The 115343-nt window shown below is 69.0% G+C and carries 95 protein-coding genes and 1 tRNA gene (2 of these 96 running past the window's edge); 60 read left to right on the top strand and 36 right to left on the bottom strand.

Annotated features, from left to right (window positions below; all coding sequences use genetic code 11):
* Together EBE87_RS06185 and EBE87_RS06180 are read left to right on the top strand one after the other, a co-directional pair.
* On the top strand, positions 1-940 hold the 3' portion of the coding sequence (locus EBE87_RS06185) for an enolase C-terminal domain-like protein (protein WP_233560049.1). Its footprint begins 191 nt before the window's first position; 940 of the gene's 1131 nt are visible here — the last part of the coding sequence; the start codon falls outside the window, past its left edge; its stop codon occupies positions 938-940.
* Between the two features lie 296 nt (positions 941-1236).
* Positions 1237-1896: an NADPH-dependent F420 reductase gene (locus tag EBE87_RS06180; protein ID WP_120636850.1), complete on the top strand. Its 660-nt coding sequence runs from the start codon at positions 1237-1239 to the stop codon at positions 1894-1896.
* A 76-nt stretch (positions 1897-1972) separates the two neighbouring features.
* On the opposite strand, the gene glnA is transcribed toward EBE87_RS06180, so the two are convergent.
* Both glnA and EBE87_RS06170 read right to left on the bottom strand, forming a co-directional pair.
* Positions 1973-3412, bottom strand: coding sequence for a type I glutamate--ammonia ligase (gene glnA / locus EBE87_RS06175; protein WP_120636851.1), 1440 nt, complete (start codon positions 3410-3412; stop codon positions 1973-1975).
* Between the two features lie 166 nt (positions 3413-3578).
* Positions 3579-3917, bottom strand: coding sequence for a P-II family nitrogen regulator (locus EBE87_RS06170; RefSeq protein WP_120636852.1), 339 nt, complete (start codon positions 3915-3917; stop codon positions 3579-3581).
* Positions 3918-4240: 323 nt separating this feature from the next.
* Here EBE87_RS06170 and EBE87_RS06165 point away from each other — a divergent pair, with 323 nt between their 5' ends.
* Entirely contained in the window at positions 4241-5431 is a 1191-nt protein-coding gene (locus EBE87_RS06165; protein ID WP_120636853.1) for an aminotransferase, read from the top strand.
* 371 nt (positions 5432-5802) lie between these two features.
* Positions 5803-6072, top strand: a complete 270-nt coding sequence (locus EBE87_RS06160) for an HU family DNA-binding protein (protein WP_120636854.1) — start codon at positions 5803-5805, stop codon at positions 6070-6072.
* Between the two features lie 38 nt (positions 6073-6110).
* Here EBE87_RS06160 and EBE87_RS06155 read toward each other — a convergent pair whose 3' ends face one another.
* Genes EBE87_RS06155 through EBE87_RS06145 form a run of 3 tightly spaced genes read right to left on the bottom strand, consistent with a single transcriptional unit; the run spans position 6111 to position 10696 of the window.
* Positions 6111-6806: a ribonuclease activity regulator RraA gene (locus EBE87_RS06155; RefSeq protein ID WP_120636855.1), complete on the bottom strand. Its 696-nt coding sequence runs from the start codon at positions 6804-6806 to the stop codon at positions 6111-6113.
* A 17-nt stretch (positions 6807-6823) separates the two neighbouring features.
* A complete protein-coding gene (gene ydiJ, locus EBE87_RS06150; protein WP_120636856.1) occupies positions 6824-9874 on the bottom strand; it encodes a D-2-hydroxyglutarate dehydrogenase YdiJ in 3051 nt (1016 codons plus the stop codon).
* Between the two features lie 33 nt (positions 9875-9907).
* Entirely contained in the window at positions 9908-10696 is a 789-nt protein-coding gene (locus EBE87_RS06145; RefSeq protein WP_233553058.1) for an enoyl-CoA hydratase/isomerase family protein, read from the bottom strand.
* Between the two features lie 196 nt (positions 10697-10892).
* Between EBE87_RS06145 and EBE87_RS06140 the strand changes: the two genes are divergently transcribed.
* From EBE87_RS06140 to EBE87_RS06130, 3 genes are read left to right on the top strand one after another with little or no spacing between them, the layout of a single operon-like run.
* On the top strand, positions 10893-11912 hold the full coding sequence (locus tag EBE87_RS06140) for an ABC transporter substrate-binding protein (protein ID WP_233553059.1): 1020 nt from the start codon (positions 10893-10895) through the stop codon (positions 11910-11912).
* 40 nt (positions 11913-11952) lie between these two features.
* The gene (locus EBE87_RS06135; RefSeq protein WP_233560047.1) at positions 11953-13653 is read left to right on the top strand and encodes an ABC transporter permease; all 1701 of its coding nucleotides are present in this window, start codon (positions 11953-11955) and stop codon (positions 13651-13653) included.
* 53 nt (positions 13654-13706) lie between these two features.
* Complete coding sequence (locus EBE87_RS06130; RefSeq protein WP_120637756.1) at positions 13707-14237, top strand: sugar O-acetyltransferase; 531 nt, start codon at positions 13707-13709, stop codon at positions 14235-14237.
* On the opposite strand, the gene phoB is transcribed toward EBE87_RS06130, so the two are convergent.
* The 6 genes from phoB to pstS form a co-directional block, all read right to left on the bottom strand.
* Complete coding sequence (gene phoB / locus EBE87_RS06125) at positions 14234-14953, bottom strand: phosphate regulon transcriptional regulator PhoB (RefSeq protein WP_120637731.1); 720 nt, start codon at positions 14951-14953, stop codon at positions 14234-14236. The genes EBE87_RS06130 and phoB overlap by 4 nt on opposite strands.
* 13 nt (positions 14954-14966) lie before the next feature.
* Complete coding sequence (gene phoU, locus EBE87_RS06120) at positions 14967-15689, bottom strand: phosphate signaling complex protein PhoU (RefSeq protein ID WP_120637732.1); 723 nt, start codon at positions 15687-15689, stop codon at positions 14967-14969.
* Positions 15690-15708: 19 nt separating this feature from the next.
* Positions 15709-16536 carry a phosphate ABC transporter ATP-binding protein PstB gene (gene pstB / locus EBE87_RS06115; RefSeq protein ID WP_120637733.1) on the bottom strand — a complete coding sequence of 276 codons (828 nt, stop codon included), beginning with the start codon at positions 16534-16536 and terminating at the stop codon, positions 15709-15711.
* Between the two features lie 8 nt (positions 16537-16544).
* Positions 16545-17438: a phosphate ABC transporter permease PstA gene (gene pstA / locus EBE87_RS06110; protein ID WP_120637734.1), complete on the bottom strand. Its 894-nt coding sequence runs from the start codon at positions 17436-17438 to the stop codon at positions 16545-16547.
* Positions 17435-18388 carry a phosphate ABC transporter permease subunit PstC gene (pstC, locus tag EBE87_RS06105; protein WP_120637735.1) on the bottom strand — a complete coding sequence of 318 codons (954 nt, stop codon included), beginning with the start codon at positions 18386-18388 and terminating at the stop codon, positions 17435-17437. The genes pstA and pstC overlap by 4 nt, the downstream gene beginning before the upstream one ends.
* A 121-nt stretch (positions 18389-18509) precedes the next feature.
* The gene (gene pstS / locus EBE87_RS06100) at positions 18510-19577 is read right to left on the bottom strand and encodes a phosphate ABC transporter substrate-binding protein PstS (protein WP_120637736.1); all 1068 of its coding nucleotides are present in this window, start codon (positions 19575-19577) and stop codon (positions 18510-18512) included.
* A 230-nt stretch (positions 19578-19807) separates the two neighbouring features.
* Here pstS and EBE87_RS06095 point away from each other — a divergent pair, with 230 nt between their 5' ends.
* Positions 19808-20524 (top strand): sensor histidine kinase, encoded by a 717-nt coding sequence (locus EBE87_RS06095; RefSeq protein WP_120637737.1) that lies wholly within the window; start codon positions 19808-19810, stop codon positions 20522-20524.
* Positions 20525-20548: 24 nt separating this feature from the next.
* Here EBE87_RS06095 and EBE87_RS06090 read toward each other — a convergent pair whose 3' ends face one another.
* Positions 20549-20728, bottom strand: coding sequence for a hypothetical protein (locus EBE87_RS06090; RefSeq protein ID WP_120637738.1), 180 nt, complete (start codon positions 20726-20728; stop codon positions 20549-20551).
* Positions 20729-20916: 188 nt separating this feature from the next.
* On the opposite strand from EBE87_RS06090, the gene EBE87_RS06085 reads away from it, so the two are divergent.
* The gene (locus EBE87_RS06085; RefSeq protein ID WP_199707269.1) at positions 20917-21516 is read left to right on the top strand and encodes a sigma-70 family RNA polymerase sigma factor; all 600 of its coding nucleotides are present in this window, start codon (positions 20917-20919) and stop codon (positions 21514-21516) included.
* Here EBE87_RS06085 and EBE87_RS06080 read toward each other — a convergent pair.
* Positions 21477-21911, bottom strand: a complete 435-nt coding sequence (locus EBE87_RS06080) for a PRC-barrel domain-containing protein (RefSeq protein WP_199707271.1) — start codon at positions 21909-21911, stop codon at positions 21477-21479. The two genes, EBE87_RS06085 and EBE87_RS06080, sit on opposite strands and share 40 nt — an antisense overlap.
* 213 nt (positions 21912-22124) lie before the next feature.
* Between EBE87_RS06080 and EBE87_RS06075 the strand changes: the two genes are divergently transcribed.
* The 10 genes from EBE87_RS06075 (at position 22125) to malQ (ending at position 38848) form a co-directional block, all read left to right on the top strand.
* Entirely contained in the window at positions 22125-22391 is a 267-nt protein-coding gene (locus tag EBE87_RS06075) for a hypothetical protein (RefSeq protein ID WP_120637739.1), read from the top strand.
* A gap of 236 nt (positions 22392-22627) precedes the next feature.
* Positions 22628-22936: a con-10 family general stress protein gene (locus EBE87_RS06070; RefSeq protein WP_120637740.1), complete on the top strand. Its 309-nt coding sequence runs from the start codon at positions 22628-22630 to the stop codon at positions 22934-22936.
* Positions 22937-23235: 299 nt separating this feature from the next.
* Positions 23236-23457, top strand: coding sequence for a hypothetical protein (locus EBE87_RS06060; RefSeq protein WP_120637742.1), 222 nt, complete (start codon positions 23236-23238; stop codon positions 23455-23457).
* Between the two features lie 138 nt (positions 23458-23595).
* Positions 23596-24243, top strand: a complete 648-nt coding sequence (locus EBE87_RS06055; RefSeq protein ID WP_120637743.1) for a PA2169 family four-helix-bundle protein — start codon at positions 23596-23598, stop codon at positions 24241-24243.
* Between the two features lie 109 nt (positions 24244-24352).
* Entirely contained in the window at positions 24353-27436 is a 3084-nt protein-coding gene (locus EBE87_RS06050; protein WP_120637744.1) for an alpha-1,4-glucan--maltose-1-phosphate maltosyltransferase, read from the top strand.
* Positions 27437-27438: 2 nt separating this feature from the next.
* On the top strand, positions 27439-30753 hold the full coding sequence (treS, locus tag EBE87_RS06045) for a maltose alpha-D-glucosyltransferase (protein WP_120637745.1): 3315 nt from the start codon (positions 27439-27441) through the stop codon (positions 30751-30753).
* Positions 30746-32911 carry a 1,4-alpha-glucan branching protein GlgB gene (gene glgB, locus EBE87_RS06040; protein WP_120637746.1) on the top strand — a complete coding sequence of 722 codons (2166 nt, stop codon included), beginning with the start codon at positions 30746-30748 and terminating at the stop codon, positions 32909-32911. The genes treS and glgB overlap by 8 nt, the downstream gene beginning before the upstream one ends.
* A 23-nt stretch (positions 32912-32934) precedes the next feature.
* The gene (gene glgX / locus EBE87_RS06035; RefSeq protein ID WP_120637747.1) at positions 32935-35043 is read left to right on the top strand and encodes a glycogen debranching protein GlgX; all 2109 of its coding nucleotides are present in this window, start codon (positions 32935-32937) and stop codon (positions 35041-35043) included.
* Entirely contained in the window at positions 35040-36824 is a 1785-nt protein-coding gene (gene treZ, locus EBE87_RS06030) for a malto-oligosyltrehalose trehalohydrolase (protein ID WP_120637748.1), read from the top strand. The genes glgX and treZ overlap by 4 nt, the downstream gene beginning before the upstream one ends.
* Complete coding sequence (gene malQ / locus EBE87_RS06025) at positions 36821-38848, top strand: 4-alpha-glucanotransferase (protein WP_120637759.1); 2028 nt, start codon at positions 36821-36823, stop codon at positions 38846-38848. Before treZ ends, malQ begins: the two co-directional genes overlap by 4 nt.
* 118 nt (positions 38849-38966) lie before the next feature.
* On the opposite strand, the gene EBE87_RS06020 is transcribed toward malQ, so the two are convergent.
* A complete protein-coding gene (locus tag EBE87_RS06020; protein ID WP_120637749.1) occupies positions 38967-39995 on the bottom strand; it encodes a linear amide C-N hydrolase in 1029 nt (342 codons plus the stop codon).
* A 462-nt stretch (positions 39996-40457) separates the two neighbouring features.
* A complete protein-coding gene (locus tag EBE87_RS06015) occupies positions 40458-41675 on the bottom strand; it encodes an MFS transporter (RefSeq protein ID WP_199707273.1) in 1218 nt (405 codons plus the stop codon).
* 241 nt (positions 41676-41916) lie between these two features.
* Here EBE87_RS06015 and treY point away from each other — a divergent pair, with 241 nt between their 5' ends.
* The 8 genes from treY (at position 41917) to EBE87_RS05975 (ending at position 52690) form a co-directional block, all read left to right on the top strand.
* The gene (gene treY / locus EBE87_RS06010) at positions 41917-44556 is read left to right on the top strand and encodes a malto-oligosyltrehalose synthase (protein ID WP_120637751.1); all 2640 of its coding nucleotides are present in this window, start codon (positions 41917-41919) and stop codon (positions 44554-44556) included.
* Positions 44557-44723: 167 nt separating this feature from the next.
* Positions 44724-45791: a glycosyl hydrolase family 8 gene (locus EBE87_RS06005; RefSeq protein ID WP_120637752.1), complete on the top strand. Its 1068-nt coding sequence runs from the start codon at positions 44724-44726 to the stop codon at positions 45789-45791.
* A 128-nt stretch (positions 45792-45919) separates the two neighbouring features.
* Complete coding sequence (locus EBE87_RS06000; protein ID WP_120637753.1) at positions 45920-48931, top strand: ATP-binding protein; 3012 nt, start codon at positions 45920-45922, stop codon at positions 48929-48931.
* A 35-nt stretch (positions 48932-48966) separates the two neighbouring features.
* The gene (locus EBE87_RS05995) at positions 48967-49707 is read left to right on the top strand and encodes a response regulator transcription factor (protein WP_233560046.1); all 741 of its coding nucleotides are present in this window, start codon (positions 48967-48969) and stop codon (positions 49705-49707) included.
* Positions 49704-50441, top strand: a complete 738-nt coding sequence (locus tag EBE87_RS05990) for an HD-GYP domain-containing protein (protein WP_120637755.1) — start codon at positions 49704-49706, stop codon at positions 50439-50441. The genes EBE87_RS05995 and EBE87_RS05990 overlap by 4 nt, the downstream gene beginning before the upstream one ends.
* Before the next feature lie 74 nt (positions 50442-50515).
* Positions 50516-51271 carry an SDR family oxidoreductase gene (locus EBE87_RS05985; RefSeq protein WP_122139933.1) on the top strand — a complete coding sequence of 252 codons (756 nt, stop codon included), beginning with the start codon at positions 50516-50518 and terminating at the stop codon, positions 51269-51271.
* Between the two features lie 227 nt (positions 51272-51498).
* Complete coding sequence (locus EBE87_RS05980) at positions 51499-51981, top strand: RodZ family helix-turn-helix domain-containing protein (protein ID WP_199708255.1); 483 nt, start codon at positions 51499-51501, stop codon at positions 51979-51981.
* A 52-nt stretch (positions 51982-52033) separates the two neighbouring features.
* Positions 52034-52690 (top strand): general stress protein, encoded by a 657-nt coding sequence (locus EBE87_RS05975; protein ID WP_122139932.1) that lies wholly within the window; start codon positions 52034-52036, stop codon positions 52688-52690.
* A gap of 120 nt (positions 52691-52810) precedes the next feature.
* On the opposite strand, the gene EBE87_RS05970 is transcribed toward EBE87_RS05975, so the two are convergent.
* A complete protein-coding gene (locus EBE87_RS05970; protein WP_408887702.1) occupies positions 52811-53866 on the bottom strand; it encodes a polyprenyl synthetase family protein in 1056 nt (351 codons plus the stop codon).
* An 87-nt stretch (positions 53867-53953) separates the two neighbouring features.
* Here EBE87_RS05970 and EBE87_RS05965 point away from each other — a divergent pair, with 87 nt between their 5' ends.
* The 3 genes from EBE87_RS05965 to EBE87_RS05955 all read left to right on the top strand — a co-directional run bounded on the left by EBE87_RS05965 (position 53954) and on the right by EBE87_RS05955 (position 56959).
* Entirely contained in the window at positions 53954-54808 is an 855-nt protein-coding gene (locus tag EBE87_RS05965; protein ID WP_122139931.1) for a tRNA1(Val) (adenine(37)-N6)-methyltransferase, read from the top strand.
* A gap of 288 nt (positions 54809-55096) precedes the next feature.
* Positions 55097-56290, top strand: coding sequence for a Na+/H+ antiporter NhaA (gene nhaA, locus EBE87_RS05960; RefSeq protein WP_456316296.1), 1194 nt, complete (start codon positions 55097-55099; stop codon positions 56288-56290).
* 192 nt (positions 56291-56482) lie between these two features.
* Complete coding sequence (locus tag EBE87_RS05955; protein ID WP_233553404.1) at positions 56483-56959, top strand: GNAT family N-acetyltransferase; 477 nt, start codon at positions 56483-56485, stop codon at positions 56957-56959.
* 53 nt (positions 56960-57012) lie between these two features.
* On the opposite strand, the gene EBE87_RS05950 is transcribed toward EBE87_RS05955, so the two are convergent.
* Together EBE87_RS05950 and EBE87_RS05945 are read right to left on the bottom strand one after the other, a co-directional pair.
* Positions 57013-57444: a GNAT family N-acetyltransferase gene (locus EBE87_RS05950; RefSeq protein WP_199707820.1), complete on the bottom strand. Its 432-nt coding sequence runs from the start codon at positions 57442-57444 to the stop codon at positions 57013-57015.
* A gap of 178 nt (positions 57445-57622) precedes the next feature.
* Positions 57623-58075: a bleomycin resistance protein gene (locus EBE87_RS05945; RefSeq protein WP_233553403.1), complete on the bottom strand. Its 453-nt coding sequence runs from the start codon at positions 58073-58075 to the stop codon at positions 57623-57625.
* Positions 58076-59033: 958 nt separating this feature from the next.
* Between EBE87_RS05945 and EBE87_RS05935 the strand changes: the two genes are divergently transcribed.
* Positions 59034-60212 carry an acyltransferase family protein gene (locus tag EBE87_RS05935; protein WP_147426189.1) on the top strand — a complete coding sequence of 393 codons (1179 nt, stop codon included), beginning with the start codon at positions 59034-59036 and terminating at the stop codon, positions 60210-60212.
* Positions 60213-60318: 106 nt separating this feature from the next.
* Here the strand turns inward: EBE87_RS05935 and EBE87_RS05930 are convergent, their stop codons facing one another.
* The gene (locus EBE87_RS05930) at positions 60319-61035 is read right to left on the bottom strand and encodes a haloacid dehalogenase type II (protein WP_199707812.1); all 717 of its coding nucleotides are present in this window, start codon (positions 61033-61035) and stop codon (positions 60319-60321) included.
* A gap of 278 nt (positions 61036-61313) precedes the next feature.
* Here EBE87_RS05930 and EBE87_RS05925 point away from each other — a divergent pair, with 278 nt between their 5' ends.
* Both EBE87_RS05925 and EBE87_RS05920 read left to right on the top strand, forming a co-directional pair.
* On the top strand, positions 61314-63545 hold the full coding sequence (locus tag EBE87_RS05925) for a glycosyltransferase family 4 protein (protein ID WP_120640403.1): 2232 nt from the start codon (positions 61314-61316) through the stop codon (positions 63543-63545).
* The gene (locus tag EBE87_RS05920) at positions 63542-64567 is read left to right on the top strand and encodes an NAD-dependent epimerase/dehydratase family protein (protein WP_122139930.1); all 1026 of its coding nucleotides are present in this window, start codon (positions 63542-63544) and stop codon (positions 64565-64567) included. The genes EBE87_RS05925 and EBE87_RS05920 overlap by 4 nt, the downstream gene beginning before the upstream one ends.
* Positions 64568-64589: 22 nt before the next feature.
* On the opposite strand, the gene EBE87_RS05915 is transcribed toward EBE87_RS05920, so the two are convergent.
* Complete coding sequence (locus EBE87_RS05915) at positions 64590-65633, bottom strand: DmpA family aminopeptidase (RefSeq protein WP_233560044.1); 1044 nt, start codon at positions 65631-65633, stop codon at positions 64590-64592.
* A 23-nt stretch (positions 65634-65656) separates the two neighbouring features.
* Positions 65657-68305 carry an alanine--tRNA ligase gene (gene alaS, locus EBE87_RS05910; RefSeq protein ID WP_120640422.1) on the bottom strand — a complete coding sequence of 883 codons (2649 nt, stop codon included), beginning with the start codon at positions 68303-68305 and terminating at the stop codon, positions 65657-65659.
* A 102-nt stretch (positions 68306-68407) separates the two neighbouring features.
* Between alaS and EBE87_RS05905 the strand changes: the two genes are divergently transcribed.
* The 4 genes from EBE87_RS05905 (at position 68408) to EBE87_RS05890 (ending at position 71823) form a co-directional block, all read left to right on the top strand.
* A complete protein-coding gene (locus EBE87_RS05905) occupies positions 68408-69715 on the top strand; it encodes a replication-associated recombination protein A (protein ID WP_120640423.1) in 1308 nt (435 codons plus the stop codon).
* An 85-nt stretch (positions 69716-69800) separates the two neighbouring features.
* Positions 69801-70055, top strand: a complete 255-nt coding sequence (locus EBE87_RS05900; RefSeq protein ID WP_120640424.1) for a hypothetical protein — start codon at positions 69801-69803, stop codon at positions 70053-70055.
* 74 nt (positions 70056-70129) lie between these two features.
* On the top strand, positions 70130-71389 hold the full coding sequence (locus tag EBE87_RS05895; protein WP_120640425.1) for an MFS transporter: 1260 nt from the start codon (positions 70130-70132) through the stop codon (positions 71387-71389).
* A 44-nt stretch (positions 71390-71433) separates the two neighbouring features.
* On the top strand, positions 71434-71823 hold the full coding sequence (locus EBE87_RS05890; RefSeq protein ID WP_120640426.1) for a CrcB family protein: 390 nt from the start codon (positions 71434-71436) through the stop codon (positions 71821-71823).
* Positions 71824-71848: 25 nt separating this feature from the next.
* On the opposite strand, the gene EBE87_RS05885 is transcribed toward EBE87_RS05890, so the two are convergent.
* Complete coding sequence (locus EBE87_RS05885) at positions 71849-72049, bottom strand: AbrB/MazE/SpoVT family DNA-binding domain-containing protein (RefSeq protein WP_147426190.1); 201 nt, start codon at positions 72047-72049, stop codon at positions 71849-71851.
* Positions 72050-72157: 108 nt separating this feature from the next.
* Here EBE87_RS05885 and EBE87_RS05880 point away from each other — a divergent pair, with 108 nt between their 5' ends.
* Entirely contained in the window at positions 72158-73138 is a 981-nt protein-coding gene (locus EBE87_RS05880; protein ID WP_120640428.1) for an RluA family pseudouridine synthase, read from the top strand.
* A 4-nt stretch (positions 73139-73142) separates the two neighbouring features.
* Entirely contained in the window at positions 73143-75710 is a 2568-nt protein-coding gene (locus EBE87_RS05875; protein ID WP_122139929.1) for an AsmA family protein, read from the top strand.
* Positions 75711-75767: 57 nt separating this feature from the next.
* Here the strand turns inward: EBE87_RS05875 and recA are convergent, their stop codons facing one another.
* From recA to EBE87_RS05860, 3 genes are all read right to left on the bottom strand, one after another.
* Positions 75768-76805, bottom strand: coding sequence for a recombinase RecA (gene recA, locus EBE87_RS05870; protein WP_120639909.1), 1038 nt, complete (start codon positions 76803-76805; stop codon positions 75768-75770).
* A gap of 206 nt (positions 76806-77011) precedes the next feature.
* Positions 77012-78457: an ATP-binding protein gene (locus tag EBE87_RS05865; protein WP_233553358.1), complete on the bottom strand. Its 1446-nt coding sequence runs from the start codon at positions 78455-78457 to the stop codon at positions 77012-77014.
* Positions 78458-78571: 114 nt separating this feature from the next.
* A complete protein-coding gene (locus EBE87_RS05860) occupies positions 78572-78796 on the bottom strand; it encodes a hypothetical protein (RefSeq protein WP_147426149.1) in 225 nt (74 codons plus the stop codon).
* A 130-nt stretch (positions 78797-78926) separates the two neighbouring features.
* Here EBE87_RS05860 and EBE87_RS05855 point away from each other — a divergent pair, with 130 nt between their 5' ends.
* The gene (locus EBE87_RS05855; protein WP_120639905.1) at positions 78927-79169 is read left to right on the top strand and encodes a hypothetical protein; all 243 of its coding nucleotides are present in this window, start codon (positions 78927-78929) and stop codon (positions 79167-79169) included.
* 31 nt (positions 79170-79200) lie between these two features.
* Here the strand turns inward: EBE87_RS05855 and speE are convergent, their stop codons facing one another.
* Together speE and speD are read right to left on the bottom strand one after the other, a co-directional pair.
* Positions 79201-80073, bottom strand: a complete 873-nt coding sequence (speE, locus tag EBE87_RS05850) for a polyamine aminopropyltransferase (RefSeq protein ID WP_120639904.1) — start codon at positions 80071-80073, stop codon at positions 79201-79203.
* An 85-nt stretch (positions 80074-80158) separates the two neighbouring features.
* Entirely contained in the window at positions 80159-80605 is a 447-nt protein-coding gene (gene speD, locus EBE87_RS05845; RefSeq protein ID WP_120639903.1) for an adenosylmethionine decarboxylase, read from the bottom strand.
* A gap of 371 nt (positions 80606-80976) precedes the next feature.
* Here speD and EBE87_RS05840 point away from each other — a divergent pair.
* A tRNA-Ser gene (locus EBE87_RS05840) sits at positions 80977-81067 on the top strand.
* A gap of 33 nt (positions 81068-81100) precedes the next feature.
* Here EBE87_RS05840 and EBE87_RS05835 read toward each other — a convergent pair.
* The 4 genes from EBE87_RS05835 to EBE87_RS05820 all read right to left on the bottom strand — a co-directional run bounded on the left by EBE87_RS05835 (position 81101) and on the right by EBE87_RS05820 (position 85029).
* Positions 81101-81727 (bottom strand): glutathione S-transferase family protein, encoded by a 627-nt coding sequence (locus EBE87_RS05835; protein WP_120639902.1) that lies wholly within the window; start codon positions 81725-81727, stop codon positions 81101-81103.
* A 78-nt stretch (positions 81728-81805) separates the two neighbouring features.
* Positions 81806-82876: an acyl-CoA dehydrogenase family protein gene (locus EBE87_RS05830; protein ID WP_158600980.1), complete on the bottom strand. Its 1071-nt coding sequence runs from the start codon at positions 82874-82876 to the stop codon at positions 81806-81808.
* A gap of 5 nt (positions 82877-82881) precedes the next feature.
* A complete protein-coding gene (locus EBE87_RS05825) occupies positions 82882-84039 on the bottom strand; it encodes an acyl-CoA dehydrogenase family protein (RefSeq protein ID WP_120639900.1) in 1158 nt (385 codons plus the stop codon).
* A 12-nt stretch (positions 84040-84051) separates the two neighbouring features.
* Complete coding sequence (locus tag EBE87_RS05820) at positions 84052-85029, bottom strand: Bug family tripartite tricarboxylate transporter substrate binding protein (protein WP_147426148.1); 978 nt, start codon at positions 85027-85029, stop codon at positions 84052-84054.
* Between the two features lie 211 nt (positions 85030-85240).
* On the opposite strand from EBE87_RS05820, the gene EBE87_RS05815 reads away from it, so the two are divergent.
* The 4 genes from EBE87_RS05815 (at position 85241) to EBE87_RS05800 (ending at position 91122) form a co-directional block, all read left to right on the top strand.
* Entirely contained in the window at positions 85241-85525 is a 285-nt protein-coding gene (locus EBE87_RS05815) for a hypothetical protein (protein WP_120639898.1), read from the top strand.
* Positions 85526-85654: 129 nt separating this feature from the next.
* Positions 85655-86371 (top strand): ImuA family protein, encoded by a 717-nt coding sequence (locus tag EBE87_RS05810; protein ID WP_147426147.1) that lies wholly within the window; start codon positions 85655-85657, stop codon positions 86369-86371.
* Positions 86368-87933 (top strand): Y-family DNA polymerase, encoded by a 1566-nt coding sequence (locus tag EBE87_RS05805; protein ID WP_122139927.1) that lies wholly within the window; start codon positions 86368-86370, stop codon positions 87931-87933. The genes EBE87_RS05810 and EBE87_RS05805 overlap by 4 nt, the downstream gene beginning before the upstream one ends.
* 9 nt (positions 87934-87942) lie before the next feature.
* Complete coding sequence (locus EBE87_RS05800) at positions 87943-91122, top strand: error-prone DNA polymerase (RefSeq protein WP_122139926.1); 3180 nt, start codon at positions 87943-87945, stop codon at positions 91120-91122.
* Here EBE87_RS05800 and EBE87_RS05795 read toward each other — a convergent pair whose 3' ends face one another.
* Positions 91123-91929, bottom strand: coding sequence for a glycosyltransferase family protein (locus EBE87_RS05795; protein WP_120636625.1), 807 nt, complete (start codon positions 91927-91929; stop codon positions 91123-91125).
* Between the two features lie 101 nt (positions 91930-92030).
* Here EBE87_RS05795 and EBE87_RS05790 point away from each other — a divergent pair, with 101 nt between their 5' ends.
* The 6 genes from EBE87_RS05790 (at position 92031) to EBE87_RS05765 (ending at position 100168) form a co-directional block, all read left to right on the top strand.
* Complete coding sequence (locus EBE87_RS05790) at positions 92031-92603, top strand: nucleoside 2-deoxyribosyltransferase (protein WP_120636626.1); 573 nt, start codon at positions 92031-92033, stop codon at positions 92601-92603.
* Between the two features lie 65 nt (positions 92604-92668).
* Positions 92669-94336 (top strand): MFS transporter, encoded by a 1668-nt coding sequence (locus EBE87_RS05785; protein WP_120636627.1) that lies wholly within the window; start codon positions 92669-92671, stop codon positions 94334-94336.
* Between the two features lie 85 nt (positions 94337-94421).
* Positions 94422-94913, top strand: a complete 492-nt coding sequence (gene dps, locus EBE87_RS05780; RefSeq protein ID WP_120636628.1) for a DNA starvation/stationary phase protection protein Dps — start codon at positions 94422-94424, stop codon at positions 94911-94913.
* A gap of 89 nt (positions 94914-95002) precedes the next feature.
* Entirely contained in the window at positions 95003-96976 is a 1974-nt protein-coding gene (parE, locus tag EBE87_RS05775) for a DNA topoisomerase IV subunit B (RefSeq protein ID WP_120636629.1), read from the top strand.
* Positions 96977-97708: 732 nt separating this feature from the next.
* Positions 97709-98875, top strand: coding sequence for a DNA polymerase IV (gene dinB, locus EBE87_RS05770; protein WP_120636630.1), 1167 nt, complete (start codon positions 97709-97711; stop codon positions 98873-98875).
* A gap of 363 nt (positions 98876-99238) precedes the next feature.
* The gene (locus EBE87_RS05765; RefSeq protein ID WP_120636631.1) at positions 99239-100168 is read left to right on the top strand and encodes a DMT family transporter; all 930 of its coding nucleotides are present in this window, start codon (positions 99239-99241) and stop codon (positions 100166-100168) included.
* A 286-nt stretch (positions 100169-100454) separates the two neighbouring features.
* Here the strand turns inward: EBE87_RS05765 and EBE87_RS05760 are convergent, their stop codons facing one another.
* On the bottom strand, positions 100455-101462 hold the full coding sequence (locus EBE87_RS05760) for a Bug family tripartite tricarboxylate transporter substrate binding protein (RefSeq protein ID WP_120636632.1): 1008 nt from the start codon (positions 101460-101462) through the stop codon (positions 100455-100457).
* A gap of 169 nt (positions 101463-101631) precedes the next feature.
* Between EBE87_RS05760 and EBE87_RS05755 the strand changes: the two genes are divergently transcribed.
* The 3 genes from EBE87_RS05755 (at position 101632) to EBE87_RS05745 (ending at position 104599) form a co-directional block, all read left to right on the top strand.
* Positions 101632-102393, top strand: a complete 762-nt coding sequence (locus EBE87_RS05755) for an IclR family transcriptional regulator (RefSeq protein ID WP_120636633.1) — start codon at positions 101632-101634, stop codon at positions 102391-102393.
* Positions 102394-102437: 44 nt separating this feature from the next.
* The gene (locus EBE87_RS05750) at positions 102438-103343 is read left to right on the top strand and encodes an SMP-30/gluconolactonase/LRE family protein (protein WP_199707082.1); all 906 of its coding nucleotides are present in this window, start codon (positions 102438-102440) and stop codon (positions 103341-103343) included.
* A 224-nt stretch (positions 103344-103567) separates the two neighbouring features.
* On the top strand, positions 103568-104599 hold the full coding sequence (locus EBE87_RS05745) for an alpha/beta hydrolase family protein (RefSeq protein ID WP_120636634.1): 1032 nt from the start codon (positions 103568-103570) through the stop codon (positions 104597-104599).
* Positions 104600-104803: 204 nt separating this feature from the next.
* Here the strand turns inward: EBE87_RS05745 and EBE87_RS05740 are convergent, their stop codons facing one another.
* Entirely contained in the window at positions 104804-105706 is a 903-nt protein-coding gene (locus EBE87_RS05740) for a YihY/virulence factor BrkB family protein (protein ID WP_158600799.1), read from the bottom strand.
* Between the two features lie 385 nt (positions 105707-106091).
* On the opposite strand from EBE87_RS05740, the gene EBE87_RS05735 reads away from it, so the two are divergent.
* Positions 106092-107324: an alpha/beta fold hydrolase gene (locus EBE87_RS05735; protein ID WP_120636636.1), complete on the top strand. Its 1233-nt coding sequence runs from the start codon at positions 106092-106094 to the stop codon at positions 107322-107324.
* A 147-nt stretch (positions 107325-107471) separates the two neighbouring features.
* On the opposite strand, the gene EBE87_RS05730 is transcribed toward EBE87_RS05735, so the two are convergent.
* Complete coding sequence (locus EBE87_RS05730; RefSeq protein WP_120636637.1) at positions 107472-108362, bottom strand: LysR substrate-binding domain-containing protein; 891 nt, start codon at positions 108360-108362, stop codon at positions 107472-107474.
* Between the two features lie 138 nt (positions 108363-108500).
* On the opposite strand from EBE87_RS05730, the gene EBE87_RS05725 reads away from it, so the two are divergent.
* Genes EBE87_RS05725 through EBE87_RS05705 form a run of 5 tightly spaced genes read left to right on the top strand, consistent with a single transcriptional unit; the run spans position 108501 to position 114721 of the window.
* A complete protein-coding gene (locus EBE87_RS05725) occupies positions 108501-109478 on the top strand; it encodes a Bug family tripartite tricarboxylate transporter substrate binding protein (protein WP_120636638.1) in 978 nt (325 codons plus the stop codon).
* Entirely contained in the window at positions 109478-110452 is a 975-nt protein-coding gene (locus EBE87_RS05720) for a D-2-hydroxyacid dehydrogenase family protein (RefSeq protein WP_120636639.1), read from the top strand. Before EBE87_RS05725 ends, EBE87_RS05720 begins: the two co-directional genes overlap by 1 nt.
* Before the next feature lie 14 nt (positions 110453-110466).
* Complete coding sequence (locus EBE87_RS05715) at positions 110467-111300, top strand: enoyl-CoA hydratase/isomerase family protein (RefSeq protein WP_120636640.1); 834 nt, start codon at positions 110467-110469, stop codon at positions 111298-111300.
* Positions 111297-113366, top strand: a complete 2070-nt coding sequence (locus EBE87_RS05710; RefSeq protein ID WP_120636641.1) for an acetate--CoA ligase family protein — start codon at positions 111297-111299, stop codon at positions 113364-113366. Before EBE87_RS05715 ends, EBE87_RS05710 begins: the two co-directional genes overlap by 4 nt.
* The gene (locus tag EBE87_RS05705; protein ID WP_120636642.1) at positions 113363-114721 is read left to right on the top strand and encodes an MmgE/PrpD family protein; all 1359 of its coding nucleotides are present in this window, start codon (positions 113363-113365) and stop codon (positions 114719-114721) included. Before EBE87_RS05710 ends, EBE87_RS05705 begins: the two co-directional genes overlap by 4 nt.
* Before the next feature lie 471 nt (positions 114722-115192).
* On the opposite strand, the gene EBE87_RS05695 is transcribed toward EBE87_RS05705, so the two are convergent.
* A protein-coding gene (locus EBE87_RS05695; protein ID WP_233553011.1) for an MFS transporter crosses the window boundary here: on the bottom strand, positions 115193-115343 show its 3' end. Its footprint extends 1235 nt past the window's final position; the window shows 151 of its 1386 coding nt (coding positions 1236-1386); the start codon falls outside the window, past its right edge — the gene reads right to left on this strand; it ends in the stop codon at positions 115193-115195.

Raw genomic sequence — 115343 nt, 5'->3', positions numbered from 1 at the left:
AAGTGCCTTCTCCGCGCTGGATCTTTACCTGCGCCCGCTGGTGCAGGGCCATCCCGCCCGCCGTTTGCGCGAGCTGCTGGCGAAGATGGACCGCGCCGTCACCGGCTGCACCGATGCCAAGGCGGGGATCGAGATGGCGGTGCTGGATATCCTGGGCAAGGCGCAGGGTGTCTCGGTGGCCGATCTGCTGGGCGGGCGGGTGCGGGACAGCATCCCCCTCTCCTTCTCCATCGCCGACCCGGATTTCAGCGCGGACCTGGAGCGGATGAAGGCCATGGTCCCCGCCGGCAACCGCCTCTTCAAGGTGAAGACGGGTGTGAAGCCGCATGCCGAGGACATGGCGCATCTGGAAGCCATCCGCGACACCTTCGGCGACACGGTCGACCTGCGCCTGGACTACAACCAGGCGCTGGAGCCTTTCCGCGCCATGGTGGTGCTGCGGGACGTGGACCGCTTCCGCCCCACCTTCATCGAGCAGCCCGTGCCGCGCCGGCACCTGGACGCCATGGCCGGCTTCGCGAGCGCACTGGATACGCCCATCCTGGCCGATGAAAGCTGCTTCGACGCCACGGACCTGCTGGAAGTGGTCCGGCGGCAGGCGGCGGATGCCATCAGCGTCAAGCTGATGAAATGCGGCGGCATGCTGCGCGCGCAGCAGATGATGGCCATCGCCGATACCGCCGGCCTGCCGGGCTATGGCGGCACGCTGTGGGAAGGCGGCATCGCGCTCGCCGCCGGCACGCAGATGATCGCGGCCACGCCCGGCATCTCGCTCGGCTGCGAATTCTACATGCCGCACCACGTGCTGACGGAAGACGTGCTGGAAGAGCGCATCGCCAACCGCGACGGCGCCGTGGTGGTGCCAGATGGGCCGGGGCTCGGCATCAGCGTGACCGAGGCTTCGCTGCGCGCCGGCGCGAAAGTGCTGGCCGAAGCCTGATCGGACCCGGCCCATACCGCATGGGGAAAGGCGCGTAACTTCGGCGCCATGAGGGAGGAGGAGGCGCATCTCGCGGGATGCCCCCTCTCACCCCGGCATGATGCCTGGCGGCGCGTGGACCACACTACGTCGTGGCAACTCAGCGGGCGAAGGAACCGCGAGCGGCCGAGCGGACAAGCACAGCCATGCTTGTTCAGCATCTATCACGCACGGCCGGGAAAGAACCGCCTCCCGCGCCATTTACCCCGCAGCGCCGATGACCCAACCTTCCTCCTCCACCGGAACAGGATCGGGCCATGCGCATCGGGATCATCGGAGCAGGACATATCGGCCAGGCCACCGCGCGGCTTGCCATCGCGGCGGGACATGAGGTGATGCTCAGCAACTCGCGCGGGCCGGAAACGCTCGTGGAGGTCGCGGCCCAGACCGGTGCCCGCACGGGTACCGTGGAGGAAGCCGCCGCCTTCGGCGAACTGGTGGTGGTCGCCGTCCCGCTGCACCAGTACCGCGCGGTGCCGGCGGCGCCGCTGGCGGGCAAGGTCGTGCTGGACGCCAACAACTATTATCCGGACCGCGACGGGCGCATCCCCGAACTGGACGCCAGGACGGAGACCACCACCGGCCTGCTGGCACGGCACCTGCCGCAGGCGCGCGTGGTGAAGGCGCTGAACGCCATTCTGGTCGCCCATCTGGCGCCGAGCGGCACCACGCTGCCCTCCGGCCACCGACGCGCGCTGCCCATCGCGGGCAATGACGCAGCCGCCAAGGCTGTTGTCGCCACGCTGCTGGGCCAGTTCGGCTTCGACGCCGTCGATGCCGGGCCGATCAGCGAAAGCTGGCGCTTCGAGCGTGCCAAGCCGGCCTATTGCATTCCGCTGGACCGCGAAGGCCTCACCCGCGCCCTGGCGGCGGCGGAACGCGACAAGGACCTCCCCGAAGGGTCCTGGAAGCGCTGAGCGGCCAAGCCACGCCCCCAACAAAAAACGCCCCGGAGTTTCCCCCGGGGCGCTTCCGCATCCGATCCGCGCGGGATCAGACGGAGTAGTACATCTCGAACTCGACCGGGTGCGGCGTGTGCTCGAACTTGTACACGTCCTGCCACTTCAGCTCGATGTAGCTCTCGATCTGGTCCTTGCTGAACACGTCGCCGGCCAGCAGGAACTCGTGGTCGGCGGCCAAGGACTCCAGCGCCTCGCGGAGCGAACCGCAGACGGTCGGGATGTCCTTCAGCTCTTCCGGCGGCAGGTCGTACAGATCCTTGTCCATGGCATCGCCCGGGTGGATCTTGTTCTTGATGCCGTCAAGGCCCGCCATCAGCATGGCGGCGAAGGCCAGGTAGGGGTTGGCGGTCGGGTCGGGGAAACGGACCTCGACGCGCTTGGCCTTCGGGTTCGTCGCATAGGGGATGCGGCAGGAAGCCGAGCGGTTGCGGGCCGAATAGGCCAGCAGCACCGGCGCCTCGAAGCCCGGGATCAGGCGCTTGTAGGAGTTGGTGGAGGGGTTCGTGAAGGCGTTCAGCGCCTTCGCGTGCTTGATGATGCCGCCGATGTAGTACAGCGCCTCGTTCGACAGGTCGGCATAGCCGTTGCCCGCGAAGAGCGGCTTGCCGTTCTTCCAGATGGACTGGTGGACGTGCATGCCCGAGCCGTTGTCGCCATAGATCGGCTTCGGCATGAAGGTCGCGGTCTTGCCGTAGCTGTGCGCGACGTTGTGGATCACATACTTATAGATCTGCATGTGATCGGCGTGCTGCACCAGCGGGCCGAACTTGGTGCCCAGCTCGTGCTGCGACTGCGCCACCTCGTGGTGGTGCTTCTCGCCCGCCACGCCCATCTCGATCATGGTGGACAGCATCTCGGCGCGCAGGTCGCTCTCGCTGTCGACCGGGGGCACCGGGAAGTAGCCGCCCTTCACCAGCGGGCGGTGGCCCATGTTCCCTTCCGGGTAGTCCTTCATGCTGGCGCCTGGGCCCTCGATGCTGTCGAGGGAGTAGTGGCCGTAGTTGCCACCGGTGCCGAACTTAACGTTGTCGAAGATGAAGAACTCAGCCTCGGCGCCGAACAGCGCGGCATCGCCGATGCCGGTGGAGGCGACATAGGCCTCGGCCTTCTTAGCGGTCGAGCGCGGGTCGCGCGAATAGGCCTGGCCGGTGGAGGGCTCGATGATGTCGCAGAACAGGATCAGCTGCGGCTTGGCGGCGAACGGGTCCATGCAGGCCGAGGACGCGTCCGGCATCAGGATCATGTCGGACTCATTGATCGCCTTCCAGCCGGCGATGGAGGAGCCATCGAACATGATGCCGTCCGTGAACATCTCCTCTTCCATCGTGGAGACGTGCTGGGCGGTGTGGTGCCACTTGCCCTTCGGATCGGTGAAGCGGAAGTCAACGTACTCGACGCTGTTCTCCCGGATCATCTCCATGACCTTGGAGACAGCGCTGGGCGCTGCGGCGGCTGCGGGCTTCTTGGCCATGCTGTGTGGTCCTGTTCCCTAACGACACTCAAACTGCACGGCCGGAAGTATCCCGCCGCGTGTGGCCCCTGGCGCAGTCATCGCGCCGGGGCCCTATTGCCACCGCCCTCACCCCTGGTGCGGGCAGCGAAAACCTTGATCCGGCGCGCTACGGCGCCGGTGGCGGTCAGACCGCCTCCTCGCCCCGCTCACCGGTGCGGATGCGGATGACTTCCTGCACGTCCGAGACGAAGATCTTGCCATCGCCGATGCGGCCGGTGCGGGCGGCGGCCTGGATGGCCTCGATCGCGCGCTCGGCCAGGCCGTCGGCGCAGACGACCTCGATCTTCACCTTGGGCAGGAAGTCCACGACATACTCGGCGCCGCGATAGAGCTCGGTATGGCCCTTCTGCCGGCCGAAGCCCTTGGCCTCCACCACCGTCAGGCCCTGCAGGCCGATCTCGTGCAGCGCGTCCTTCACCTCGTCGAGCTTGAAGGGCTTGATGATCGCCTCGATCTTCTTCATCGGCTCCAATCTCAGGCCGGAACCCCGCTCCAGGGGCCCGGCCCTCCTCTTCTTCCCCGGTGCCGTCCGTCCGTGTTGGAGGACCAGCCAGTCGCCGGGCGGCGCGTCCTGCTGTGTCGCACGAGGCGCGCCAGAGGAGCAATGGGACCCGGCAGTGTTTTCCGTGGTGAAACCGGGACCTGAGCCGGAAACGGCACGCGAAACAGGCAGGATGCCCAGGAAATTGGCAGGGATGCATGGCCGTTGTTGCATCGGGCGGTCTGGGACACCATGATCCCGCCCCACAGCACCCACCGCACCACCGAAGGCCCTGCCCCCAAGCCATGAAGCCGCTGAACGCCCTGCTCTCCGCCACCGGCACCACAGTCTTCACCGTCATGTCCGCGCTGGCGGTGCAGCACGGGTCCATCAACCTTGGACAGGGCTTCCCGGACTATGAAGGCCCGGAGGATGTGGTGAAGGCCGCCGCCGACGCGCTGCTGGACAACCGCAACCAGTACCCGCCCATGACCGGCCTGCCCGAGCTGCGCCAGGCCGTGGCGGACGCGAATCGCCGCTTCTATGGCCTGACCATCGACCCGGCCACCGAGGTCGTCGTTACCTCCGGCGCCACCGAGGCCCTGACCGCCTGCCTGATGGCCGTGCTGAACCCGGGCGACGAGGTCGTGCTCTTCGAGCCGCTCTACGACACCTACCTGCCCGTGATCCGCATGCTGGGCGCGGTGCCGAAGCTGGTGCGCCTGACGCCTCCGAAGTGGGACCTGCCGCGCGACGCCCTGGCCGCCGCCTTCGGCCCCAAGACCAAGGCCGTGCTGCTGAACACGCCGTTGAACCCGGCCAGCAAGGTCTTCACCGCCGCCGAGCTGGCCTTCATCGCCGACCTGCTGCAGCGCCACGACGCCTATGCGGTCTGCGACGAGGTCTATGAGCACCTGACCTTCGACGGCTGGAAGCATATCCCGCTGATGACCCTGCCCGGCATGCGCGGCCGCTGCATGCGCATCGGCTCGGCTGGCAAGACCTTCAGCCTCACCGGCTGGAAGGTGGGCTACATCACCTGCGATGCCAGCCTGGCGCCCAATGTCGCCAAGGCGCACCAGTTGCTGACCTTCACCACGCCGCCCAACCTGCAACGCGCCGTGGCCGTCGGCCTGAACAAGGACGACAGCTACTTCGGGAGCCTCTCGGCCGAATTGCAGGCCAAGCGGGACCGGCTAGCCGCGGGGCTGGAGAAGCTGGGCTTCGGCGTGCTGGAAGCGCGCGGCAGCTACTTCATCACCGCCGATTTCTCGCCCCTCGGCTTCTCGGGCGACGACGTGGCCTTCTGCCGTCATATCACCGAGGCCGCCAAGGTGACGGCCATTCCCGTCTCCGCCTTCTACGACAACCCCGCCGATGCGCCGAAGCACTATGCCCGCTTCGCCTTCTGCAAGAACGACGCGGTGCTGGACGAAGCCCTGGCCCGCCTCACCGCCTGGAAGGCCGCACGCGCGCCGGAAGCCCTGGCGGGCTGAGCGCCCTTTTTCCCAGCTTTCCACCGGCCCGCCGCCGGCCAATCAGATGCAGCACCGGCCATCTTCGGCAGATCCCGAAGATGGCCGGTTGCCGTTGTGGCGGCATCTTTTCGCGCCGCAGCATGCCTCCGCGCGAATCGGCGCGGCGGGCCGGCGGCGCGGGCGCGCCTTAGCGCTGCATTTTCTCACCCTGAATAAAGCCCGTTGTTCTGCCTCGAAGCTTGCGAGGAACCGCAATCTTGCTTCGACACAACAACGATCCGCTAAAGCGTAAAGCTGGAAAATGTAGCAGGGTGTTGCTAAAGCTCCGCGCAGGAGAAATCCAGGCGCCCCATAAAGCGCCTCAACCTATAACGAGAGTCGCACACACGATGTCGAAAGCCTTCCTCGCCCAGGTCATTCAGGATTCCATCGGCTGCACCGGCGTTGCCGCCAACCAGGCCGCCGCCGACCTGGTCGCTTCCATCGTGAAGGAAATGAAGAAGAAGGGTGGCTTCACGCTGCCGAGCTTCGGCACTTTCACGGTGCGCAAGACCAAGGCGCGCAAGGGCATGAACCCCCGCACGGGTGAGCCGGTGAAGATCAAGGCCGGCAAGACCGTGCGCTTCAAGGCCTCGCCGAACCTGAAGAAGGCGGTCTGAGGCTAAACGGGCGGGCCTTTCCGGCCCGCCCGTTTTTTTTACTTCTGCTTGCTGGCCTCGTAGCGGGCCTTGTTTTCCGCGTTCGGCGGATAGAGACCGGGCAGCGAGGCACCGGCCTCCACCTCACCCATGATCCAGTTTTCCTGGCGTTCCTGTTCCTCCGCCAGTTCGGCAACCTGGGCCAGCAGCGCCTGCGGGATCAGCACGGCGCCATCCTGATCGACCACCACGACATCATCCGGGAAGACGGCGACGCCGCCGCAGCCGATCGGCTGCTGCCAAGCCACGAAGGTCAGCCCGGCCACCGAGGGCGGGGCCGCCGCGCCGCTGCACCACACCGGCAGGCTGGTGCCCAGCACACCCGCCACGTCGCGCACCACGCCATCCGTCACCAGCGCCGCCACGCCCTTCTTGGCCATGCGGGCGCAGAGAATGTCGCCGAAGATGCCGGCATCCTTCACGCCCATGGCATCGACAACCGCGATGCAGCCTTCCGGCATCGCCTCGATGGCGGCACGGGTGGAGATCGGCGAGGACCAGGATTCCGGCGTCGCCAGATCCTCGCGCGCCGGCACGAAGCGCAGCGTGAAGGCGGGGCCGACGATGCGGGGCTGCCCTTCCCGCAGCGGCTTGGTGCCGCGCATCCAGACATTGCGCAGCCCCTTCTTCAACAGCACCGTCGTCAGCGTGGCGGTGGAGATGCCTTCCAGCTTCGCCTTGATCGCTGCATCCATTCCTTGAATTCCCTCTGTCATTCCGCGGCGTGTTCCAGCACCGCTTCCGCCGGCGCCTGCCGGAGCCGTCGCAGCAGCGCCTGGACCGGATGGTCGATCCGCACACCGTCGAAGCGCTTGATCTGGGAGCGGCAGGAATAGCCTGTCGCCACCAGTGAATTGCCATGCGCCGCGACCTTCTGCCGCCAGCCCATGTCGTAGAGCCGCTCGGACATGTAGCGGTGCTCCGCCTCATGCCCGAAGGTGCCGGCCATGCCGCAGCAGCCCGTGGCCAGCACGCGCAGCGGCGCCCCCAGGTGCGAGAAGATGGCCTGCCAGTCCTTCAGGCTGGAAACGGCATTGGTCCGCTCGGTGCAATGCGGCAGCAGCAGCAGCGGCTCGCCCTGCGGCAGCGGCGGCAGCAGCGGCAGGCGGCTGGCCAGCCATTCCTGCGGCAGCCGCACCTCCGGCGCGTCCCCGCCCAGGGCGCCGACATATTCGCTGCGGTAGGTGATGGTCATGGAAGGGTCCAGCCCCACCAGTTCCACGCCGGTATCGGCCAGGGCCCGCAGCATCGCGGCATTCTCCGCCGCCTGCCGCTCAAAGGCGCCGAGGAAGCCATGCACATGCAGCGGCTTGCCATTGGGCCGGTAGGGCGCCAGCCAGGGCGTGAAGCCCAGCGCCAGCAGCAGGTCCAACAGGTCCAGCACCAGCCCCGTCTCGAAATAGCTGGTGAAGGCGTCCTGCACGATCACCACGTGCCGCTCCAGCTCGGCGGCGGGCACGGCGCGCAGGTCCACGGGCGTGGCGCGATAGACGCCGCGCTTCGCGGCTTCCGCCCAAAGGTCGATGCCGGAGAACAGCGGCGCATCCACCAGCCCGGCCTTCTGGCCTAGGGCGCGCCCGGCCTTGCTGCCCATCACCGCATTGGCGATGCGGTGGAAGCGCGCGCCCAGCGGCAGCATGGCCTCCAGCTTGCCGACCAGATGGTCCTTGAGCGGCCGGCGGTAGCGGGTGTGGTAGAGTTCCAGGAACTTGGCCCGGAAAGTGGGCACATCCACCTTGATCGGACACTGGCCGGAGCAGGACTTGCAGGCGAGGCAGCCATCCATGGCCTCCTTCACCTCATGCGAGAAATCCTCTTCCAGCGTGCGGCTGTTGACGTAGCGGGTAAAGGCGCCGGACCAGGGCGAGGCCTTGCGCGCGCGCCAGGCCTCCGCCACCGGGTCCACCCCGGCATCCGAGAGCCGCCGCAGCCATTCGCGGAACAGCGAGGCCCGGCCCTTCGGCGAATGCCGCCGGTCCCCCGTTGCCTTGAAGGAGGGGCACATGGCATCGTTGGGGTCGTAGTTGAAGCAGGCGCCATTGCCGTTGCAATGCAGCGCCTCGTCGTAATGGGCGCGGGTATTGGCCGGGATGGTGCGGTCGAGCTGCCCGCGCGTCGGCACCTTGTCGATGGCCAGCAGCGCCTCGCCATCCGGCGCGGCGATCTTGCCGGGGTTCAACTGGTTGCGCGGGTCGAAGGCCGCCTTGATGGCCTGTAGGGAGTCATAGAGCGGGCCGAAGACTTCCGGCACATACTCGGAGCGCACGCCCTTGCCATGCTCGCCCCAGAGCAGCCCGTTATACTTGCGGGTGAGCGCGAAGACCTCGTCCGAGATCTCGCGAATCATCCGCTCCGCGCCCGGAGCCTTCATGTCCAGCGCCGGGCGGACATGCAGCACGCCGGCATCGACATGGCCGAACATGCCATAGGCCAGCCCGCGCCGGTCCAGCGCCGCGCGGAACTCGGCGATGTAATCCGCCAGGTTCTCCGGCGGCACGGCGGTATCTTCCACGAAGGGAATGGGCCGCGCGTCGCCCTTCATGTTGCCCAGCAGGCCCACGGCCTTCTTGCGCATGGTCTGGATGCGCTCGCTCGCCGCGTCCCAGGCCACGGTATGCCCGCGCCGGCCCATGGAGCGGCCTTCCTCGGCCAGCCGGTGCTCCACCACATCCAGCTTGGCCTGCACTTCCTCGATGCTGTCGCCGACGAATTCGATCAGGTTGATGCCAGAGGCCGGGCCTTCCGGGTCGTTGGGGAAGAAGTCCCGCACCCCTTCCCAGACCACGTCGCCGCGCGCCAGGCCCAGCACCTTGGAATCGATCGTCTCCACCGAGGCCGCGCCCAGCACCATGATGCGCTGCGCGTCCCGCAGCGCGGCGTCGAAGCTGTCGTAGCGCAGGTTGATCAGCGCGGCATGCTTCGGGATCGGCAGCACCCGCAGCTTCACTTCTGCGATCATCGCCAGCGTGCCTTCGGAGCCGCAGAGCACCGAGTTCAGGTTGAAGCGCCCTTCCCCATCGCGGATATGCGCCAGGTCATAGCCGGTCAGGCAACGGTTCAGCGGCGGGAAGCGCTCGGCGATCAGCTGCTTCTGCTCGCGGAAGATGCCGTCCACCACGCGGTGGATGGCGCCCACCATGTCGTGCCGCGCCGTGGCCCGGGCCAGCGCCGCGTCATCCATCGGCTCCGAATGCCAGAGCGTGCCGTCCAGCAGCACCACGTCCAGCGCCAGCACATGGTCCCGCGTCTTGCCATAGAGGCAGGAACCCTGGCCGCAGGCATCGGTGGAAACCATGCCCGCCACCGTGGCGCGGTTGCTGGTGGAGCATTCCGGCGCGAAGAACAGGCCGTCAGCCTTGATGGCGGCGTTCAGCGCGTCCTTCACCATGCCGGGCTGCACCCGCACCCAGCCTTCCGCCACATTCACTTCCAGCAGCCGGTTCATGTGGCGGGAGAGATCCACCACGATGCCATCGGTCAGCGACTGCCCGTTGGTGCCGGTGCCGCCCCCGCGCGGCGTGAAAGCCACGCCTGCGAAGCGCGGATCGGCCGAGACACGGGCGATGCGCTGCAGGTCCGCCACATCGCGCGGAAAGACCACCGCCTGCGGCTGGCGCTGATAGATGGAATTATCCGTCGCCATCATCAGCCGCTGGCCGAAGCCGGCGTCGATATCCCCGGAGAAGCCCCGCAGCCGCAGCTCATCCAGGAAAGCGAGGGAGGGCGCGGCGGGCGCCGGAAGGTCACCGAGGCGGGGGATCATCACACAGCCTTCTTTGGCCGGGGGCGGCGGGCCTTATTCGCCCTTCCACTCCGGCTTGCGCTTGTTGAGGAAGGCATCCATGCCTTCCCGGAAGTCCTGGCTCATGTAGCACATCAGCACCAGGTCGCGCCCCTCCTCCGAGGAGATCTGCGGCCGCAGGCGGGCAATGGCCTCCTTGGTGGCGCGCAGCGTCAGCGGCGCATTGGCGGCGATGGTGCGGGCCAGGGCCTCGGCCCGCGCCGGCAGGTCGGCCACGTCGGGCACCACCTCGTGCAGCAGGCCCATCTGCTTGGCTTCCTCGGCCTCGATCAGCCGGGCGGTGAAGATCATCTCCTTCACCCGCGAAGGTCCGACCAGCGCCACGAGGCGCGAGAAGGCGCCCATGGACAGGATATTGCCCAGCGTCCGCGCGATGGGGAAACCAAACTTGGCGTTGGAAGCCCCGATGCGGATGTCGCAGGAGGCCGCGATGGCCCCGCCGCCGCCGGTGCAGGCGCCGGCGATGGCGGCGATGATCGGCTTCGGGCAGGATTCCAGCGTCGCCACGATGCGGCCGATGCGCTCCTCGTACTGGATCGCATCCTCGGGCGTCTTGAAGGCGCGGAACTGGTTGATGTCGGTGCCGGAGGCGAAGGCCTTGTCCCCCGCGCCGGTCAGGATGATGGCGCGGACCGACTTGTCCTCGGCCACCTCGTTGCAGAAGGCCGCCAGCCGCTCGTACATCGAGAAGGTGAAGGCGTTGCGTGCCTGCGGCCGGTTGAAGGTGACGCGGCGGATGCCGCCCTCCAGCGTCTCGAACAGAATGTCGTCCTGGCCGTCCATTGCGTCCTCCCCCTCCATTGCTGGCGGCGGGGCGGCGGGAACAGCCATGCCGGCTGCGCCAGCCGGGCCAGCCGCTTTCCCGCTATAGGATCGCCCCTGGTTACTGTAAATCCGGCCTTGGGCGCCGCAATCATGGAAACTTCATCTTGCCCCCTGCCTTTCCGGCCTTTCGCCGGCTAGTGGAGGCGGCACGAACATGACAGGGTGGGACATCGACCTCATGCGCCGCTCCAGCTTCCTGCTCCTCAGCGCCTCGTTCCTGGCCGCCGCCACGCTTCCTGCCGTGGCGCAACAGGCGCCCCTGTCCGGCAACCTGGTGCTCTATACCAGCCAGCTGGAACCCGACGCGGCCGCAACCGTGGAAGCCTTCCGCAAGCTGCACCCCGGCGTGACCGTGGACTGGGTCCGCGGCGGCACCAACCAGATCCTGCCCCGCCTGCGCGCCGAGATCGCCGCCGGCAGCCCGCGCGCCGACGTGCTGCTGCTGGCCGACAGCCTGACCTTCGAGGGCCTGAAGAAAGAGGGCCTGCTGCGCCCCAGCCCGGACGTGGATACCGGCGCCACCCCCGCCATGGTGCATGACCCGGACCGGACCTATTTCGGCACCAAGCTGATGACCACCGGCATCGTCATGAACACCCGCGCCCCCTTCACGCCGAAGAGCTGGGCCGACCTGCTGCGCCCCGAGGCGCGCGACATGACGGCCATGCCCTCCCCCAGCGTCTCCGGCGCCGCCGGCATCCATATCCAGACCCTGGCGCAGGACCCGAAGCTGGGCTGGGACTATATCGAGAAGCTGGCCAAGGCCGGCATCCAGCCGCGCGGCGGCAATGGCGCCGTGCTGCAAAGCGTGGCGGGCGGCGAGCGCGCCTTCGGCATCGTGGTGGACTACATGCCGATCCGGGAGGCCGCGAAGGGCGCGCCCGTGAAGTACATCTTCCCCGAGGACGGCGTTTCCGCCATCACCGAGCCCGCCGCCATCCTCAAGAGCAGCAAGAACCCGCAGGCCGCCGCGGCCTTCATCTCCTTCCTGCTCTCGGCCGAGGGGCAGAAGCTGGCCTCCAGCCAGGGCTTCCTGCCAGCCGACCCGAATGTGGCCCCGCCCCCGGGCTTCCCGGACCCCAAGACCGTGAAGGTCCTGCCGCTCGACAATGCCCGCGCCGCCGCCGAGGCGGACGCGACCCTGCGCCGCTTCAACCAGCTTGTCGGTCAGTAGCCTCCAGCCCCCTCCGCCGGCCGCCGCTCCGCTGCCGGCGGTGCCGGCGGCCGCTCCCCCACCCTCGCCCGGCCAGCCGGCGCGCCCGCGCCGCTGGTGGGCCCTGCTCACCCGCCCGCCGGCGCTGGCTGTGCTGGCCATCCTCTGGCTCGCCGTGGTCGGGCTCGCCCCCACCGCGCGCCTGCTGGCCGAAGCCGCCGGGCCCGCCATTTCCGCCCTGGCGCAGGATGCCTCGGTCTGGCGCGCCGCCGGCCGCAGCCTGACAGTGGCGGGCGGCGCCATGCTGCTGGCCGTGCTGATCGGCAGCGCCCAGGCCGGGCTGCTGCTGCTGCGCGACGTGCCGGGCCGCCGGCTGCTGATCTTCCTCTGCATCCTGCCGCTGCTGGTGCCACCGCAGATCATGGCCCTGGCCTTCATCCAAGCCAGCGGCCCTTCCTCCCCGTTGCTGATCTCGCTGGGGCTGGCGCCGCCGCTGGGCACGCGCAACCCCTTCTACGGCCCCGGCGGCATGGTACTGCTGCTGGGCATCCAGAACGCGCCGCTGGTCTTCCTGGCCATCGCCGCCCTGGTGCGCCGCCTGCCGGGCGAAGTCTTTTCCGCCGCCCGCGGCCTCGGCGCCCCGCCTTCCCGCGCGCTGCGCATGGCCGTCTGGCCGCTGCTGCGGCCGGGGCTGCTGGCTGGCGCGGGCCTCGCCTTCATCTCGGCGCTGGGCAATTTCGGCATCGCGGCGCTGCTGGGCATCCCCGGCCGCTACCCGGTGCTCACGGTGCTGATCTGGCAGAAGCTTTCCGCCACCGGGTCAGCCGCGCTCTCGCAGGTCGCGGCGCTGTCGCTGCTGCTGGCGGCGCTGACCCTGCCGGGGATGCTGGCACAGGCCCTGGCCGCGCGCCGTAGCGGCTGGAAGGCCGGCAAGCCCTTCGAGCCCCTGGCGCCGACGCGGCTGGACCGCCTGCTGCTGCTGCCACTCTGCCTCTATCTGCTGGCCGTGCTGGCGCTGCCGCTGGCCTCGCTGCTGACGGCGGCCCTGGTGCCGGCCATGGGCATGGCGCTGACGCTGGAAAGCCTGACCACCCGCCACTTCGCCGCCACGGTGGCGCCGGGGGCGCATACCCTGGCGGCACTCGGCAATTCCCTGATGCTCTCCGGCGGCGCCGCGCTGCTGCTGGGCTTGGCGGCGCTACCGGTGGCCCTGGCGCTGCGCCACCCCGCCGTGCGCGCCACCGCCATGGCGGCGGACCTCACCTATGCCCTGCCCGGCGCCTGCACCGCCGTCTCGGTCATCCTGCTGGTGCTGGGCCTGCCCGGCGGCGGGCTGGTCTATGGCACGCTGGGGCTGATCCTGTTTGCCTATCTGGCCCGCTTCCAGACCCTGGCGCTGCGCCCGGTGGCCGCCGCCGCCGCCCGCATGGACCCGGCGCTGGAGGATGCCGCACGCGGCATGGGCGCCGGGCTGCTGCTGCGGCTGCGCGCCATCCACCTGCCGCCCATGGCTCCCGCGCTCGCGGCCGGCGCCCTGCTGGTGATGCTGCTGGCGGTGAATGAGGTGACGGTCAGCGCCCTGCTGAACGGCCCTGGCACCCAGACGCTGGGCGTGCTGGTCTTCAACCTGCAGGATGGCGGGCAGTCGCCGCAGGCCGCCGCCGTCTCCTGCCTCTCGCTGCTGCTGGTGGCCGGGCTGATGGCCCTGGCCAGCCTGCTGGGCCGCCGCTTGCCGGCCGGGACGCTGCCCTGGCGCCCCTGAGCCGGCCCACCCCACCGCCGGAGGAGACAGACGTGCCGACCGAGAAGGAAAAGATGCTGGCCGGCGAGCTCTACGACGCCGGCGATGCCGAGTTGCAGGCCGATGCCGCTGCCGCCCGTGCCTGGATGGTGCGCTACAACGCCTCCCTCGGCCTGCCGCTGGCGGAGCGGCGCAAGCTGCTGGCCGAGGGCCTGGGCGCCATCGGCGAAGGCGCCACAGTGCGGCCGCCCTTCCACGTGGACTACGGCTACAACATCCGCCTGGGCAACGGCGTCTTCCTGAACTTCAACTGCGTCATCCTGGACGTCGTCGCCGTCACCATCGGCGACAAGACGCAGATCGGCCCCGGCGTGCAGATCCTGACAGCCGACCATCCGCGGGACCACGCCACGCGCGATGCCGGCCTCGAATTCGGCCGCCCGATCCAGATCGGGCGCAATGTCTGGATCGGCGGCGGCGCCATCATCCTGCCCGGCGTCACCATCGGCGACGACGCAGTGATCGGCGCCGGCAGCGTGGTGACGCGGGACGTACCGGCGGGCGCCACCGCCTTCGGCAATCCCGCGCGCGTCAAACAGGCTTAGTGCGGCTCCACGTCCAACGCATAGCCGGCGCTGCGCACGGTGCGGATGACATCCAGCTCGCCATCCCCGTTCACCACCTTGCGCAGCCGCCGGATATGCACGTCCACCGTACGTGGCTCCACATGGATGTCGCGGCCCCAGACGCTGTCCAGCAACTGCTCGCGAGAGAAGACGCGGCCCGGGTGCTGCAGGAAGAATTCCAGCAGCCGGTATTCCGTGGGGCCCAGTTGCAGCGCCCGGCCGTCGCGCGTCACGCGATGCGCGTCCTGGTCCATGGAAATGTCGCGCCAGCTCAGCACGCCCTTGGCGCCGACGCCGGCGGAGCGGCGCAGCAGCGCCCGGATGCGCGCCATCAGCGCGTCCATCACGAAGGGCTTGGCGATGTAGTCGTCCGCTCCGGTATCCAGGGCGCGCACGGCATCCTGGTCCTCGGTGCGGGCCGTCACCATGATGATCGGCAGATCCCGCGTCGGCGCCTTGCGGCGCAGCTGGCGGCAGACTTCCAGGCCGGACAGCGCCGGCAGCATCCAGTCCAGCAGGATCAGGTCCGGCGCCGCCTCGGCCACGCGCAGCAGCGCCTCCTGGCCATCCGTCGCTTCCTCCACCCGGAAGCCCTGCTTCTCCAGGTTGTAGCGCAGCAGCGTCAGCAGCGGCGCCTCGTCCTCCACCACCAGGATGGTGGGGCGGCTGCCGGCACCGAGGTTCAGGTCGGGCATGGGATGTCCTTCCTCAGACGGGCGGCCGGACCACGGCGAAGGGCGAGGTATCGCCCTTCGGCCGCTCTTCCGGCAGCGCGCCGCCGCGCACGGCATAGAAGACCGTTTCGGCGATGTTGGTGGCGTGGTCGCCGATGCGCTCATAGTTCTTGGCCACGAACAGCAGGTGCGTCGCGGCGGTGATGTTGCGCGCATCCTCCATCATGTGGGTCAGCAGTTCGCGGAAGATGCCGTTGTAGACCTCGTCCACACTGGCATCGGCGGCCCAGACGCGCTCGGCGGCGGCGGCATCCTGGTTGACCAGGCTGTCGATCGCCTCCTTCAGGTTCTGCTGCACCAGTTGCGACATGTACTGGAAGCCCTGGAAGCCGCCGATCTGCGGCTGCTGGCTGATCACCACCGCGCGCTTGGCGCAGTTGCGGGCATAGTCGCCGATGCGCTCGATGGCATTGGAGACCTTCATGGCGGCGATGACGAAGCGCAGGTCGCTGGCCACCGGCTGCCGCAGCGCCAGCAGGCGCACGCAGAAATTCTCGATGTCGCGCTCAAGCTGGTCGATCTCGCCGTCGCGGCCGATCACCTCCCCCGCCAGCTCGGTATCGCGGCGGATCAGCGCATAGGCGGCATCGGCCACTTGGCGCTCGGCCAGGCCGCCCATGCGGGCCACCATTTCCCGCAGCTTCTTGAGCTGCTCCTCGTAGGAGCGGGAGATATGCTCGAACTGTTCATTGGGCATGGCTTGTCTTTCCTCCGCCTCAGCCGAAGCGGCCGGTGATGTAGTCCTGGGTCCGCTGCTGCTTCGGCGCCGTGAACATCTCTTCCGCCGGCGCCACTTCCACCAGCTCGCCCAGGTAGAAGAAGGCCACCTGGTCGGCGCAGCGCGCGGCCTGCTGCATGTTGTGCGTGACGATGGCGATGGTGAAATCGCGCTTCAGCTCGTCGATCAGTTCCTCGATCCGCAGCGTGCTGATCGGGTCCAGCGCCGAGGTCGGCTCGTCCAGCAGGATCACTTCCGGCCGCACCGCGATGGTGCGCGCGATGCAGAGCCGCTGCTGCTGGCCGCCGGAGAGGCCCATGGCGGAGGTGTTCAGCCGGTCCTTCACCTCGCCCCAGATGGCGGCGCGGGTCAGGGCCCATTCCACCCGCTCGTCCATCTCGGTCTTGGAGAGCTTCTCGTGCAGCCGGATGCCGAAGGCGATGTTCTCGTAGATCGTCATCGGAAAGGGCGTCGGCTTCTGGAAGACCATGCCGATACGGGAGCGCAGCGCGTTGATGTCGATGCTGTCGTCCAGGATGTTCTGGCCGTCCATCAGCACCTCGCCCGTGGCGCGCTGGCCGGGGTAGAGGCTGTACATCCGGTTCAGCACCCGCAGCAGTGTGGACTTGCCGCAGCCGGAGGGGCCGATCATGCCCGTCACGCGGCGCGAGGGCAGTTCGAGGTTGATGTTCTTCAGGGCCTTGTTGGCGTCGTAGAAGAAATCGAGGTTCCGCACCTGCAGCCGCGCCTCGCTGGACACCGCGTTCTGGAGGGTCTGGGCCGCGGAGATCGCGGGCGTTGCGATGCGGGTGGTGGCGCTTGCCATGATCTGCCTCACTTCCGGCGGCGCAGCAGGCTGCGCGCGAAGATGTTGAGCCCGAGCACCCCGAGCGTGATGATGAGAGCCCCCGCCCAGGCCAGGGCGATCCAGTCCTGATAGGGCGAGCCGGCATAGGCGTAGATGGTCAGCGGCAGGCTGGCCATCGGCGCCGAGAGGCTGACCGACCAGTTGAGGTTGCCGAGCGAGGTGAAGAGCAGCGGCGCCGTCTCGCCCGCCACGCGGGCGATGGCCAGCAGCACGCCGGTCATGATGCCGGAGGCCGCGGCGCGCCAGCAGACCAGGGTGATCATCTTCCACTTCGGCGCGCCCAGGCCGATCACCGCCTCGCGCAGCGTATCCGGCAGCAGGCGCAGCATGTCCTCGGTGGTGCGGACCACGATGGGGATGACGATGATGGCCAGCGCCACCGCCCCCGCCCAACCCGAGAAGCCGCCGAAGGGCACCACCAGCACCTGGTAGACGAACAGGCCGATCAGGATGGAGGGCGCCGAGAGCAGGATGTCCGAGACGAAGCGCACCGCGTTGCCCAGCGGCGTGTTCTTGGCATACTCGGCCAGGTAGGTGCCGACCAGCAGCCCGATGGGCGTGCCGATGGCGGTGCCGATGAAAGTCTGGATCAGGCTGCCGATGATCGGGTTCAGCAACCCGCCGTTGGAGCCTGGCGGCCGCGTGACATCCGTGAAGACATGCAGCGAGAAGGCCGAGGCGCCGTTCCAGAGCAGCGTGCCCAGGATGGAGACCAGGAAGAGCAGGCCGATGCCCGTCGCCACGAAGCAGGCGGCGCGGATGGCCATGTCGGTCCGCCGGCGCCGGCGGCCCAGCGCCGCGGAGGCGCGCAGGTCACGGGGCTGGCCGGGCATGGAGGGAGCCTGCATGGCGGCGCTCATTTCGCCATCCTCTGGCGCAGCAGCAGGCGCGAGAGCGCCAGCACGATGAAGGAGATCACGAAGAGGATGAAGCCCAGGCCCAGCAGGGCCGAGAGCTTCAGGCTGCCCATCGTCGCCTCGCCGAATTCCAGCGCGATCACCGAGGCGATGGTGTTGCCCGGGCCAAACAGGCTAGTGGAGATGCGGTTGGCATTGCCGATGACGAAGGTGACGGCCATGGTCTCGCCCAGTGCGCGCCCCAGGCCCAGCATGATGCCGCCGACCACCGAGACGCGGGTATAGGGCAGCACCACGTTGCGCACGACCTCCCAGGTCGTGCAGCCCAGGCCATAGGCGCTTTCCTTGAAGACCGGCGGCACGGTGTTGAACACGTCGCGCATCACGGCGGCGATGAAGGGCAGCACCATGATCGCCAGGATCAGCGAGGCGGTGAAGATGCCCGTGCCGAAGGGCGCGCCGGAGAAGAGGGCGCCGATCACCGGCAGCTCGCCCAGCGTGTCGATCAGCGCCGGCTGGAAGGTCTGCGCCATGAAGGGGACGATCATGAAGAAGCCCCACATGCCGTAGATGATGGAAGGCACCGCCGCCAGCAGTTCCACCGCCGTGCCCACCGGGCCGCGCAGCCAGGCGGGCGCCAGCTCCGTCAGGTAGAAGGCGATGCCGAAGGCCACCGGCACCGCCATGATCAGGGCCAGCACGGCGGTGACCACCGTGCCGTAGATGGAGACGCCGGCGCCGAAGACATCCTGCACCGGGTCCCAGTCCGTGCCGGTGACGAAGCCCGGACCGAAGGTGCGGAAGGCATCCCAGCCGCCCAGGAAGAGCCCGATGATGATGGCGCCCAGCAGCAGCAGCACGAAGATGCCGGCGGCCTGGCAGGCGGCCTTGAAGATGGCGTCGCCCAGGGCGCCGGACCGGCGTGCTTCGCGCGGGAGGGGCGCGGCGGTCATGGTTACGGCCTGCTGCAAGGCTGGAGGCTCCGGCTGTTGATAGGTCTGCGCGGGCGGGGAGCCGGCTGCTCCCCGCCCGCCATTGAACCGCCCTTCGGCGTGGCGTCCCTCTAGTCCGGCATCACTGCGCCGGCCAGACCGCCTTGCCGTCCGCCTTCACCTGCGTGGCCCAGGCGGAGCGCACCGCCTGCTCCACGGCTTCCGGCAGCGGGATGTAGTCCAGCGAGGTCGCGATGGCATCGCCGTCCTTGTAAGCCCAGTCGAAGAACTTCATCACGTTCTGCGCCTTGGTGGCATCCTGCGGGTTCTTGGGCAGCAGGATGAAGGTCGGCGTCACGATCGGCCAGGACTTCTCGCCCTGGGTGTCCACCACGCTGGCAGCGAAGTCCTTGGCGCTCCAGTCCGCATTCGCGGCGGCGGCCTGGAAGCTCTCGGTGGTTGGCGCGACGAACTGGCCGGCCTTGTTGCGCAGCTGGGTGGTCACCAGCCCATTGGCATGGGCATAGGCATATTCCACGTAGCCGATGGCGCCGCGCACGTTCTTCACGGTGCCGGCCACGCCCTCATTGCCGCGGGCGCCCGCGCCGGTCGGCCACTTGACGGAGGTGCCGACGCCCACGCGCTTCTGGAAATCCTGCGACACGGCCGAGAGGTAGGAGACCCAGACAAAGGTCGTGCCCGATCCGTCCGCCCGGTAGACCGGCGCGATGGTCACGTTGGGCAGGGTCACGTCCTTGTTCAGCTCAACGATGCGCGGATCATTCCACTTGGTGACCTTGCCGAGGTAGATGTCCGAGATCAGCTCGCCGGTCAGGCGCAGCTTGTTGCTCTCCACCCCCGGGATGTTCACGATCGCGACAATGCTGCCCATGGTGGCGGGGAACTGCATCAGGTTCGCTTCCTGAAGCTGCTCCGAGGTCATCGGTGCGTCGGAGGCGCCGAAATCCACGGTGCGGTTGCGGATCTGGGACTGCCCGGCGCCCGAGCCGACGGACTGGTAGTTGAGCTGGATGCCGGCCCCGCCGCGCGCCGCTTCGGCCCACTTCTGGTAGAGCGGGCTGGGAAAGCTGGCGCCGGCGCCGGTGATGCTGGCCTGCTGGGCGTGGCCGGTTGCCGCGATGCCGATGGAAGCCACCAGGCCGGCGGCCAGGGCAAGAAGGCGATTGCTCACCACATACTCTCCGTTCATCTCGGGCCCGGCACCGCCAGAGCGGGACCTCCTGGGCTGCGGGCCTTCTATCCACGGCTGGCGACGATCCTATTGCAGTTTGATGACGCTATGATGACAGGTGCCATCTTTCCGGTGGGCTTGCCGCCGCTCCCCGCTTTTGCTGAAACACCAGGGATGCGCCATAGTGGCATGGCAACGGTTGGGCGTTCGGGACAGGCTTTGCCAATCATGGACGGAACAGGGCACTGATGCCCCATGACGCTGCCTGTCACGCGGCATTGGCCGAGGCACGGGAGCAGCTCGAATCGCTGCACCAGGAACTCGCCAGCACGCGGGAGCAACTGAGCCTCGTCCAGCAACGGCTTGCCGCCGTGCATCACGAGCTGACGCACCGGGTGAAGAACAATTTCCAGCTGGTCGGCTCCCTGCTGCGCCTGCAGGCGCGGCGCGCCGGCAACGAGGCCGCCGCCCGCATCCTCAACACCACGGTGCTGCGGATCCAGGGCATGTCGGCGCTGCACGAAAGCCTCTACCGCAACCGCGACATCGGGCGCGTGGAGTTGGCGCGCTATATCCAGGAAGTCTGCGGCCGCCTGGCGGAAGCGCTGGTCGATGGCCGTGACATCCGCGTGACCGTGGAGGCGGAGCCCACGGAACTGCCAGGGGAATATGCCCTGCCGCTGGGGCTGGCGATCTCTGAACTGGTTTCCAATGCCCTGCGCCATGCCTTCACCGATGGTCGTAGCGGCGAGGTCCGCGTCTCACTCCGGCGGGAGGCAGAGGATTTCGTGCTGGCGGTGCGTGATACTGGCCGGGGCATCGAGGACCGGGAGACCGTGCTCAGCCGCGGCTTCGGCCTGCTGCTGGTCAGCTCCTGTGCCCATCAGGTGGAGGGGGAGCTCGAAGTCACCGAGCACCCCACAACCTTCCTGATCCGCTTCCCCGCCGCCATCGCGGCCAGCTGAGGCCGCGGCGGCGGGAGGGCTGCCTCAGTCCTTCTTGGTGCCTTCCGGCGCATCCCAGCCCACGGACTTGCTCGGGCTGCCGCTGGACGGCGGATCGCTCGCCGGGAAGGTATCCTCCAGCGACTTCTCCACCATCTGCTCGTTCTCCTTCTTGCTCTTCTCAGGGTTGGCGCCAGAAGTCTTGTCGGTTTGGTTGGCAGCCATGACTGCTCTCCCTTCACGCATTGTGTGAGGCTGCGCCGAAGCGCGGGCCTTGCCTTAGCAACAGCCGGCAACAGGCGGGAGTTGCAGCACCCGCCGGCCCGCCACGGATAAGCCTGACGGCAACTCGTCCGTGCAGCAGGCGTTCTTTATGCAATCCCATCAGCATCATCGGGGCGGACATCGGGCCAGTGACGACCTTGATCGAGGACGACCTCATTGCATGCCTGCCCGATCTTCGCGCCTATGCCCGGTCCCTGACCCGCAACCGGCACGATGCGGATGACCTGGTGCAGGATACCGTTGTCCGCATCATGAATTCGGCGGACCGCTTCCAGCCCGGCACCAACTTCAAGGCCTGGGCCTTCACCATCCTCCGCAACCGCTTCCTCAACGAATTCGTGGCCAAGCGGAAGCAGACGCGCGACATGGACGACTCCGAGATGGAGCAGGTCCCCACTTCGGCGCGGCAGGAGGAAGGGCTGGAGCTGGCGGATTTCCAGCGCATCTTCCACCAGTTGCCAGAAGACCACCGCTCCATCCTCGCGCTCGTCGCCGGCTCCGGCATGGCCTACGAAGACGTGGCCAGGGTGCTCGACTGCGCTGTCGGCACCGTGAAGAGCCGCGTCCACCGCGCCCGCATGGCGCTTTACACGCTGCTCGAGCAGGAAGCGGCGGCCGGCGGGAAGCGGGAGCGCTTCCACCGCACTCCCGCCTCCGAGGAACGCCGGCGCCTGGAACCTGTCGAGGTTCAAAGCCCGATCCGCGGCGTGGAAACGGAAGGCCCGTAGTAGCTATGGACCCGCTCGCCCCAGTCGGCATCGGCGAGGTCCACGGTGTCTTCCGGCGCATAGGATGGCGCCTCCCGCAAATCCTCCTCCGCCAGCCCCACCACATAGCCGCCCAGCTCGATGTCGTAGCGTAGCTGCTGCCAGGGCAGCGGATAGTACCGGGCGCCGAAGCCCAGCACGCCGCCATAGGCCAGCACCGCGTATTCCACCGTGCCGCGCATCTTGTCGATCATCAGCGTCTCGATCATGCCCAGGCGATGGCCGCCGGCGCCATACACCACCGTTCCCTCCACCTTGTCAGCGGAGATCAGCGACAGCGTCTCGTCCCGCGCCAGATGCGGCTCCCGCGACGCTTCGCTGGGCGTGGCGCCGGGTGTCCGGTTCATGTCGCTCATGCTGCCTCCTGCTCACGGTTCTTCTAGGAAAGGAACAATCCGCAGGCGCGGGAGTTCCGATCCGGTCCGGCCGTGAAACTTCAACGGGGGCGCAGCGATTCTTTCAGCAGGCGCCGGACGGAAGGGCCGGCCCTGGCGATGATCCGGCGAAAGCGGCCGCCCAGGCCGAAGAGAGCCAATGGCGGCCCTTCCCTTGCACAAGGAACCAGAGCGATGTCCGACACCCGCTATCCTCCCACTTCCCCGGCCGGCGACGAGACGCCCCGCTTCACGCCGCAGGAAGGCATCGGCGCCAACCCGACGACGCGCGAAGGCGCCGTGCAGCCGCGCGCGACCGACCGCCACGCGCCCATGCCGGAACGCCCGCTGGACACCACCGCCGCGCGCCAGGGCCAGACGCTCGGCCATGTCCGCTGGGTGCTGATGATCTCGCTGGTCCTGGCCGTGGTCGCCATGGTGGCCGCCTACCTGTTCATCTGAGGCCCGGCCCCGCCTTAACTCCTCCCCGCCCCCTCCCCAACCCGGGGTTGGGGGCGCCGCGGCCGGGTTCATCCCACAGCCGTCATGCCGCGCCTCCGAGCGGCCATTTCCCAAAAAAACAAGGAAACACAAAGTCCGGAGCGGCCCGCTGGCGGGAACTTGGCTTTGGTTCACCGGTTCTCTCCATGACCAGGCCGTCGAGAAGGCCCGGGGGACAACAGGAAAGGATCAGACCCATGGCATCGACACGCAGCGGCGGCGGCAAGCAGGGTTTCGCCTCGATGGATCGCGAGAAGCAGCGCGACATCGCATCCAAGGGCGGTCAGAGCGTTCCGGCGGCCAAGCGCAGCTTCGCGCAGGACCCGGCACTGGCTGCCGAGGCCGGCCGCAAGGGCGGCCAGAGTGTTCAGGCGGAATCCCGCTCCTTTTCCCGTAACCGGGAACTGGCGGCGCAGGCCGGGCGCAAGGGCGGCCAGGCCACCCAGGGCAACCGGGAGCAGAACGCGGCGCAGCGCCGTGCGATGACCGAGAAACCCTCGGAGTAGCACGTCGTTGATGCACTCAGCCGGGCGGCCAGATCGGCCCCCGGTGATGAGTGATGAGGATACGAGGGATATGAGGGCTGCGGCTGAACTTCCGGCCTTTCTCAAGATCAAGGGCGAGGCGGACAGCCCATCCTATGCTTTGCGTGCCGCTCTGGCTGAGCGGCTGGCTTCCTGGCGGCCCATGCTGCGTGAAACGGCCAGGGTGACTTCCCCCCTCCGCACCCGTGCCGAGGCCAAGGCCACGGCCCTGCTCGCCCCAGCCGAATAAGCGGCACAGGAAGAGATCGAGGACACCCCCGATGACCAAACCCAGTGCCACGCCGCCCCAAGGGGCGCAGGACCGGCAGCCCACGGGGGCCGGCGGCCCGCCGCCCGGCGCTTCCGAGCCCAGCCCGCCGCAGCCGAAGACACCCCCGCGCGAGAACCCCGAAGCCTCCGACCCGCTGCCCCCCGGCGCCGACAAGGATTTGCCTGAAGGCAAGTACGGCACGGCCGGCACCGTGGAGAAGCCCGGCACCTGAGGCACGGCCGGCTGGCGGTCACGCCCAGGCTATCTCTGCCGCTGGCGTCAACGAATTCGCTTCTGCGTCGTTGACCCCTTCGTTGACCGACCCGCGCCACCATCCGGCGCGGCGGCGAGGAAGCGAGGGAACAGCGACATGACCGAGACCAGGACCGCCTCCATCGTGACCGGAATCGAGAAGCGGCTGGACCCGTCCATTTCCGCGGCCGGAAGCGGGCGGCAGGCGAGCCTTGCCGCCCTCAGCGCGCATCTGCACGACAGCCAGCGCGGCTACGACACCGGCCGCCGCCAGACCGCCGACCGTTTCCTCCGCATCGAGTTCACCGAGCTGGCCGAGAAGCGCGCCGCGATGGCGGAGGAGCTGGATGGCCTGCTCTCCGGCCTCGGCGTCACGCCGCAGACGGAAGGCAGCACGCTGGGCAATGTCCACCGCGTGGTGCTGGACCTGCAGGGCAAGCTCTTCGGCAAGGGCCGCTCCCGCGTGTTGCAGGAGGTGGTGCGCGGCGAATCCACCCTGGAAGCCGCCTATGCCGATGCCCTGGCCGAGGACCTTCCCCCCGATGCCCGGCAGGTGCTGAAGCGCCAGTTCCGCCAGGTGCGCGCCACCGGCGACCGCTACGAAGCCATGCTGGAGGAGGACGAGGTCCCCGCGCATGGCGGCGATGGGCTGATTGCCCGCTTCGACCGGCTGACCAAGCCGGTAACCAGCAACCCCATTCTTTCGGCCATTGTGGTGGCGGCGGCTTCCGCGCTGACGGCGCGGCTGCTGCGGCCCCGGCGCTGAGGGCAGCCCCGCGCCCGCATGCCAGCCCCGGATCGTTTGGTGAGGACACGAGGACCCGCGTGACGACGCAAAGCGGCTATCGCCCTATCCATGCCCGGCGGTGCGGTCCATGACCCCGCCGCCCCGCACCCCCGCGCCGCCTGGCGCCATCTATCACGCAGCCCCCATCGATGCCGCCGGCCTCCGGCAGGCCGCTGGCCGTGCGGCGGCCATGGGCTTCGATGCCCTTTGCCTCCCCACGCCCATGGAGGGCATGGCGGAAGCGGCCCGGGAGCACGGCCTGCGCCTGCTGCTGGATGCGCCCATGGCGGCATCGGAAACCCCCGCCGACCCGACAAGCCCGCCGGACCCGCGCTTCCGCTACCTGCGCCGCCCCGCCGCCGCGCAGCAGGATGCGGCTGGCTGGCTGGCCCATTGGCGCCAATGGCTGGCCGGACAGGCGCGTGGCGGCATCGCCGGCTTCCGCTGCCTGCTGCCGGACTGGGTGGAGGACGGGGCGCTGCGCGACCTCACCGCCGCCGCGAAGGCGGCCGCGCCAGAGGTTCTGCTGATCGCCTGCCTCGAACACCCGCGCACCGGGTTGCGGGAAGCGGGATTCGACCTGCTGGCGCCCGCCCTGCCCTGGGTGGATGTGCTGGAAGCCGGCACCGCCCTTTGGGCGGAGGAACTGCCGCTGCTGCCCATGGCCGAGGCCCCCGGGGCCCGTCGCCTGGCCAACCGCTGGGGCAACCGGATGCTGGCGGCGCGGGCCCTGCGCCGCGCCATCCGGCTGGCCGCCTTCTCCGGCCCCGGATGGCTCATGCCGGCGGGGATGGAAGGCGGCGCGCTGCACCGTGGCTCGCTGCCGCCGGCGGAGGATGCCGCGCCGCGGATCGACCTGCTGGAGGCGGTGAAGGCAGCCAATGCCGCGCGCGCGGAACTGCCCGCCATCAGCACCGGCCCGCTGACCAGCCTGCTCTCCGCCCCCCATGCGCCGGTGGCGCTGCTGCGGGAGACGGAGGGCAGGCAGGGCCGCGCCCTGGTGCTCTCCAACGCCTCGCTCATCAAACCCCGCCAGCTCACCGCTGGTCAGATGCTGGGCCTGCTGCCCCGGCCCGGCGCCGTGGCGCCGGATCTGCTCGACGCCGAGGGGCGCCTGCTCCTGGCCCCCGCGGAGGTTCGCATCGTGCCAATCCATGACTCGGCGCCCGTGCGCCTGCCCCTGCCCGAAAGCACCGCCGCCGCGACCGAGGCCGCCATACCCTCGGCCCGCATCGCCATCGAGAATATCCAGCCCTCGGTGGACGAGGGTCGCTTCCCGGTGAAGCGCGCGGTGGGCCAGGCGGTGACCGTCACGGCGGATGTCTTCACCGACGGCCACACCAAGCTCGCCGTGCGCCTGCTCTGGCGCCCGGCGGACCAGGATGAATGGCGCGAAGTGAAGATGACGGCCAAGCCCAATGATGTCTGGCAGGCCAGCTTCGTGCCGGAGCGCATCGGCCGGCATCTCTTCACGGTGGAAGCCTGGATCGACACCTACGCCGCCTTCGAGAACGAGATCACGAAGAAGCACGCCGCCGGCATCGACATTACCTTGGAGCGGCAGGAAGGCGTGGCGCTGCTGCAGGCCGCCGCCGGCCGCCTGGGCGGCGATGGCGGCGACCTCGCCATGGTGCTGGAGAATGAGCGCGAGGCGACGCATGAGCAGGCCGTGGCGCTCTTCACCCTGCCCCGCACCCGCGCCGCCATGGAGCGCGGCGACGACCGCCCCTTCCGCACCCGCGCCGAGGCCATGCCGCTGGAGGTGGAGCGCCGCGAGGCCGGCTTCGCCGCCTGGTACGAGATCTTCCCCCGCTCCCAGACCGACGACCCCGCGCGGCACGGCACCTTGCAGGACGTGATCGCCACGCTGCCGCGCGTGCGGGCGATGGGATTCGACGTGCTGTACTTCCCGCCGATCCACCCGATCGGGCAGAAGAACCGCAAGGGCCGCAACAATACGCTGACGCCGGGGCCCGAGGATGTCGGCAGCCCCTATGCCATCGGCTCGGCGGAAGGCGGGCATGACGCGCTGCATCCGCAGCTCGGCACGCTGGAGGATTTCCGCGCGCTGGTCGCCGCGGCGCATGAGAACGGGCTGGAGCTGGCGCTGGACTTCGCCATCCAGTGCTCGCCGGACCATCCCTGGTTGAAGGACCATCCGGACTGGTTCGACTGGCGCCCCGACGGCTCCATCCGCTACGCCGAGAATCCGCCAAAGAAATACGAAGACATCGTCAACGTCGATTTCTACAAGCCGCAGTCTATCCCCTCCCTGTGGCTGGCGCTGCGCGACGTGGTGCTCTTCTGGGTCAAGGAAGGCGTGAAGCTCTTCCGCGTGGACAACCCGCACACCAAGCCCCTGCCCTTCTGGGAGTGGATGATCGGCGAGGTGCGCGCCCGCGCGCCGGAGGTGGTCTTCCTGTCGGAAGCCTTCACCCGGCCCAAGGTGATGTACCGGCTGGCCAAGGTCGGCTTCAGCCAGTCCTATACCTACTTCACCTGGCGCAACACGCGGGCCGAGCTGGCGGAATACATCCAGGAACTGAACCTGCCGCCGGTCAGCGACTTCTTCCGGCCGCATTTCTTCGTCAATACGCCGGACATCAACCCGGTCTTCCTGCAGCAGACCGGCCGCCCGGGCCACCTGATCCGCGCCGCGCTGGCGGCGACGATGTCGGGCCTCTGGGGCGTCTACAACGGCTTCGAGCTGTGTGAGGCGACGCCGCTGGCCCCTGGCAAGGAGGAATACCTCGACAGCGAGAAATACGAGATCAGGATCTGGGACCACGACCGCCCCGGCAACATCGTGCCCGAGATCACGGCTCTCAACCGCATCCGGCGGGAGAACCCGGCGCTGCACACGCATCTGGGCACCACCATCCTCAACGCGCAGCACGACGGCATCCTGCTCTTCCTGAAGCAGACGCCGGAGGGGGAGAACGCGATCATGGTCGCCATCTCCATGGACCCGCGCAACGCCCTGGAAAGCTGGATCGAGCTGCCGCAATGGGCCATGGGCCTGCCGAGCGGTTCGCCCCTGCATGTCGAGAACCTGATGCCCGGCGGCTTCGGCGAGGAACGCTGGGACGGCACGCACCGCCACCTGCGGCTCGACCCCAATTCCGGACTGCCCTTCGCCATCTGGCGCCTGCGCGCCGCCGATAAGGCCTGACCATGCCCGACGCCAATGCCAATGTCATCACCGTGACCGAAGCCCATCCCGAGGACCCGATGTGGTACAAGGATGCGGTCATCTACCAGCTCCACATCAAGAGCTTCTTCGACAAGAACAACGACGGCGTCGGCGATATCCCCGGGCTGATCGAGAAGCTGGACTACATCGCGGAGCTCGGCGTCGACGCCATCTGGATGCTGCCCTTCTATCCCTCCCCCCGGCGGGACGACGGCTACGACATTGCGGACTACACCTCCGTCCATCCTGAATACGGCACGATGGAGGATATCCGCCGCCTGATCGACGAGGCGCATGCGCGCAACATCCGCGTCATCACCGAACTCGTCATCAACCATACCTCGGACCAGCACCCCTGGTTCCAGCGCGCCCGCCACGCGCCGAAGGGCTCGCCGGAGCGGGACTACTACGTCTGGTCCGACACGGACGAGAAGTATGACGGCACCCGCATCATCTTCCTGGACACCGAGAAGTCCAACTGGACCTGGGACCCCGTCGCCGGCCAGTATTTCTGGCACCGCTTCTATTCCCACCAGCCTGACCTGAACTTCGACAACCCGGCGGTGATGGAGGAAGTGCTCTCCGTCATGCGCTTCTGGCTGGATGCCGGCGTGGACGGGCTGCGGCTGGACGCCATCCCCTACCTGATCGAGCGGGACGGCACCAACAACGAGAACCTGCCCGAGACGCATGTCATCCTGAAGCAGATCCGCGCCGCGCTGGACGAGCATGCCCAGGGCCGCATGCTGCTGGCCGAGGCCAACCAGTGGCCGGAGGATACGCAGCAGTATTTCGGCGATGGCGACGAATGCCACATGGCCTTCCACTTCCCGCTGATGCCACGCATGTACATGGCGATGGCGCAGGAAGACCGCTTCCCGATCACCGATATCCTGCGCCAGACCCCCGCCATCCCCGAGAACTGCCAGTGGGCCATCTTCCTGCGCAACCATGACGAGCTGACGCTCGAGATGGTGACCGACAAGGAGCGCGACTACCTCTGGAACACCTATGCCTCGGACAAGCGGGCGCGCATCAACCTCGGCATCCGCCGCCGCCTGGCGCCGCTGCTGGAACGCGACCGCCGCCGCATCGAGCTGATGAACTCGCTGCTGCTCTCCATGCCCGGCACGCCCGTGATCTATTACGGCGACGAGATCGGCATGGGCGACAACATCCATCTCGGCGACCGCGACGGCGTGCGCACGCCGATGCAGTGGTCGCCCGACCGCAACGGCGGCTTCTCCCGCGCCGACCCGGCGGCGCTGGTGCTGCCCGCCATCATGGACCCGATCTACGGCTACCAGGCCGTCAATGTCGAAGCCCAGGCGATCGACCAGCATTCGGCGCTCAACTGGATGCGGCGCATGCTGGCGGTGCGCAAGCGCCACCAGGTCTTCGGTCGCGGCACCTTCGGCTATCTCTATCCTGGCAACCGCAAGATCCTCGCCTATCTGCGCGAATACGAGGGCGAGACCATCCTCTGCGTCTGCAACCTCTCGCGCACCGCGCAGGCGGTGGAGCTGGACCTCTCGGCCTTTGCCGGCCGCGTGCCGGTGGAACTGGTGGGCGGCGCCTCCTTCCCGCCGATCGGCCAGCTCACCTATCTGCTGACGCTGCCGCCCTATGGCTTCTATTGGTTCTATCTCGCAACGGAGGCCGCCTTGCCCACCTGGCACACACCGGCTCCCGAGCCGATGTCCGAACTCTCCACCCTCGTGATGCGCAACAGCCTGATAGAGGTGCTGGAGAGCAACCAGCGCCGCATCCTGGAGCGCGACGCGCTGCCGCAGTACCTCTCGCGCCGCCGCTGGTTCTCCGGCAAGGCGGGCGGCGGCGCCCCGCCCACCCTGGCCTTCACCGAGGTGCTGAAGAGCCCCACCGCCACCGAGATCCTTTTGACCGAGGTGGAGGCCGCGGATTCCCATGGCACCGCCCGCTACTTCCTGCCGCTCGGCATTGTCTGGGAGGATGAATCCTCCGCCGTCCTGCCGCAGCAGCTGGCGCTGGCGCGCATCCGCCGTGGCCGCCGCATCGGCGTGCTGACCGATGCCTTCGCGCTGGATGCCATGCCCATGGCGGTGCTGCGCGGGCTGGCTGACAGCGATGTCCTGCCGCTGCGGGATGGCGAGATCCGCTTCCTGCCGACCTCCCAGTTCGACATCTCCGCCATCCCCAAGGATGCGGAGATCCGCCGGCTGGCGGCCGAGCAGTCGAATTCCTCGTTGATCATCGGCGACCATGCGGTGCTGAAGCTGGTGCGGCGCGTGGTGGAAGGCATCTCCCCCGAGACGGAGATGACCCGCTTCCTGACCGAGCGCGGCTTCGCCCAGACGGCGCCGCTGCTGGGCGAGGTGGTGCGCGTGACCTCGGACGGCACGCCGCGCACGCTGGTGGTGCTGCAGGGCTTCGTGCGCAACCAGGGCGACGGCTGGGGCTGGACGCTGGACTTCCTCCACCGCGCCGTGGAGCAGATGGCCGTCACCGATTCCTCCACGCAGGACCAGGAGGATGCCTTCGCCGGCTACAGCGTCTTCGCCGCCGCGCTGGGCCGCCGGCTGGCCGAGATGCATGCCACACTGGCCGAGGCCGAGGGCGACGAGGCCTTCACCCCCGTCGTCGCCGGTGAGGAGGATGCCGCGGAATGGGCCGGGGGCGCCCGCGCCCAGCTGTCCGCCGCCTTCGATGCCCTGGCGCGCGTGAAGGCCTGGGAGCATCCCGAGGACGCCGCCCGCGCCGAATGGCTGGTGGCCAACAAGGGTGCGGTGATGGCCGCGCTGGATTCCCTGGCCGCCGCCGCGCCGGGCGCCCTGCGCACCCGCATCCATGGCGACTTCCACCTCGGCCAGGTGCTGGTGGTGCAGGGCGATGCCTGCATCATCGACTTCGAGGGCGAGCCCGCCAAGACGCTGGAGCAGCGCCGCGCCAAGACCTCCCCGCTGCGGGATGTCGCTGGGCTGCTGCGCTCCTTCGACTATGCGGTGGGCGCGGCGGGGCCGGGCCAGGCCACGACCTCCGGCGCCGTCAACGAGCGCCGGGGGCCGATGCTGGAGAGCTTCCGCACCCATGCCGCCAGTGCCTTCCTGGAAGCCTATCGCACGGTGCACGAGGCCGCGCCGCGCCGCTGGGCCGACCCGGCGGCCGAGGCGGCCCTGCTGGACCTGTTCCTGATCGAGAAAGCGGCTTACGAAATCTGCTACGAAGCTGCCAACCGCCCCACCTGGATCGGCATTCCGCTTCGCGGACTTGAAGAACTCGCGCGTCGCGTCACGGAAAAGGATACCCAGAATGGCTGACCTCGATCTCGACCCCGGTGCTCTCGCCGCCCTGGTCGAGGCCCGCCACGGCGATCCCTTCGCGGTGCTGGGCCCGCATGACGTGGCCGGCGGGCGGGAGCTGCGCGTCATGATGCCCGGCGCCATGGGCGTGCAGGCCGTCAGCGGGGAGCAGGTCAGCACCCTCCGCCCGGTGCATGAGGCAGGGCTCTTCGCCGGGCGCATCCCGCCCGGCCCCTATCTGCTGCGCATCGACTGGGGCAATGGCGTGGTGCAGGAAACCGAGGACCCCTATTCCTTCGGCCTGCTGATCAGCGATTTCGACCTCTACCTGCTGTCGGAAGGCACGCACCAGGACATCGCCAACTGCCTGGGCGCCCAGCCCATGGAGGTCGATGGCGTCAAGGGTGTGCGCTTCGCCGTCTGGGCGCCGAATGCCCGGCGCGTCTCCGTGGTGGGCGACTTCAATTCCTGGGACGGCCGCCGCAACCCGATGCGCAAGCGCCTGGAAGGCGGCATCTGGGAATTGTTCATCCCCCGCCTGATGCCCGGCGCCGTCTATAAGTACGAGCTGCTGGGGCCGGAAGGGAACCTGCTGCCGCTGAAGTCCGACCCCTTCGCCTGGCAGGTGGAGCCGCCGCCCGCCACCGCCTCGGTGGTCGCGGATATCGCCGCCATCCCCAAGCCGCCGCGGCGGGAACGCCCGGCCAACCAGGCGGCCCAGCCCATCTCGGTCTATGAGGTGCATGCCTCCTCCTGGGCGCGCGGCGATGGCGACATCGCGCTGGGCTGGGAGGAGCTCGGCGACAAGCTGATCCCCTATGCGGTCGAAATGGGTTTTACCCATCTCGAGTTCATGCCGATCATGGCGCATCCCTTCGGCGGCTCCTGGGGCTACCAGCCGCTGGGGCAGTTCGCGCCGCATGCGCCCTTTGGCCCGCCCGAGCACTTCGCCCGCATGGTGCAACGCTGCCACGAGGCCGGGCTCGGCGTCATCCTGGACTGGGTGCCGGCGCATTTCCCGTCTGACCAGCACGGCCTCGCCATGTTCGATGGCACGCCGCTCTATGAGCATTCGGACCCGAAGGAAGGCTACCACCGGGATTGGAACACCCTGATCTACAACCTCGGCCGGCGGGAGGTGCGGAACATGCTGATCGGCTCCGCCCTGCACTGGCTGGAGCGCTATGGCGTGGATGGCCTGCGCGTGGATGCCGTGGCCTCCATGCTCTACCGCGACTACAGCCGCAACGAGGGCGAGTGGGTGCCCAATATCTACGGCGGGCGCGAGAACCTGGAGAGCATCGCCTTCCTGCAGGAACTCTCCCGCGTCATCCAGCAGCGCTGCCCGGACCGGCTGCTGATCGCGGAGGAAAGCACCGCCTTCCCCGGCGTCACCCGCAAGCCGGACGACCATGACGGGCTGGGCTTCGACTTCAAATGGAACATGGGGTGGATGCACGACACGCTCCACTACATGCAGACCGACCCGCTCTACCGCCGCTACCACCATGGCGAGATGACCTTCGGCCTGGTCTATGCCTTCTCCGAGAAGTTCATGCTCCCCCTCTCCCACGACGAGGTGGTGCACGGCAAAGGCTCGCTGATCGGCAAGATGCCGGGGGACGAGTGGCAGCGCTTCGCCAACCTGCGCGCCTACCTGTCCTTCATGTGGACGCACCCGGGCAAGAAGCTGCTCTTCATGGGCGGCGAGATCGGGCAGGTGCGGGAATGGAACCACGACCGCTCGCTGGACTGGCACCTGCTGGACGACCCGCGGCACGCCGGCGTGCAGCGGCTAGTGCGCGACCTCAACCGCCTTTATCGCGACACCCCTGCCCTGCACCAGCGGGACTGCGTGGCGGAGGGCTTCGCCTGGTCGGTGATGGACGACGCGGCCAACAGCGTCTTCGCCTATCTCCGCTTCGGCGAGGACGGGGAGAAGCCGGTGCTGGTGGTCTGCAACTTCACGCCGATCCCGCACCAGGGCTATACGGTCGGCGTGCCCATGGCCGGCGCGTGGCAGGAGGTCTTCAATTCCGATGCCGCGATCTATGGCGGCAGCAACATGGGCAATGGCGGCGCGGTGCAGGCCACGGAGGAGCCCTCCCACGGCCAGCCCGCTTCCCTCAGCCTGACGGTGCCACCGCTGGCCACCATCATCCTGACGCCGCCGTGAGTTGAAACTGCTGGAGTAGTCTTTTGCCCCCACTCGCTGACCGGCTTCTGCCGGGAAGGCCCGACCCGCTCGGGGCCGTCTGGGACGGCCTCGGCGTCAATTTCGCGATCTTTTCCGCCCATGCGGAAAAAGTGGAACTGTGCCTCTTCGATCCTTCCGGCCGCAAGGAACTGGCGCGGCTGGCACTGCCGGAATGCACCGACGAGGTCTGGCACGGCTACCTGCCCGAGGCACGGCCCGGGCAGGTCTATGGCTACCGCGTCCATGGCCCTTACAGGCCCGAGCATGGCCACCGCTTCAACCCCAACAAGCTGCTGCTGGACCCCTATGCCAAGCAGCTCCAGGGCAGCTTGCGCTGGACGGACGCGCTCTACGGCTACCGCGCCCATGGCGGCCGCGCCGACCTGGGCTTCGACCGGCGCGATTCCGCCGCCGCCATGCCCAAGGCGATGGTCACCGACGACGCCTTCAACTGGGGCGACGACCGCGCGCCGAACGTCCCCTGGGACCGCACGCTCATCTACGAGACGCATGTGCGCGGCCTTTCCATCCTGCGCGACGACCTGGCGCCGCGGGAGCGCGGCACCTTCGCCGCCCTGGCCGACCCCCGCGTCATCGAGCACCTGCAGAAGCTCGGCGTCACGGCGGTGGAGCTGCTGCCGGTGCAGGCCTTCGCCCAGGACCGCTTCCTGGTGGAAAAGGGCCTGCGGAACTACTGGGGCTATTCCACCCTCTCCTTTTTCGCGCCGGAGCCGCGCTACCTTTCCGGCGGCTCGCTGGACGAGATCCGGGTCGCCATCCGCCGCCTGCACGGCGCGGGGATGGAGGTCATCCTGGACGTGGTCTACAATCACACCTGCGAGGGCAATGAGCTCGGCCCCAGCCTGTCCTGGCGCGGCATCGACAATGCCAGCTACTACCGCCTGCAACCGGGCGACGAGCGGCGATACATCGATGAGACCGGCTGCGGCAACACCGTCAACCTGTCCCATCCACGCGTGCTGCAGATGGTGATGGACAGCCTGCGCTACTGGGCCACCTCCTTCCGCGTCGATGGCTTCCGCTTCGACCTCAGCACCACCCTGGGGCGGGAGGGCATGGGCTTCGACCCCGGCTCCGGCTTCTTCGACGCCATCCGGCAGGACCCGGTGCTGTCGAAGCTGAAGCTGATCGCTGAGCCCTGGGACGTGGGCCCCGGCGGCTACCAGCTCGGCAACCACCCGCCCGGCTTCTCGGAATGGAACGACCGCTTCCGCGACGATGTGCGGCGCTACTGGCGCGGCGACGCCGGGGTGCGGCCGGATCTCGCGGCACGCCTCGCCGGCTCATCGGAGTTGTTCGACAGGCGGCGCCGCCGCCCTTGGGCCAGCGTCAACTTCGTCGCCTCGCATGACGGCTTCACGCTGCAGGACCTCGTGTCCTTCACCGAGAAGAACAACCTCCGCAACGGCGAGAACAACCGCGACGGCCATGGCGAGAACTTCTCCGCCAACTGGGGCAAGGAAGGCCCGACGCTGGACCCGGTCGTGACGGCGCAGCGGGAGCGCATCAAGCGCGCCATGCTGATGACGCTGCTGGCCAGCCATGGCACGCCCATGCTGCTGGGTGGCGACGAGTTCGGCCGCACCCAGCAGGGCAACAACAACGCCTATTGCCAGGACAACGATGTCTCCTGGCTGGACTGGACACTGGCGGGCAGCGAGCCGGGCATCGAGCTGTCGCATTTCTTCGGCCGGGCCGCCGCGCTGCGCCGCGCCCACCCGACGCTGCGCAGCGCCAACTTCCTCCATGGGCAGGACTTTCCCCTGCCCGGCGTCGCCGATGTCGCCTGGTTTGGCCAGGACGGCCAGCCCATGCACCCCGGGGCCTGGGGCGACCTGGGAGGCCGCACCCTGGCGCTGCGCCGCGCCGCGAAGGTGGAAGGCGGGGTGGAGGTGACGCTGCTGCTGCTCAACAGTTCCGCCGAGGACTGCGACTTCACCCTGCCCGCTCCCGATTTTCCTTGGCGCCTCGTGCTCGACAGCGCGGAACCGGAGGTGGAGGAGCGCGTTGTCCAAGGCGCCATCGACACGGTGGGCCGGCATTCCGCCCGGCTGCTGGTGGCCTTCGTCGCGCAAGAGGATTCGGCATGAGCACCAGTCTTTCCTTCGGGGCCATTCCCCTGGGCGGCGGCACCACCCGCTTCCGCCTCTGGGCGCCCGGGCACCAGGCGGCCGAGGTCGTGCTGGACGGGCGCCCCTCCATCCCGCTGCACAAGCGGCCGGATGGCTGGTGGGAGGCCGAGGGAGAGGCACCGGCGGGAACCCGCTACCGCTACAAGCTCGGCAATGGCATGGAGGTGCCGGACCCGGCCTCCCATGCCCAGGATGGGGACGTGGACGGCTGGTCCCTGGTGGTGGACCCGGACGCCTACCAGTGGCAGTACCCGGACTGGAAGGGCCTGCCCTGGCCCCGCGCCGTGATCTACGAACTGCATGCCGGCCTCTACGGCGGCTTCCGCGGCGTCATCGCGGACCTGCCGCGCCTGGCGGCACTTGGCGTCAACACGATCGAGCTGATGCCGGTGAACGACTTCGCCGGCCTCCGCAACTGGGGCTACGACGGCGTGCTGCCCTATGCGCCGGACGAGACCTATGGCACCCCGGACGACCTGAAGGCCCTGGTGGATGCCGCGCATGGCCACGGGCTCTCCATCATGCTCGATGTGGTCTATAACCATTTCGGCCCGGCGGGGAATTACTGGGGCAGCATCGCCCCGGTCTTCTTCCACCAGGACAAGAACAACCCCTGGGGCCAGAGCATCGACTTCTCCCGCCCGCAGGTACGCGACTTCTTCATGGAGAACGCGCTCTACTGGCTGACGGAATTCCGCTTCGACGGCCTGCGCCTCGATGCCGTGCATGCCATCGAGGACGACAGTTTCCTCCCAGAGCTTTCCGCCCGCATCCGCGCTGCCACCGAGGGCCGGCACGTGCATCTGGTGCTGGAGAACGAGCGCAACGACGCCACGCTTTTGGAGAAGGATTTCGACGCGCAGTGGAACGACGATGTCCACCACTGCCTGCACGTGCTGCTGACCGGCGAGCACGACGCCTATTACATCGACTATGCTGACGACCCGGCCGACCATCTGGCGCATGCGCTGGCCACAGGCTTCGTCTACCAGGGCAATGAATCGCGCAACCTGGGCCATGCGCGCGGCAAGCCCAGCGCGCATCTGCCGCCCAGCGCCTTCGTCAACGCGCTGCAGACCCACGACCAGGTCGGCAACCGCGCCATGGGCGAGCGCATCGCCCAGATCGCGCCACCGGAAGGCGTGCGGGCGGCGCTGCTGCTGCTGCTGCTCTCCCCCCAGGTGCCCATGCTCTTCATGGGCGACGAATGGGCCAGCGAGCGCCCCTTCCTGTTCTTCACCGGCTTCCAGACCGAGGAACTGGCGGATGCGGTGCGCGAGGGCCGCCGCAAGGAATTCGCCCGCTTCCCCGCCTTCGCGGACCCGGAGCGGCGGGAGAAGATCCCCGACCCCAATGCCATCTCCACCTTTACCGCCAGCCGCCCCGACCCGTCCGAGCGCCTGCTGCCCAAGCACGCGGCGGTGGAGGAATTCGTCGCCAACCTGCTGCGCCAGCGGCGCGACATCCTGGGCGAGCGGCTGGACGGCACCACCAGCCTGGAATCCGACAAGCTGGGCGAGAAGGGCGTGCGCGCCCAGTGGCGGCTGGGCGATGGCGCCGTGCTGACGGTTGCGGCCAATTTCGGCAACAGCCCCGTGCCCTGCCCCACCGGCCCCGGCACCATGCTGGCGGAATCGCGCGAAGGACTGGCCGCCGCGCTGGAGGCTGAGGGCCTGGGCGGCCTCGGCGCCGTCGCCTGGATCGCCACCGAGGACCGTATCGCGGAGACCCTGTGGTGAGCGACGCGGCCCTGCAACAACTGGCCCGCGCCGCCGGCCTGATGGCCGAATGGCGCGATGCCGCCAACAAGCCCATGGTGGTGGAGCCCGATGCCCTGCGCGTGCTGCTGGGCGCGCTTGGCCTGCCGGCGGAGAACGACGCGCAGGTGAAGGAAAGCCTTGCCGCGCATCGCCACGCCACCCGCACCACCCTGCCGCCGCTGGTGACCGCCGAGGCCGGCGGCCCGGTGGCGCTGGACCTGCCCGCCGGCCGCTACCGCCTGGAAGCCGCCGATGGCACCGCCGCCGAGGGCGTGGTGGAACCCGGCAAGCCCATCACCGCCCCCGCCGAGCCCGGCTACTACACGCTGGAAGCGGGCTCCCGCCAACTGGTGCTGGCGGTGGCGCCGGTGCATGGCCACCGCATCACCGATGCCTGCCTGGAAGGCCGCGCCTGGGGCCTTTCGGCGCAGCTTTATTCGCTGCGGCGCGGCTCCGACCAGGGTGTCGGCGATTACGCGGCGCTGGAAGGTCTGGTTGGCCCGGCCGCGGCGCTGGGGGCGGATGCCATCGCCATCAGCCCGGTGCATGCGCAGTTCTCGGCCGACCCAAGCCGCTTCAGCCCCTATGCGCCATCCTCCCGCGCCCGGCTGGACGTGCGCCATGCCTGTCCCGGCGACATCCTCGGCGAGCCCTTCGACCCGCCGCCGGACCTGAAGGCCGAGCTGGCGCGGCTGGAGGCCCTGGACCTGGTGGACTGGCCCGCCGCCGCCCGCGCCCGCCTTGCCGTGCTGCGCGATGCCTTCACCGCCTTCCGCCGCAGCGCGCCCCAGCCCTCCCACGATGCCTTCGAGGCTTTCCGGGCGGAGGGCGGCGCCTCCCTGCACCGCCACGCGGTCTTCGAGGCGCTGCACGCCGCCCAATTCGCCGAAGGCCGCTGGCACTGGCGCGAATGGCCGGCGGATTTGCGCGACCCTGAATCCCCCGCCGTCGCCGCCTTCGCCGAGCAAAGCTTGGAGGAAGTGGAATACCACGCCTTCCTGCAATGGCTGGCAGACCGCGGCCTTTCCGCCGCCCAGCGCGCGGCGCGGGAGGGCGGGATGCGCATCGGGTTGATCGCGGACCTCGCGGTGGGTGTCGATGGCGGCGGCAGCGATGGCTGGAGCCGCCAGGCCGAGATCCTGCAACAGGTGGAGATCGGCGCGCCGCCGGACCTCTTCAACGCGCGCGGCCAGGGCTGGGGCATCACCTCCTTCTCGCCGCAGGGGCTGCGGATGTCCGGCTTCGCGGGTTTCCGGGAGATGCTCGGCGCCGCCTTCCGCAATGCCGGCGGCATCCGGGTCGACCATGTGCTGGGCCTGCGCCGCCTCTGGCTGGTGCCGGAAGGCGCCAGCCCCAAGGATGGCGCCTATCTGCGCTACCCGCTGGAGGACATGCTGCGGCTGGTGGCGCTGGAATCCCACCTGAACAAGGCCGTCGTCATCGGCGAGGACCTGGGCACCGTCCCCGCCGGCTTCCGGCCTCGGTTAGAAAAGGCCGGGCTGGCCGGCATGCGGGTGCTGTGGTTCGAGCGCGACGGCAAGCGCTTCAAGTCGCCGCTGAAATGGACCCCCGGCGCGGTCTCCATGACCTCCACCCACGACCTCGCCACCGTGGCGGGCTGGTGGCAGGGGCGCGACATGGAATGGCGCCAGAAGCTGGACCTGAAGCCGCTGGAGAAGGAGGAGAACCGCGAAGCCGAGCGCCGCGCGCTCTGGTCTGCCCTCAAGGCTTCCGGCGTGGCGCAGGGCAAGCAGCCGGCCAAGGAGGATGGTGCCACCGTGGCCGATGCCGCCGCCGCCCATATCGGCCGCGCCGCCTGCCACCTGGCGCTGCTGCCGCTGGAGGATGCGCTGGCGGTGCCGGAACAGCCCAACCTGCCCGGCACCACCGATGAGCATCCCAACTGGCGTCGCCGCTTCGAGGCGCCGGTGGAGCGCATGCTGGCCGACCCGGCGGTGGAGAACCGGCTGCGCGGCCTCGCCCGCGCGCGGCGGGCGGATTAGCCTCCGATAGAGCCTTCGGGGCTGGTTGAGGCAGACCAGGCCCGGACGGCTGTGGGGCAGGCCATTGGATCTTAGCGCGATGCCCGTCGCGAGGCGGCTGAGCCAGAAAACCGCCCCGTCAGTCGGCCTTCGTCAGACGTTGCGTGATGTCCCCGGCAAGGTTCCAGTCATAAGCGTCTATGGCGCGCTCACTGGCTTTCGACCCGAAGTCGATCTTCGTGAGGTCGACCCAGTAGAGGTAGGGAGAACTGGCCGAGTGGAAGAAGTAGGTCTTGTTGGTTGAGTCAGCCAGCGTGAACCACAGCGTCGGCCATGCATCCTCGGCAACACTGCCGGATGTATCCTTGGCGCCCGGCGGAACCGCCACAGTGCGGGCGATGGATTGAGCACCGGCAATGGCTTCCGGCACGCTCCTGGCCGCCGGCAGTGTCTTCAGGTACGAGGCGGCCCGGACAAACCGGCTTTCTGGATCAATATCGCCCGGCATCGGTTTCGTGCCGCCGAAAAGCTTGTAATTTCGGACGTTCTTCAGCTGCGTCTCCAGTGGCGGCTCGTTCGTCATCACGGTGAACTCTTTGCCCTGATGAACGACCATCCTGCCGTCGACGAACTCGATGACAGCAGAGTCCCCTTCAGCATCCGATATCGCGAGGTGAAGCGGCCACCGCTTGCCGTCGTGCTCCACGGACACGATCTGCACGTCCTTCAAGCCTTCAACCGCTTCTTTGACCGAAGCGAAGTTGTCGAGCACGTATTGGGCCCAGGACAGGTTGGACAGGCCGGGCCGGCCGTCACGTTGCTCGTATCTGGTGTCGCCGAGATAGAGAAGGTTGGCGACGAGGCCCTTCTCATTCATGCCGTCGCTTGTCGCGGCCCCGAATGAGGTGACTGCCACGCTTCCGAACTTCGATGTCCAGTTGAAGGACTTTCCGTCGCCCGTCGTCGAAGCCCTCACCAGCCCACGCGGATAGACAACCATCTTCGCATCGTCCGAGCGATAGAGATCCATGGTCCGGGCGACGACATTGGCCTGACCATTTGCGTTGGACAGGATGCGGGAGCAGGCCGATGCACCATCGGCTGCTGTTGTTGCCAAGAAGACAGCGACAAGCCCAGCCGCTGCGGCACGCCGTACTGTGTTTCTCATAACAAAGTCCCTATCATATTGATGAATAACCGATATGATTTGACGTTGTTAATCAGTATTTGCTGTATTTACAGTGTTATCCATGGTTCCAGGCAGAACAGGCTTATTAAAGATCCATGCTTCTTTCATCCGCGCCATTGATCGAGGCACATTCTAGATCGTCATAAGGCTCGGCGAATCAAGCTCTGTCTCGATTGATGCTTCCGACCTTGTAACGTTGCCCAGGCCCGCGCCTCATGAAGCCGCACTCAGCACCAGCCCCATATGGTTGTGTCCTGCATGATCCTGCGCATCTCGCCCCGGCTGTGGGTGCGACGGGCGGTGCATCCTGGCTGATAACCTGGATGCCGCGCCACATGCCCGCGTTGGCAGTGCGGGCTGGCCCTGCCCCGCCCGCCCAGGCCGCACGCCGAGAAGTCTCTGGTCCGCCTCAACCAGATCGGCAGGTTCTGCCAGCTTCTCTCAGGCCGCGCGCCGGGCCTTGCTGAGGTCCGGCAGCAGCACGACCAGCAGGCCCACCAGCGGCAGCAGGGCGCAGAGCTGATAGACCAGCCGGATGGAGGTGGCATCGGCCACGGCGCCCAGCACAGCGGCGCCAATACCCCCCAGGCCGAAGGCCAGCCCGAAGAAGATGCCGGATACCAGGCCCACCTTCCCCGGCAGCAGTTCCTGCGCATAGACCAGGATAGCCGGGAAGGCCGAGGACATCAGCAACCCGATGATGATGGTGAAGGCGCAGGTCATGCCCAGCCCGACATAGGGCAGCGCCAGCACGAAGGGCAGCGGGCCCAGGATGGAGATCCAGAGGATCGTGCGCCGCCCGAAGCGGTCGCCCAGCGGCCCGCCCAGGATGGTGCCCGCCGCCACTGAGGCGAGATAGGCAAACAGGTAGAACTGCGCCTGCTGCACTGTCACGCCGAAGCTGTCGATCAGGTAGAAGGTGTAATAGCTGGAAAGCGAGGCGGTGTAGACGTTCTTGGAGAAGGTCAGCGCCACCAGCACCAGGATGGCGCGGCGCACCAGCCCGCTGGGGAACTTGGCCGGCAGCACGGAGCCCGCCGCCTTCGGCGCCCGCTGCCGCTCCCGGTACCAGCGGCCGACGAAGCCCAGCACCACCATGCCCGCCAGCGCCACCAGGGAGAACCAGGCGATGCTGGCCTGCCCGCGGGAGATCACCACCAGCGCCGCCAGCAGCGGCCCGATGGCCTGCCCCGCATTGCCGCCGACCTGGAACAGCGACTGCGCCGCGCCATGCCGCCCGCCTGAGGCCATGCGCGCGACGCGCGAGGCTTCCGGGTGGAAGATGGAGGACCCCATGCCGATCAACGACACCGCCAGCAGCAGGATGGGGTAGCTGTTCGCCCAGGCCAGGATCAGGATGCCGATCAGGCTGAAGCCCATGCCCAGCACCAGCGAAAAGGGATGCGGACGCCGGTCGGTATAGAGACCCACAACCGGCTGCAGGATGGAGGCAGTCATCTGGAAGGCAAGCTGGATCAGCCCGATCTCGCTGAAGCTGAGGGCAAATTCCACCTTCAGGATCGGGTAGATGGCCGGGATCATCGACTGCATCAGGTCGTTCATCAGGTGCCCGGCGCTGACCGCGAGCAGGATGCCCATGGCCATCTGGCCTCCCGCAGTCAGGGGCCGGAGGGTGGCATCGGGAGTGTCGCGGGGCATGGGCTCACCTGAAGGGAATGATGTCCGGTCTTCGCGGACTGGTCCGGCTCTCGGAGGCCGGGCGGCCATGCTGCCAGACAAAGCGGCCGATGCGCCAGACAGCGGGCTGGCTTCGAGGCTTGGCGTTGCGGCTTTGTAACCTCGTGCACGCCAGCAGCCGTCCTGTCATGATTCGTTTGCGGGTTCTGCAACCCGCGCTGCGGCAATGCGTCATGCACCCACGGTGAGGAGGTTTCCCAGTATGACGCAGCCCGTTTCCAGCACCCCGCGCGCCACCGCGCGGCTGCAGTTCCATGCGGGCTTCACGTTGGATGACGCTGTGCCGGTGGTTCCCTATCTCGCCCGCCTCGGCATCAGCCACCTCTATGCCTCGCCCATCCTGCAGGCCCGCGCCGGCTCCACCCATGGCTACGACACCACCAGCCATCGGCACGTGAACCCCGAACTGGGCGGCGAGGACGCGCTGCGCCGGCTGGTGGCGGCGCTGCGGCAGCACGGCATGGGCCTGCTGCTGGACATCGTCCCCAACCACATGGGCGTCAGCGGCGACGACAACGAGATCTGGCTGGACGTGCTGGGTCATGGCCCCGGCAGCCAATACGCCCAGTTCTTCGACGTGGACTGGGAGTCGGACGACCCGGCGCTGCACGGCAAGATCCTCGCGCCCTTCCTGGGCAAGCCCTATGGCGAGGCGCTGCGCGACGGCGAACTGAAGCTGGCGAAGCGCGGCCCCACGGGCATCGCCGTGGACTACTTCGACAACCTCTTCCCCATCCGCCCCGAGGACGCGCCCCAGGCCCTGGCGGAGATGGAGGCCCTGAACGCCGATACCGACGAGGCCCGCGCCCGGCTGCATGAGCTGCTGGAACGCCAGCATTTCCGCCTCTCCCACTGGAAGCTGGCCTCCGAGGAAATCAACTGGCGCCGCTTCTTTGATGTCACCAGCCTCGCCGGCGTGCGGATCGAGGTGCCGGAGGTCTTCGAGGAAAGCCACGCGCTGATCCTGCGCCTCTATGCCGAGGGGCTGATCGACGGGTTGCGCATCGACCATGTGGACGGCCTGGCGCAGCCCGGCGCCTATTGCCGCAAGCTGCGCCGCCGCATGGCCGCCGCCGCCCACCTGCGACCGGCCGATGCGCCGAAGGTCGAGCCCTATATCGTGGTGGAGAAGATCCTGGCCCCCGGCGAGTCCATGCCCATCGACTGGCAGGTGGACGGCACCACCGGCTACGAGTTCATGGACCAGGTCTCCGCCGTGCTGCACGACCCGGAGGGGGAAGCACCGCTCTCCCTGCTGTGGAAAGAAGTTTCCGGCAGCGCACGGGACTTCCCAGCCGAGGAACGCCTCGCCCGCCGCCAGATCCTGCGCGACAACCTGGCCGCCGAGCGGGAGGCCTGCGCCCGCGCCCTGCACCGCATCGCGCGCTCGGACATCATGACGCGGGACATCCCGCTGGCCGCCATCCGCCGCGTGCTGACCGAAATCCTCGTGCATTTCCCGGTCTACCGCACCTATACCCGCGCCGGCCGCGCCACCTCCCAGGATGCCACGGTGATGCTGCGCGCGGTGGGCGCCGCCCGGGCCAACCTGCCGCTCTCGGACCACGACGTGCTGGACCACCTCTACCAGTGGCTGGGCGAGGAGCGCATCCGCCAGATGCCCGCGCCGCTGCGCCGGCTGCGGCTGGTGGCCCGCACGCGCTTCCAGCAGCTTTCCTCCCCCACCGCCGCCAAATCGGTGGAGGATACCGCCTTCTACCGCTATGGCCGCCTGCTCTCCCGCAACGAGGTCGGCTCGCATCCCGACGAGCTGTCGCTGCCGCCGGAGGAATTCCACGCCGCCTGCCAGGAACGGCTGGCGCGCTACCCCGGCGCCCTGCTCGCCACCGCCACGCATGACCACAAGCGCGGCGAGGATGTGCGGATGCGCCTGGCGGTGCTGTCCGAGATCCCGGACGAATGGGCCGCCACCCTGCGCGGCTGGCTGAAGGCGGCGGAACCGCTGCAACAGTCGCTGGAGACCGGCACCGCGCCGGAGGGCGGCGAGGCCGCCATGCTGTTCCAGATGCTGGTCGCCTCCTGGCCCCTCGGCCTGAAGCCTGAGGATCGCGCCGGCATCGCCGAATGGGCCGGGCGCCTTGCCGGCTGGCAGCAGAAGGCGATGCGCGAGGCCAAGCGCCGCTCCGGCTGGAGCATGCCGGACGAGGACTACGAGAACGCTTCCCGCGACTACATGGATGGCGTGCTGGACGGCGATGCCAACCCGGACCTGCTGCACGGCATCGCCCACTTCGCCGCCCGCATTGCCCCCGCCGCCGCGGTGAAGAGCCTGGCGCAGACCACGCTGCGCCTGACGGTGCCTGGCGTGCCCGACCTCTACCAGGGCACCGAATACTGGGATGAGAGCCTGGTGGACCCCGACAACCGTCGCCCGGTGGACTTCACCGCCCGCGCCACAGCGCTGGAGCAGGCATCGGACGCCACCGCCCTGCTGCCGCACTGGCAGGACGGCCGGGTGAAACAGGCGCTGATCCACGCCCTGCTGCGGCTGCGGCAGCAATGGCCGGACCTCTTCCACCAGGGCAGCTACGAGCCGCTGGAGGCCACCGGCCCACGCGCCCACGAGCTGCTGGCCTTCCGCCGCCGGCACCGGGAGCAGGAGCTGCTGGTGGTGGTGCCGCTGCGCGCGGCGCCGCTGATGGGCGACTCCGCCGCGCCGCTCTTCCCCACCGGCAGCTGGCGTGACACCAGGCTGCCGCTGCCTGCTGGCGACGGCGGCTGGCGGTGCCTGTTCAGCGGGCGGGATGCCGGTGCGGAAGCCTTGCCGATGGAGTGGCTGGAGCAGCACCTGCCACTGCTGGTTCTTCAGCGCGGCTGTTGAGCCGAACTTCAACCCCGCATTTGACCCACCGCGATCACATTTATCTTACAACTTCAGACACTAAGTAACGCTTAACGCATGCACGCCTTGCGTGCATTATGAAGACGTAAGGAACGCAATACGGTGGTGCCCCGGCACCACCCCCCCCTGGGTCTGGCTGGAGTAACATGGTCAGCAGTCTGACAAGGCGGAGCTTCGCAGGGCTGGCGGCGGCGTTCGCCTGGAGCGCGACGCGGACCACCGGCCATGCCGAGTTGGGCCTTTCCTACCCGACCCCCAATCCCGGTGAATGGGCGCTGTTCCGCGAGCGCTTCATGACCCCCGGTGGCCGCATCGTCGACACCGGCAACGGCAATTCCTCCCATTCCGAGGGCCAGGGCTGGGCGCTGCTGATGGCCGAGGCGCATGACGACCGCGCCACCTTCGACCGCGTGCTGGCCTGGACCCGGCGGGAGCTGAAGCGCCCCTACGACTCGCTGCATGCCTGGCGCTGGATGCCCAACCGCCCGATGGCGGTGGAAGACGGCAACAACGCCGCCGATGGCGATATCTTCATCGCCTGGGCCGTGGCCCGCGCGGCGCGCCGCTGGAACCGGCCAGAACTGCAGGAAATCTCCGCCGCCATCTGCGCCGACCTCGTCCGCCTCTGCGTGCGGGAGGTGGCCGGCCGCACCGTGCTGCTCCCCGCCGCCGCCGGCTTCGAGCGGCGCGACCATGTGGTGGTGAACCCCTCCTACTACATCTTCCCCGCCCTGGCCGATCTCGCCGCCAGCGCCGGCGGCCCCTGGATGGATCTCTACCGCGACGGCCTGCTGCTGTTGCAGGAAGCGCGCTTCGGCCGCTGGGGCCTGCCGCCGGACTGGGTGCAGCTCTCGCGCCAGGGTGGCCGGCCCACCCCGGCCAGCGGCTGGGCGCCGCGCTTCTCCTACGATGCCATGCGCGTGCCGCTGTACCTCGCCTGGGGTGGCCTGGCCTCGGAACCGGCGGCACGTGCCGCCGTAGCCTTCTGGACCTGGAATGGCCTGCCCTACCAGCCGGCCTGGACCGAATTCTCCAGCGAGCAGCTGGCCTCCTACCCGATGGGCCCGGCGCATCGCGCCATCGCTGCGCTGGCGCAGTCCCCGGCCGGCCCGGTGGCCCTCCCCTCGGTGCGGGACGCGCAGGATTACTACACCGCGGCGCTGACCGTACTGTCCCATGTGGCGCTGGCGGAGCGGCTGCCCTCGCTTGCCTGACCGGATACCACAGCTCGGCAAAGCATCTTGTGATATGGCGAACCTGGCGGCACAAGCACGCATGGGAGAGTCATGACGATGCCGCTCGCCAGTTCAGCCGCCCGCCTCGCGGTCGAGAACCACCCGGCTTGACGGGCCAGCGGGCCATACGACGCGCCAGCCCGCTGGGCCGCGACGCCCCCCTGTCCCGCCGCCTCGGCCTTGCCGTGCTGGGCGTCACCGCGCTGCTGCTGACCGGCGGCGTCACCATCTCCCTCGCCATGGACCGTGCCGCCACCGAGCGGCAGGTGATCCGCGAGATCAGCGTGCTGGCCGATAACCTCGCCGCCCGGACCAGCGCCCTGCTGGGCGGGCTGGACCAGGCGCTGCTGACCCTGGCGCGCCTGGAAGCCGCCGGCCTGCCGCGTGACATGCTGGCCGCCGCGCTGGCGACGCAGGAAAGCACCCTGCCCAATGGCGTCGTGCTGGCGCTGCTGCATCCCGACGGCCTGCCGGATATCGCCACCGAATCCGGCCGCCGCCGGCTCGTCGGGCTGGACCACGGTGCCCTGGCCCGGATGCTGGCGGCGCTGCCCGCCGGAACCCAGGCCGGGCCGCCGGTGCTGGGTGTCCCGATCCGCAGCCCCTTCGGCAACCTCCTGCCGATGATCCGCCGCCTGCCCGATGGCCGCGCCGCGCTGGCCCTGCTGCCCTTGCAGCAGCTGGAAGGCTTCCACGCCTCCCTGAACCTCTCGCCCGGCGGCTCCATGGCGCTGCTGGACCGGGACAACCGCCTGATGGGCCGCATGCCCCCCGGCCCGCCGGAGGCGATCGGCCTCGATATCCTCCAGACCCAGCGCTGGGCGGCGCCGGAGCAGCCGCCGCAGGGATGGAACGGCCGCGTCGTCTCGCTGATCGACCAGATGAACCGCTTCACCGCCTTTCGGCCGGTGCCGGGCTACAATGTCGCGGTGGCCGTGGGGCTGGATGGCAGCGAGGCGCTTTCCCAATGGGCGCGGCGCGCCTGGCTGGGGGGCGGGCTGACGCTGCTGGCCCTGGCCGCCGCCGGCATCGGCCTGCTGCTGGTGGGGCGGGAAGCCCGCCGGCGGCTGCTGGAGCAGGCCGCCGCCACCGCGCGGCTGGAGCGGCTGGCCCGCGGTTCCGCCGGCATCGCGGCGGTGTCGGAACTGCCGGCGCTGCTGGGCCATATCGGCCGCCTGGCGCGGCAGGCGCTCTCCGTTCCCTATGCCTGCATCACCCTGCAGGACAGCGAGCGGCAGGATTCCGCCGCCTCCCAGCGCGCCATCAGCCTGGCGCCGGAAGGCGGCGAGCCCGCCCCGCTGGCCCCCGCCGTCACCACCGAGCTGGAGGCCTGGGCCACCGACCGCGCCCGCGCCGCCGATGCCCTGCCCCGCCTCTTCCCCGCCGAGGGCGGCCTGCCCGCCCGCGCCTGTATCGGGCTGCGGGACGAGCAGGGCCGCGTGCTGGGCGCCCTGGTGGTGGCCGGCCACCCGGACGGCTTCCTGCCCGATGACGAGGCCATGCTGGCGCAGCTCGCCCGCTTGGCCGAGATCGCCATCCGCAACCGCGGCCTGATCGCCGCCGCCCATCGCGCCGCCGAGGAAGCCAGCACGGCGCGGGAGCGGGTGGAACGGCTGCTGGAGGCCGTCAGCGACGGTTTCGTCGCGCTCGATGCCGGCTGGTGCTTCACCTATGCCAATGCCGCCGCGCTCCGCATGATGCGCCTGGCGCGGGAGGATGTGATCGGCCGCTCCATCTGGGCGCTGTTTCCGGAGCTGATCGGCATGGAAGCCTTCGAGCACCTCCAGGCCGTCGCCTCCCGCGGGCAGGAGCGGGATTTCGAGCAGTCTCTCGAGGCCGACCAGCGCTGGTTCGAGGCCCACGCCTTCCCCGCCGCCGATGGCGTGGCGATGTTCTTCCGCGATGTCAGCGAGGCGCGGCGGGCGCAGCACCAGATGCAGCAGGGCCAGCGCATGGAGGCGGTGGGCCGGCTGACCGGCAGCGTGGCGCATGACTTCAACAACCTCCTCGCCGTCATCTCCGGCAATGCCGAGATGCTGGAGGAGGACCTGGCCGACGACCCCGGCGGCCGCCACTCCGCCTGGCTGATCCGCGACGCCGCCGAGCGCGGCACGGCCCTGGTGCGCCACCTGCTGGCCTTTGCCGGCCATCAGCCGCGCCTGAAGCCGGAGGAAGTGGTGCCGGAGAAGCTGCTGGACAGCATGATGCCGCTGCTGCGCCGCGCCGTGAGCCAGAAGGTGCAGATCAACCTGGTGCTCGGAAGCGACCTGCCGCGCCTGGAGCTGATGGCCGGGCAGGCGGAGAACGCCATCCTCAACCTCGCCGTCAATGCGCGGGACGCCATGCCGGATGGCGGCGTGCTGACCCTGGCGGCCGAGGCCGTGACGCTGGAAGAGGAGGCGCTGGAAGGCTTCCCCGAGGCCCGGCCCGGCCGCTTCCTGCGCCTGACGGTGAGCGACACCGGCTTCGGCATGGCGCCGGACGTGCTGAAGCGCGCGACGGAACCCTTCTTCTCCACCAAGGCGAAAGGCCAGGGCGCCGGCCTGGGGCTGGCCAGCGTGATGTCCTTCGCGCGGCAGCATGGCGGCGTGCTGCGGCTGGACAGCCTGCCCGGCCAGGGCACCCGCGTGATGCTGATGCTGCCCGAGTCGGAGGCCCCGGCCGCCGCTGCCCCCGCCGCCTTCCTGCCGCCGCCACGCGGGGATGAGCTGGTGCTGCTGGTGGAGGATGAGGCGGCGCTGCGCCACAGCATGGCGGCGCAGCTCACGCGACTCGGCTACCAGGTGACCACGGCGGAAGGCGGCCCGCAGGCGCTGGCCATGCTGGACGATGGCCTGTGCCCCGACCTGCTGCTCTCCGATGTTATCCTGCCCGGCGGCATCAGCGGCCCGCGCCTGGCAGTGATGATGCAGGAGCGGCTGCCGGAGCTGCGCGTGCTGCTTGTCTCCGGCTACGCGCTGCCGGACGCTGCCATGGAAGCCGGGCTGGAGAATGTGATGCTGTTGGCCAAACCTTTGGATGCATCCACACTGGCGCTCCACCTCCGGAGGTTGTTGGATGCTCCTGCCGCACCCTTGCGGCTGCAATCGGCGGAGTTTCACGCGCGGGGGTTGGTATAGTGCAAACCAATCGCTATGATTTCGGTATGGACCGGATGACCGCTGACCCGGCGGCGGTGCCCCCGCCATGTCCGGATGGCCTTTTGCAGGACGGGCGTGTCCCGCTTGTCCTTGTTGAGGATGACCATGCGCTGGCCGACACGCTGGCCCGCGCATTGGAACGCGACGGATTCTGCGTCGAGGTCGCCGGCACATTGGCCGCCGCCCGCGCCGCCGACCTGTCGACCGCCCGCATCGTGCTGGTGGATATGGAACTGCCGGACGGCAATGGCCTCGCCATTGTGCGGGAACTGGCCGGGCGGCGCGACCGCGGCATCCTGATGCTGAGCGGCCGCACCACCGAGCCCGAGCGCATCCTGGGCCTCGAGCTCGGCGCCGATGATTTCCTCACCAAGCCCTTCTCCATGCGGGAAATGACGGCGCGCATCCGCGCCGTGCTGCGCCGCCTGGAGGAACCCGACCAGGCGGGGGACGAGACGGTGGAAGCCGTCGGCGTGACCCTTGACCCCTCCCGCCAGCGAATCGTGGCCCCCGATGGCACCGAGCAGCGCTTGACGGGTGCCGAGGCCGGGCTGCTGGGCCTGATGCTCACCGCCCCCGACCGGGTGGCGGAACGTGAGGTGGTGGCGCAGCAGGTGCTGGGCTACGCGCTGCAGCCGCAGCAGCGCGGCGTGGACCAGTTCGCCTCCTCGCTGCGGCAGAAACTGAGCAGCGCCTCCAACGGGCGCATCCAGATCACCGCCGTGCGCGGACGCGGCTACCGGCTGGTCTGGTGAGCGCGGTGATGCAGGCCCGGGCGGTAAAGCCCGGGCCGCCTCCCGTCCCCGATGGCGGCGACCTGTCACGCCAAAGCCTGCGCCTGCTGGCCGCCCTGCGCCGCCACCACCCCACCAGCGCCGACCATTCCATCCGCGTCGCCACCGTGCTGCTGGCCATGAGCACCTGCGCCAAGGGCGCGCTGGGCGACCCGGCCATGGTGGTGGCCGCCGGGCTGATGCATGACCTGGGCAAGCTCTTCCTGCCGCTTTCGCTGCTGGATGCCGCGCGCGGCCTGACGCGGGCGGAGCTGAAGGCCATGCGCGCCCATCCCGTCACCGGCGCCGAGACCCTGACCGCGCTGCGCTTCCCCGAGCCGGTGGTGGCCGCCGCGCGCGACCATCATGAGCGCTGGCAGGGCGGCGGCTACCCCAGCGGCGGCCGGGGGGAGATGCTGCCCGCCCTTTCCCGCGCCGTCTGCGTCGCCGATTCCTTCGTGGCCATGATCGAGCCCGGCCGCGTCTACCGCCCCCGCCTGACAGTGGCGGAAGCATTGACCGAGGTGGAAAGCTGCTCCGGCAGCCAGTTCGACCCCGGCTTCGCCCGCCTGCTGGTGGAAGGGCTGGGCCCGGCCTTCCAGCAGGAACTGGGCCTGGATGCCGCCCCCGGCCGCTGGCGCGTCCGCAATGGCGAGGGCCTGCTGCTCTCCAACCGCCTGGAACACGCCCTGGGCCTGCCCCCCTGCCCCTGGTGAAGCCGGCTTGCCTGCGCCCGCCGCGCGCCGCAGGTTAAGCCGCAACGGGAATCGCCAAGGGAGGGATCATCCGAATGGCTGAAAGCAAGATCGCCGTCGTCACCGGCGCCGGCAGCGGCGTGGGCCGCGCGGCCGCGCTGTCGCTGCTGGGCGCGGGCTGGAGCGTCGCGCTGGCGGGCCGCCGCGCCGATGCGCTGGAGGCCACCATCGCCGCCGCCGGCGAGCATGGCAGCCGCTGCCTGGCCGTGACCACGGATGTGAGCGAGCCGGAGGCGGTGAACGCCCTCTTCGCCGCCGTGCAGGAGCGCTGGGGCCGCTGCGACCTGCTGTTCAACAATGCCGGGCGCGGCAGCCCCGCCGTGGATGTGGACGAGATCGCGCTGGAAGACTGGTTCGGCACCGTGGCCGCCAACCTGAACGGCGCCTTCCTCTGCGCCCAGGCGGCCTTCCGCATGATGAAGCACCAGGACCCGCGCGGCGGCCGCATCATCAACAACGGCTCCATCAGCGCCCATGCGCCCCGGCCCTTCTCGGCGCCCTATACCGCCACCAAGCACGCCATCACCGGCCTGACCAAGTCGCTGAGCCTGGACGGGCGGCGCTGGGACATCGCCTGCGGCCAGCTCGACATCGGCAATGCCGCCACCGAGATGACGCAGCGCATGACCAATGGCGTGCCCCAGGCCAATGGCACCACCATGGTGGAGCCGCGCATGGATGTCCGCCATGTGGGCGAGGCCGTGCTGCACATGGCCTCCCTGCCGCTGGAGGCCAATGTGCAGTTCATGACCGTGATGGCGACCAAGATGCCCTTCGTCGGGCGCGGGTAAAGCCGGGCGTTACAGGTTTTTCACGGCCGGCCAAGTGCCGGCCGTGGCCGCCGGAAGTACGCAAAAACAAGATCTCCGTCCCTCCAGAACAACGTCCCGGCAGAACCGCCACTTTATTACCCGGCGCTTTTTCCGCGATGTCTACGCAAACGTAGAAGCCCTCAGCCGTTAAGGCCGCATACGACGGCAACTTGGCCGTCAAAGAAGAAGACAGAGGGAGACTACGCATGCGGTCCACTTCCACAGCCATGGCCCTGGCCGTCACCCTGCTGCTGGCCCCTGCCGCCATGGCGCAGACGCAACAAGGCACCACCGGCTCCGGCACCACCATGCCCCCCGCCGCCGGCACTGCGCCGGGCACGGGTACCACGGCAGCCCCCGGCGCTGGCACCGGCACCACGGCAGCCCCCGGCATGGGCACCGGCACGGACATGAACCGGGGCGCTGCCACCCCCGGCGCGGCCGGCACCAATGCCGCCCCGCGCGACAGCTCGCCGCCCACCACCACCACGCCCGCCGCCGGCGCCAACAGCTTCACCGAAGGTCAGGCCCGCCGCCGCATCGAGGATGCCGGCTACACCGACGTGCAGGAGCTGAAGAAGGACGACAAGGGCGTCTGGCGCGGCCGCGCCATGCGCAACGGCGCGCAGACCGATGTTGGCCTCGACTTCCAGGGCAAGGTCGTGACCGGCAACGCCCCGGCGCAATAAGCGCCCAGGCACGCGGAAACCCACAAGAACCCTGCAGGATAGGTAACGAGCCATGCAAAAGATGATCACGCGGATGTTCGACACCCGCGACCACGCCCTGGCCGCCGTGCGCGACCTGGAGGCGGCCGGCTTCTCCCACGACGACCTCGGCATCGTCGCCAGCAATTCCGACCGGACGGGCGTGACGGATGTCCGCTCCGAGCATGACACCGGCCATGCCTCCTCGGGCACCGGCATCGGCGCCACGCTGGGCACCCTGGTCGGCGGCGGCGCGGGCCTGGCGGCGGCGCTGGGCGCCATCGCCATCCCCGGCATCGGCCCCATCGTCGCGGCCGGTGCGCTGGTGGCGACGCTGACCGGCGCCGGTGCCGGCGCGCTGGCGGGCGGCATCATCGGTGGCCTGACCGGCGCCGGTGTCAGCGAGAAGGACGCGCCCGTCTATGCCGAGGGCATCCGGCGCGGCGGCAGCCTCGTGACAGTGCGGACGGACGAGAGCCGCGCCGCCGAGGTCGAGGCCATCCTCGCCCGCCACAACCCGGTGGACATGACGGCGCGCGAGGCGGATTACCGCGCCGGCGGCTGGACCGGCTATGACGATAGCACGCCGGTGGACCCGGTGACCGACCCGGCGCGCGGCACCCGCACCACCACCACCACGCCGACCGACCCGCTGGTGCCGGGGGCCGGCATCCCCGACCGCCGCATCTAAGGGCTCAGGCCCAGAGGCCTCGCCCGCATGCGCGGCGGGGGCCTCGCTGAAACAAAAAAGGCGGCTCCCGCTCTGCGGGGCCGCCTTTCAGCATGTCAGCGCGGAGAACGTCTGGGCGCGTCAGCGCGCCCGGGCGATGCAGAATTCCACCACGTCGATCAGCGCCCGCTTTTCCGCATTGTCAGGGAAGCAGGCCAGCGCGGCGATGGCGCGGTCGCCGTAATCGCGTGCGCGGGCAATGGTGTCGTCGAAGGCGCGGTGCTTCTGCATCAGTTCCAGCGCATGCGGCAGGTCGGCCTCTTCCTGCTGCCGCTCTTCCAGCACGCGGCGCCAGAAGGTCTTCTCCGCCTCGTCGCCCCGGTTGAAGGCCAGCAGCACGGGCAGCGTGATCTTGCCTTCGCGGAAGTCGTCGCCGACCGTCTTGCCCAGCTTTCCCTGCTCGGCCGAATAATCCAGCGCGTCATCCACCAGCTGGAAGGCGACGCCCAGGTTGCGGCCATAGCTGTCCAGCGCCTCGGCCTCGCTTACCGGGCGGTCGGCCACCACGGCGCCGACGCGCGTGGCCGCGGCAAACAGCGCCGCCGTCTTGCCCTCGATCACGTCGAGATACTGCGCCTCGGTGGAGGAGGTATCGTTCTGGATGACGAGCTGCAGCACCTCGCCTTCCGCGATGGTGGCGGAGGCGCTGCACAGGATGCGCAGCACTTCCAGCGAGCCGTCTTCCACCATCAGCTCGAAGGAGCGGGCGAAGAGGAAATCGCCCACCAGCACGCTGGCCTGGTTGCCGAAGACGGCATTGGCGCTGGCGCGGCCACGGCGCAGGTCGCTCTCGTCCACCACGTCGTCATGCAGCAGGGTGGCGGTGTGGATGAACTCCACGCAGGCAGCGAGCCGCACATGCCGCTCGCCGCGATAGCCGCACATGCGCGCGGCGGCCAGCGTCAGCAGCGGCCGCAGGCGCTTGCCGCCCGCCGCGATCAGATGCGCCGCGAGCTGCGGGATCAGCGCCACCGGGCTTTGCATCCGCTCCAGGATCTGGCGGTTGCAGGCGTCCAGATCTTCCCGCACCAGGGCCACCAGGGCGGTCAGCGCGTCCTCGCCATCGGCGGTCGGGGTGGTCTGTAGGGCGGGGGAGCTCACGCGGACATTGTCTCTCTCTGCTGGCGGCGGCACCATAGCCAGAGGGGTCGGGACCAGCAAGCCAGCCCTCCATGCCTCGGCACATCGCGTCGCCTGCCGAAAAATCAAGGAGTTGTTCTCGGAATGCCGCCTGCGGCGACAACCCCCGCCCCCGGCGCGGAGCCGCCCTGCGCCGAAGCGCCCGGCCCACGGCACACTCCGCACGCCGCGGCACCTCCGGAAATCCCGCAGGCCGAAACAGCCGATGCCGAAACCGAGGATACGCTGCTGGCCGGCCGCGTGCGCCTGCGCCAGCCGCGCGTGGGGCTGCGCGCTGGCCTTGATGCCGTGCTGCTGGCCGCCAGCATCCCTGCCCGCCCCGGGCAGGTGGTGCTGGAAGGCGGCTGCGGCAGCGGTGCCGTCTTTCTCTGCCTGCTGGCCCGCGTGCCCGGCCTGCGCGTGCTGGCGGTGGAGCGCGAGCCCGCCCTGGCTGCCCTCGCCCGCCGCAACGCCGCGCTGAATGGCGTGGCGGAGCAGGTGACGGTGCTGGAAGGCGATATCGCCGACCCGGCCCTGTTGCGTGGCCAGCCGCGCCCGGACCATGCCTTCGCCAACCCGCCCTACTGGCCCGGCGGCACCGCGCCGCCGACCCGCCTGCGCGCCGCCGCGACGCATGAGGGCACCGGCCCCGGCCTGCCGGAATGGGCGGCGGCCCTGGCGGCGCCGCTGGCGCACAAGGGCAGCCTGACCTTCGTGCTGCCCGCCGCCCGCTTCGCGGAAGCCGCCATCGGGCTGCAGCAGGCCCGCTGCGGCGGCGTGGCGTTGCTGCCGCTCTGGCCCCGCGCCGGGCAGCCGGCGCGGCGCGTGCTGGTGCAGGGCCGCAAGCACAGCCGGCAACCGGACTGGCTGCACCCCGGCCTGGTGCTGCATGACGAGGGCGGCTGGACTGCCGGCGCGCAGGCCGTGCTGCGGGACGCCGCGCCGCTGCCGTTGCGGTAAGGCACCGCCTTCCAAACCTTCCTTTCCGTCCCTCGCTTGTTTGGCATCGCCGCAGGTGACCTGGAGCGGCCCTCGTCGCAGCAAGACAGCCCGAAGAGGCTCCGGCTTACCTGTTGCTGGAGTTCATCCTGCTCCCGCAGGCGCGGAGGTGGGGAGCGGTGAGTGTGCCTGGCTCGGTTGCGAGCGCGCTGGCCCGATGCCATAGAAGCCCCGGGTGTTCGCGCCGGAATGGCGCGGGCAGGGTTCAGCGTTGGTCGGGCCGCCAGCGGGAAAGCCTATGCCCGGAGCATGCCCATGGCTCAGCAGCACCACGCCCAGCCCAGCGCCTTGCGTCGTTTCCTTGATGGCCAGTCCTCTGCGGGATTGGTGTTGATGGGTGCGGCTGCTCTGGCACTGGTGATCGCCAATTCACCCTTCGGGCCGGGCTATGAGGCCCTGCTGCACGCCTATGTCGGGCCGCTTTCCGTGGCGCACTGGATCAACGATGGCCTGATGGCCGTGTTCTTTCTGCTCGTTGGCCTCGAGATCAAGCGCGAGGTGCTGGACGGCCAGCTCTCCACCTGGCCGCGCCGTGCCCTGCCGGGGATCGCCGCCGCCGGGGGCATGGCGGTGCCGGCGCTGGTCTACCTGGCCTTCAACCCTGGCCCCACGGCCCATGGCTGGGCCATCCCGGCCGCCACCGACATCGCCTTCGCCCTTGGCGTCATCTCCTTGCTCGGCAAGCGCGTCCCGGCTTCCCTGCGGGTCTTCCTGACGGCCTTGGCCATTATCGATGACCTCGGCGCCGTGGTCATCATCGCGCTGTTCTACACGGCAGGGCTCTCGCTGCCTGATCTGATGGGCGCCGCCGCCGTGGTGGCGGTGCTGGTCGGGATGAACCGGCTCGGGGTACGCCGCCTGTCGCCCTACCTCCTGCTCGGGCTGGCGCTCTGGGTACTGGTGCTGCGTTCTGGCATCCACGCCACGCTCGCAGGCGTGGTTCTCGCCTTCACCATACCCCTGCAAGGCACCCCCGGGCGCCCGGATGAGGAAAGTAGCAGCCCGCTGCACCGGCTGGAGCACAGCCTGCACCTGCCCGTCGGCTTCATCGTGGTGCCGATCTTTGGCCTGGCGAATGCGGGCGTGCCCTTCCTCGGCCTGCCCATGGAGGCCCTGGCAGCGCCTGTCACGCTCGGTGTCGGGCTCGGGCTGCTGGTTGGCAAGGTGGTGGGCGTGCTGGGGTTCACGCTGCTGGCCATCCGCCTCGGGCTCGCGGACATGCCAGCCTATGCCGGGCGGCTGCAGATGACGGGGACGGCGCTGCTCTGTGGCATCGGCTTCACCATGAGCCTCTTTATCACCTTGCTGGCCTTTCCCGGTGACCCGCTCCTGCAGGCGGAGGCCAAGATCGGTATTCTCGCAGGCTCCTTCCTGTCCGGCTTGCTTGGCTACACCCTGCTGCGCGTGGCGCCGCAGGACTGGCCGGGCACGTCGTCCCGGTAGGCTCCAGGAACGGACGGTAACGAGTGCCTGGCTCTCCAGGCGCCCGATGTCTGCTTTCCACCCTCAGCGGTAGCCTCGGCTGGGCAGGCTATCGCCGGGTCCGATCTTTGCGGTCCTACCGCCACCTTCCCATGGCATGTGTGGTACTGACCGCGTCACGAAGCAGAAAATCAAGCCCGGGGGCAGTTGGTGATGCAGGTCCGTCGCTTTGAAGAGCCAGACGCTCAGGCCTTGGCTGAATTGATGATTGAGATGGCTGGCTTCTACGGCGCCACCATCGATCCCGATCTGGTGGTCGTCGAGGACATCATCCGGCAGGCACGGCAAGTGGATATCATCGTTGCTCATGATGACACTCACCTGCTCGGCTTTGCCACATTCGCCTCACTCTACCCTGTCGCTGGCCTGCTTGCCTTCACCTATGTCCAGCAGGTTTACGTCGGTCAGACCGCACGTCGTCTTGGTGTCGCACAGGCATTGATGGCGGAAATTGCACGAGCCGCGAAGGCGGCAGGCAGCACGCGGGTTGAGTGGTCCACCTCAAGGGAGAATACGGCAGCGCGGTCGCTGTATGATGGGCTCGGCGCTGATGGATCTGACAAGGTGTACTACGTGCTGGATCGGGAGGCCCTCGATCGGCTGGCGGTGCGAGGGCAGCAAGGCGCGTAGGTTCGCTGTCCACCCCACTCAGCCGCCAGCCCGCAACACCCCTTACCTGTTGCTCAGGAGCCTGGCGCTACCAGGCGCCGCATTGGAAAGGCGGGTTTGCCGCCAAAAGAACGGACCGGTTCGCCAGTGTCCTGATAGCCATAGGTCAGGTAGAAGGCATGCGCGGTGATCGTGCTGGTCAATGTGCAGACTGTATGACCGGCTTCGACGGCACGCTGTTCCATGGCGCGCATCAGGCCGGTACTGACACCCTGCCGCCGCGCCCAGGGCGCGACGTAATTCAAGGCGATCCTGCCGCTCGGCAGGAGGGAGCCCACCCCGGCTATTCCGGCGGGCCCCACGCCCACGAAACCCCCGGCGGGCTCCGCCTCAATCCAGGCGCGCACCTGCTTTGGCGTCTTGTTGGCCAGCCAGTGCTCCAGAATAGCGGGATCGCCTTCATGATCCGCCTGGCACAATTCCTCGACGGAGCGGCGGATGACCATGCAAGCCTCGGCTGCTTCGTCAGGCTGCGCCGCTCGAAAGGTCCACATGAGGCCACCCCAGCACCGGAAGGCATTGAGATTACCTTCGGTTCGCCAGCCTGTGGAGTGGAGCACTGCGGAGCCCGCTGAAAGGGAATGCCGCTTTCCACCCCATCCAACGGCTGCTCCGGCAAACCCATCAGACCTCCTGATGGGGACGAGTCCCGAGGCGTTGTGAGAAGCGGATGAGATAGCCATCAGGGTCTTGGACGAGGAACTGCCGGACCCCTATCTCCAGTTCCTCGGCACGGTACCACTTGTCCTCAGGCTGCATGAAAAGCGGCCAGTTGGCTGAGGCCAGTGCATCCAGAACAGGTTGGATGGCGGGTAAGGCGATCTGGAAGTTGATGCCCCGCCCGTAAGGAGGGTCGAGCGGGCCAGTGATCCAGTTACGGCTCCTGCCCTGCTCTTCCAACATGACCTGGGCACCAGAGTGTTCGATGAAGGCGAAGCCTTCGTAGAGCCTTTCGAACATGATCCTGAACCCGCAGAGGTCGCGCCAGAAGCGCAGGCTCTGCGCGACATCGGCAACCAGCAATTCGGGCACAAGAGCGGCCATGGATGGCGCTGGATCAGCGGATACGGCGGTCATGAATCAGTCCTAACGGCAGGGCATATTACTCAGCAGACGCCACGGGCAGTCCAGCCCCGTCGGACACCCCACACAGGTCTGCCTCCCACCGGTCCGGCGGCAGTGCCCTGCCGGGCAGGCTACCGCTGGGTCCGCCCCCGAAGCGATCCTTCATTTCGAATGGCCCTGAGCTTTCTCTGTTGAAGAAGCGGTGAAAGTGGGCTTGGGCGGAATCCGCATCGACGTCTGCATCGTCTACTGCCTCGGAGGAAGTTGTTGCCGAACTTCTGCCTGATGCCGGCTTCGAACAGCCGACCCGGTTCTTTTCGAGCCTGTTCCGGGGGGCATGCCTGGCGAAGCGCGCCAGCGACCAGCGAGGCCAGGCGCCACCGCAACGGGTATCACTGAGCGACCCTCGTCTGCTTCCCACCCCGGCCAGGGCCGACCCGCAGCAACCCTGCAGCCTATCCACAGGGACGTTTCCCGTTTGTGGAGACCCATACCGCGAACAGTTCACCCGTGCGCCTTTCCCGAGCGGCGGCAAGCCCCTCGCGCCTAGACCATCCATGGACGCGATCGTTGCCTTCAGGTCACCCAGCACCGCGCCTGCCACGAGCCTTCAGGCGTGGCTTTGCGCGCAAGAGGTGACCAGGACAACCATTAGTCCCTGAATGGCCATTAGGATGGCGGCAGCAGCCGTGAAGGTCAGCCAGTTCTCTGTCGGCGCGGCATTCCTCTCTTTACAGGAACGCCAACTAGTCCACGATCGGCGGCAGCGTGCAACGGCCTCCCCTTCCCGCCCCCATTCACGACATGCGCGGCAGCCTGAACCGCAGGCGAGCCGCTGTCACAAAGATCCCAGAAATCGCAATCGTTGCATTGACAAAATGGGTTCAGGCTTTATCTTGAACAGTCGAAAAATGATATTTTTCGACATTTAAGAAACTTACCTAAGATGTAAGTTCTGGGGGAGCATGCCTTGATCGCCACTGTTGAAGGGACCAGCAGACGTTCCGGTCCAGCTCGCATCGAGCAACTGGATGCACTGCTCGGAATGGCTGCCTTGTGCGTTGTGCTGAATCACTATGTTCAGGTGGTTCCAGAAACCGTGCGGCAGGCTGCTCAGATATCCGATTTGAGTCAGCTGGAAGCCTGGGCCTCCCTCTGGACCTGGCTTCGCTTCACGCCGCTTCGGCTGATGATCAACGGCCAGGCCGCCGTCATGGTGTTCTTCGTACTGAGCGGCTTCGTGCTCTTCGCAAGCCTGCAGGCCCAGCCACGCATCTCCTGGACCACCTTCCTGATCAAACGCTTCAGCCGCATCTACGTTCCATTCGCCGTCGTCATCATCGCGGCTGCAGCGGCATACCAGATCGCGCACCCGGTTCCATCGGCCGCCAGCAGTGAGTGGCTGAACGGCCTGCTGATGATGACGATGACCTACTCGCTGCCAGCGCACCTCCTGATGACCGGCGAGCCTGACGGCATGACGCTGAACCCGGTTATCTGGACACTGATCCACGAGATGCGCGTCGCGCTGTTCATTCCAGCCATCTTCGCGCTGTGCCGCGCGGCGGGTGCCGTCAAGACGCTGCTTCTGTGCACGATGATTTCCGTCATGGCATCTTTCTCGATGCCCGGCTTCCTGTCCGGCTCGTGGCAGAACACGTTCCACTTCCTGTGGATGTTCGTCGCCGGCGGCGCCTTGGCCATGCACAGGATGAAGATCGTGGCGACGCTGAACCGGCTGCCGAGGATGAGCACGCTTGGCCTCTGGGCCCTGGCCGCCGCGCTGCTCCTGGCGGGGATCGACAGGGTATGGTCCGACCTTCTGGTCGGGCTGGGTGCGTGCCTCGTCATTGCGCTCTGCCTGTCGCCCAATCTGGTCACGCGGACGCTCAACACGGGCCTGCCACGGTGGCTCGGACGGATCTCCTACAGCCTCTACCTCGTTCACCTGCCCATTCTCATCGTGGCGCTGGGTGCCGGCGCGCCGCTGATCGCCCTGCCCTTGCTGCTGGCGCTGACCTTCGTGGTATCGGATGTGATGTTCCGGGTCGTGGAAGCGCCCGCGCAGCGCCTGGCATCAAGCTTCGCCAAGTGGCTGCCGACGATCAGGCAGCCCTTCCAGGCGCCGGCAGCCACCGCCGCACGCTGACAGCCACGGAAGACCGCGGCTCGGATGATCCACGCCAGCCGCGCCACGGCGGCGTGGTGAATGCCTGCGGCGGCGACCAGCCCGGTCAGGCTGGCACCGCGCCAGATCAGTCCCGGGCCGGCAGGAGCAAGGCCGCGGCGCCATCCAGGTCCGGAACTTCCGCATAAGGCAGCCAGTCCGGGTTGCCCCGCTGCCCCAGCCGGTTCACCCAAATGCCCCGCACCCCAAGGTCGTGGCACGCCTTCATGTCGAGAAACATGCCCATCGCGACATGAACCGTCTCGTCCTTCGTCACCCCCATCGTACGGTAAGCGTGCTCGAAGAGTTGCCGGGACGGCTTATAGGCTTGCGCCCGCTCGGCGGTGATGACGTAGTCGAAGGGCACGCCGATCCGCGCCACGTTGTGGACGATGAGATCCTCATCAGAATTCGTGAAGATCGCCAGCTTGTAACGCTCGCGCAGCCGCCGCAGCGCCTCCGGCACCTCGGGATGCGGGCCCATGGTAGGGATCGCGGTGGCGAGCCGTTCCACCACATCCGCGCCGGCAGCCAGGCCGTGCTCCGCCAGCGCCGCGCGGAAGCCGGTGCGCAGGATGTCCTTGTAGAGCCGGTGGGGCCGCTCGGCCTCAAGGCGGCGCGAATGCCCCGAGAATGTATCGAGCACCGCGGAAGCTTCCGCCGCGTCCCTGCCCTGCACGGCAAGAACCGCGCCGATCTCCCGCAGGAGCACCTCGTACCACTGCACCAGCGTGCCGTAGCAGTCGAAGGTGATGACCTTCGGTGCGGGATCGAGCTCGAACATCGCGGCATCGGGTCGGGGCATCAGGAAGCCTGCGGTTGCTGTCGCGCCAAGGCTAGGCCAAGCGGCGCCCATGCGCATCCGGAAAGCGCCCGGCTCCCGCCCTGGCCAGCCTCAGCCGGCCTGGCCGCCCGGACGAGCAGCACAGCAACCGGCCGCGCCCGTGCCTGCCTTTCAACGCGGTGACCAAGGCCCGGCCCGGCACATGGGCGCGACGGCAAGCCCCGGTCCCACCGTTGCACCGGCCCGGCCCGTGCTTTACCAGACCGACCTGCCCCCGGCTCACGGAACCAGACATAAGCATGGCCCTTCCCCCCTCCGACCCGGACCAGCTGCTGCGGCTGGCCGATAGCCACCGGGCGGCCCGCGACTACCTGGCGGCCGCCGCGGCCTACCGGCAGTTCGTCGCCCTGCGGCCGGAGAACTGGTCCATCATCGTGCAGGAAGGCCATTGCCTGAAGGAAGCGGGGCGGGTGGCCGAGGCCCTGGCCCGCTATCGCGAGGCCGAGGTCCTGGCGCCCAAGGATGCCGACCTCCAGGTGCAGATCGGCCATGCGCTGAAGATCCTCGGCCGCTGGCGCGACGCCGCCCGCGCCTATGCCCGCGCTCTGTCCCTGCAGCCCGGCAACGAGGACGCGCGGCGGGAGGCCGAGGCCACCGCCGAATGGATGGCCGGCCCCGAGATCGAGGCCGCCGACCGCGCCGCCCTGGGCGACGATGCCGATATCCTGCCGGCGGAGGAGGACGAGGCCGCCGTGCGGGTGGTCTTCGACATCACCGACGTGCTGCTTTATTTCAACGCGGACCGTACCCCCACGGGCATCCAGCGGGTGCAGATCGGCATCGTCACCCGCGCGCTGGCTTCTCCACCGTCCGGCATGGGCGTCTCCCTGGCCATCTTCGACCTGCGGCAGCGCTGCTGGCGGCCGGTGGACCGTGCCGGCTTCCGGCGCCTCTGCACCCTCGCCGCTTCCGGCTCCGACCCCACGGACCCGGAATGGGTGGCACTGCGCAATGCCATGCGCCGCCGCGCCAATGCCGCGCCACCGCTGCGCTTCCCGCGCGACGCGCTGCTGGTCAACCTCGGCAATTCCTGGAGCATGCCGGATTATTTCCGCGCGCTCCGCATCGCGCAGCGGGAGAGCGGGCTGCGCTACATCCCCTTCGTGCATGACTGCGTGCCGCTGATCGTGCCCGAGCATTGCCTGATGACGCTGGTGCAGAACTACGTGCGCTGGTTCGCGCCGCTGGGCCTGCACGCCCATGGCATCCTCTGCAATTCCGAGAACACGCGGCGGGATGTGCAACGGCTGACGGAGCAGCTCCGCCCCGGCCTGACGCCACCCGCCTATGTGGTGCGGCTGGATGCCGACCCGCGCGCCCTGGTGCCGCCGGGCGGCGATGGCGGGCTGGCCGCCCTGCGCGTGCTGGGGGAGGCGGAGGAATTCGCCCTCTTCGTCGCCACGCTGGAAAGCCGCAAGAACCACCTGATGGTCTTCACCGCCTGGCTGAACCTGCTGCGCAAGCACGGGCCGCAGGCGGTGCCGCGGCTGGTCTGCGTCGGCAAGCTCGGCTGGCATGCCGATGCGGCGATGAGCCTGCTGGAAAGCTCGCCGGAACTGAAGCGGCACGTGGTGCTGATGCCGCATGTCTCGGACCAGGAACTGGACGCGCTCTACGACCGCTGCGCCTTCACCGTCTACAACAGCCACTATGAAGGCTGGGGCCTGCCGATCACCGAGGCGCTGGCGCATGGCAAGGTCGTCATCACCCCCGCCCATTCGGCGCTGACGGAAGCCGGCGGCGATGCCGCGCTCTATTTCGCGCCGCAAAGCCTGCCGGAACTGACCGAGAGGCTGGAACAGGTGATCCTGGACCCCGCCTTCCGCGCCGCGCAGGAAGCCGTGGTGCGCGAGAAGGGCCGGCCCCGCTCCTGGGACGCGGTGAAGGACGAGGCGATGGATGCCATCGCCGCCCTGGCCGCCCGCCCGGCGCAGCCGGCGGCGGATCGGTTCACGCTGGAACCCGGCCGCTATTACAGCCTGCGCCGGCAGGACAGCATCGAGCTGTCGCTGGAGCCGGTGCTGGCCGACATGGTGCGGGAAGGCCCCGGCTGGTACCCGCTGGACGACTGGGGCGTGCACTGCGCCGCCGGCCTCGCCACCCTGCGCCTGCCGCTGCCGGAGCAGGAGGGCGGCCCCGCGCCGCTGCGCCTGGCGCTGGAGATGCAGGCACCCAGGATGGCCATGGAGGTGCTGCTGCGCATCCGGCTGCCGGACGCGGCGCCGCTGCTCTTCTCCGTGCCGCTGGCGGCCGAGGAAGCCGCCACCTGCCTCTTCGACCTGCCCGCCACCGCCGCCCGCGTGCTGGAGGTGGAGATCGACAGCGGCGAGGGCCTGCCCGCCCTGCAGCATGGCGAGGCCCGGCGCCTCGGCCTCGGGCTGCGCGGCTTCATGCTCTGCCGCCTGGATGACCACATGTCCCGCCTCGCCTTTCTGGAAAGCCGGAGTTTCACCAGCGTGAATGCCGAATGAGTGACCTGTCCCACAACCTCGCCGGCGCGCATGTGCTGGTCACCGGCGCCGCTGGTTTCGTTGGCGCCGCGCTGTCGCAGCGCCTGCTGGCAGAAGGCGCCCGTGTCACCGGCTGCGACAACCTCAACGACTATTACGACCCGGCGCTGAAGGAAGCGCGGCTGGCGACGCTGCGGCCGCATCCGCAATTCGCCTTCCACCGCGTGGAACTTTCCGAAGCCGGCGCGCTGGGCACGCTGTGGCGGGACGCGAAGCCGGATTACGTGGTGCATCTCGCGGCCCAGGCCGGCGTGCGTTACTCCATCGACAATCCACGCGTATACGCCGCCGCCAATCTCACCGGCTTCCTGGAAGTGCTGGAAGCGGCGCGTGAGACGCCGGTGCGGCACCTGATCTACGCCTCCTCCTCCTCGGTCTATGGCGCCAATACCAAGGTGCCGTTCAGCGAGCGGGACGCGGTGGAGCAGCCGGTCTCCCTCTACGCCGCCACCAAACGCTCCAACGAGCTGATGGCGCAGACCTATTCCCACCTCTACCGCATCCCCGCCACGGCGCTGCGCTTCTTCACGGTCTATGGGCCGATGGGCCGGCCGGACATGGCCTATTGGGGATTCACCAAGGCGCTGTATTCCGGCGCACCCATCAAGGTCTTCAACCACGGCAACGTCTGGCGCGACTTCACCTATGTGGATGAGATCGTGGAGGCCATCGCCCGCCTGGCGCCGCGCCCGCCGGCCGAGCCGGATGAGCCCGGCCGCGTCGCCCCCGCCACGCCGCACCGCATCTTCAACATCGGCAACGACACGCCGGTGAAGGTGGACGACTTCCTGGCCATCCTGGAAAAGCTGACCGGCCGCAAGGCCAACCGCCAGGACGTGCCGATGCAGCCGGGCGATGTGGAGCGCACCTGGGCGGATGTCTCCGCGCTGCGCGCCGCCATCGGCTTCGCGCCGCGCACGCCGCTGGAGGAAGGGCTGCGCCGCTTCGTCGAGTGGTACAAGGAATACCACCAGATCCGCTGACGGCGCCGGCGCGCCGGCCCGTTTATTCGGGCCGGTGCGCCGAGAGCACCGCGCGCACGGCCTCGATATCAATGGCCTCGACCTTGCGCTTCTTGCCCGTGGCCGGGTCGCGGCTTTCAACCGTGGTCGCGCGCAGCAGCGAATTCAGCACCGCTTCCTCCACCGCCTCAGCGACGGCGACGAACAGCGGCGACATCTTCTCATTCGGCCAGTCCGCCACCATGCCCTCGGGCGCCGGGCGGCGCACCTGCGGGTGGGTGGAGAAGGCGATGGCGTAATCGCCGGAGCCGTCCGAGAAAGCCGCGCCCGTGCGCGCCAACCCGGCCATGGAGCGCAGCGCCAGCCGACCCAGGTTGCGGTCCGACAGCGGCGCATCGGTGGCGATCACCACCATCACCGAGCCATCGGCATCGCCCTTGTCGGCATGTTCCTTCAGGTAGAACTTGCCCAGCGCGCGGCCCATCGGCACGCCGTCCATGACCAGCGCGCCGCCATAGTTGCTCTGCACCAGCGCGCCGACCGTGAAGCCGCCCAGCGCCGCCGGCAGCTTGCGGGAGGAAGTGCCGATGCCGCCCTTCCAGCCGAAGGCCACCGTGCCGGTGCCGGCGCCGACGCTGCCTTCCTCCACCGCGCCATCGCGGGCGGAATTCAGCGCCGCCAGCACATCCTCGTCCACGATGCCGCGGGCGCGGATGTCGTTCAGCCGGCCGTCATTGGTCTCGCCCACCACGGCGTTCACGGAAAGCGCCTGCGGGTTGCGCTCCAGCGTCCAGTCCACCAGCGCCTCCACCGCCCGCCCGACGGCGAGGGTATTGGTGAGCACGATGGGCGTCTCCAGCTCCCCCAGCTCCTGCAACTGGGTGGCGCCAGCCAGCTTGCCGTAGCCATTGATGACGGCCAGCCCCGCCGGCACGCGCTCGGCATAGAGGTTGCCGCCATGCGGCAGGATGGCGGTGACACCACTGCGGATGCCCTCACCCTCCAGCTTGGTCACCTGCCCGACCAGCACGCCCGCCACGTCGGTGATGGCGTTCAGCTTGCCCGGGGCGAATTGCCCCGGACGCAAGCCGAGTTCCCGCGCGCGCGGCTTCACGCCGCCAAGGCGGTGCGAATGGCCGCCAGCGCGTCGTCAGCCTTGCTCGCGTCGGGGCCACCGGCCTGGGCCATATGCGGCTTGCCGCCGCCACCCTGGCCACCCACCGCCGCCGCCGCCGCGCGCACCAGCGCCACGGCATCCGCCTTTCCCGCCGCGCCGGCGCCGACGCCCACCACGATGGAGGCCTTGCCATCGGCGGTGGAAACCAGCGCCACCACATCGGCGGCATCCTGCTTCAGCAGCGCCTCGGCCACGCCGCGCAGGTCCTTGGGCGGGATCTCGCCCAGGTTGCGCGCCGCGAGGCGAACGCCGCCCACCTCTTCCGCCGCCGCCGCGCTGCCGCCGGTCGCCATCTGGCGGCGCAGCTCGGACATCTCGCGCTCCAGCTTGCGGCGCTCTTCCAGCAGGGTGGCGATGCGGCCGGGCAGCTCGGCCGGGCGGGCCTTCAGCAGCCCGGCGGCCTCGCGCAGCACCTTCTGCTCGTTCTCGACCAGTTCCAGCGCGGCGGCGCCGGTCACGGCCTCCACGCGCCGCACGCCGGCCGAAACCGCACCCTCGGACACGATCTTGAACAGCCCGATATCGCCCGTGCGCTTCACATGCGTGCCGCCGCACAGCTCCAGCGAATAGACGCCGTGCTTGGCCGTGGCATCGGCATCGAAGCCCATGCCGACCACGCGCACCTCGTCGCCATACTTCTCGCCGAACAGCGCCGTGGCGCCGGCCTCAACCGCCGCTTCCGGCGTCATCAGCCGGGTGGTGACCTCGGCATTCTCGCGGATGCGGTTGTTCACCTCGGCCTCGACCCAGGCGAGGTCATCGCCCGTCATCGGCGTCGGCTGGGACACGTCGAAGCGCAGGCGGTCCGGCGCGTTCAGCGAGCCCTTCTGCGCCACGTGGTTGCCCAGGCGGCGGCGCAGCGCCTCATGCAGCAGGTGCGTCGCGGAATGGTGGGCGCGGATGGCGCCACGGCGCTCATGCGCCACTTCCGCCTGCACCGCCTGGCCTACGGCCGCTTCGCCCGCTTCCACCGTGCCGAGGTGCACGAAGAGGCCCAGCTTCTTCTGCGTATCCTTGATGGCAATGCGCAGCCCATTAGGGCCGGTGATGGTCCCGGTATCGCCCACCTGGCCGCCGCTCTCGGCATAGAAGGGCGTCTGGTTCAGCACCACGCCAACCTCGGTGCCGGCCGCCGCCTTCTCCACCGGCTGCCCACCGGCGACAATCGCGAGGATCTCGCCCTCGGCGCTCTCGGTGGAATAGCCCAGGAACTCGCTGGCCTGGCCCAGCTTCTCCTTCAGGTCGAACCACACCGTCTCGGTCGCGGCCTCGCCCGAGCCCGCCCAGGCGGCGCGGGCGCGCTTGCGCTGCTCGGCCATGGCGGCCTCGAAGCCTTCCACGTCCACGGCGCGGCCCTCGGCGCGCAGCGCGTCCTGCGTCAGGTCCAGCGGGAAGCCGTAGGTGTCATAGAGCTTGAAGGCCACGTCGCCGGGCAGCGTGCCCTTCTCGCCCAGCTTCGCCGTCTCCTCGGCCAGCATGCCGAGGCCGCGCTCCAGCAGGCTGCGGAAGCGGTTCTCTTCGAGTTTCAGCGTCTCGCTGATCAGGCTCTCCGCACGCACCAGTTCGGGGTAGGCGGCGCCCATCTGGCGGATCAGCGCCGGCAGCAGGCGGTACAGCAACGGCTCCTTGGCGCCCATCATGTGCGCGTGGCGCATGGCGCGGCGCAGGATGCGGCGCAGCACATAGCCACGGCCCTCGTTGGAAGGCATCACGCCATCGGCGATCAGGAAGGCGCCGGAACGCAGGTGGTCCGCCACCACGCGGTGGCTCACCTTGAACGGCCCGTCAGGCGCCTGCCCGGTGGCCTCGGCCGAGGCCAGGATCAGCGCGCGGAAGGTGTCGATGTCATAGTTGTCGTGCTTGCCCTGCAGGATGGCGGCAAACCGCTCCAGCCCCATGCCGGTATCGATCGAGGGGCGCGGCAGCGGGTTACGGGTCCCCGCCGGCTCCTCCAGATACTGCATGAAGACCAGGTTCCAGATCTCGATGAACCGGTCGCCATCCTCGTCCGGGCTGCCCGGGGGGCCACCGGGGATCTTGTCGCCATGGTCGTAGAAGATTTCCGAGCACGGGCCGCAGGGCCCCGTATCGCCCATCCGCCAGAAATTGTCGGAGGTCGGGATGCGGATGATCTTGTCGTCGGACAGGCCGGCGATCTTGCGCCACAGCGCGGCGGCGTCCTCGTCCTCGGAATAGACCGTGACCAGCAGCTTCTCCTTCGGCAGGGAGAAGTCCTTGGTCAGCAGCGTCCAGGCATGGGTGATCGCCTCTTCCTTGAAGTAATCGCCGAAGGAGAAATTCCCCAGCATCTCAAAGAAGGTATGGTGCCGGGCGGTGTAGCCGACATTGTCCAGGTCGTTGTGCTTGCCGCCGGCGCGCACGCTCTTCTGGGCCGTGGTGGCGCGGCTATAGGGCCGCTTCTCCTGCCCGGTGAAGACGTTCTTGAACTGCACCATGCCGCTGTTGGTGAACATCAGCGTCGGGTCGTTGCGCGGCACCAGCGGCGAGGATTCCACCACCGTATGGCCATTGCGGGCGAAATAATCGAGGAAGGTAGCCCGGATATCGTTGCTGCTGGTCATCGTCCGCTGCTTCGCCCGCATTAAAGGAAATTTGCCGCTTCACCTAGCGCGCCGGGCCGGTGGTGGGAAGGCCCGGCCCTATGCGCCTATATAGGGAGCACCATGCCGCAGCCCTCCCCCGGCCTTTTCGACGACCAGGCCCCCCGCCCCCTCGCAGACCGCCTGCGCCCCACCTCCCTGGCCGAGGTCACGGGCCAGGACCACCTGCTCGGCCCCTCCGGCCCGCTGGCGCGGATGGTGGCGGCGCGGGCCATCTCCTCCATGGTGCTCTGGGGCCCGCCCGGCACCGGCAAGACCACCATCGCCCGCCTGCTGGCCGGCGCCAGCGACCTGCATTTCGAGGCCGTCTCCGCCATCCAAGGCGGCGTGGCGGACCTCCGCAAGGTCTTCGAGGCCGCGAAGGGCCGCCGCATCACCGGCCGCGGCACCCTGTTGTTCGTGGACGAGATCCACCGCTTCAACCGCGCCCAGCAGGATGCCTTCCTGCCCTATATCGAGGACGGCACCATCGTCCTGGTCGGCGCCACGACGGAAAACCCCTCCTTCGAGCTGAACGGCGCCATCCTCTCCCGCGTCCGCGTCTTCATCCTGAACGCCCTGGACGCCGATGCCCTGCGCGTCCTGCTGACCCGCGCCGAAGCCCTGATGGACCGCCCCCTGCCCCTGGCCCCCGAAGCGCGGGAGGCATTGGTGGACATGGCCGGCGGCGACGGCCGCTACATGCTCAACATGGCCGAGCAGATCTTCGCCCTCGCCCAGGGCGAGAACCTCGGCATCGAGGACATGGGCCAGCTTCTCCAGCGCCGCATGCCCTCCCACGACAAGGCGGGCGACGGGCATTACGACCTGCTCAGCGCCTTCCACAAGTCGCTGCGGGGCTCCGACCCCCATGCCGCGCTCTACTACGCCGCGCGCATGATCAACGCCGGGGAATCGCCGGAAGCGGTCTTCCGCCGCCTCGCCTGCGCCGCCTCCGAGGATGTCGGCATGGCGGACCCGCAGGCCATGGTGCAGGTGATGACCGCCTGGGGCGCCTTCGATCGCATCGGCTGGCCGGAAGGCCGGCTGTTCCTGGCGCAGGCCATCAACTACGTCGCCACCGCGCCCAAATCGAATGCCAGCTACATGGGCTGGTACGCCGCCATGGCCGCCGCCCAGCGCAGCGCCCATGTGGCGCCGCCCATGCGCATCCTGAATGCGCCCACCAAGCTGATGAAGGAGATGGGCCGCAAGGCCGGCTACCAGTACGACCACGACTACCCGGACGCCTATGCCGGCCAGCAGTTCCTGCCGGACGACCTCGCCGGCGCCGAGTTCTACGAGCCCAACGAACGCGGCTTCGAACGCGACGTGCGGCGGCGGCTGGACTACTGGTCCGGCCTGAAGGCGAAGCGCAACGGCGGCGCCTGAACGCCGCATGACGGAGCTTTCACGCACCTCTCCGGGCAGGCGGCGCGTTGTAAAGCCAAGAAAAACCATCTTGGGACACTGTGTCATGCGCTTCACCATCCTGCCCGCCCTTGCCGTGGCCATTGGCCTCGGCGCCACCGCCCTGCCCGCCAGCGCCAAGGAAGGCGGCTGCGTGAAGGACGGCGCGGTGGGTGCCGTCGCCGGGCATTTCGTCGGCAAGGGCCATGCCGTCGCGGGTGCCGCGGCCGGCTGCGCCGTCGGCGCCCACCGCCGCAACGAGGCCGAGAAGCGGGACCAGCAGCAACAGCAGAACGCGCAGCCGCAGGCCCGCAGCCACTAGGCCGGCCACCCGGCATGCATCCGCCGCATCCGCCGCGGCGTTGCTGAGGCCGCACCCCTCGGAGCCGGCCACCCATGCCCGTGCCTTCCCCCGCCGGGCCGGCGCGGCCGGGCCAGGACCGCCGCCTGCGGCGTGGCCTCGATGCCCTGAACTTCTTGCTCGCCGATGTGCGGGACGGGCTCGGCCCCTACCTCGCCATCTATCTGCTGGCGGTGCGGGGGCCGCAGGGTGGCTGGAACGAGGCCACCATCGGGCTGGTCATGACCCTGGCGGGCCTGGCCGGCCTGCTGTCGCAAACCCCCATCGGCGCGCTGATCGACCGCAGCCGGCACAAGCGCGGCATCGTGGTCGCCGCCGCCCTGGCGGTGACGCTGAGCTGCCTGACCCTGCCCTTCATCACCGGCTTCGCCGCCGTGGCGGCCACCCAGTCCATCGCCGCCGTGGCGGGCGCGGTGTTTCCGCCCGCCCTGGCCGGCATCACGCTGGGCGTGGTGGGGCCACGCGCCTTCGCGCGCCGCATCGGCCGCAACGAGGCTTTCAACCACGGCGGCAATGCCCTTTCGGCGGCGCTGGCGGCGGGCACGGCGGTGTTCTTCGGCCCGGTGGTGGTCTTCTGGATCATGGCGGCACTGGCCCTGCTGAGCATCGGCGCCATGCTCAGCATCCCGGCCGCCGCCATCGACGACGACCTGGCGCGCGGGCTGGAGGATGGGCGGAAGAGCGCGGCGGCCGGGCAGCCCTCCGCCTGGCGCAGCCTGCTGACCTGTCGCCCCCTGCTGGTCTTCGCGGTGCTCATGGCCTGCTTCCACCTGGCCAATGCCGCCATGCTGCCCACGGTGGGGCAGTTGCTGACGCGGGTGGTGGGCAAGGATTACGCGACCTCGCTGATCGCCGGCTGCATCGTGGCGGCGCAATGCGTGATGGTGCCGGTGGCCATGCTGGCCGGCGCCAGGGCCGACCGCTGGGGCCGCAAGCCGCTCTTCCTGGCCGCCTTCGGCGTGCTGGCGCTGCGCGGCGGGCTTTACGTCCTGTCCGACAATCCCTGGTGGCTGCTGGGGGTGCAACTGCTGGACGGCGTGGGCGCCGGCATCTTCGGCGCGCTCTTCCCCGTGGTGGTGGCGGACCTGACGCGCGGCACCGGGCGCTTCAATGTCAGCCAGGGCGCGGTCGCCACCGCCCAGGGGCTGGGGGCCGCCCTCAGCGCCAGCCTGGCCGGGTCGGTCATCGTGGCTGCCGGCTATTCGGCCGCCTTCCTGACGCTGGGCGGCATCGCCGCCATCGGCTTCCTCGGCTACCTGCTGCTGATGCCGGAAACCCGCCCCGCCCGGGGCTAGGCCGCCTCTTTCACGGCCGCGCCGGCCCGGCCACACTGCGCGGCATGAATCCTTTCGCTCCCCAGCTCCTGGCCCTGGTCGCGGTGGGCGGCGCCGCCGGCTCCGTGCTGCGCTACGCCACCGGCGTCTGGTGCGCCCGCTGGTTCGGCATCGCCCTTCCCTGGGGAACGCTGGCGGTGAATGTGCTGGGCAGCGGTGCCATCGGCCTGCTGGGCGGGCTGATGCTGGGTGGCCTGCCCTTGAGCCAGGAAGCGCGGCTGCTGGCCATCACCGGCTTCCTGGGCGGCTTCACCACTTTCTCGGCCTTCTCGCTGGACCTCGGCACCCTGGCGCTGCGCTCCCCCATGCAGGCGGGGCTCTACTTGGCGCTGACGCTACTGGGCGGGCTCGGCGCCTTCGCGCTCTGCTTCGCGCTAGGGCGCGCGGTCGCCTAGGGCTGCCTGGGCATGGAGAGGAAAATTATCCTTTACCATCCTGCCTCGCCCGGCTATCCTGCACCTCCGCAGCCGGGTGCGGTGCGTCCGCCGCACAGACCAGCCGGCCCGGCCAAAGCAGCAGAACCCCGTCATGCACCTGGATGCGGAAGTGCCGGGGCGAGCCCAGCGCCTCCACCACCGCCTTGGGCAGGGTCAACTGGTTCTTGCTGGTGAGCTTGGCCATCCGCATCGCCGCTGCCTCCGGTAAGGAAGTAAGATAGTAAGGAATTTATTCCTTGCGTCAAAGAGATTTGGCTCGACGCGCCGCGCGGCTGGGGCTAATGCCGCGCGCATGACCATCCAGCACCGCACCGTTCATGCGGCGGACGCCGATTCCCGGCTGGACCGCTGGTTCCGCCGCTATTTCCCACAACTGACTCAAGGCGCGTTGCAGAAGCTGCTGCGCACCGGGCAGATCCGCGTGGACGGCAAGCGCGTCGAGGCCAATACGCGCCTGGAGCGCGGCCAGGAAATCCGCATCCCGCCCATCCCTGAAGGCCCCGCGCCCGATACCGGCCCCCGCATCCGCGAAGTGACGCCGGAAGACGCCAAGGCGCTGGAGCGGATGATCCTCTACAGCGACGATTCCATCATCGCGCTGGACAAGCCGCATGGCCTGCCGGTGCAGGGTGGGCCCAACATCAAGAAGCACCTGGATGGCATGCTGGATGCCCTGCGCTTCGGGCATGAGGAACGGCCGCGCCTGGTGCACCGGCTGGACCGCGATACCTCCGGCGTCATCCTGATCGCACGCGACCAGCGCGTGGCCTCCTTCCTGGCGAAGGCCTTCCGTGGGCGGGATGCCGAGAAGACCTACTGGGCCATCGTGGTCGGCCAGCCGCAATATGAGGGTGGGCGCATCGACATGCCGCTGGCCAAGCAGGGCGGCGGCCCGCAGGGCGAGCGCGTGGTGCCGGCCGAGGGCAAGGACGGCGCCTTCGCCGTCACGGAATTCTCCACCATGGACGTGGCCCGCCGCCACGCCACCTGGCTGGAGCTGAAGCCGCTGACCGGCCGCACCCACCAGCTTCGCGTCCACTGCGCCAGCGCGCTCGGCTGCCCCATCCTGGGCGACGGCAAGTATGGTGGCCAGGCGGCGCATCTGGAGGGCATGTCCCACAGCCTGCACCTGCATGCCCGCCGCCTCTCCATCCCGCATCCGGATGGCGGACGGCTGGAGGTCACGGCGCCCCTGCCCCCGCATATGCTGGAAAGCTTCGAGACGCTTGGCTTCTCCCGCCCGCGCAACACCGCGCCTAAGCGCATAGCCTGACGCCATGACGGTGCCGCTCCCCCCCCGGCGCCGGCGAGGCCGCCGCGCCCTGATCGCCCTGGCCGTGGTGGTGGCGGTGCCGCTGGCCGGCTATGCCACGCTGCGGGTGCTGTTGCGCGACGATGTGCTGCGCCCCCGGCTGATCGCCGCCGTGCATCAGGCCACGGGGCGGGACCTGACGCTCTCCGGCCCTATCGGGCTGAAGCTCTCCCTGGTGCCGACGGTGACGCTGGAGGGCGTGGCCCTCTCCAACGCCCCTGGCGGCAGCCGGCCGCAGATGCTGACGGCCCGCCGGGTGGAAGCGCGCCTGGCGCTCATCCCGCTCTTCTCCCGCCGTGTCGCCTTTGAGCAGGTGACGCTGATCGAGCCCGACCTGCTGCTGGAGCGGGGCGCGCAGGGCCAGGGCAACTGGGTCTTCGCCCCACCCGCGCCGGCCGAGGCGCCACCGCCCGCCGCCGCCAGCGCCAGCGCACCCGCGGCCCCGGCGGCGCCCCTGCAGCTCTCGATCGCCGCCATCGGCATCCAGGGCGGCCGGCTGTCCTGGCGCGATGCCGGCGCGGCCAAGGCCGAAGTTCTGGATATCCGCGACCTGCTGCTGCGCGCCGAGACCCCGGACGCCCCGATCACCTTCGAGGGCCAGCTGGCGCTGCGCGAGGTGCCGCTGGCGGTGCAGGGGCAGGCCGGGCCGCTGCCGCGCCTGTTGGGCGCCACAGAGGCGCCGGCCAACTGGCCCCTGCGCCTGACCCTGGCGGCGCCCGGTGTACAACTGGTGCTGGATGCCAATGCCACCCGGCCGGAGGCCGCCGCCGGCTGGCAGGCCACGCTGAACGCCACCGCCGACCGCTCCGACCGCCTGGCGCCCTTCCTGCGCCAGCCGCTGCCGCCGATGACCGGGCTGGATATCCATGCCGAGCTAACCGATGCCGGCCCCGGACAGCCGCCGCGGCTGTTGAACCTGCGCGCCAGGATGGCTTCGGCGGATCTTTCGGCGCAGGTGCCGGAACTGCGCCTGGGCAGCACCGCGCTGACGATCTCGGGCGAAGGCCCCACCGAGCTGGAAGGCACGGTGGAGATGCGCGGCGTGCCCTGGCAGGCGGCGGCGACGCTGCCGCCGCTGGCGGAGCTGCGCGGCACCGCGCCCTGGCCGGTCAGCCTGGGCCTGCGCGGCGAGGGTGTTTCCGCCACCGCCACCGGCACCGTCTCCGGGCCACAACGGCAGCAATGGGCCGGCACCGTGTCGCTGCAGGCGGCGGATACGGCGGCGATGCTGCGCTCCTTCGGCCTCGCCACGCCGCTGCTGCACGACCTGCGGCTGGATGGGCGGATCAGCCGTGACGCGAAGCGGCTGGAGGTGCAGGCGCTGCAGCTGCAATCGCGCGATCTGGTGCTGCAGGGCGATGCCAGCCTGGACAGCAGCGGCCAGCGCCCGAAGCTGGTGGCCGTGCTGACCGTGCCGCGCCTGGACCTGGACCGCATCTCGCAACTGCAGCCCCGGGCGGCGCTGCCTTCCGCCGCCGTGCCCGCCGTGCCGCCGGTGCCCGCCCCGCCGGCCGAACCGCCACTGGCCCAGCCGGCCGACACGGCGCCGGAGCGGTTGATCCCCCTGCTGCCGCTGCCGGTGGCGTGGATGCATGCCCTGGATGCCGAGCTGCGGCTGGCGGTCGGCGACCTGAAGGCCGGGCGCGTGCTGTACCGCGACCAGCGCGCCACCATGACACTGGCGGATGGGCGCCTGGCCATGACGCCGGTCTCGCTGGGCATCCCTGGTGGGCGGCTGGCGCTGGCCCTGCATGCCGATGCCACCGCCACGCCGCCCCGCGTCACGCTCTCGGCACGGCATGAGGGCAATGGCATTGAGCTGCAGCCGCTGCTGCAGACCTACCGCCTGCCGGACCAGAGCAGCGGGCGGGTGGAACTGGAAGCCGAGCTCGCCGGCCAGGGCGCCGATACGCGGGCGCTGGCGGGTTCGCTGAACGGGCAGGTCGCGCTGGCCATGGCCAATGGGCAGATCGGCAACGCGCTGCTGGACCGCTTCCTGGGCGACCTGCGGCGCCTGCTGGGCTCCAATGGCGGCGGCGAGGCCGCCAGCACGCCGCTGCGCTGCTTCGCCCTGCGGCTGGGCCTGCGGGAAGGCGTGGCGCGGCCGGAAGCCATGCTGCTGGAAAGCGGGCTGGCCGATGTGGCCGGTACCGGCGAGATCGACCTGGGGCAGGAGCGGCTGAACCTGCGGCTGCTGCCGCAGGTGCGTCTCGGCAGCCTGGGGCTCAGCGCGCCGGTCAAGGTGAGCGGCAGCTTCCTGCGCCCGGTTTCCCGCCTGGAACAGGGCGGCGCCGCGCAGGCGGCGGCCAGCATCGCCGGGGAACTGGCGGCGCGGCAGAAGAATTCCGGCGTCGCGGCGCTGGGCCAGCTGGCAGAGGCCCTGGCCGGGCGGCCGGGCCTGCCGGATTGCGCGCAGCAACTGGCCGTGGCGCGTGGCGGCCGCCCTGGTCCGGTGCCACCACCCGAGACCCGCAACGAGCAGCAACGCCGCCCCAATGCGGTTGATGTGCTGCGCGGGCTGCTGGGCCGGTAAGGCAGGCAAGAAAAAAGGGGGGCATCGCTGCCCCCCTTTCCCGTTCCGGCCGGGCGGTTATTCCGCCGCGGCGTCCTCGCTTTCCGGCTCGCCGGTCATCATGGCCTCGGCCACCAGGCCGGCCTGGGCCCGCACCCGCTGCTCGATGCTCTCGGCCATGGCCGGGTTGTCGCGCAGGAACTGCTTGGCGTTCTCGCGCCCCTGGCCGATGCGCTGGTTGTCGCAGGAGAACCAGGCGCCAGACTTCTCGACCACGCCGGCCTTCACGCCCAGGTCGACCAGCTCACCGACCTTGGAGATGCCCTCGCCGTACATGATGTCGAACTCGAGCTGGCGGAACGGCGGCGCCATCTTGTTCTTCACCACCTTCACGCGGGTCTGGTTGCCCACCACGTTCTCACGGTCCTTGATCTGACCGATGCGGCGGATCTCCAGGCGCACGGAGGCATAGAACTTCAGCGCGTTGCCGCCCGTCGTGGTCTCCGGATTGCCGAACATCACGCCGATCTTCAGGCGGATCTGGTTCAGGAAGATCAGCAGGCAGTTGGAGCGGGAGACGGTGCCGGTCAGCTTGCGCAGCGCCTGGGACATCAGGCGGGCATGCAGGCCGACATGGCTATCGCCCATCTCGCCTTCCAGCTCGGCGCGCGGCACCAGGGCGGCGACGGAATCGACCACCAGCACGTCCACGGCGCCGGAGCGCACCAGCGTGTCGGCGATCTCCAGCGCCTGCTCACCGGCATCGGGCTGCGAGATCAGCAGGTTGTCCACGTCCACGCCCAGCTTGCGGGCATAACCGGGGTCCAACGCATGCTCGGCGTCGATGAAGGCGCAGGTGCCGCCGCGCTTCTGCGCCTCGGCGATGGCATGCAGCGCCAGCGTCGTCTTGCCCGAGGATTCCGGACCGTAGATCTCGACGATGCGGCCCTTCGGCAGGCCGCCGATGCCCAGCGCGAGGTCGAGGCCGAGCGAGCCAGTCGAGATGACTTCCACCTCGTCGCTGCCCTGCTTGGCGCCCATGCGCATGATGGAGCCCTTGCCGAAGGCCCGTTCGATCTGGCTGAGCGCGGCGTCGAGCGCCTTGTTCTTATCCATGGTATGCAAAGCCCTTCTGGCAGAGGCCGTAGGTGGTGATGCGTGGTATGAACCGAGCAGGCCATGCGCCACAAGCGCCGCCCCCGAGTTCACGAAATAGCGAGCAAGTGTGGCGTGGTTCGCGGTGATTCCCAAGCGCTGACCATGCCCTCGCGCGTGTTCCCTATATGTTCACTTCTGGTCGTTTTCGCAAGGGTTTTCAGCCATCATTCAGCGGGAACAGGCTCTCCCACCGCGGCGACCAACTCCGCCGGTCCATAAGGCTTGGCCAGGAAGCGGATGCCGTCTTCCTCCAGCCCGCCATCCACAGCTGCATGGGCGTAACCGCTAACCAGAAGCACCGGCAGGCGGGGCAGCCGCGCCCGCATCGCCCGCGCCAGCGCCACGCCATCCATGCCGGGCATGGCCACGTCGGACACCAGATGGCCCGGCACCAGCCCTTCTTCCAGCAGAGCCAGGGCGGTTTCGGCATCCTCCGCCACCACCACGTCATGCCCGGCGCGGCGCAGCGCACGCTCGGCCAGTCGTCGCAGCGGCGCCTCGTCGTCCACCAGCAGAATCGGTCCCGCCGGATGGCACGCGGGCTGAGCCGACGCGGGCGCGGCCGGCAGGGAATCGGCAATGGGCTCATCCACCCGGGGCAGCAGGATACGGAAGCAGGCGCCCTGCCCCGGCTGGCTTTCCACCACCATGAAGCCACCCGACTGCCGCACGATGCCATGCACCGTGGCCAGGCCCAGGCCGGTACCGCCCCGCTCCGGGCGAGTAGTGAAGAAGGGCTCGAAGATACGCGGCAGCACCTCGGGCGGAATGCCGCCGCCGGTATCGGTCACTTCCAGCACGGTCCAGCGGCCTGGCGGCACCGTATCCGGGACGCCCGGCAGCGGTGAAAGCAGCACCAGCCGGCCGGTGGAAAGCCGCAGCCGCCCGCCTTGCGGCATGGCCTGCCGGGCGTTCATGGCGAGGTTCATCACGACCCGGTCGAGCTGCGAAGGGTCGATCAGCACCATCCGCCCGGCCTCATCCAGCGCCACCTCCAGCGCCACGCCCTGGCGCTGTCCGCTGCCGCGCAACAGCGAGGCAATGCCTTCCACCGCTTCGTTCAGCGGCACCAGCCGGGGGGCCAGCACCTGCTGCCGGGCATAAGCCAGCAATTGCTTCACCAGCAGCGCCCCGCGCCCGGCGGCCTGACGTATCTGGGTCAGTTCGGCGGCCAGGACTGGATCGGCGGCACCAGCCAGCCGCTGGGCATCCTCGCTGGCGCCCAGCACCACGGTCAGGAGGTTGTTGAAGTCATGCGCGATGCCGCCGGCCAGGGTGCCGAGGGTTTGCAGCCGGTCGGCCTCGGCGGCGGCCTGGCGGGGCGTCAGATCCTGTAGCAGCAGCAGCGAATCGCCGCGGGGAAGGGTGATGCGTCGGATAGCCACCGGCGCTTCGGGCATGCCCTGCGGCGCGGCGAGGCGCGATTCGCGTGGCGCGGCACCAGGCTGCGCCAGCCAATCAGCCATCTCGGCACGAAGCGCGGGGGCAAAGATACGCTCGGCGGGCCAGCCAGGGCGCACCGGCTGGGTGGGCCCCAGCGCAGCCTGCAAGGGCGTATTCACCGCCCGGACCATGCCGCCGGCATCGAGCAGCGCCGCAGCTTCCGGCAAGCCAGCCAGCACCGCCAGGACGGCCGGCTCAGTCCTGCGCCAGGAGCACCGCCGATTGAGTCGCCACCAAGCCATGCAGCCAGCTTAACTCACGAATTCGTGAAGTGGCAGTGGTTATTCCAGGAGAGCGATGGTTCGTGACAGGACGCCCTGGCAGGCATGCAGCGTCCCCAGATTGTCCGGCCCGGCAACAGGCAGGCGCAGTGCCGGCGGGATGGCCGATGCGGCGCAAAGCGGTGTCAAAGGACCCTGCCCCGCCAGCCGGCCAGCCACGGAAAGGATATCGTCCGGCCGCGGCGGCTGGCCGGCGGCCAGTTGCAGCGCGTGGTCCATCTTCATGCGCAATCCCCCTGCACTGGTAGTGAAGGCAGCGGAGCCTGCACCGATTCGGGTGAAGGAAGGGTCAAGGCCGGCGGAAGGCGCCCGGGTAGGGAATCGGTAAGGAGCGCGGTCTTATGCTGCCCTGGCCATGACACCCCAACCGCAACAGGCCATCCTGGCCAGCATCGAGCAGATGGATTCAACGCTCGCCGTGGCGACAGCCCTGGCGGAATCCGGCCGTGCCCTCGATCTGCACGGGCTGGAGGAGGATATGACGCGCCTCTGCGGCGCCGTGCTGCTGCTGCCCGCCGAGGACGGGCGGGTGCTGCGCCCCGCCATGGCGGGGCTGCTGGCGCGGCTGGAGGGTCTCTCCGCCGCGCTGCTGCGCTGAAGGGCGGCGCATACGCCGCCCTTCGCGGGCTTCAGCCCTTCGCCGGCAGGTGCTTGGCGATATAGGGCGGCAGGTTGAAGGAACCGGTGTGGATTTCCGGCGTCCAATACTGCGTCTGGCCCAGGATGCCGGCGGCTTCGGCGCGGGCACGGATGGTCGCGGTATCCACCGCGCGCAGGGAGGCATCCTTGGCGGACCAGCCCAGCGTCATGAAGCCGCCGACATAGGTCGGCACCGCGACGACGTAAGCAGAAATGTCGCTGAAGGACTTGGCACGGCGGACCGAGGTATCGTGCAGCTCGTCGGCCTGCATGGCTGGCACGCCGCCCTGGTTGACGATCACGCCCTTCTCCGACAGCAGGCGCGCGACATTGGCGTAGAACTCATCGGTGAAGAGCACTTCGCCCACGCCGATCGGGTCGGTGCTGTCCACAATGACAACATCGAAGCTGCCATCGGCGGCCTTGCGGACATAGTCGATGCCGTCGGCCACCAGCACCTCGGCGCGCGGGTCGTTCCAGGCGTCGCCGGCGATGGAGGGCATGAATTCCTTGGCCAGGCGGATCACCTCGCCGTCGATCTCGACCATCACGGCCTTCTCGACATTCCTGTGCTGCAGCACACGCTTCAGCACGCCGCCGTCGCCCGCGCCGATGATCAGCACGCGCTTGGCATCGCCATGCGCCAGCAGCGGCACATGGGCCAGCATCTCCTGGTAGACGAACTCGTCAGCTTCGGTGATCTGCACAACGCCATCGAGCATCAGCACGCGACCATGCGTGTAGCTCTCGAAGATCATGATGTCCTGGAAGTCGCTCTGCACGCGGGCCAGCTCACGCTTGACCATGAAGCGCTGGCCCCATTCGGGATAGAGGGTCTCATTCACCCAGGAATCGGTTGGCATCGTGTGAATCCTCTGCAGATGCACAAAAAGAAGAAGGGCGGGGTCATGGACCCCGCCCCCCATCACGTCACGTAAAAGTCTGGTGTCAGCCGATCAGGCCGCGCTTGTGCTCGGCAAGCTGCACGCGCTCGGGCAGGAAGCCCTTCTTCAGGATCGGCACCGCCAGATACGGGTTGCAGATGCCGCAGACAAAGATGTCCAGCGCGGCATAGGAACGCTCCGGCCAGGTGTGGATCGAGACATGGCTCTCGGCCAGCACCAGCACGCCGCTCACGCCACCCGGATGGAAGTGGTGGAAGTGGCCATGCAGGATGGTCGCGCCGGTCTCGATCGCGGCTTCACGCAGCACGGAATCGATATGCGCGGGGTCGTCCAGGTTAGTGGCGCCCCACAGGTCCACGATCAGGTGCGTACCCGCGAAGCGGACACCGTCGCGTTCGACGAAGTGGTCCTTCGCCTCAGCGGCATCAAAAGTCTGGGCTTCGCTCGGGTGCTCCGAGACCATCCCCAGCGGAGAAACGAGAGAGTCCATGTTGCGGGCTCCTTTCCACCAGCAGATGACCGGGTTGATCGGACATCGATCGGGTCAACGGGGGCCGCATATGAGGCAATACCCCCCAATTCTCAAGGAAAATCGGGACCTTCAGGCCGAAAGAATCGCGTGTCCCCCCTGCGTTCTACGCGCATCTCTCCGCGCCGCCCCCTAAAGGCTCCGCAATGACTCCCGCCAAGCGATGCCGAATCGGTAAAAAATGCCGGTCGGAAAGGGCGGTAACGGGCGCGAGAGATGCCCCTCGCGCCGGGGGGCGAAAAAAAAGCGGGGCAAAGGGGATTGGAAGCGCATTTTCTGGCGCGGGGCCGCTTGCCGCCGCCGATTGGGCTGCTATACCCCCGCCCTGCGTTGGATGGGTGGCCGAGCGGTCGAAGGCGCACGCCTGGAAAGTGTGTATACCTCAAAAGGGTATCGTGGGTTCGAATCCCACCCCATCCGCCAGAGGCTTCCGCCTCATCTCCCCCGACAATCCGGTTACCGCGCGAGGCCGTAGGGCCCGCCCTTTTCCACCGCGCGGCGGTAGGCGGGGCGCTGTTGCAGCGCGCGGATCCAGGCATCCAGCGCCGGGTATTCGGCACGCTTGCCCATGCTGCCAGCCAGTTCCGCCACGAAGCTCAGCTGGATATCAGCGCCGGTCAGCTCCTCCCCCAGCAGGTAGGTGCGGCCCTGCAGCGCGCGGTCGATATTGCCAAGGTGATTGGCGATCTCGCCCTCGATGCGCGGCAGCAGCGGCGCCGCCGCCTTCCCCAGCCGGTTGGCATAGGTCAGCAGCATCAGCGGCAGCATGGCCGAGCCTTCGACGTAGTGCAGCCATTGCACATAGCTGTCATAGGCCGGCGAGGCCGGGTCCGGTTGCAGCCGCCCGCCGCCGTGGCGGCGGATGACGTAGTCGATGATGGCACCGGATTCGATGATGCGCCGCCCGCCATCCTCCAGCATCGGGGCCTTGCCGAGCGGGCTCGCCGCCTTCAGCTCCGGCGGCGCGAACCGGGTCTTGGGGTTCCGCTCGTAGCGGCGGACCTCGTAGGGCAGCTCCAGCTCCTCCAGCAGCCAGAGGATGCGGTGGGAGCGGGAATCACTCAGGTGGTGGACGACGAGCATTGGCCGGGGCCCCTTGCTGGCGTTGCTGCCAGCATGGGCCGCGCGGCGGCGTTGTCCAACGCCGCCGCGGTCACGATCTCAGGCGGCCAGCAGCGCCTCGGCTCGGGTGATACTGTCGCCGTATTCGAATTCCACCAGCAGCAGCCGCTTGGCGAGGCGCACGGCGGCCAGTTCCTCCGTCAGGCCCATGCCGCCATGCAACTGGATCGCCTCCTTGGCGAAGGCGCGGGCGGCGGGGCCGATATGCAGCTTGGCCAGCGACAATTCGCGCGCCGCCCAAGGCGTGCCGGCCTCGGCCTGCTCCAGCAGGTGGCGCATCAGGGCGCGGGCCGTCTCATAGATGACGTAAAGCTCCACGGTGCGGTGGCGCAGCGCCTGGAAGCTGGCCAGGGTCTGGCCGAACTGCACGCGGGTGTTCAGGTAGCCCACCGTCTGCTCCAGCGCCGCGCCCATGGCGGCCACGGCCTCCATGCAGCACAGGAAGGCACCGGCATCGCGGGCCTGGACCAGGGATGCTTCCACGGCCTCGCCCTGCGCCAGTAGCGTGGCGGCGGTGCCATCGAAGCTGGCATCCAGGCTGGGCTGGCCATCCAGGCGCTCATGCTCGCGCAGCGTTGCGGCGGAAGCCTCCACCAGCAGCAGCGCGGTGCCGCCTTCCGCCGCGCAGGCCACCAGCAGTTGCGTCAGGCCCGGCAGGCGGGCGACACCCTCGGCCGCGCCGTCCAGCCGCCATGCCGCGCCCTGGCGCGTGGCCCGTAGGCCGGGCGCGTCCTCCGGCAGCACGGGAATGATGCGCGCGGTTCCTTCCGCGAGGCCGCCGAGGGTCGCCTGCCCCGCCTCTCCCGCAGCTTGCAGCAGGATGGGCACGATGGCGCAGGCGGGCACCAGCGGCAGGGGCAGCGCGGCGCGGGCGCCGCCTTCCACCAGGGCGGCGACATCCGGGATGCCGCCGCCGATGCCGCCCTGTTCCTCCGGCACCATGATGGCGGGCCAGCCGAGTTCCGTGGCCTGTTCCCAGAGCCTGGCGGCATGCTCGTCGCGCTCCCGCACCTTGGCGAGTTCGGCGGTGCGGGCATCGGCGGCGGCGGCGAATTTCGCGGCGGAATCGAACAGGTCGCCCGGCAGCAGCGGGGTGGCGGTGAAGGCCATGTCGGTCAGCTCCCGAACAGGGTGCGGGCCAGCAGGTTCTTCTGAACCTCGTTGCTGCCGCCATAGATGGTGCGTGCCCGGCCGTAGAGGAAATTCTGCAGCCATTCGATGCCAGGCTCGGTGCTCTTGCCATTGGCATCGTCGATGTCGCGGAAGCGGAAGGCCAGGCGCCGCCCGGTGGCATCCAGCCCCAGTTCCTCCAGCGACTGCATCAGGTTGGAGCCCGCCAGCTTCATGACGGAGGAGACATTGCCCAGCGGCCGGTCATTCATGATGTCGTCCAGCGCGCGGCGGCCCATGTCGCGCAGTGCCAGCGCCTCGGCTTCCAGTCGCAGCAGGCGCTGCCGCAGGGCGGTGCGGCGCGGGCTGCCGGCCGGCATCTCCTCCACCAGCCGGCGGGCGCGGTTCAGCAGGCCGATGATCGGCGCGGTATTGGCCACGCCCAGGCGCTCATGCTGCAGCAGGTACTTGCCGTAGCTCCAGCCCTGCCCTTCCTCGCCCACGCGGGCGGAGGCGGGCACGCGCACGCCATCCAGGAAGACCTGGTTGACGTGGTGCCAGTTGTCGATGGTGCGGATGGGCGTGACGGAGATGCCCGGCGTGTTCAGCGGAATCAGCAGCAGCGAGATACCCTGCTGCCGCTTCGGCTCCTGCGAGGTGCGGACCAGCGTGTACATCATGTCCGCTTCCTGGGCGTGGCTGGTCCAGATCTTGGTTCCATCCACCACGTAGTCGTTGCCGTCCCGCACCGCGCGTGTTTTCAGGGAGGCGAGGTCGGAGCCCGCATCCGGCTCCGAATAGCCCTGGCACCACCAGACACTGCCATCCAGGATGCCCGGCAGGTGCTGCCGCTTCTGCTCCTCCGACCCATAGGCGATCAGCACGGGGGCGAGGTGGCGCAGCCCATGGTGATATTGCGGCGGGCAGTCGCACTCGGCCAGCACCTCATCGAAGATGTGGCGCTGGTGCAGCGTCCAGCCGGTGCCGCCGTATTCCACCGGCCAGTTGGGCGCGCCCCAGCCGCGCTCGAAGAGGATGCGCTGCCAGGTGCTCCATTCGCGGCGGCCGAGCTTGCCGTTGCGCGCCACCAGCGCACGGATCTCCGGCGGGCATTGCGTCAGGCAGAAGTCGCGCAGTTCCGCGCGGAAGGCCTCGTCATCCATCGAGAGAATACCTTATTCGATGCTGATCTTGGCGCGCTGGATCACGCTGCGCCATTTGTCGGATTCGCTCTTCAGGATGCCCCCCAGCTCTTCCGGGGAACTCCAGGTGGCGTCGCCGGCGCCGGCCTGGGCGGCGCGGCGGATCACCTCGGGCTCGGCCAGCACGGTCTTCAGCGCGGCGTTCAGCCGGTCGATCAGCGGGCGTGGCGTGCCGGCGCGGACGCAGAGGTAATTGATGACCGTGACATCGAAGCCCGGCACCGTCTCGGCGATGGTCGGCACCTCCGGCAGTTCCTTCATCCGCGTCGCGGCGGAAACCGCGATGGGCCGCAGCTTCCCGGCATCGATCAGCGGAATCATGATCGGATAGGTGTCGATGGTGAAGTTGACGCGCCCCGCCGCCACGTCCTGGATGGCAGGCCCGCTGCCGCGATAGGGCACGTGCACCATCTGCATGCCGGTTTCCACCGCCAGCAGCTCGCCCGCCAGATGGCTGCCGGCACCGATGCCGGAGGAGGAGAAAGTGAGCGAGCCCGGCTTCTCCTTGCCCAGCCTGATCAGGTCGGCCACCGAGCGCACCGGCAGGTCCGCGTTCACCGCCAGCAGGTAGGAGCCGCGCGTCAGCAGGCTGACCGGCGCGAAATCCTTCACCGCGTAGGGCATGTCCTTCATCAGGATCGGGTTGGTGATCAGCGGCCCCGGCGTGCCGTAGAGCAGCGTGTATCCATCGGCCGCCGACTGCGCGACCGCCGCGGCGCCCGGGGTGCCGCCGCCGCCGCCGCGGTTCTCGACCACCACGTTCTGGCCCAGCACATTGCCCAGTGCCTCGGCCACGATGCGGCCGGTGGCGTCGGCGCCGCCGCCGGGTGCAAAGGGCACGATCATCCGCAACGGGCGGCTGGGCCAGCTCTGGGCCCGGGCACTGCCGCCCGATGCCATGATGCCAAGGGCAGCGGAGCCCAGTCCGGTCAGGACTTGCCGGCGATTCATCACGTTCACTCCCACCACGCGCACGCCCGGCGGCGTCGCACCGGCTGCTGGGCCGGCATTCTTGTTGTGTCGGCTATCGTATCGGGCGGAGGCGGACAATGCCGCATGCAGCACAAATGCTGTGCCATAGCTGACAAGGTCTTACCGCGACCGCAACCGTATCCCGGCCTGCCGGTTTACGGGACTGCAAAAGCTTCCAGGGAGATCGGTCATGAGTGACAAGCCTGAACCGGCTGAACAGGCCCCGGGGGACACCCAGAGCAGCTTGCAGGACGGCTACAGCCGCTTCGAAGAAACCGCCCATCGGTTGGCGGAAGAAGCGAACGGGCAGGTCCATCATGCGGCGGAGGATGCTCAGGGCTATGTCCACCAGGGGCTGAACAACATGAGCCGCGCCGGCAGCGCGGTAGCCGGCGCCATCCGGCAGCGGCCCTTCGTGTCCCTCGCGCTGGCGGCGCTGGGCGGCGCCCTGATGGCGGTTTCCCGCCGGAGCTGAGTCTCCGCGCCCCGAATGCCCGTGGCGCCCTTCGGTGGAAGGGCTCCACGGGTTTTTTCATGCCTGTGATGTGGCACCTGTTGATCAGGCTTGTACTCGGCCGGGGAAGTGTGGGAACAAATGATGAACATGACCGCACGATTCTCACCCCTCGACCGATCGGCGCTGCTGGCCGACCTGCGCAGCCAGGTGGCGGGGTTGGAACATGCCGGCAGCCGCCCCGGGCGGGAGGACGCGGTGCCGCTCTGCCCCTCGCTGGACCAGGCCCTGCCGGCCGGCGGGCTGGCCCGTGCCGCGCTGCATGAGGTGCTGGCGGTGGGGGAGCTGGGCGGCCCCGCCCTGGGCTTCATCGCCCTGGCCCTGGCGCGCAGCGGCGGCACCGTGCTCTGGATCGCGCCGGAGCCCGAGGCCTGGCCGCCCGGGCTGCTGCGCTTCGGGCTGGGGCCGGAGCGGCTGCTGCTGGTGCGCGCCACCCGGCAGGCCGATGCGCTCTGGGCCATGGAGGAGGCGCTGCGCTGCCGCGCCATTTCCGCCGCGCTGCTCTTCTCGCCCGGCATCAACCTCACCGCCGGGCGGCGGCTGATGCTGGCGGCGGAGGCCGGCGGTGCGCTGGGCATCCTGCTGCGGACGGACAGCGCCGCCCCCGGCCCGGCGGTGGCGCTGACCCGCTGGCGCATCGCCCCCCTGCCCGCCCTGGAGCCGGATCGCCCGCGCTGGCAGGTGGAACTGCTGCGCAGCCGCGGTGGCGCGGGTGGGCAATGGAGCCTGTGCTGGCGCGAGGATGACGGGGCGCTGGAGGACGAGGCCCTTGCCCCCGCTCCCTCGCGCCGGAGCCGGGTGGGATGAGACGCCGCGTCTGCCGCCCGCCGCGCCTGACCGCGCCAGCGCCGGAGGCCCTGCCGCCGCCGACGCTGCCGCCATCCGGCGATACGGTGGGCCGCCGCTTCCTGGCGCTGCACCTGCCGCTGCTGCCGGTGGAAGCCACCGGCCGGGCCGAGGCACCGACCCTGGTCTGGCGCGCCGAGGGCTCGGCACGCCGGGTGGTGGCGGTGGAGCCGCGCGCCGCCGCCCTGGGCGTGGCCGTCGGGCAAAGCCTGGCCGATGCCCAGGCCATCGCCCCCGCCGTGCGGCCCCGGCCTGAGGACGGCGGCGCCGAGGCGGCGCGGCTGGAGGCACTCGGCCTTTGGGCACTGCGCTTCACGCCCCTGGTGGCGCTGGACCCGCCGGATGGGCTGCTGCTGGACATCACGGGCGTGGAGCCGCTCTTCGGCGGCGAGGTGGCGCTGCGCGACCGCGTGCTGCGCGGGCTGGCGCGGCTGGGCCATGCGGCGCAGGCGGCCATTGCCGGCGGCACGCTGCTGGCTTCCGCCATTGCCCGCTGCGGGGGCACGGTGGTGCCGCCAGGGCAGGATGCCGTGGCGGTGGCGGGCCTGCCGCTGCCGGCCATGCGCCTGCCGGTGCCAGTGCTGGTGGGGCTGCGCCGCCTGGGGCTGGAACGGGCTGGCGACGTGCTGCGGCAGCCCCGCGCGCCGCTGGCCCGCCGCTTCGGCGCGCCCCTGGTGCTGCTGCTGGACCGGATGCTGGGCGAGGCCGCCACCCCCTTCCGCAGCCTGCGCCCGCCGCCCGAGTTCCAGGTGGTGCGGGAGATGATGGAACCGCTGATCACCCGTGGCGGCATCGATGCCGCGCTGTCCCGCATGCTGCCGGCGCTTTGCGTGCAACTGGGGGATGCCGGGCGCGGCGTGCTGCGGCTGGTGCTGCGGGCGCATCGCGGCGACGGCACGGTGCAGGAAGCCATGCTGGGCCTGGGCCTGCCCAGCCGCGACCCCGCGCATCTGCACCGGCTGCTGGAGAGCAGGCTGGAGGCGCTGGAACCCCGCTTCGGCTTTGAGCGGCTGGACCTGCTGGCCGAGCGCACCGAGCCGCTGGCGGCGCTGCAATCCGGCATGGTGGCCGGCGCCACGCCCGCCGCCGATGCCGCCGCGCTGGCGCAGTTGATCGACCGCCTGGGGCAGCGGCTGCCCGTCTGGCGCCTGGCTCCGCGCGCCAGCCATTGGCCGGAGCGCGCGGCGATGAAGGTGGACCCCTTCGCCAGCATCGACACGCCCCAGGGCTGGGCCGCCCGCCCCCGCCCGCTGCGCCTGCTGCGGCAACCGGAGCAGATCGAGGTGATCGCAGTGCTGCCGGATGCGCCGCCGCGCCGCATCCACTGGCGCGGCAACTGGGTCAACATCCGCGCCGCCGAGGGGCCGGAGCGTTTTGAGCCGGAATGGTGGCGCGACCGCCCGGACCGCCCGGTGCGCGACTATTACCGGGTGGAATGCGCGGACGGCACGCGGCTCTGGGTCTGCCGCGCCGGGCTGCCGGAAGCCTCGCCGCGCTGGTTCCTGCATGGCGTCTTTGCGTGAGGGGCCGCCATGGGCTTCGCCGAACTGGGCGCCATGTCCAACTTCACCTTCCTCGAAGGTGCCTCCCACCCGCATGAGCTGGTGCTGACGGCGAAGCTGCTGGGGCATAGGGCCATCGGCATCGCCGACCGCAATTCCCTGGCCGGCGTGGTGCGCGCCATGGTGGCGGCGGAGCACAAGGACATCCGCCTGCCCTTCGTGGTCGGCTGCCGCGTGGTGCTGGAGGACGGACACGAATACCTGGTCTGGCCTACCGACCGTGCCGCCTATGGCCGGCTGACGCGGCTGCTGTCGGAAGCCCGCATGGTGGCGGAGAAGGGCGAGGAACGCATCACCCGCGAAGCCCTGCTGGCTGCTGCCGAAGGGCAGATCATGGCCCTGGTGGCGCCGGAATTGCCGGACGAGGCTTTCGCCGCCCGGCTGCGGCAGGATGCGGCGGCGCTGCGGCGTGGGCTCGCCATGCCCTTGTTCTGCGCCGCCGCGCATCGCTTCGGTGGCGACGACCGGCGGCGGCTGCGGCGGCTGGCGGAGATGGCCGGCGTGGCGCGGGCACGGCTGCTGGCTGCCGGCGGCGTGCGCTTCCACCAGCCGGAGCGGCGGCGGCTGGCCGATGTGCTGGCGGCCATCCGCCTCGGCACCACCATCGACGCGCTGGGCCTGGAGGCCACGCAGAATGCCGAGGCGCATCTGAAGCCCGAGGCCGAGATGCGACGCCTCTTCACCGGGCTGGAGGATGCGGTGGAAGCCAGCCTCGATATCGCCGCCGCCTGCCGCTTCAGCCTGCGCGAGCTGCGCTACGAATATCCGGAGGAGATCCTGGAACCCGGCCTGACGGCGCAACAGGCCTTGGAACAGCGCGTGCAAACCGCCGCCGCGCGCCACTGGCCGGAGGGCGTGCCGGAGAAGGTGGCGCGGCAGATCGCGCATGAACTGCGGCTGGTGGAGAAGCTCGGCTACGCGCCGTATTTCCTGACGGTGCATGAGATCGTGCGCTTCGCGGAATCGCAGAAGATTCTGTGCCAGGGGCGTGGCTCGGCGGCCAATTCGGCCATCTGCTTCGTGCTCGGTATCACCGCCGTGCCACCGGACAAGCGCGAGTTGCTGTTCGAGCGCTTCATCAGCGAGGCGCGCGACGAGCCGCCGGATATCGACGTCGATTTCGAGCACGAGCGGCGGGAGGAGGTGATCCAGCACATCTACGGCCGCTATGGCCGCGACCGCGCCGCCATCTGCGCCACGCTGATCCGCTATCGCGGCCGCAGCGCCGTGCGGGAAGTCGGCAAGGCCATGGAACTGTCGGAGGATGTCACGGCGCGGCTGGCCAAGGGCACCTGGCACCATGGCGACGGCGGCCTGCACGAGGTGGCGCGGGAGCAGGGCCTGGACCCGGATGGCGACCCGCGCCTGTCCATGGCGCTGGATCTGGCGGAGGAGTTGCAGGGTTTCCCTAGGCATCTGGCCACGCATGTCGGCGGCTTCGTCATCACGCGCGGCAAGCTGACGGAACTGGCGGTGGTGACCAAGGCGGCGATGGAGAACCGCCACACGCTGGAATGGGACAAGGACGATATCGACGCGCTGCGGATGCTGAAGGTCGATGTGCTGGGCCTGGGCATGCTGAGCTGCCTGCGGCGCGGCCTGGCGCTGATCGCGCAGCATGGCGGCGCCAGCTACGGGCTGCGCGACATTCCGCAGGATGATGCGGAAACCTACCGCATGCTCTCGCGCGGGGAGAGCCTGGGTGTCTTCCAGGTGGAAAGCCGGGCGCAGATGAACATGCTGCCGCGCCTGCGCCCGCGCGAGTTCTATGATCTGGTGATCGAGGTCGCCATTGTCCGCCCGGGGCCGATCCAGGGCGACATGGTGCATCCCTATCTGCGGCGGCGGGAGGACCCGTCGCTCGTCACCTACGAAAGCCCGGAACTGGAAGCCGTACTGAAGCGCACGAAAGGCGTGCCGCTGTTCCAGGAACAGGCGATGCAGATCGCGATTGTCGCGGCCGGCTTCAGCAATTCCCAGGCCGATGCGCTGCGCCGCGCCATGGCGACCTTCCGCCATACCGGCGCTGTGCCGGAATTCCGCGAGCCTTTTCTGGAAGGCATGGCACGCAACGGCTATTCGCGCGACTTCGCGGAACGCTGCTTCAAGCAGATCGAGGGTTTCGGCTCCTACGGCTTTCCGGAAAGCCACGCGGCCTCCTTCGCGCAGCTCGTCTACACCTCGGCCTGGATCAAGCGGCACCACCCGGCGGTCTTTGCCTGCGCGTTGCTGAACAGCCAGCCCATGGGCTTCTACGCACCGCCGCAGATCGTGCGGGACGCGGCGGAGAATGGCGTGCCCATCCGCCCCATCGACGTGCTGGCCAGCGAATGGGACTGCACGCTGGAGCGAGATGGCGGCAGGCTGGCGCTGCGGCTGGGGCTGCGGCTGGTTTCCGGTCTGGACCCCAAGGCGGCCGAGGCGCTGGTGGCCGCCCGCCCCTGCCGGGATTTCGCCTCCCTGGTGCGGCAGGCGCGGCTGGACCGCCGCGCGGTGGAAGCCCTGGCCAATGCCGATGCCTTTCGTGGCATGGGGATGGACCGCCGCCGCGCCCTCTGGGCTGCCGCCGGGCTGGACCGCGCGGCCCCGCCGCCCCTGCCCCTCTTCGCCGCCGCCGAGGCACAGCCCAGCCTGCCCACAGCCACGGCGGGCGAGGAAACGGTGCTGGATTACGGCGCCACCGGCCTGACCCTGCGCGACCACCCGCTGGCGCTGCTGCGGCCGCAACTGGCGGCGCTGGACACCGTGGACAGCCGCGCCTTCGCCCGCCTGCGCCAGGGGCAGCGGGTGCGGCTGGCCGGGCTGGTGCTGGTGCGGCAGCGGCCGGGCAGCGCCAAGGGCGTGGTGTTCTTCACGCTGGAGGATGAGTTCGGCACGGTGAACCTCGTGCTCTACCAGCATGTGGTGGAAGCGCACCGGGCCGCCGTGCTCTCCGCCCGGCTGCTGCTGGTGGAAGGGCGGCTGGAGCGGCTGGACGAGGCCGAGGTGCCCATCCTGCACCTGATCGCCCGCCGGCTGGAGGACCGCTCGGACCTGCTGGATGGGCTGCACCGCCTCGGCGGCCCGGCGCTGCAGCCGCCGCTGGCCCATGCGGACGAGGTGGCGCGCGGCGGCCGGCCCATGGCCCATGGCAGCCGCGACTGGCGCTGATCAGGCGCCGCAGCGGTAGCGGTAATAGTCCAGCAGCATCTTGAAGCGGAATTCGCCCTCGGTGGATTTCAACCCGGCGAAATGGATGAAGGCGACTTCCTTTTCTCCGGCGAGGAAGCGGGGCATGGAATCGGTCCAGACCGGCTGGATCTCCGGCTTCAGGTAGTAGTTGGTGCTGGCGATGCCCGGCACCAGCCCGCCCACCGGGGCTACCGCCAGGCCCTGCTTGTCGCAATAGTAGTTGAGCAGCGGCTGGTCGTGCACGCGCGGCTGCCGGCAGAGGTCGAATTCCTCCGCATTCGCGGCGATGCAGGCGCGCAGCGCCTCCGCCGTGACCTCCGCCGGCCGCAGCACGACCATGCCGGTGGAGAAGTGGCGGGAGCGCGGAAACAGCGCCTTGCCATGCTCGGCATAGACCCATCCCCAGGTGCTTTCGCCGAAGAGCAGGTCCACCCGCTTCTCCAGCACCGGGAGGAACAGCGGCGAAAGGTCGCGGTTCAGCACCACGTCGATGTCGATCATCATCAGCGCGTCGCAGGGCAGGTAGAGCGCCTCCAGCTTGCGGAAATGGCCAATGAAGCGGCCCTTCATCTGGCGGGAGATCGCCTCCACCTCCGGGTGGAAGGTGTCCATGCCGATGAACCCGATGCCGTGGCGGGCGGCCAGGGCGCGGCTTTCGGCGTCATCCCCGTCGTAGGAGATCATCCAGGCCTCCTGCTCCGGCATCCAGTGCCGGAAGCTGGCCAGGAAGGGCTTCAGGTAATGCAACATGCGGTCATTGGCCACGAAGGTCAGGATCGTCTTCATCTCGTCATCCGCACCGGCTGCTGCCCGCAGTAACACCCCTGGGCCGCCATGGCACCCTGCGCGCCCTGGCGCGGGCGTGGGTGGCGGGGCAGATTGCAGCCATGCGCATCTATCTCGCCGGACCCGACGTCTTCCTGCCCGACGCCGCCGCCATCGCCGCGGCCAAGAAAGAGATCTGCGCCCGCCATGGCGTGACGGGCGTCTTTCCCCTCGACCCCATCGAGGATGCCGCCGCCACGGCCGCGCCCCAGCGCTTCATGAAGATCTACCTCTGGAACGAGGCGCATATCCGCTCCTGCGACGCGCTGGTGGCCAATCTGACGCCCTTCCGTGGCCCCTCGGCCGATGCCGGCACGGTCTTCGAGCTGGGCTTCATGCGGGCGCTGGGGCGGCCGGTCTTCGGCTATGCCAATGCGGCGGCCAATTTCCGCGACCGCACCCTGGCCTTCCTGGGCGAGGCCGCCCGGCCCCGGCGGGAGCCGGACGAGTGGGAGGATGCCGAGGGCCTGCACCTGGAGAATTTCGGCCTGCAGGACAACCTGATGATCGACGGCGGCATCCTGGCCTCCGGCGGCCGCATCATCACCCGCGCGGTGCCGGAAGCGCTGCGCTGGAGCGACCTGTCCGCCTTCGAGGAATGCATCGCCGCACTGGCCTCCGCCCGACAAAACTGACGCCGCCCACCCTGGCGGGCGCCCTCCGGCTGCGGCACAACGAGGCCAGCAGGGAAGGACGATTCATGGCCAGCCGGAGCACCGACGCCAACCAGGACACCGCGCAGGCGCGCGCGGCAGCGTCGTCCAGCTCCACCTTCTCGCCACTGCGGCACCCGTCCTTCCGGCTGCTCTGGATCGCCAGCTTGGCCAGCAACACCGGCATCTGGGTGCAGAACACCGGCGCCGGCTGGCTGATGACCAGCCTGGCGCCCTCCCCCATCATGGTCAGCCTGGTGCAGACGGCCTCCATGCTGCCGATCTTCCTGCTGGCCCTGCCGGCGGGGGCCATCGCCGATATCCTGGACCGCCGCCTGCACCTGATCTGGGCGCAGGGCTGGATGTGCGCCATGGGCGCGCTGCTCTGCGTGCTGACCGCCCTGAACATGATCGGCCCCTGGGGGCTGCTGGCGCTGACCTTCTCCATCGGCATCGGCAGCGCCATGAACTCGCCCGCATGGCAGGCCACCACGCCGGAGCTGGTGCCGCGGCACGACCTGACCCAGGCCATCGTGCTGAACAGCATCGGCTTCAACATCGCCCGCTCCATCGGGCCGGCGCTGGGCGGCTTCATCATCGGGCTGGCGGGCACCCAGGCCGCCTTCGCCTTCAATGCCCTCTGCTTCCTGGTGCTGATCATGGCGCTGGTGGCCTGGAAGCGGGAGGCGCCGCGCAGCCGGCTGCCGAAGGAGCATTTTCTGTCCGCCATGCGGGCGGGCATGCGCTTCGTGGGGGCCTCCCCCCTCATGCGCACCATCATTCTGCGTTCGGTGGTCTATGTCTTCTTCAGCGCCGCCGTCTGGGGGCTGCTGCCGCTGCTGGTGCGCCACCGGCTGGGCCTGGGGCCGGAAGCCTATGGCATGCTGCTGGGCGCCATGGGCGTCGGCGCCGTCTGCGGCGGGCTGGCCATGACGCGGCTGCGCCGCCGGCTGAGCTCCAACGGCATGGTCTTCATGGCCACGCTGCTCAGCGCCGCGGCCCTGATCATGCTGGGCCTGGCCCGGCACTGGTCGCTGGCCGGGGCCGGCATGCTGTTCTACGGCGCCTCCTGGATCATCGCCACCTCCACCCTGCAGGCCCGGGCGCAGATGATCGCGCCGGCCTGGGTGCGGGCGCGCGCCATCGGCATCTACCAGCTCTCCTTCAACGGCATGCTGGCGCTGGGCGCCACCCTGGCGGGCTGGCTGGGCGATGCCGTGGGCGTGCACTGGGCGCTGCTGGGCTCGGGCATCGGCGGGCTGGTGGCGGGCACCGCGGTGCGCGCCCTGCGGCTGGAAGGCCCGGCATTGCAGGAGGCCCCGGCCACCTCGATCCCGGAGCCCGAGGCCCCGGCGCCGGAACTGGCCGGGCTGCTGGCGAGCGACCGTGGCCGGGTGCTGGAAGGCGTGCGCTACCGCATCGACCCCGCCGACCGCACCGCCTTCCTGGCCGCCATGGCGCATCTGCGGCAGGTGCGGATGCGCAGCGGCGCCCTGTGGTGGCGGCTCTACGAGGATGTGGCGCACCCGGAATACTGGGCCGAGTTCTGGGCGGTGGAAAGCTGGACCGAGCATCTGCGCGAAATGGACCGGCTGGAGCCGGAGGACCGCGCCATCATCGCACGCGCCGCCGCCCTGCACCGGGGAGACACGCCGCCCAAGGCCTCCCGCTATCTCGCCCAGGACCCCCTGATCGCGCAGGGCAGGCATTCTTGAGCTTGGCAGGGCTTGCAACGCGGGCCCGGGCAACTCTCATTCCAAAGGCAGCGTTAGACGCGCCAGACAGTGGGAGAATTCCATCATGGCCCTTCGCAAGTCCCCCAACGACCTTGGTGAGAATGCCAAGAAGACCTCCATCAACGTTTTGAACGGCGTTCTGGTCGATACCCTCGACCTGACCAACTCCGTCCGCATGGCCCACTGGACGATGCGCGGCCCGAATTTCATCGGCCTGCACACCATGCTGGAGGGCTTCTACAACGACCTGTTCCAGTTCGGCGACGACGTTGCGGAGCGCCTGGTGCAGCTCGGCGGCACGCCGGACGGCACCAGCCAGATCGTGGCCGAGAAGACCCGCCTGAAGGCCTATCCGCGCGACGTGACCTACACGATGAAGCATGTTGAGGAGCTGGTGGAGCGCTTTTCCGCCAATGCCAAGACGGTGCGTGAGGGTATCGAAGCCACCGACGAGGCCGGCGATGCCGACACCGCCGACCTGCTGACCGAGATCTCCCGCGATCTCGACAAGAAGCTGTGGATGCTCGAGGCGCATACCGGCAACGCCGAGAATTGAGCACCCGATCCGGGGCGCCAAAGCGCGCTCCGGGTTGCGGTTCACCCCCCTCCGCCGCTACCGTGCGGCGCGAGGGGTGTGAACAAGACATGAACGATCTCTTCGGCGGCAAGGGCGTCAAAGCTCCTGCTCAGGCAAGTTACTCCGCCAAGGACATCGAGGTCCTGGAGGGGCTGGAGCCCGTGCGGCGCCGGCCCGGCATGTATATCGGCGGCACCGACGAGAACGCCCTGCACCATCTGGCGGCGGAGGTGCTGGACAATGCCATGGACGAGGCGGTGGCCGGCCATGCCGACCGCATCGAGATGTCATTGGAAGCCGGCAATGTGCTGGTGGTGCGCGACAACGGGCGCGGCATCCCGGTGGACCCGCACCCGAAGTTCCCCAAGCTCTCGGCGCTGGAGGTGATCCTCACCACCCTGCACTCGGGCGGCAAGTTCTCCGGCAAGGCCTACGATACCTCGGGTGGCCTGCACGGCGTCGGCAGCTCGGTCGTCAACGCGCTGTCCGAGAGCCTGCAGGTGGAGGTGGCGCGCGACCGCACGCTGTTCACCCAGAGCTATGCGCGCGGCAAGCCGACCACCAAGCTGAAGAATGCCGGCGCGGTACATAACCGGCGCGGCACCACCATCCGCTTCAAGCCGGACCCCGAGATCTTCGGCAACCTGCAGTTCTCGGCCACGCGGCTGTTCAAACTCTGCCGCTCCAAGGCCTATCTCTACCGTGGTGTCGAGATCCGCTGGGCCTGCGACCCGGCGCTGATCAAGGACGACACCCCCAGCAACGCCACCCTGCACTTCCCTGGCGGCTTGCTGGACTTCCTGGCGGCTTCCGTGGAAGGCCAGGCCACCGTCATCCCTGCCCCCTGGGCCGGCGACGCCACCTTCCCCAAGGGCGCGGGCCGCGTGGAATGGGCCGTTACCTGGATGGAGCGCGGCGACGGTTTTGTGCACACCTACGCCAATACCATCCCGACGCCCCAGGGCGGCACGCATGAGGCCGGCTTGCGCTCCGCGCTCGTCAAAGGCCTGCGCGCCTATGGCGAGCTGAAGAAGGAGAAGCGGGCCGGCAATGTCACCGCCGAGGATATCTTCGGCGGCCTGGCGGGCATGCTGTCGGTCTTTGTGCGGGACCCGCAGTTCCAGGGCCAGACCAAGGACAAGCTGACCAGCCCGGAGGCCGCGAAGCTGGTCGAGGCCGGGCTGCGCGACCATTTCGACCACTGGCTGGCCGGCGACCCGGCCACCGCCGACAACCTGCTGGCCTTCGCCATCGAGCGGGCGGAAGAACGCATCCGCCGGCGCGAGCAGAAGGACACCCCCCGCAAGACCGCCACCCGCCGGCTGCGCCTGCCCGGCAAGCTGGCGGACTGCGCCCGCGAATCGGCCGAAGGCACCGAGCTGTTCCTGGTGGAGGGCGACTCGGCCGGCGGTTCCGCCAAGCAGGCACGGGACCGCGAGACCCAGGCCGTGCTGCCGCTGCGCGGCAAGATCCTGAACGTGGCCTCCGCCAGCGCCGACAAGCTGCGGCAGAACCAGGAGCTGAAGGACCTGATCGAGGCGCTGGGCTGCGGCGCCGGCGACCGCTTCGACATCAGCCGCCTGCGCTATGGCCGCATCATCATCATGACCGATGCCGATGTGGACGGCGCCCATATCGCCACGCTGCTGATGACCTTCTTCTACAAGGAGCTGCCGGAACTGGTGAAGCAGGGCCGGGTGCATCTGGCGCGGCCGCCGCTCTACCGTCTCGTGGCCGGGGGCAAGACCGTCTACGCGATGGACGATGCCGAGCGCGAGAAGCTGATGAAGAAGGCCTTCAAGCCGAACCAGAAGGTCGAGGTCAGCCGCTTCAAGGGCCTGGGCGAGATGCCGGCGGCATCGCTCAAGGAAACCACCATGGACCCGAAGCGGCGCACCCTGCTGAAGGTGGTGCTGCCGCCCGAGGAGCGCGCCGCCACCGCCGAGCGGGTGGAGGAGCTGATGGGCCGCAAGGCGGAACTGCGCTTCCGCTTCATCCAGGAGAATGCTGCGAAGCTGGACCTGGAGGAAGTGGACGCCTGATGTTGTCGGGCGTCAGAATAACTACCGGTCGACGCAAAAAGCTTCCGCAGCAATGACCTGATGCCGTTGCTGCGGATTGACTTGTCAATTTTTCTACACCATCCGGAATGAGGCCCGTGTTACTCTGCCAACATCGAGGCTCCTTCGGCGCACATTACGGATGCGGCGCATTGGCGCAGGGTAGCCTGCGACCTTCTTGAGGCCAGTCGCCGCTTGCCTCCAGGCAGCGTAAGCGGCTTGCGGACCTCCCTCGTCAACTTCGCGATGGGCGACCGGCTTGGCAGGCTGCCCGAAGCGTCGACGAGGTGCTCTTAGCAATGAGGTCCGGTTCGCTGTTGCTCGGTTTGCGCGCGAGCGCTGGAGTTCAGCCGGCCTCCCGCACTCCGGCCTGGCGCCGCCGCTCACGCCGGAATTCCTACGTCAGCCAGACCAGACCGGTGACACCTCCTGCCGTGGAAGCGCTCCCAGCCACCCACATGCCCAGGACGATAGCCGCATCTCCTGCTGTAGCACCCGGCATCACAATGCCGTCGAACCACCCGACAGGCAGCGGCTCGCCAGCTTAGGCCAGGAGCGCGCTGCCAGCCACATCCGTCATCGTCAAGCTGTAGGTAGCCAGCAGCCTCGTCGTCCGCCCCCTTGCCCCGTCACCGCAACGTCCGGGCGGCCTGAAACTGGAGCGCGGAAGAGGCGCTCGCTACAATCGGCCCAGGTCAAACGCATCACCGCTCCGTGACACCACCTCTCCGCAAGATCATCCATGTCGATCAGGACGCCTTCTACGCGTCCGTCGAGCAGCATGACGACCCCTTGCTCAAGGGGCGCCCGCTGGCTGTCGGCGGCTCGCGTGAGCGCGGCGTGGTGGCTGCGGCCTCCTACGAGGCCCGTGCCTTCGGAGTGCGCTCAGCCATGCCGTCGCGGACGGCGCTGCGGCTCTGCCCGGACCTGGTCTTCGTGCCGCCGCGCTTCGACCGCTATCGCGATATCTCACAGCGTATCCGGGGCATCTTCCTCGAGTACACGCCCTTGGTAGAGCCGCTCAGCCTCGACGAAGCCTACCTGGACGTCACCGAGAACCTGAAGGGCATGCCGACGGCAAACGGGATCGCGCGCGAGATCCGTGCCCGCATCCTGGAGGAGACGGGCCTGACCGCCTCGGCGGGCGTCAGCTACAACAAGTTCCTGGCCAAGCTCGCGTCGGACCATCGAAAGCCGAACGGGCAGTTCGTCATCACGCCCGAGATGGGGCCGGACTTTGTCGCCGATCTCGACGTCGGCAGGTTCCACGGCATCGGTCCCGCCACCGCCGCCAAGATGAACGGCCTCGGCATCCGGACCGGGCGCGACCTGCGGGAGCAGCCGCTCGCCTTCCTGCAGGCGCAGTTCGGCAAGGCGGGCGCGCATTTCCATGCCATCTCGCACGGCGAGGACGACCGGCCCGTGGTTCCTGATCGTCCGCGCAAGTCCTCGGGGTCTGAGACCACCTACCCTCGCGACCTTTCGGACCCGCACGAGATCGAGGCGGCCGTGGAGGCGCTGGCGGTTGAGGTGTGGGAGTGGTGCGAGAAGCATGGCGCCCCCGGCCGCACCGTCACGCTGAAGGTGAAATGGGCGGACTTCCAGCAGATCACCCGGAGCCGGTCCTCCGCCGAGCCGGCGCAGAGCCGGGCGGCTGTGGTCGGCACTGCCATCGACTTGGCACGCAGCTTGTTTCCATTGCCGAAGAAGGTGCGACTGCTCGGCGTCACCGTGTCGAACTTCGACGGCGATCATTTGGCCAGTGGCATCCAGATGGCTTTCGACTTCAGGCATGACGAATTGCTGGACCGGAAAAATGAGCCCTCTCAGCTTCCTGATGGTACCTGCGGAGACGCTGACGACGCAGCGCCGCCGGACTGACCTCCACACCTGACGAGAACCGAGCTCAGCCGCGCCTCACCTCGGTCCTTGCCGTTCCGCTCGTAGTGGCTCGCCGCACGAAGCGATCAAGCCCTGGTCACTGAAAGAAATCCTGGATGGAGCGCGCCGCTTTGTCGACGGCCTCCGCACAGGGCTGCAGGGCCTGCCGCCCTGGCCAGCGAGCTACGTGGCGAACGTAATAATGAAGTCCAAGCTCGAGAGGCACGCTCCGCCGAGCCCTCCAACCGGCTTATTGCCACAAGGGGCACCGGGTTCCTTCCGTATTCAACCCGTCTGATAAAGTGACTAGGCTGCACCGGCCATCACGGTCGCCCTCGGCCGTACGACAACAAGGCGATCTTGATGACAGTTCGGCCCACCGGCCTCCTCTACGCCATTTCCGCGGTCACCATCTTCGCGATGCAGGATGGAATCTCCAAGCATCTCGGCGATGCCTACCCGCCGATTTTGATCGCAATGATCCGCTATTGGGCGTTCGCCGGCTTCGCGGTCCTGCTGGCCAGCCGCTCTTCCGTCGGCCTGCGGAGGACCGCCGCCGCCCGTCGCCCGTGGCTGCAGATCGCCCGCGGGGTCCTGCTCGCCGTGCAAATCGGCCTGTCGATCTTCTCGTTCTCGCGTGTCGGGTTGGCGGCGACGCACACCCTGTATGCCGCGACCCCGCTGGTCGTCGCCTGCCTTTCTGTCCCATTCCTGGGCGAGAAGGTGGGTTGGCGACGCTGGACCGCGATCAGCGCCGGCTTCATCGGCATCATCCTGATCATCAACCCGCTTCAGGCGACGTTCGACGCCAAGATTGCAATTCCTGCTCTGGGAACGGTTCTCTTCGCGATCTACTCCGTGATGACGAGGCTCGCGAGCCGGACGGATTCGTCAGGAACAGCCTTCTTCTATACCGGTGTGGCAGGTGCAGTGGCGATCAGCCTCGTCGGGCCCTTCTACTGGACCCACATCACATTGGCAGACTGGTTCTGGATGCTGACTCTCTGCATCACCGGCACCACTGGCCATTACCTGCTGATCCGCGCCTTCGACCTGCTCGACGCCGTCGTCGTCCAGCCAATGTCTTACATCCAGACCGTGCTGGTTTGCTTGATGGGCGTCTTCGTATTCGGCGAGGTTATGACGCCCAACATGGTGGTCGGCTGCGCCATTGTCATTGGCGCCGGCATCTTCACCATCTGGCGGGAGGCGATGCTCGGTCGTGCGGCACCTCAGGCGGTTTACCGGCCGGCCATGACGGAACCCGCGTCACGATCCGAACCGATCTCCTAGGCGCAAGCGGCCGGCCTTGCATGCAAGGTTCGGCGACAGGCCTCGATGGAGACCATTGCGAAGCCGCGCTACCACCCCGGCGGCATCTCTCCTCGGCAGCAGCTTCGGGTTCACGAAGGAGCCGGCCCCGGTTTCGCGCGGCCCGGCGATGGCCAGGGCCTGTACCCAGCGGATCTTGGCCTCGGTTGCCATGGTTCGGCCGATTTTCCGCCGCCCGTCGCGCGGACCGGTCTCGCTGAGGAGAATGGTCGTGGGCGACTCCCTCGCCGCTCCTTGCTGATCAGGCTTACTGAGGCTTCACGCCTGCTTCGCGGAGGACTTGCTCCCACCGCACCATCTCGGCTTCGACGTAGGTCTTCGCCTCGGCAGGCGTATTCGTCACGATCCGCTCGGCGCCGAGTTCTGTCAGGCGCTGGCGCAGGGTTCCCTCGGCAAGGATCGCGGCAACCTCTTCCCGAACCTTTTCGACGATGGACGCAGGCGTGCCCGCGGGCGCCATGATGCCCTGCCAGACACTGAAGGTGGCGGCGGAGTACCCCGCCTCGGCTACCGTCGGGACATCGGGCATGACCGCGCTGCGCTGGGCGGAGGAGACGACGAGCGCCCGCGCCTGCCCCGCGGTGGCCAGCGGGAAGCCAGTGACGCCGGCATCGTAGAGCATCTCCACCCGCCCGGCGATGAGGTCCTGCGCGGCGGGGGCACTGCCGCGGTAGGGCACCTCTTCCATCTTCAGCCCCGCGGCCTTGGTGAGGAGCAGACTGACAAGTTGCAGCGCGCCACCGGTTCCGGTGCTGCCGTAGGCGTACTCGCCCGGCTTCGCGCGGACCCGCTCGACGAATTCGGCCAAGGTCTTGGCGGGAGAGCTGTTCGGCACCAGCAGGACCATCGGCCCCTCAGCCACGATGGTCACCGGGGTCAGGTCCTTGACCGGGTCGTAGTCGAGCTTGGCGTAAAGGGCGCGGTTCACCGCGTGACCGGTGTTGGTGAAGAGCAGGGTGGCGCCGTCCGGCCGCGACTTGGCGGCGGCGGAAGCACCGATGTTGCCACCGGCGCCGGTTCGATTTTCCACTACGACCCGCTGCGGCAGGCGCTGCGACAGCGTGTCGCAGATCAGGCGCGCAATGACGTCGGTCGGGCCACCGGGGGCGTAAGGGAGGATCATCCGGACCGGCTGGTCCGGCCAGGCAGCGGCAGTTTGTGCCCGGAGGACACGGGGCATTGCGAGCGTGGCGGCGGCCAGGGCGGCGCTGGCCAGCACGTCCCGGCGCGTATGAGGGGTCTGGAACTTGGGCATCGGTGCTTTCTCCCTTGTGCCGCCGCTGGCCACGGCCCGGTCGGGCCGCTGAACAGAGGCATTATTTCTGTTGTGCGGAAATTATTTCTATCTTACAGAAATATGTATTCGCCGTCGGCATTGCCCGTCAACCAGGCCACAGCGCCTTGCAGCATCGAAGGTCTGGAACATGACCCTCCCAGACAAGGCCCCCGTTCCCAAGCGGCGCGGACGTCCCCCATCGCCCCGGCAAGACGCGGATCACCCGGGCGTCGGCGAGCAGCGGGTGGAGGCGGTGGAGCGCGCGCTGAGCATCCTCGATGCCTTCGGGGACGGAACGCCGCGCCTGTCCCTCAGCGAGGTCGCCGAGCGGACGGGGCTGTATCCGAGCACCGTGCTGCGGCTGGCGGCCTCGCTGGACCGCTTCGGCTACCTGCACCGCGGGCAGGACGGACTGTTCCGGCTGGGCCCCACTCCCCTGCGGCTCGGGCTGCTCTACCGGGATGCCTTCGACCTGGCGTCCCTCGTGCGGCCGGCGCTGGCGCGGCTGGTCGACAGGACCGGCGAGACGGCCGCCTTCTACGTGCGCGAAGAGGGGCGCCGCGTCTGCCTGTACCGCCACCACTCGCCCCGGCTCATCCGGCACCATGTCGAGGAAGGCGCCTCGCTGCCGCTGGACCGCGGCGCGAGCGGCCACGTGCTGATGGCGTACGCGGGCGGTTCGGAGCCTGTCCACGAGCGGGTCAGGGAGCAGGGATGGTGCCTGTCCCTTGGCGAGCGCGACGCGGAGGCGGCAGCGGTCGCCGCTCCGGTCTTCGGCCGGGGAAGGCAGTTCGTCGGGGCGCTTGGTGTCATCGGCCTGCGGAGCCGCCTCGAAGCCGAGAGCCATGCCGGCATCGCCGCGGCGCTGTGTGAGGAGGCCCGCCTCCTGTCGCGCGAGATCGGCGCCTGAGGCGCCCACCCTTCCCGTCCGTAACCAGAACCGGAGACCAAGCCTTGGACCCATTCAGCCCCACGCCGCGCCCGGTTGCCACGCGCGTCCACTCGGAGATGCCCGCCGCCCTCCGCCGTCCAGTCGTGACCGAATGGTCGCGGGCCAACAAGCGCGGCCAGCCGGTGGACTGCTTCCTGGAGGGGCCGTGCTTCGACGCGGCCGGCAACCTCCACGTCACCGACATCCCGCATGGCCGCATCTTCCGCATCTCGCCGGAAGGCGACTGGACCCAGTTGGCCGAGTACGACGGAGAGCCGAACGGGCTGGCGCTGCACCCCGACGGCCGGCGCCTGTATGTCGCCGACTACAAGCAGGGCATCCTGTCGCTCGACCTCGCCTCCGGGGCGCTGGAACCGGTGCTGGCGCGGCGGAACAGCGAGCGGTTCAAGGGACCGAACGACCTCGTCTTCGCCAGAAACGGCGACCTCTACTTCACAGACCAAGGGCAGAGCGGGTTGCACGACCCCACGGGGCGTGTGTACCGGCTGCGTCCCGGCGGCCAGCTCGACTGCCTGCTCTCCAACGGCCCCAGCCCCAATGGACTCGTCCTGTCCCATGACGAGGAGGTGCTGTTCGTCGCCATGACGCGCGACAACGCGGTCTGGCGCCTGCCACTCCTGCCCGACGGCAGCACATCCAAGGTCGGCCGCTTCGCGTCTTTCCATGGGACGAGCGGACCCGATGGGATGGCCATGGACGCGGCGGGGAACCTCCTGGTTGCTCATGCCTCCCTCGGCAGCGTCTTCGTGCTCTCGCCGCAGGGCGAGCCGCTGGCGCGGATCCGCTCCTGCCGGGGGGCGACCACGACCAACGTCGCCTTGGGCGGCGTGGACGGCAACACCGTGTTCGTGACCGAGTCCGAAACGGGAGCGGTGCTCACCGCCGAATGGCCGCTATCGAGAAGCTGACAGGGGCGAGCGATCGGCCAGTACAGCCGCACAGCTAGCCGGAAGCGGAATGGCCGTTGCCGAGGCTGAGCACGGATAAGCGGACATGCGGTGCCGGCCGTGCCGCGGCTGCTTGTGGCCTCCAGTGGTTCTTCCGCCAGATTTCACGGAGAGAACCGCCCCTGGTGGCGCGCTGCCGCATTGCCGTGGCAACTTCTGGCGCTTCATAACCGGAGGAACGAACAATGAGGTACTCCCTGGCCATCATGGCCATCGCGCTCGGGATCGGCGGCGCCCAGGCCCAGGTATCGCCGCCCCTGCAGGTCCAGGAGATCGGCAGCTTCCATGTCGGCGGTCGTGTCGTGGCACTCGGGGACATGCCGAAGCGTGAGATCATTCCCTCGCCGGGTGCGCCACCGATCCAGATGGACCCCAACGGCGAGTTCCAGGTGGAACAGATGTACGCGCAGTACATCAAGCTGGCGGAGCCGCGCGCCCGTTATCCCCTCCTGCTCTGGCATGGCGGCGGCCTGACGGGCGTAACCTGGGAGACGACGCCGGATGGCCGCCCGGGATGGCAGATATACTTCCTGCGCCAGGGCCATGACGTCTATGTCAGCGATGCCATGGAGCGGGGCCGCTCCGGCTGGGCGCGCTTTCCTGAGATCTTTGCGAGCGAGCCTGTCTTCCGCTCGATAGGCGAAGGCTGGGACCTGTTCCGCGTGGGCCCGCAATCCGGCTGGAACCCTAAGGCCGCCCAGCGCAGGGCCTTTGCCGACACTCGCTTCCCCCTGGCGGCCTGGGATGCCTTCGCACGCCAGTCTGTGCCGCGCTGGACCACCACGGACAGCCAGATCCAGGCAGCCTACAACGAGTATGTCCAGAAAGTCTGCCCCTGCGTGATCATCGTGCACAGCCAGGGTGGCAACTTCGCCTTCAACGCTGCGCTGGCGGCGCCGGACAAGGTACGGGCGGTGATCGCTATCGAACCATCAGGCACGCCGTCGGCGGGCACGGACGCCTCGCCGCTGCGTGGCGTGCCGCACCTTGTCGTCTGGGGCGACCACTTCGCAGATTCCCCTTTCTGGCAGAAAATCCGCAACAATGTTGAGCGCTGGGCTGGTGCCATCCGCGACATGGGCGGCACGGCTGACATCATGGACCTGCCGGCCGATGGGCTGCGCGGCAACAGTCACATGATGATGATGGACACGAACAGCGACGAGGTGGCTGGCCGCATCCAGGCATGGATGGCACGGCGTGGCCTGATGCGCTGAAGGAATCATTGCTGCAGGCCAGCCGCCTCCGATGACAACCGGAGGCTCATGCCCGCTATCCAGAATGCGGCAGGGCCATCCGGATGTCTCAAACGCGCGCCGAGCTGCCGCCAAACGGATCTCTTGCGTACGCAATCTTGGCCGAACCACACGCGCCTCGATGGGGAGAACCCTCCCGTACCGCGCGAGGCAGCCTCCAGCCGACTAAGGGTATGGTAACGCGCCATCAGTGCTGGGCCTGGATTGTTGCTCCAGTTCAGCGTCGAGCACGGCCCCGGCAAGGACGGCCGCGCTGGAGACCCAGGCCCAGAGCATCAGGCCCAGCACGCCGCCAACCGAGCCATAAAGCCAGTCGTAGCTGCCGACACGCTGGATATACCAAGACACCGAAGCCGAGCCGAGCAGCCAAACGGACGACGCCGCCACACTGGCCCAGACCGACCAGTGCCAGCGCGGGCGGGCATGGCAGGGACCGTGCCTGTAGGTGAACGCGAAGGCGACAGACGCAAGAGCGAGCAGGACAGGCCAGCGCAGAAATTGGAGCATCCTGTCCACGCCTCCGCCGGACCCGGCTCTGATACCGAGCGCGACCGACACACCCAGCACACCGCCAAGCGCCAGCATGACGAACACCATGGCCCCGATCGCGAACAGGACACCGGTACCGCAGAGGCGGAGGACGCCGCGTGTCTCCGTCTGACGATAGGCGACGTTCAGCGCGGCAAACAACTGGGTCACCGCCACCGTGGCGCTCCACAGCGCGGTGGCGGCGAGCCCGGCGGCGAGGCCGATCCGCCCTCCCCCTGCTGTCCCGATGCGCCCTAATGCATCGCGAGCCACGTCCGCCGCCCCGGTGGGCAGCGGACCTGCCAGGTCCTGGAAGTATCTCGCCGCCACCTCCGGATCCACAAAGAGGCCGCATAGCGTGACCAGGGCCGCGAGCGCCGGGAAGATCGCGAGAAGTGCGTAGAACGCAACTGCGGCCGCCTCGCCAAGCAAGCGATCCTGGTAGATGCGCCAGAAGCAGCGGCGCAGTACCTGACCGCCGCCGCATGCAAGAATATGCAGCGTGCTGATTGTGGTACGCCTCCCCTCTGGCTGTGGCAAGGCGGTGCTTCTGCGGGGAACGGCACTGCAATCACGGTCTGTCGGCATGTCGACTAGAACGCTGCGGCGACGGGAATGGTACGGCGCTGTGCCCTGTGCCGTCGCGTCTCATGTACTTTGGCCCGTCCGCCTTCAGGAACGGCGCTGTGCCACCCGTATGGCCAGGAGCGGAATGGCCGTTTTCCGGGAGAAATACGCGACAGGACATCCACAACGGCTAGGTGCAGGCCGGTGGAGCCGTGGATCTGGGCCAAGCGTTCCAGACCCGCCGCCGCACAACCGAGCAACCCGCGCAGTGCCTGGCCGAGTTCCCGATTGTCATCATCCTAGCTGGAACTAAGGTGTCGAAACGGAGTCCGCAGAATGACTCCGAGGAGGAATCGACATGGGTCACTTGTTCGCTCCGCATCCACGCGGTGGAGGAAAGCAGCGCCTTCGCCACGATGTTAAACGGCTGCTGTATCAAGCCCTTGTTGGCATGACGCTGGCTGTGGCAACCGCAGCGGGCAGCTCCCCGGCCACAGCTCAGACGCAGCCTGTCCAAACCTGCGCGCTTGGCAACCTGAGGCTGGAGAGCGGTGCCGTCATTCCAAACGTCCGGATGACCTACATCACGCACGGCACCCTGAACGCGGACCGCAGCAACGCCATCCTCTCCATTCATGGCCTGCGCGGCAACCGCGATGCGCAGACCTTCCTCGCTGGACCTGGCCGGGCGCTGGATACCGAACGCTACTTCGTCATCCAGCCGGACACGCTTGGCGTTGCGTCGACAGACCCGAGTGCCACGACCTCACCGACGAGGTCCGGCATGAACATGAACTTTCCGCGCTTCGGCATCCGCGACATGGTGCAGGCCGAGTACCGGATGCTGACCGAGTGCCTGAACATCCGGCACCTGGTGGCCGTGACCGGCATCTCGATGGGCGGGATCGGCAGCCTGCAATGGGCCGTCAGTTATCCGGACTTCATGGACGCGGTGATCCCCATCGTCCCGCAGGCCCACGCTACCCGGCAGACCAACTTCATCTGGGAAGCCGCCCGCCAGGCCATCATGCTCGACCCGAAGTGGCAGGAAGGGGACTACAGTGCGAACGATCCGCCCCGGCGCGGCACCGGCATCGGGATCAATATCCAGAATGCCTTCGGCTTCTCCGCCGAATCTCTCGCCGAGATGTTCCAGGATCGCGATGGCGTCGAGCGCTTCTACGCCACAACGACCGAGCAACTCGGCAACACGACCGACGCGCGCGACTGGATCTACCGCACCTGGGCCATCGTGGATCACGACATAGCGAAGACTCCGCCCTTCAACGGCGACCTGCGTGCGGCCGCGCGTTCCATCAAGGCACGGCTGCTGCTCATGCCGAACTGCTTCGACCAGTTGCTCACGCCGGGCGAGAGCGGCGTGATGGAAGTCGCGGCCTTCGCCCCGAATGCCAAGGTCGTTGATCTCGACGACATCGCCGGGCACAGCGGAAACTCGACGCCGCGCAGCGTGACCATCATCGCCGCCGAGGTTCGTGATCTGTTGCAGCGCGTTGCCGACGGGCGACCGGGCTTCAATGGGCCCCGCATCCCGCGTCACTGGAACCGCGAGGACCGCTGTCCCAACTGAGCCTGCTCTACCTCAAGGGCTGCTGGGCTTGCTGCATCCGGCTTGCCTCGCCCCGCAGTCACCATGCTATGGCCATGGTGACTGCGTGCGGCCTCTTCAGGACGAGACAGCGCTGCACCGCCTCGTCATCACCAAGTCCGAACGACTCTACGGCTTCTGATCCGGGACGGTACTCTCGGCCTGCGCTTCGCGGACCAACCAGTCCGCGAAGATGCCGAGAGCCTCGCCGACACGCCCTGTGGGCAGGAAGAGCCAGTAAAGGTCGCCTGTCGGGATGCTGATGTCCGAGAGTGCCACGAGCTTCCCTGTCTGCACCTCATCGCGCACAAAGGAAGGGGAGCAGATGACGATGCCAAGCCCCTCCATGGCCGCCTGGATGGCCAGAGTCGTGCTCTCGAACAGCAGGGGCGGCTGCGTGGAGGCCGGCCCAGCCTGCCGCAGCCAGAGGTCCCAGTCCCTGGCGCGGACCTTGCTGCCCAGCAGCCTTGCCGAGCTGGGCCATCGGCCCGGCATACCCTTCAGGATCGATGGCGCTGCGAAAGGCGAGATCATGACCGCCTGCAGGCGCCGTCCTCCGAACGGTGGCGCCGCACCTGCGGGTACCGTGTGAACGGCCGCGTCCACACCCTCGCGCGCCAGGTCGACGATGGCCGTGGAGGTGGAGACTTCCACGTCGATTCCAGGATGCGCCGCGTGGAAGCGGGGCAGGCGCGGGATGAGCCACCGCAACGCCCAGGTCGTGTAGGCGCGGATACGCAAGGGGGCTGACTGGGTCTGCAGGTGATCCACCGCGGCCTGGATCTGTGCGAAGCCTTCCTGCAGCTCTTCCGCGAACCGTACTCCTGCCCTGGTCAGGCCAATGGCGTTGACGCCGCGCCGGACTAGCGAGCAGCCCATGATCAGTTCCAGGTCCCGCAACCGCTTGCTGACCGCCGGTTGCGTGACGCCCAGCGCCGCCGCTGCCGCCGTCAGGCTGCCGGTCTCCGCGATCACGCGGAAGGCCCAGAGGCTCTCGAAGGGCAATGGGGGGCGTTTCATCGCGGCACCCTAACATCAGGTTGGGGTACAGCAAGGAATTCTAGGACTTTTTTGCCTCCCAAGGACGGGAGGACACTGCCGGAAACAAGGCGCCCGGCGGCATGGCCGCACGTGGCAGCCACCGGAGGATGCCCGCCCATGAACCGTCGCACCGCCCTGATGATGTTGCCTGCCCTGGCCGCGCTCCGCGCGCCGGCTGTGCTGGCCCAGGAGCGTTATCCTGACCGGCCGATCCGCCTGATCATCCCTTTCGCGGCTGGTGGCAGCAATGACATCGTTGGCCGGGTCATCGCGGAGGGAATGGGCGCCCGGCTGGGGCAGACCTTCGTGGTGGAGAACCGTGGCGGCGCCGGTGGCGTGCTGGGTAACGAGGCCGTATCGACCTCCCCCAAGGACGGCTACACGCTGCTGCTGGGCGGCAGCGGCAGCTTCCTGATCAGCAGCCTGGTGCAGCCAAAGATCCCCTACGACATCATCCGGGACTTCACGCCGGTCGGCTTCATCGGCAATGCGCCGAATGTCATCACGGTGAACCCCAAGGTCGAGGCCCGCAGCATGGGCGAGTTGCGGGACCTCGCCCGCCGCGCCAAGCCGCCGCTGTCCTATGCCAGCCCGGGGGTCGGCACCACAGGCCACGTCCTGGGGGCGCTGCTCTCGCTCGAGTTCGGTGCCGAGATGGAGCACATCCCCTACCGTGGCACGGGACCCGCCATTACCGATGTCCTGGCCGGACGCGTGCAGATCCTGACCAACGCCGCGGCGCCCCTGCGGCCCCATATCGCCTCGGGCGGATTGCGCGCATTGGCAGTGGCCGCCCCGCGCCGTCTGGAATTCCTCCCGGAGGTGCCGACCACCGTCGAGCAGGGCTTCCCCAAGATCCTGTCGTCGACCTGGTATGGAATCCTGGGCCCGGCAGGCATGCCGAGCGACCGCGTGGCCGCGCTCCACGCCGCCCTGAACGCCACCCTGGCGGATGCCGCTGCCAAGCAGCGCCTGGCCGAGGAAGGCGTCGAGATCGAGATGAGCCCGACGCCCGCAGACTACGCACGCTTCATCGAGGCGGACCGCACGCGGTGGCAGGAAGTCGTGACCCGCGCCAACATCCGGGCCGAGTGATGCCGCGCGTCCCGCTTCGCCGCATCCTGGTGCTGGACGATTTCGGCGGCGCCGCGCCGGGCTCCGCCGACTGGTCCGGCCTGCCCGTCACCTTCCTCGACCGGAAGCTGGATGAGGAAGACCTCGTCGCACGCCTTGCGGCCGAGGAAGCCGATGCCGTGGTGCTGATCCGCGAGCGCAGCCCCTTCCCTGCCAGCCTGGTACGGCGCGTGCCCGGGCTGCGGCTGGTGGTGACCACCGGCATGCGCAACCGGGTGCTCGACCTCGATGCCTGCGACGCCGGGGGCATCGCGGTCTGCGGCACGCCTTCACTGGCCTCGCCGACGGTGGAGCTGACCTGGGGACTGATCCTCTCCCTGGCGCGTGGCCTGCCGCAGCAGGAGCAGCGGCTGCGGCAGGGCGCGTGGCAGCAGGGAACAGGATTGGGGCTGGAAGGCGCGACGCTGTCCATCGCCGGGCTGGGGCGCATCGGTGCCGGGGTTGCCGCCATCGGCCGCGCCTTCGGCATGCGGCTGCTGGCCTGGAGCCCGAACATGACGGCAGCCACCGCCGAGGCCGCGGGTGCCGAGTTGGTCGACAAGAAAACGCTGTTCCGCCGGGCCGACATCCTGACGCTGCATCTCGGCCTGGGGCCTACCACGCGCGGCATTGCCGGCGCGGCGGAACTGGCCCTGATGCGCCGTGGCGCGCTGCTGGTGAACACCGCGCGCGGCCCGCTCGTGGATCAACCAGCGCTGATCGCGGCGCTGCGCAGCGGCCAATTGGGGGGCGCCGCCATCGACACGCACGAGCCCGAGCCCATGACTGCCGATGACCCCATCCGGCAGGCACCGAACACCATCCTGACTCCGCACCTCGGCTACGTCACGCAGCAGAACTTCCGCCACTACTTCGATGGCGCGGTGGAATGCCTGCGGGCCTGGAACGAGGGCGCTCCCTTGCCGCGGCCGCTGAACGCCGCCGCCAAAGCCTGACGAGGACTGATCCCATGACCCCCACTTCCGCCGAATCCGATGCCATCCTGCTGCAGGCCGATGGCCCTGTCGCGGTTCTCACCCTGAACCGCCCGGCGGCGCGCAATGCCATCGACGACGACATGCGCGCGGACCTGATGGCGGCGCTGGACCACGTGGCCAAGACCGACAGCATCAAGGCGCTGGTGGTCACCGGCGCGGGCAAGGGCTTCTGCTCGGGCGGTGACGTGAAGTCGATGCAGGCGCGCCTGTCCGTGCCGCAGGGCGAGGTGGCGCTGAACGGCTGGCGCAGGCAGCAGCGCACGCACCACGCCATTTCCATGCTGCACGCCCTGCCGAAGCCGACCATCGCCGCGGTCAACGGCGCCGCCACGGGGCTGGGCTGCGACGTCGCGTTGTGCTGCGACTTCATCATCGCCTCCGACGCCGCGCGTTTCGCCATGACCTACATCCTGCGCGGGCTGATCCCGGATGGCGGCGGCATGTACTTCCTGCCGCGCCGCGTCGGCCTGTCGCGCGCCAAGGAACTGATCTTCTCCGGCCGCACGGTGGAGCCGGAGGAAGCGCTCCGCATCGGCATGATCGACCGCGTCACGGGTGCCGGGACGCTGCTGGACGACGCGCGCGCCTGGGCCGCTGAACTGAGCCACGGCGCCCCCGCTGCACTGGCGCTGAGCAAGAACATCCTCGACCAGACCTTCGAGCTTTCGGTGGAGCAGGTCTTTTCCATGGGCAGCCAGGCGCAGGCCATTTGCTACAGCTCCCGCGAGCACCAGGAATCGGTCGCGGCTTTCCTGGAAGGCGTCGCCCGGCGCCGCGCGGCCAAGCAGAAGGGAGAGGTGGCATGAGTGCCATCGGTGCCCTGCTGCGCCCGCGCAGCGTCGCGGTGATCGGCGCCTCCGCCGACGCCGGCAAGATGACCGGCCGCCCCGTCGGCTATCTGCAGAAATACGGATTCTCCGGCGAAATCTGGCCGGTGAACCCGCGCGCCGACAGCATCGCGGGCCTGCGCTGCTACCCTGATGTCGCCGCGCTGCCTGGCGCTCCGGACGCCGCCATCGTGCTGCTGGGGCCGGAGCGGGCCAAGGCGGCGGTGCGCGACCTCGCGGCCAAAGGCTGCCAGGCCGCCATCGTGCTGGCCAGCGGCTATGGCGAGGCGAACGAGGACGGCGCCCGCCGCCAGCAGGCGCTGAAGGACGCGGCGGGCGGGATGCGGCTGCTCGGCCCCAATACCATCGGGCTGGTGAACCTGACGGACGGCATGATGCTGTCCGCCACCGGCGCGCTGGAAGTTGGCAACCTCGCCACCGGCCGCATCTCGGTGGTGTCGCAGAGCGGCGGCATCCTGGGCTCGCTGCTGTCGCGCGCGGCGGACCGGGGCATTGGCTTCGCCAAGCTGGTCTCCACCGGCAACGAGGCGGATATCGATAGCAGCGAGATGATCGCGCACCTGGTGGAGGACGAGGCCACCGATGTCATCGCCGTCTACATGGAAGGGCTGCGGCGGCCCGAGGTCTTCAAGCAGGCGGCGAGGCGGGCAGCCGAGCTGGGCAAGCCCATTGTCGTGTACAAGGTCGGCCGCTCGGATTCCGGGGCGCGGGCGGCCACATCCCATACTGGCGCGCTGGCTGGGGCGGACCGGGTCTACGACGCGCTGTTCCGGCAATACGGCGTCATCCGCGCCGAGAGCTTCACGGACCTGCTGGACATCCCCGCCGCACTGGCGGGCGGGCGGCGCATGAAGGGGGACCGGGCCGCCATCCTGACCTCCACGGGTGGCGCCGGAACGCTGCTGGCCGATAACTGTGGCCTGGCGGGCATCGAGGTCCCCGCGCCGGACGAGGCGACGACCCAGCGCCTTGCCGCCTTGCTCAACGAGGATCCTGTCACGATCGGGCGCAATCCCGTGGATGTCACGCTGGCCGGGCTGCGGCCGGACCTGTTTCGCGGCGCCATCGACGCGCTGCTGGAAAGCCCGAGCTACGACGCGGTGGTCGTCGTGATCGGCTCCTCCGCCCTGGCGACGCCGGACATCGTGGCGGGCGCCATCGTCGAGTGCCAGGCGCGCAGCGAGAAGCCGGTGCTGGCCTATGTGAGCCCACACGCCCCGCATCTGGTGCGGCTGCTGAATGGGCAGGGCATACCCGCCTTCGCGACGCCGGAAAGCTGCGCCACCATGCTGCGTGCCCTGCATCGCCGCGCGCTTCCGCCGCTGCCGGACCCCGTGGCCGAGGACGCGTCCGTGCTGGCGGGCCTGCCCGCCGGGAATCTCAACGAGGCCGAAAGCAAGGCCATCTTCGCGCGGTTCGGGGTGCCGGTGACCCGCGAGCATGTGGCCGCCGACGCACAGGGCGCCGCCGCCGCCGCGCGGGAGCTTGGCGACGAAGTGGTGCTGAAGGTGCTGTCCCGCGCCATTGCCCACAAGAGCGACATCGGCGGTGTTCGCGTCGGCCTCCGGGCCGACGAGGTGCCGGATGCCTGCGTCACCATGCAGCAGAGGCTGAAGGACGCCGGGGCGCCGGCTCTGGAAGGCTTCCTGGTGCAGGAGCGTATCCGCGGCGGGGTCGAGATGATCCTGGGCTTCCACCGGGACCCGCAACTGGGGCCGGTGATCCTGCTCGGCTCCGGTGGCGTGGCGGCGGAATTGTTCCAGGACACCACCCTGCGCCTGCTGCCCATTGCCCGCACGGATGCGGAGGCCATGGTGGAGGAGCTGAAGGCCGCCCGCCTGCTGCGTGGCTACCGCGGTGCCCCGGCGGCCGATGTACCGGCCTTGGTGGACGCCGTGATGGCCTTTGCCGCCATGGCTGGCGCGGCAGGCGATCGCCTCCTGGAAGCGGAGATCAACCCGCTCTTCGTGCTGCCGCAGGGGCAAGGCGCCCGGGCGGTGGACGGGCTGGCAGTGCTCCGGTGACCGCGCCCCCCCTGCCCGTCCTGGCCGCCCATGCTGCGGACTGGCGGTATGCCGCCTGGCCGGAGGGCCTGGAGCATCATGCGCGGCGGGCCCTGCTGGACTGGTTCGCCGCGACCCTGCCCGGCGCGCGGCAGCCTCCGGCAACCTTGTTGGCGGCGGCACTGGCGGATGAGCGGGGGGAAGGCAGCGCCATCTGCTACGTGGACGGGCAGCGTGGCTCCGCCAGGCACGCCGCGTTGCTGAACGGCATCGCGAGCCACACGGTTGAGTTCGACGACATTCACCGGGATTCAGGACTGCACCCTGGCAGCCCGACAGTGGCCGCGGCCCTGGCCGTGGCGCAGGCGCGCGGCGCAAGCATGGACGCGCTGCTGCGTGCCATGGCGGCGGGCTACGAGGTCGGCGGCCGCATAGCCCTGGCGGTGCAGCCCAGCCATTACCGGATGTGGCACACCACCGCGACGGTCGGTACCATCGCGGCCGCCGTGGCCGCTGCCGTTCTGCTGGACTGCGATGCCAATCAGGTCGGCCATGCGATCGCCCTGGCCGCCACGATGTCCGGCGGGTTGCAGCAGGCGTTCCGCGGCAGCGGCATGAGCAAGCCGATGCACCCGGGCCACGCTGCCGAGGCGGGTGTGCTGGCCGCACGGGCCGCGGCCGTTGGCATAACGGGCGCACCGGACGTACTGGATGGTCCTGCTGGGTTTGCAGCCGCCACCAGCGATTCGACCGGACGCTGGGATCTGGCGCTGGCCGGCCTCGGCACCCGCTTCGTGATCGGCGAGATGACGTTCAAGAACCACGGGTGCTGCGGCCATATCTTTCCGGCGCTCGACGGCCTGCTGGCAATGAAGGCCCGGCAGCCTTTCCGGCCGGAGGACGTTTTGCGCATCCACGTCGCTGGCTACCGCGCCACGGCGGAGATGTGCGACCGGCCGTCCGTGCGAACCGAGCAGGAAGCCCGGTTCAGCATGCAGTACTGCGTGGCCGCGCTACTGCACCACGGTGCCGTCCGGCTGAACGCCTTCACGCCGGAGCGGCTGCACGACCCGGTGCTGCATGCCTTCATGCCGAGGGTGTCCGTCAGCTTGGCGCCGGAACTGGTCGATGCCTATCCAAGGCGCCGGGCCGCCCGGCTACGGCTGGAACTCAGGGACGGTCAGGTTTTCGAGCACGAGCAGCCTACCCGGAAAGGAGACCCGGAGGATCCGCTCACCGATGAGGAACTGGACGCCAAGTTCAGCGAACTCACGGAGCCTGTCCTGGGGAAGCTAGGCGCGATGACACTTCGAGACCTGATCCGGCGGGGTGCGGAACTCCCCGGCCCGGTAATGCCCGCCCCGGTGCCGATGTGAAACCTCATGAGCCTTACGAGGATGTCCGTCATGGCTGAAGCAGCCACTGCCGCGTCAGTAAGCCGAAAAGGCGATGGCGCCCCGGTAGCGTCGACAACGCCCCGTTGAATGCGCTGTCCGCCTGCTGCTGGATGTGGCGGTGACAGTTGGCGTTTCCATCAAAGCGATGGAGTTCCGCGTCCGCTCTTCGAAGCGCGGCCAAGCTATCCTGATGATCGATTTGGTCAGCCTGCAACTTTCCTCGCGCGATATCGCAACGCACCTACGCCAGCCGTGAAGGTTGGCGTCGTCTGCCTGCGGCTTGGATAGAAGAGGTGGTAGCCGGAAAGCGGCGGGCACCAATCCTCCAGCAAGGGCACCAGCCAGCGATCCAGGTCGGCGCCACTACCGTGAACGGCTGCCATCCTCGCCTCCCGCTGCATCGTTCAGCAGGGAGGGAACCGTCACCCGGCCTCAAGGCGCCAAGTCGTGCTAGACCCGGCCGCGTACGGCAGGGAGGAGCCGGGACAAGCTCATCAGGCTCCCCAGGATGGCGATGCAGCAGCCGACCCATACCGCCATGAGGGCACCGCCTGCGGGCGAGGCCGAAAGGCAAAGCGCCACCAGAGCCGCGCCGATCGCC

The organism is Teichococcus wenyumeiae, assembly GCF_003696345.1.
GTDB lineage: Bacteria > Pseudomonadota > Alphaproteobacteria > Acetobacterales > Acetobacteraceae > Pseudoroseomonas > Pseudoroseomonas wenyumeiae.
Note: the sequence above shows the minus strand (reverse complement) of the source record. Positions and strands in the feature narration are given on the sequence as shown.

Bases quoted from the DNA above. Each gene is read 5' to 3' on its own strand.
- EBE87_RS06180 (WP_120636850.1), top strand. From the start codon at position 1,237: ATGCGCATCGGGATCATCGGAGCAGGACATATCGGCCAGGCCACCGCG.
- glnA (WP_120636851.1), bottom strand. From the start codon at position 3,412: ATGGCCAAGAAGCCCGCAGCCGCCGCAGCGCCCAGCGCTGTCTCCAAG.
- EBE87_RS06170 (WP_120636852.1), bottom strand. From the start codon at position 3,917: ATGAAGAAGATCGAGGCGATCATCAAGCCCTTCAAGCTCGACGAGGTG.
- EBE87_RS06165 (WP_120636853.1), top strand. From the start codon at position 4,241: ATGAAGCCGCTGAACGCCCTGCTCTCCGCCACCGGCACCACAGTCTTC.
- EBE87_RS06160 (WP_120636854.1), top strand. From the start codon at position 5,803: ATGTCGAAAGCCTTCCTCGCCCAGGTCATTCAGGATTCCATCGGCTGC.
- EBE87_RS06155 (WP_120636855.1), bottom strand. From the start codon at position 6,806: ATGGATGCAGCGATCAAGGCGAAGCTGGAAGGCATCTCCACCGCCACG.
- ydiJ (WP_120636856.1), bottom strand. From the start codon at position 9,874: ATGATCCCCCGCCTCGGTGACCTTCCGGCGCCCGCCGCGCCCTCCCTC.
- EBE87_RS06145 (WP_233553058.1), bottom strand. From the start codon at position 10,696: ATGGACGGCCAGGACGACATTCTGTTCGAGACGCTGGAGGGCGGCATC.
- EBE87_RS06140 (WP_233553059.1), top strand. From the start codon at position 10,893: ATGACAGGGTGGGACATCGACCTCATGCGCCGCTCCAGCTTCCTGCTC.
- EBE87_RS06130 (WP_120637756.1), top strand. From the start codon at position 13,707: ATGCTGGCCGGCGAGCTCTACGACGCCGGCGATGCCGAGTTGCAGGCC.
- phoB (WP_120637731.1), bottom strand. From the start codon at position 14,953: ATGCCCGACCTGAACCTCGGTGCCGGCAGCCGCCCCACCATCCTGGTG.
- phoU (WP_120637732.1), bottom strand. From the start codon at position 15,689: ATGCCCAATGAACAGTTCGAGCATATCTCCCGCTCCTACGAGGAGCAG.
- pstB (WP_120637733.1), bottom strand. From the start codon at position 16,536: ATGGCAAGCGCCACCACCCGCATCGCAACGCCCGCGATCTCCGCGGCC.
- pstA (WP_120637734.1), bottom strand. From the start codon at position 17,438: ATGAGCGCCGCCATGCAGGCTCCCTCCATGCCCGGCCAGCCCCGTGAC.
- pstC (WP_120637735.1), bottom strand. From the start codon at position 18,388: ATGACCGCCGCGCCCCTCCCGCGCGAAGCACGCCGGTCCGGCGCCCTG.
- pstS (WP_120637736.1), bottom strand. From the start codon at position 19,577: ATGAACGGAGAGTATGTGGTGAGCAATCGCCTTCTTGCCCTGGCCGCC.
- EBE87_RS06095 (WP_120637737.1), top strand. From the start codon at position 19,808: ATGCCCCATGACGCTGCCTGTCACGCGGCATTGGCCGAGGCACGGGAG.
- EBE87_RS06090 (WP_120637738.1), bottom strand. From the start codon at position 20,728: ATGGCTGCCAACCAAACCGACAAGACTTCTGGCGCCAACCCTGAGAAG.
- EBE87_RS06080 (WP_199707271.1), bottom strand. From the start codon at position 21,911: ATGAGCGACATGAACCGGACACCCGGCGCCACGCCCAGCGAAGCGTCG.
- EBE87_RS06075 (WP_120637739.1), top strand. From the start codon at position 22,125: ATGTCCGACACCCGCTATCCTCCCACTTCCCCGGCCGGCGACGAGACG.
- EBE87_RS06070 (WP_120637740.1), top strand. From the start codon at position 22,628: ATGGCATCGACACGCAGCGGCGGCGGCAAGCAGGGTTTCGCCTCGATG.
- EBE87_RS06060 (WP_120637742.1), top strand. From the start codon at position 23,236: ATGACCAAACCCAGTGCCACGCCGCCCCAAGGGGCGCAGGACCGGCAG.
- EBE87_RS06055 (WP_120637743.1), top strand. From the start codon at position 23,596: ATGACCGAGACCAGGACCGCCTCCATCGTGACCGGAATCGAGAAGCGG.
- EBE87_RS06050 (WP_120637744.1), top strand. From the start codon at position 24,353: ATGACCCCGCCGCCCCGCACCCCCGCGCCGCCTGGCGCCATCTATCAC.
- treS (WP_120637745.1), top strand. From the start codon at position 27,439: ATGCCCGACGCCAATGCCAATGTCATCACCGTGACCGAAGCCCATCCC.
- glgB (WP_120637746.1), top strand. From the start codon at position 30,746: ATGGCTGACCTCGATCTCGACCCCGGTGCTCTCGCCGCCCTGGTCGAG.
- treZ (WP_120637748.1), top strand. From the start codon at position 35,040: ATGAGCACCAGTCTTTCCTTCGGGGCCATTCCCCTGGGCGGCGGCACC.
- EBE87_RS06020 (WP_120637749.1), bottom strand. From the start codon at position 39,995: ATGAGAAACACAGTACGGCGTGCCGCAGCGGCTGGGCTTGTCGCTGTC.
- EBE87_RS06015 (WP_199707273.1), bottom strand. From the start codon at position 41,675: ATGCCCCGCGACACTCCCGATGCCACCCTCCGGCCCCTGACTGCGGGA.
- treY (WP_120637751.1), top strand. From the start codon at position 41,917: ATGACGCAGCCCGTTTCCAGCACCCCGCGCGCCACCGCGCGGCTGCAG.
- EBE87_RS06005 (WP_120637752.1), top strand. From the start codon at position 44,724: ATGGTCAGCAGTCTGACAAGGCGGAGCTTCGCAGGGCTGGCGGCGGCG.
- EBE87_RS05995 (WP_233560046.1), top strand. From the start codon at position 48,967: ATGACCGCTGACCCGGCGGCGGTGCCCCCGCCATGTCCGGATGGCCTT.
- EBE87_RS05985 (WP_122139933.1), top strand. From the start codon at position 50,516: ATGGCTGAAAGCAAGATCGCCGTCGTCACCGGCGCCGGCAGCGGCGTG.
- EBE87_RS05980 (WP_199708255.1), top strand. From the start codon at position 51,499: ATGCGGTCCACTTCCACAGCCATGGCCCTGGCCGTCACCCTGCTGCTG.
- EBE87_RS05975 (WP_122139932.1), top strand. From the start codon at position 52,034: ATGCAAAAGATGATCACGCGGATGTTCGACACCCGCGACCACGCCCTG.
- EBE87_RS05970 (WP_408887702.1), bottom strand. From the start codon at position 53,866: ATGGTGCCGCCGCCAGCAGAGAGAGACAATGTCCGCGTGAGCTCCCCC.
- EBE87_RS05965 (WP_122139931.1), top strand. From the start codon at position 53,954: ATGCCGCCTGCGGCGACAACCCCCGCCCCCGGCGCGGAGCCGCCCTGC.
- nhaA (WP_456316296.1), top strand. From the start codon at position 55,097: ATGCCCATGGCTCAGCAGCACCACGCCCAGCCCAGCGCCTTGCGTCGT.
- EBE87_RS05955 (WP_233553404.1), top strand. From the start codon at position 56,483: ATGCAGGTCCGTCGCTTTGAAGAGCCAGACGCTCAGGCCTTGGCTGAA.
- EBE87_RS05950 (WP_199707820.1), bottom strand. From the start codon at position 57,444: ATGGTCATCCGCCGCTCCGTCGAGGAATTGTGCCAGGCGGATCATGAA.
- EBE87_RS05945 (WP_233553403.1), bottom strand. From the start codon at position 58,075: ATGACCGCCGTATCCGCTGATCCAGCGCCATCCATGGCCGCTCTTGTG.
- EBE87_RS05930 (WP_199707812.1), bottom strand. From the start codon at position 61,035: ATGCCCCGACCCGATGCCGCGATGTTCGAGCTCGATCCCGCACCGAAG.
- EBE87_RS05925 (WP_120640403.1), top strand. From the start codon at position 61,314: ATGGCCCTTCCCCCCTCCGACCCGGACCAGCTGCTGCGGCTGGCCGAT.
- EBE87_RS05920 (WP_122139930.1), top strand. From the start codon at position 63,542: ATGAGTGACCTGTCCCACAACCTCGCCGGCGCGCATGTGCTGGTCACC.
- alaS (WP_120640422.1), bottom strand. From the start codon at position 68,305: ATGACCAGCAGCAACGATATCCGGGCTACCTTCCTCGATTATTTCGCC.
- EBE87_RS05905 (WP_120640423.1), top strand. From the start codon at position 68,408: ATGCCGCAGCCCTCCCCCGGCCTTTTCGACGACCAGGCCCCCCGCCCC.
- EBE87_RS05900 (WP_120640424.1), top strand. From the start codon at position 69,801: ATGCGCTTCACCATCCTGCCCGCCCTTGCCGTGGCCATTGGCCTCGGC.
- EBE87_RS05895 (WP_120640425.1), top strand. From the start codon at position 70,130: ATGCCCGTGCCTTCCCCCGCCGGGCCGGCGCGGCCGGGCCAGGACCGC.
- EBE87_RS05890 (WP_120640426.1), top strand. From the start codon at position 71,434: ATGAATCCTTTCGCTCCCCAGCTCCTGGCCCTGGTCGCGGTGGGCGGC.
- EBE87_RS05885 (WP_147426190.1), bottom strand. From the start codon at position 72,049: ATGGCCAAGCTCACCAGCAAGAACCAGTTGACCCTGCCCAAGGCGGTG.
- EBE87_RS05880 (WP_120640428.1), top strand. From the start codon at position 72,158: ATGACCATCCAGCACCGCACCGTTCATGCGGCGGACGCCGATTCCCGG.
- EBE87_RS05875 (WP_122139929.1), top strand. From the start codon at position 73,143: ATGACGGTGCCGCTCCCCCCCCGGCGCCGGCGAGGCCGCCGCGCCCTG.
- recA (WP_120639909.1), bottom strand. From the start codon at position 76,805: ATGGATAAGAACAAGGCGCTCGACGCCGCGCTCAGCCAGATCGAACGG.
- EBE87_RS05860 (WP_147426149.1), bottom strand. From the start codon at position 78,796: ATGAAGATGGACCACGCGCTGCAACTGGCCGCCGGCCAGCCGCCGCGG.
- EBE87_RS05855 (WP_120639905.1), top strand. From the start codon at position 78,927: ATGACACCCCAACCGCAACAGGCCATCCTGGCCAGCATCGAGCAGATG.
- speE (WP_120639904.1), bottom strand. From the start codon at position 80,073: ATGCCAACCGATTCCTGGGTGAATGAGACCCTCTATCCCGAATGGGGC.
- speD (WP_120639903.1), bottom strand. From the start codon at position 80,605: ATGGACTCTCTCGTTTCTCCGCTGGGGATGGTCTCGGAGCACCCGAGC.
- EBE87_RS05835 (WP_120639902.1), bottom strand. From the start codon at position 81,727: ATGCTCGTCGTCCACCACCTGAGTGATTCCCGCTCCCACCGCATCCTC.
- EBE87_RS05830 (WP_158600980.1), bottom strand. From the start codon at position 82,876: ATGGCCTTCACCGCCACCCCGCTGCTGCCGGGCGACCTGTTCGATTCC.
- EBE87_RS05825 (WP_120639900.1), bottom strand. From the start codon at position 84,039: ATGGATGACGAGGCCTTCCGCGCGGAACTGCGCGACTTCTGCCTGACG.
- EBE87_RS05820 (WP_147426148.1), bottom strand. From the start codon at position 85,029: ATGAATCGCCGGCAAGTCCTGACCGGACTGGGCTCCGCTGCCCTTGGC.
- EBE87_RS05815 (WP_120639898.1), top strand. From the start codon at position 85,241: ATGAGTGACAAGCCTGAACCGGCTGAACAGGCCCCGGGGGACACCCAG.
- EBE87_RS05810 (WP_147426147.1), top strand. From the start codon at position 85,655: ATGACCGCACGATTCTCACCCCTCGACCGATCGGCGCTGCTGGCCGAC.
- EBE87_RS05805 (WP_122139927.1), top strand. From the start codon at position 86,368: ATGAGACGCCGCGTCTGCCGCCCGCCGCGCCTGACCGCGCCAGCGCCG.
- EBE87_RS05800 (WP_122139926.1), top strand. From the start codon at position 87,943: ATGGGCTTCGCCGAACTGGGCGCCATGTCCAACTTCACCTTCCTCGAA.
- EBE87_RS05795 (WP_120636625.1), bottom strand. From the start codon at position 91,929: ATGAAGACGATCCTGACCTTCGTGGCCAATGACCGCATGTTGCATTAC.
- EBE87_RS05790 (WP_120636626.1), top strand. From the start codon at position 92,031: ATGCGCATCTATCTCGCCGGACCCGACGTCTTCCTGCCCGACGCCGCC.
- EBE87_RS05785 (WP_120636627.1), top strand. From the start codon at position 92,669: ATGGCCAGCCGGAGCACCGACGCCAACCAGGACACCGCGCAGGCGCGC.
- dps (WP_120636628.1), top strand. From the start codon at position 94,422: ATGGCCCTTCGCAAGTCCCCCAACGACCTTGGTGAGAATGCCAAGAAG.
- parE (WP_120636629.1), top strand. From the start codon at position 95,003: ATGAACGATCTCTTCGGCGGCAAGGGCGTCAAAGCTCCTGCTCAGGCA.
- EBE87_RS05765 (WP_120636631.1), top strand. From the start codon at position 99,239: ATGACAGTTCGGCCCACCGGCCTCCTCTACGCCATTTCCGCGGTCACC.
- EBE87_RS05760 (WP_120636632.1), bottom strand. From the start codon at position 101,462: ATGCCCAAGTTCCAGACCCCTCATACGCGCCGGGACGTGCTGGCCAGC.
- EBE87_RS05755 (WP_120636633.1), top strand. From the start codon at position 101,632: ATGACCCTCCCAGACAAGGCCCCCGTTCCCAAGCGGCGCGGACGTCCC.
- EBE87_RS05745 (WP_120636634.1), top strand. From the start codon at position 103,568: ATGAGGTACTCCCTGGCCATCATGGCCATCGCGCTCGGGATCGGCGGC.
- EBE87_RS05735 (WP_120636636.1), top strand. From the start codon at position 106,092: ATGGGTCACTTGTTCGCTCCGCATCCACGCGGTGGAGGAAAGCAGCGC.
- EBE87_RS05730 (WP_120636637.1), bottom strand. From the start codon at position 108,362: ATGAAACGCCCCCCATTGCCCTTCGAGAGCCTCTGGGCCTTCCGCGTG.
- EBE87_RS05725 (WP_120636638.1), top strand. From the start codon at position 108,501: ATGAACCGTCGCACCGCCCTGATGATGTTGCCTGCCCTGGCCGCGCTC.
- EBE87_RS05720 (WP_120636639.1), top strand. From the start codon at position 109,478: ATGCCGCGCGTCCCGCTTCGCCGCATCCTGGTGCTGGACGATTTCGGC.
- EBE87_RS05715 (WP_120636640.1), top strand. From the start codon at position 110,467: ATGACCCCCACTTCCGCCGAATCCGATGCCATCCTGCTGCAGGCCGAT.
- EBE87_RS05710 (WP_120636641.1), top strand. From the start codon at position 111,297: ATGAGTGCCATCGGTGCCCTGCTGCGCCCGCGCAGCGTCGCGGTGATC.